The 114980-nt window shown below is 51.8% G+C and carries 113 protein-coding genes, 2 tRNA genes, 2 pseudogenes and 1 riboswitch (2 of these 118 only partly in view); of the genes and pseudogenes, 81 read left to right on the top strand and 36 right to left on the bottom strand.

Annotated features, from left to right (window positions below; all coding sequences use genetic code 11):
* Positions 1–44, bottom strand: partial view of a sensor histidine kinase gene (locus HC248_RS06610; protein ID WP_168921812.1) — the 5' end (the start) only. 1333 nt of this gene lie to the left of the window's left edge; 44 of the gene's 1377 nt are visible here — the first part of the coding sequence; the start codon lies at positions 42–44; the stop codon falls past the left edge of the window.
* A gap of 151 nt (positions 45–195) precedes the next feature.
* A complete protein-coding gene (ompR, locus tag HC248_RS06615; protein ID WP_168921813.1) occupies positions 196–933 on the bottom strand; it encodes an osmolarity response regulator transcription factor OmpR in 738 nt (245 codons plus the stop codon).
* 331 nt (positions 934–1264) lie between these two features.
* On the opposite strand from ompR, the gene HC248_RS06620 reads away from it, so the two are divergent.
* Entirely contained in the window at positions 1265–1966 is a 702-nt protein-coding gene (locus HC248_RS06620) for an SIMPL domain-containing protein (RefSeq protein WP_168921814.1), read from the top strand.
* A 45-nt stretch (positions 1967–2011) separates the two neighbouring features.
* Here HC248_RS06620 and HC248_RS06625 read toward each other — a convergent pair whose 3' ends face one another.
* Positions 2012–2638 carry an outer membrane beta-barrel protein gene (locus tag HC248_RS06625; protein WP_238342746.1) on the bottom strand — a complete coding sequence of 209 codons (627 nt, stop codon included), beginning with the start codon at positions 2636–2638 and terminating at the stop codon, positions 2012–2014.
* A 282-nt stretch (positions 2639–2920) separates the two neighbouring features.
* Here HC248_RS06625 and HC248_RS06630 point away from each other — a divergent pair, with 282 nt between their 5' ends.
* From HC248_RS06630 to HC248_RS06655, 6 genes are all read left to right on the top strand, one after another.
* Complete coding sequence (locus tag HC248_RS06630; RefSeq protein WP_168921815.1) at positions 2921–3781, top strand: N-formylglutamate amidohydrolase; 861 nt, start codon at positions 2921–2923, stop codon at positions 3779–3781.
* Between the two features lie 115 nt (positions 3782–3896).
* Entirely contained in the window at positions 3897–5018 is a 1122-nt protein-coding gene (locus HC248_RS06635; protein ID WP_238342747.1) for an NAD(P)/FAD-dependent oxidoreductase, read from the top strand.
* Positions 5019–5228: 210 nt separating this feature from the next.
* A complete protein-coding gene (locus HC248_RS06640; protein WP_168921816.1) occupies positions 5229–6266 on the top strand; it encodes an amino acid ABC transporter substrate-binding protein in 1038 nt (345 codons plus the stop codon).
* A gap of 133 nt (positions 6267–6399) precedes the next feature.
* Entirely contained in the window at positions 6400–7608 is a 1209-nt protein-coding gene (locus HC248_RS06645; RefSeq protein WP_168921817.1) for an amino acid ABC transporter permease, read from the top strand.
* Positions 7609–7615: 7 nt separating this feature from the next.
* Positions 7616–8719, top strand: a complete 1104-nt coding sequence (locus HC248_RS06650; RefSeq protein ID WP_168921818.1) for an amino acid ABC transporter permease — start codon at positions 7616–7618, stop codon at positions 8717–8719.
* Between the two features lie 75 nt (positions 8720–8794).
* A complete protein-coding gene (locus tag HC248_RS06655) occupies positions 8795–9538 on the top strand; it encodes an amino acid ABC transporter ATP-binding protein (RefSeq protein ID WP_168921819.1) in 744 nt (247 codons plus the stop codon).
* 70 nt (positions 9539–9608) lie between these two features.
* Here the strand turns inward: HC248_RS06655 and HC248_RS06660 are convergent, their stop codons facing one another.
* Entirely contained in the window at positions 9609–10589 is a 981-nt protein-coding gene (locus tag HC248_RS06660; RefSeq protein WP_168921224.1) for an IS30 family transposase, read from the bottom strand.
* 77 nt (positions 10590–10666) lie between these two features.
* On the opposite strand from HC248_RS06660, the gene HC248_RS06665 reads away from it, so the two are divergent.
* The gene (locus HC248_RS06665; protein WP_202882455.1) at positions 10667–11890 is read left to right on the top strand and encodes a TRAP transporter large permease; all 1224 of its coding nucleotides are present in this window, start codon (positions 10667–10669) and stop codon (positions 11888–11890) included.
* An 85-nt stretch (positions 11891–11975) separates the two neighbouring features.
* Here HC248_RS06665 and HC248_RS06670 read toward each other — a convergent pair whose 3' ends face one another.
* Positions 11976–12554: a TMEM165/GDT1 family protein gene (locus tag HC248_RS06670; protein WP_168921821.1), complete on the bottom strand. Its 579-nt coding sequence runs from the start codon at positions 12552–12554 to the stop codon at positions 11976–11978.
* Between the two features lie 3 nt (positions 12555–12557).
* A riboswitch (yybP-ykoY riboswitch) is annotated at positions 12558–12733 on the bottom strand.
* A gap of 202 nt (positions 12734–12935) precedes the next feature.
* On the opposite strand from HC248_RS06670, the gene HC248_RS06675 reads away from it, so the two are divergent.
* Positions 12936–13151 (top strand): HP1242/YdcH family protein, encoded by a 216-nt coding sequence (locus tag HC248_RS06675; RefSeq protein WP_168921822.1) that lies wholly within the window; start codon positions 12936–12938, stop codon positions 13149–13151.
* 17 nt (positions 13152–13168) lie between these two features.
* Here the strand turns inward: HC248_RS06675 and HC248_RS06680 are convergent, their stop codons facing one another.
* From HC248_RS06680 to HC248_RS06705, 6 genes are all read right to left on the bottom strand, one after another.
* Positions 13169–14740: an FAD-binding domain-containing protein gene (locus HC248_RS06680; protein ID WP_168921823.1), complete on the bottom strand. Its 1572-nt coding sequence runs from the start codon at positions 14738–14740 to the stop codon at positions 13169–13171.
* A 248-nt stretch (positions 14741–14988) separates the two neighbouring features.
* Complete coding sequence (dnaJ, locus tag HC248_RS06685) at positions 14989–16149, bottom strand: molecular chaperone DnaJ (protein ID WP_168921824.1); 1161 nt, start codon at positions 16147–16149, stop codon at positions 14989–14991.
* A 173-nt stretch (positions 16150–16322) separates the two neighbouring features.
* Positions 16323–18254 carry a molecular chaperone DnaK gene (gene dnaK / locus HC248_RS06690; RefSeq protein WP_168921825.1) on the bottom strand — a complete coding sequence of 644 codons (1932 nt, stop codon included), beginning with the start codon at positions 18252–18254 and terminating at the stop codon, positions 16323–16325.
* 178 nt (positions 18255–18432) lie between these two features.
* Positions 18433–19026 carry a nucleotide exchange factor GrpE gene (grpE, locus tag HC248_RS06695; protein WP_168921826.1) on the bottom strand — a complete coding sequence of 198 codons (594 nt, stop codon included), beginning with the start codon at positions 19024–19026 and terminating at the stop codon, positions 18433–18435.
* Between the two features lie 156 nt (positions 19027–19182).
* Complete coding sequence (locus tag HC248_RS06700) at positions 19183–19551, bottom strand: winged helix-turn-helix transcriptional regulator (RefSeq protein WP_168921827.1); 369 nt, start codon at positions 19549–19551, stop codon at positions 19183–19185.
* Between the two features lie 349 nt (positions 19552–19900).
* On the bottom strand, positions 19901–20665 hold the full coding sequence (locus tag HC248_RS06705; RefSeq protein WP_168923718.1) for a FadR/GntR family transcriptional regulator: 765 nt from the start codon (positions 20663–20665) through the stop codon (positions 19901–19903).
* A gap of 199 nt (positions 20666–20864) precedes the next feature.
* Between HC248_RS06705 and HC248_RS06710 the strand changes: the two genes are divergently transcribed.
* From HC248_RS06710 to HC248_RS06725, 4 genes are all read left to right on the top strand, one after another.
* Positions 20865–21668 carry an NAD-dependent epimerase/dehydratase family protein gene (locus HC248_RS06710; protein ID WP_168921828.1) on the top strand — a complete coding sequence of 268 codons (804 nt, stop codon included), beginning with the start codon at positions 20865–20867 and terminating at the stop codon, positions 21666–21668.
* 174 nt (positions 21669–21842) lie between these two features.
* The gene (garD, locus tag HC248_RS06715; protein WP_168921829.1) at positions 21843–23444 is read left to right on the top strand and encodes a galactarate dehydratase; all 1602 of its coding nucleotides are present in this window, start codon (positions 21843–21845) and stop codon (positions 23442–23444) included.
* Positions 23445–23496: 52 nt separating this feature from the next.
* On the top strand, positions 23497–24288 hold the full coding sequence (gene garL, locus HC248_RS06720) for a 2-dehydro-3-deoxyglucarate aldolase (RefSeq protein WP_168921830.1): 792 nt from the start codon (positions 23497–23499) through the stop codon (positions 24286–24288).
* Between the two features lie 107 nt (positions 24289–24395).
* Complete coding sequence (locus tag HC248_RS06725) at positions 24396–25502, top strand: aldose epimerase family protein (protein WP_168921831.1); 1107 nt, start codon at positions 24396–24398, stop codon at positions 25500–25502.
* Between the two features lie 198 nt (positions 25503–25700).
* On the opposite strand, the gene rpoD is transcribed toward HC248_RS06725, so the two are convergent.
* On the bottom strand, positions 25701–27869 hold the full coding sequence (rpoD, locus tag HC248_RS06730; RefSeq protein WP_238342749.1) for an RNA polymerase sigma factor RpoD: 2169 nt from the start codon (positions 27867–27869) through the stop codon (positions 25701–25703).
* Here rpoD and HC248_RS17645 point away from each other — a divergent pair.
* Entirely contained in the window at positions 27862–28209 is a 348-nt protein-coding gene (locus tag HC248_RS17645) for a hypothetical protein (RefSeq protein WP_238342750.1), read from the top strand. The genes rpoD and HC248_RS17645 overlap by 8 nt on opposite strands.
* 324 nt (positions 28210–28533) lie before the next feature.
* Here HC248_RS17645 and dnaG read toward each other — a convergent pair whose 3' ends face one another.
* Complete coding sequence (dnaG, locus tag HC248_RS06735) at positions 28534–30576, bottom strand: DNA primase (protein WP_168921833.1); 2043 nt, start codon at positions 30574–30576, stop codon at positions 28534–28536.
* Positions 30577–30691: 115 nt separating this feature from the next.
* Here dnaG and HC248_RS06740 point away from each other — a divergent pair, with 115 nt between their 5' ends.
* A complete protein-coding gene (locus HC248_RS06740; protein ID WP_168921834.1) occupies positions 30692–32338 on the top strand; it encodes an acyl-CoA synthetase in 1647 nt (548 codons plus the stop codon).
* Positions 32339–32413: 75 nt separating this feature from the next.
* Here HC248_RS06740 and HC248_RS06745 read toward each other — a convergent pair whose 3' ends face one another.
* Positions 32414–34264: a gamma-glutamyltransferase family protein gene (locus HC248_RS06745; protein ID WP_168921835.1), complete on the bottom strand. Its 1851-nt coding sequence runs from the start codon at positions 34262–34264 to the stop codon at positions 32414–32416.
* A 159-nt stretch (positions 34265–34423) separates the two neighbouring features.
* On the bottom strand, positions 34424–35188 hold the full coding sequence (locus HC248_RS06750) for a 3-hydroxyacyl-CoA dehydrogenase (RefSeq protein WP_168921836.1): 765 nt from the start codon (positions 35186–35188) through the stop codon (positions 34424–34426).
* 351 nt (positions 35189–35539) lie between these two features.
* Between HC248_RS06750 and HC248_RS06755 the strand changes: the two genes are divergently transcribed.
* The 3 genes from HC248_RS06755 (at position 35540) to HC248_RS06765 (ending at position 37210) form a co-directional block, all read left to right on the top strand.
* Entirely contained in the window at positions 35540–35908 is a 369-nt protein-coding gene (locus HC248_RS06755) for a type II toxin-antitoxin system RelE/ParE family toxin (RefSeq protein ID WP_168921837.1), read from the top strand.
* Entirely contained in the window at positions 35883–36170 is a 288-nt protein-coding gene (locus HC248_RS06760; protein WP_168921838.1) for a helix-turn-helix domain-containing protein, read from the top strand. The genes HC248_RS06755 and HC248_RS06760 overlap by 26 nt, the downstream gene beginning before the upstream one ends.
* 95 nt (positions 36171–36265) lie before the next feature.
* Complete coding sequence (locus tag HC248_RS06765) at positions 36266–37210, top strand: patatin-like phospholipase family protein (protein ID WP_168921839.1); 945 nt, start codon at positions 36266–36268, stop codon at positions 37208–37210.
* An 89-nt stretch (positions 37211–37299) separates the two neighbouring features.
* On the opposite strand, the gene HC248_RS06770 is transcribed toward HC248_RS06765, so the two are convergent.
* Positions 37300–37845: a phasin family protein gene (locus tag HC248_RS06770; RefSeq protein ID WP_168923719.1), complete on the bottom strand. Its 546-nt coding sequence runs from the start codon at positions 37843–37845 to the stop codon at positions 37300–37302.
* A 218-nt stretch (positions 37846–38063) separates the two neighbouring features.
* Between HC248_RS06770 and HC248_RS06775 the strand changes: the two genes are divergently transcribed.
* The 12 genes from HC248_RS06775 to HC248_RS06830 all read left to right on the top strand — a co-directional run bounded on the left by HC248_RS06775 (position 38064) and on the right by HC248_RS06830 (position 50350).
* Positions 38064–39023, top strand: a complete 960-nt coding sequence (locus tag HC248_RS06775; RefSeq protein ID WP_238342751.1) for a histone deacetylase family protein — start codon at positions 38064–38066, stop codon at positions 39021–39023.
* Positions 39020–39478, top strand: coding sequence for an acyl-CoA thioesterase (locus tag HC248_RS06780; protein WP_168921840.1), 459 nt, complete (start codon positions 39020–39022; stop codon positions 39476–39478). Before HC248_RS06775 ends, HC248_RS06780 begins: the two co-directional genes overlap by 4 nt.
* Positions 39475–40191 carry a nitroreductase gene (locus HC248_RS06785; protein WP_168921841.1) on the top strand — a complete coding sequence of 239 codons (717 nt, stop codon included), beginning with the start codon at positions 39475–39477 and terminating at the stop codon, positions 40189–40191. Before HC248_RS06780 ends, HC248_RS06785 begins: the two co-directional genes overlap by 4 nt.
* A 53-nt stretch (positions 40192–40244) precedes the next feature.
* Entirely contained in the window at positions 40245–42113 is a 1869-nt protein-coding gene (locus tag HC248_RS06790) for an ABC transporter permease (RefSeq protein WP_168921842.1), read from the top strand.
* On the top strand, positions 42113–42862 hold the full coding sequence (locus HC248_RS06795) for an ABC transporter ATP-binding protein (RefSeq protein WP_168921843.1): 750 nt from the start codon (positions 42113–42115) through the stop codon (positions 42860–42862). Before HC248_RS06790 ends, HC248_RS06795 begins: the two co-directional genes overlap by 1 nt.
* Positions 42855–43487: an ABC transporter ATP-binding protein gene (locus HC248_RS06800; RefSeq protein ID WP_168921844.1), complete on the top strand. Its 633-nt coding sequence runs from the start codon at positions 42855–42857 to the stop codon at positions 43485–43487. Before HC248_RS06795 ends, HC248_RS06800 begins: the two co-directional genes overlap by 8 nt.
* An 89-nt stretch (positions 43488–43576) precedes the next feature.
* The gene (locus HC248_RS06805) at positions 43577–43930 is read left to right on the top strand and encodes an FKBP-type peptidyl-prolyl cis-trans isomerase (RefSeq protein WP_168921845.1); all 354 of its coding nucleotides are present in this window, start codon (positions 43577–43579) and stop codon (positions 43928–43930) included.
* A gap of 60 nt (positions 43931–43990) precedes the next feature.
* Entirely contained in the window at positions 43991–45178 is a 1188-nt protein-coding gene (gene pncB / locus HC248_RS06810) for a nicotinate phosphoribosyltransferase (protein ID WP_168923721.1), read from the top strand.
* Positions 45179–45293: 115 nt separating this feature from the next.
* Complete coding sequence (locus HC248_RS06815; RefSeq protein WP_168921846.1) at positions 45294–46718, top strand: sodium:proton antiporter; 1425 nt, start codon at positions 45294–45296, stop codon at positions 46716–46718.
* A gap of 44 nt (positions 46719–46762) precedes the next feature.
* Positions 46763–47743, top strand: a complete 981-nt coding sequence (locus HC248_RS06820) for a 2-hydroxyacid dehydrogenase (protein WP_168921847.1) — start codon at positions 46763–46765, stop codon at positions 47741–47743.
* 67 nt (positions 47744–47810) lie between these two features.
* Positions 47811–49160 (top strand): DNA recombination protein RmuC, encoded by a 1350-nt coding sequence (locus HC248_RS06825; protein WP_168921848.1) that lies wholly within the window; start codon positions 47811–47813, stop codon positions 49158–49160.
* An 11-nt stretch (positions 49161–49171) separates the two neighbouring features.
* Positions 49172–50350 carry an MFS transporter gene (locus HC248_RS06830; RefSeq protein WP_168921849.1) on the top strand — a complete coding sequence of 393 codons (1179 nt, stop codon included), beginning with the start codon at positions 49172–49174 and terminating at the stop codon, positions 50348–50350.
* A gap of 68 nt (positions 50351–50418) precedes the next feature.
* Here HC248_RS06830 and HC248_RS06835 read toward each other — a convergent pair whose 3' ends face one another.
* From HC248_RS06835 to earP, 3 genes are all read right to left on the bottom strand, one after another.
* Positions 50419–51288 carry an LOG family protein gene (locus tag HC248_RS06835; protein WP_202882431.1) on the bottom strand — a complete coding sequence of 290 codons (870 nt, stop codon included), beginning with the start codon at positions 51286–51288 and terminating at the stop codon, positions 50419–50421.
* 137 nt (positions 51289–51425) lie between these two features.
* Positions 51426–51980 (bottom strand): elongation factor P, encoded by a 555-nt coding sequence (efp, locus tag HC248_RS06840; protein WP_168921850.1) that lies wholly within the window; start codon positions 51978–51980, stop codon positions 51426–51428.
* Positions 51981–52158: 178 nt separating this feature from the next.
* The gene (gene earP / locus HC248_RS06845) at positions 52159–53310 is read right to left on the bottom strand and encodes an elongation factor P maturation arginine rhamnosyltransferase EarP (protein ID WP_168921851.1); all 1152 of its coding nucleotides are present in this window, start codon (positions 53308–53310) and stop codon (positions 52159–52161) included.
* A 44-nt stretch (positions 53311–53354) separates the two neighbouring features.
* Here earP and uvrC point away from each other — a divergent pair, with 44 nt between their 5' ends.
* The 3 genes from uvrC (at position 53355) to HC248_RS06860 (ending at position 57197) form a co-directional block, all read left to right on the top strand.
* A complete protein-coding gene (gene uvrC / locus HC248_RS06850) occupies positions 53355–55496 on the top strand; it encodes an excinuclease ABC subunit UvrC (protein WP_168921852.1) in 2142 nt (713 codons plus the stop codon).
* A 150-nt stretch (positions 55497–55646) separates the two neighbouring features.
* Positions 55647–56213 carry a CDP-diacylglycerol--glycerol-3-phosphate 3-phosphatidyltransferase gene (gene pgsA, locus HC248_RS06855; RefSeq protein ID WP_168921853.1) on the top strand — a complete coding sequence of 189 codons (567 nt, stop codon included), beginning with the start codon at positions 55647–55649 and terminating at the stop codon, positions 56211–56213.
* Positions 56214–56315: 102 nt separating this feature from the next.
* A complete protein-coding gene (locus HC248_RS06860; protein WP_168923723.1) occupies positions 56316–57197 on the top strand; it encodes a DMT family transporter in 882 nt (293 codons plus the stop codon).
* 50 nt (positions 57198–57247) lie between these two features.
* On the opposite strand, the gene HC248_RS06865 is transcribed toward HC248_RS06860, so the two are convergent.
* On the bottom strand, positions 57248–58228 hold the full coding sequence (locus HC248_RS06865) for a LysR family transcriptional regulator (RefSeq protein ID WP_238342752.1): 981 nt from the start codon (positions 58226–58228) through the stop codon (positions 57248–57250).
* A 161-nt stretch (positions 58229–58389) separates the two neighbouring features.
* On the opposite strand from HC248_RS06865, the gene HC248_RS06870 reads away from it, so the two are divergent.
* From HC248_RS06870 to HC248_RS06895, 6 genes are all read left to right on the top strand, one after another.
* Positions 58390–59247 (top strand): alpha/beta fold hydrolase, encoded by an 858-nt coding sequence (locus tag HC248_RS06870; RefSeq protein WP_238342789.1) that lies wholly within the window; start codon positions 58390–58392, stop codon positions 59245–59247.
* A 44-nt stretch (positions 59248–59291) separates the two neighbouring features.
* Positions 59292–60395 (top strand): tartrate dehydrogenase, encoded by a 1104-nt coding sequence (locus tag HC248_RS06875; protein WP_168921855.1) that lies wholly within the window; start codon positions 59292–59294, stop codon positions 60393–60395.
* Between the two features lie 263 nt (positions 60396–60658).
* Entirely contained in the window at positions 60659–60931 is a 273-nt protein-coding gene (locus tag HC248_RS06880) for an HU family DNA-binding protein (RefSeq protein ID WP_168923725.1), read from the top strand.
* A gap of 25 nt (positions 60932–60956) precedes the next feature.
* Positions 60957–61032: transfer RNA gene (locus HC248_RS06885), tRNA-Val, on the top strand.
* Between the two features lie 124 nt (positions 61033–61156).
* Positions 61157–63079, top strand: a complete 1923-nt coding sequence (locus HC248_RS06890) for a SurA N-terminal domain-containing protein (RefSeq protein WP_168921856.1) — start codon at positions 61157–61159, stop codon at positions 63077–63079.
* Positions 63080–63143: 64 nt separating this feature from the next.
* Positions 63144–63219, top strand: a tRNA-His gene (locus HC248_RS06895).
* A gap of 25 nt (positions 63220–63244) precedes the next feature.
* On the opposite strand, the gene HC248_RS06900 is transcribed toward HC248_RS06895, so the two are convergent.
* The 7 genes from HC248_RS06900 to HC248_RS06925 all read right to left on the bottom strand — a co-directional run bounded on the left by HC248_RS06900 (position 63245) and on the right by HC248_RS06925 (position 67149).
* On the bottom strand, positions 63245–64387 hold the full coding sequence (locus tag HC248_RS06900) for a site-specific integrase (protein WP_168921857.1): 1143 nt from the start codon (positions 64385–64387) through the stop codon (positions 63245–63247).
* The gene (locus HC248_RS06905; protein WP_168921858.1) at positions 64309–64551 is read right to left on the bottom strand and encodes an excisionase; all 243 of its coding nucleotides are present in this window, start codon (positions 64549–64551) and stop codon (positions 64309–64311) included. The genes HC248_RS06900 and HC248_RS06905 overlap by 79 nt, the downstream gene beginning before the upstream one ends.
* A gap of 46 nt (positions 64552–64597) precedes the next feature.
* Positions 64598–64864, bottom strand: coding sequence for a hypothetical protein (locus HC248_RS06910; RefSeq protein ID WP_168921859.1), 267 nt, complete (start codon positions 64862–64864; stop codon positions 64598–64600).
* Between the two features lie 127 nt (positions 64865–64991).
* Positions 64992–65429 (bottom strand): hypothetical protein, encoded by a 438-nt coding sequence (locus HC248_RS06915; protein WP_168921860.1) that lies wholly within the window; start codon positions 65427–65429, stop codon positions 64992–64994.
* 444 nt (positions 65430–65873) lie between these two features.
* Positions 65874–66125 (bottom strand): DUF7220 family protein, encoded by a 252-nt coding sequence (locus tag HC248_RS17940; protein ID WP_420372000.1) that lies wholly within the window; start codon positions 66123–66125, stop codon positions 65874–65876.
* On the bottom strand, positions 66122–66832 hold the full coding sequence (locus tag HC248_RS06920) for a deoxynucleotide monophosphate kinase family protein (RefSeq protein ID WP_168921861.1): 711 nt from the start codon (positions 66830–66832) through the stop codon (positions 66122–66124). The genes HC248_RS17940 and HC248_RS06920 overlap by 4 nt, the downstream gene beginning before the upstream one ends.
* Positions 66833–66894: 62 nt before the next feature.
* Complete coding sequence (locus HC248_RS06925; protein WP_168921862.1) at positions 66895–67149, bottom strand: hypothetical protein; 255 nt, start codon at positions 67147–67149, stop codon at positions 66895–66897.
* A gap of 35 nt (positions 67150–67184) precedes the next feature.
* Between HC248_RS06925 and HC248_RS06930 the strand changes: the two genes are divergently transcribed.
* Entirely contained in the window at positions 67185–67595 is a 411-nt protein-coding gene (locus tag HC248_RS06930) for a hypothetical protein (RefSeq protein WP_168921863.1), read from the top strand.
* A gap of 8 nt (positions 67596–67603) precedes the next feature.
* On the opposite strand, the gene HC248_RS06935 is transcribed toward HC248_RS06930, so the two are convergent.
* The 5 genes and pseudogenes from HC248_RS06935 to HC248_RS17945 all read right to left on the bottom strand — a co-directional run.
* The gene (locus tag HC248_RS06935) at positions 67604–68158 is read right to left on the bottom strand and encodes a hypothetical protein (protein WP_168921864.1); all 555 of its coding nucleotides are present in this window, start codon (positions 68156–68158) and stop codon (positions 67604–67606) included.
* Between the two features lie 537 nt (positions 68159–68695).
* Positions 68696–69472 carry a DUF1828 domain-containing protein gene (locus tag HC248_RS06940; protein WP_202882432.1) on the bottom strand — a complete coding sequence of 259 codons (777 nt, stop codon included), beginning with the start codon at positions 69470–69472 and terminating at the stop codon, positions 68696–68698.
* The gene (locus HC248_RS06945; protein ID WP_202882433.1) at positions 69469–69966 is read right to left on the bottom strand and encodes a hypothetical protein; all 498 of its coding nucleotides are present in this window, start codon (positions 69964–69966) and stop codon (positions 69469–69471) included. Before HC248_RS06945 ends, HC248_RS06940 begins: the two co-directional genes overlap by 4 nt.
* Before the next feature lie 79 nt (positions 69967–70045).
* Positions 70046–70504: a S24 family peptidase gene (locus HC248_RS06950; RefSeq protein ID WP_238342753.1), complete on the bottom strand. Its 459-nt coding sequence runs from the start codon at positions 70502–70504 to the stop codon at positions 70046–70048.
* Positions 70505–70555: 51 nt separating this feature from the next.
* Positions 70556–70723 (bottom strand): annotated as a pseudogene (locus HC248_RS17945) (helix-turn-helix domain-containing protein); the annotation flags it as partial.
* A 69-nt stretch (positions 70724–70792) separates the two neighbouring features.
* Here HC248_RS17945 and HC248_RS06955 point away from each other — a divergent pair.
* The 30 genes from HC248_RS06955 (at position 70793) to HC248_RS07100 (ending at position 95551) form a co-directional block, all read left to right on the top strand.
* Positions 70793–71005 carry a Cro/CI family transcriptional regulator gene (locus HC248_RS06955; protein ID WP_168921866.1) on the top strand — a complete coding sequence of 71 codons (213 nt, stop codon included), beginning with the start codon at positions 70793–70795 and terminating at the stop codon, positions 71003–71005.
* Positions 71002–71301, top strand: a complete 300-nt coding sequence (locus HC248_RS06960; protein ID WP_168921867.1) for a hypothetical protein — start codon at positions 71002–71004, stop codon at positions 71299–71301. The genes HC248_RS06955 and HC248_RS06960 overlap by 4 nt, the downstream gene beginning before the upstream one ends.
* A gap of 75 nt (positions 71302–71376) precedes the next feature.
* Complete coding sequence (locus HC248_RS06965; RefSeq protein ID WP_168921868.1) at positions 71377–71676, top strand: hypothetical protein; 300 nt, start codon at positions 71377–71379, stop codon at positions 71674–71676.
* Between the two features lie 212 nt (positions 71677–71888).
* The gene (locus tag HC248_RS06970) at positions 71889–72389 is read left to right on the top strand and encodes a phage regulatory CII family protein (RefSeq protein WP_168921869.1); all 501 of its coding nucleotides are present in this window, start codon (positions 71889–71891) and stop codon (positions 72387–72389) included.
* A complete protein-coding gene (locus tag HC248_RS06975; RefSeq protein ID WP_168921870.1) occupies positions 72382–72759 on the top strand; it encodes a hypothetical protein in 378 nt (125 codons plus the stop codon). Before HC248_RS06970 ends, HC248_RS06975 begins: the two co-directional genes overlap by 8 nt.
* Before the next feature lie 151 nt (positions 72760–72910).
* Positions 72911–73939, top strand: a complete 1029-nt coding sequence (locus HC248_RS06980; protein WP_168921871.1) for a hypothetical protein — start codon at positions 72911–72913, stop codon at positions 73937–73939.
* Positions 73936–74376, top strand: a complete 441-nt coding sequence (locus HC248_RS06985) for a hypothetical protein (protein ID WP_168921872.1) — start codon at positions 73936–73938, stop codon at positions 74374–74376. The genes HC248_RS06980 and HC248_RS06985 overlap by 4 nt, the downstream gene beginning before the upstream one ends.
* Before the next feature lie 4 nt (positions 74377–74380).
* The gene (locus HC248_RS06990; protein WP_168921873.1) at positions 74381–74647 is read left to right on the top strand and encodes a hypothetical protein; all 267 of its coding nucleotides are present in this window, start codon (positions 74381–74383) and stop codon (positions 74645–74647) included.
* A gap of 2 nt (positions 74648–74649) precedes the next feature.
* A complete protein-coding gene (locus tag HC248_RS06995; RefSeq protein WP_168921874.1) occupies positions 74650–75438 on the top strand; it encodes a hypothetical protein in 789 nt (262 codons plus the stop codon).
* 121 nt (positions 75439–75559) lie between these two features.
* Positions 75560–76135, top strand: coding sequence for a hypothetical protein (locus tag HC248_RS07000; RefSeq protein ID WP_168921875.1), 576 nt, complete (start codon positions 75560–75562; stop codon positions 76133–76135).
* Positions 76132–78189 (top strand): phage terminase large subunit family protein, encoded by a 2058-nt coding sequence (locus HC248_RS07005; RefSeq protein ID WP_168921876.1) that lies wholly within the window; start codon positions 76132–76134, stop codon positions 78187–78189. Before HC248_RS07000 ends, HC248_RS07005 begins: the two co-directional genes overlap by 4 nt.
* A gap of 5 nt (positions 78190–78194) precedes the next feature.
* On the top strand, positions 78195–78509 hold the full coding sequence (locus tag HC248_RS07010; protein ID WP_168921877.1) for a hypothetical protein: 315 nt from the start codon (positions 78195–78197) through the stop codon (positions 78507–78509).
* 57 nt (positions 78510–78566) lie between these two features.
* Positions 78567–79133 (top strand): hypothetical protein, encoded by a 567-nt coding sequence (locus HC248_RS07015; RefSeq protein ID WP_168921878.1) that lies wholly within the window; start codon positions 78567–78569, stop codon positions 79131–79133.
* Positions 79130–80635: a phage portal protein gene (locus HC248_RS07020; RefSeq protein WP_168921879.1), complete on the top strand. Its 1506-nt coding sequence runs from the start codon at positions 79130–79132 to the stop codon at positions 80633–80635. Before HC248_RS07015 ends, HC248_RS07020 begins: the two co-directional genes overlap by 4 nt.
* A gap of 55 nt (positions 80636–80690) precedes the next feature.
* Positions 80691–82538, top strand: a complete 1848-nt coding sequence (locus tag HC248_RS07025) for a phage major capsid protein (RefSeq protein ID WP_168921880.1) — start codon at positions 80691–80693, stop codon at positions 82536–82538.
* Positions 82539–82569: 31 nt separating this feature from the next.
* Positions 82570–82857: a head-tail joining protein gene (locus HC248_RS07030; RefSeq protein WP_168921881.1), complete on the top strand. Its 288-nt coding sequence runs from the start codon at positions 82570–82572 to the stop codon at positions 82855–82857.
* A 1-nt stretch (position 82858) separates the two neighbouring features.
* On the top strand, positions 82859–83296 hold the full coding sequence (locus tag HC248_RS07035; protein WP_168921882.1) for a hypothetical protein: 438 nt from the start codon (positions 82859–82861) through the stop codon (positions 83294–83296).
* 43 nt (positions 83297–83339) lie between these two features.
* A complete protein-coding gene (locus HC248_RS07040) occupies positions 83340–83525 on the top strand; it encodes a hypothetical protein (RefSeq protein WP_168921883.1) in 186 nt (61 codons plus the stop codon).
* Positions 83526–83529: 4 nt separating this feature from the next.
* Complete coding sequence (locus HC248_RS07045) at positions 83530–84492, top strand: phage tail tube protein (protein WP_168921884.1); 963 nt, start codon at positions 83530–83532, stop codon at positions 84490–84492.
* Positions 84493–84560: 68 nt separating this feature from the next.
* The gene (locus tag HC248_RS07050; protein WP_168921885.1) at positions 84561–84938 is read left to right on the top strand and encodes a phage tail assembly chaperone; all 378 of its coding nucleotides are present in this window, start codon (positions 84561–84563) and stop codon (positions 84936–84938) included.
* Positions 84939–84982: 44 nt separating this feature from the next.
* Positions 84983–85339: a DUF1799 domain-containing protein gene (locus HC248_RS07055; RefSeq protein ID WP_168921886.1), complete on the top strand. Its 357-nt coding sequence runs from the start codon at positions 84983–84985 to the stop codon at positions 85337–85339.
* Positions 85340–85363: 24 nt separating this feature from the next.
* Positions 85364–90199 carry a tape measure protein gene (locus HC248_RS07060; RefSeq protein WP_168921887.1) on the top strand — a complete coding sequence of 1612 codons (4836 nt, stop codon included), beginning with the start codon at positions 85364–85366 and terminating at the stop codon, positions 90197–90199.
* A complete protein-coding gene (locus HC248_RS07065) occupies positions 90196–91119 on the top strand; it encodes a hypothetical protein (RefSeq protein WP_168921888.1) in 924 nt (307 codons plus the stop codon). The genes HC248_RS07060 and HC248_RS07065 overlap by 4 nt, the downstream gene beginning before the upstream one ends.
* Before the next feature lie 34 nt (positions 91120–91153).
* Positions 91154–92851: a hypothetical protein gene (locus HC248_RS07070; protein WP_168921889.1), complete on the top strand. Its 1698-nt coding sequence runs from the start codon at positions 91154–91156 to the stop codon at positions 92849–92851.
* Positions 92852–93307: 456 nt separating this feature from the next.
* Positions 93308–93721, top strand: a complete 414-nt coding sequence (locus HC248_RS07075) for a DUF4376 domain-containing protein (protein ID WP_168921890.1) — start codon at positions 93308–93310, stop codon at positions 93719–93721.
* On the top strand, positions 93718–94002 hold the full coding sequence (locus tag HC248_RS07080) for a hypothetical protein (protein ID WP_202882434.1): 285 nt from the start codon (positions 93718–93720) through the stop codon (positions 94000–94002). Before HC248_RS07075 ends, HC248_RS07080 begins: the two co-directional genes overlap by 4 nt.
* 211 nt (positions 94003–94213) lie before the next feature.
* Positions 94214–94468, top strand: coding sequence for a hypothetical protein (locus tag HC248_RS07085; protein ID WP_168921891.1), 255 nt, complete (start codon positions 94214–94216; stop codon positions 94466–94468).
* Positions 94465–94674, top strand: coding sequence for a DUF7940 domain-containing protein (locus tag HC248_RS07090; protein WP_168921892.1), 210 nt, complete (start codon positions 94465–94467; stop codon positions 94672–94674). The genes HC248_RS07085 and HC248_RS07090 overlap by 4 nt, the downstream gene beginning before the upstream one ends.
* Positions 94671–95096 carry a glycoside hydrolase family protein gene (locus HC248_RS07095; protein WP_168921893.1) on the top strand — a complete coding sequence of 142 codons (426 nt, stop codon included), beginning with the start codon at positions 94671–94673 and terminating at the stop codon, positions 95094–95096. Before HC248_RS07090 ends, HC248_RS07095 begins: the two co-directional genes overlap by 4 nt.
* Entirely contained in the window at positions 95093–95551 is a 459-nt protein-coding gene (locus tag HC248_RS07100) for a hypothetical protein (RefSeq protein WP_168921894.1), read from the top strand. The genes HC248_RS07095 and HC248_RS07100 overlap by 4 nt, the downstream gene beginning before the upstream one ends.
* Before the next feature lie 289 nt (positions 95552–95840).
* Here HC248_RS07100 and HC248_RS07105 read toward each other — a convergent pair whose 3' ends face one another.
* Together HC248_RS07105 and HC248_RS07110 are read right to left on the bottom strand one after the other, a co-directional pair.
* A complete protein-coding gene (locus tag HC248_RS07105; RefSeq protein WP_168921895.1) occupies positions 95841–97535 on the bottom strand; it encodes a hypothetical protein in 1695 nt (564 codons plus the stop codon).
* A gap of 1012 nt (positions 97536–98547) precedes the next feature.
* A complete protein-coding gene (locus HC248_RS07110) occupies positions 98548–99291 on the bottom strand; it encodes a competence protein CoiA family protein (protein WP_168921896.1) in 744 nt (247 codons plus the stop codon).
* Between the two features lie 138 nt (positions 99292–99429).
* Between HC248_RS07110 and HC248_RS07115 the strand changes: the two genes are divergently transcribed.
* From HC248_RS07115 to HC248_RS07140, 6 genes and pseudogenes are all read left to right on the top strand, one after another.
* Positions 99430–100203, top strand: a complete 774-nt coding sequence (locus HC248_RS07115) for a hypothetical protein (RefSeq protein ID WP_168921897.1) — start codon at positions 99430–99432, stop codon at positions 100201–100203.
* 12 nt (positions 100204–100215) lie between these two features.
* On the top strand, positions 100216–103500 hold the full coding sequence (locus HC248_RS07120; protein WP_168921898.1) for a DEAD/DEAH box helicase: 3285 nt from the start codon (positions 100216–100218) through the stop codon (positions 103498–103500).
* A 123-nt stretch (positions 103501–103623) separates the two neighbouring features.
* On the top strand, positions 103624–103809 hold the full coding sequence (locus tag HC248_RS07125) for a hypothetical protein (protein WP_168921899.1): 186 nt from the start codon (positions 103624–103626) through the stop codon (positions 103807–103809).
* Positions 103810–103922: 113 nt separating this feature from the next.
* On the top strand, positions 103923–104669 hold the full coding sequence (locus tag HC248_RS07130; RefSeq protein WP_168921900.1) for a type IV toxin-antitoxin system AbiEi family antitoxin domain-containing protein: 747 nt from the start codon (positions 103923–103925) through the stop codon (positions 104667–104669).
* Positions 104666–104872, top strand: a pseudogene (locus HC248_RS07135) (nucleotidyl transferase AbiEii/AbiGii toxin family protein); the annotation flags it as partial. The gene HC248_RS07130 and the pseudogene HC248_RS07135, both read left to right, overlap by 4 nt.
* 386 nt (positions 104873–105258) lie before the next feature.
* Complete coding sequence (locus HC248_RS07140) at positions 105259–106863, top strand: UvrD-helicase domain-containing protein (protein WP_168921902.1); 1605 nt, start codon at positions 105259–105261, stop codon at positions 106861–106863.
* Positions 106864–107142: 279 nt separating this feature from the next.
* On the opposite strand, the gene HC248_RS17950 is transcribed toward HC248_RS07140, so the two are convergent.
* On the bottom strand, positions 107143–107472 hold the full coding sequence (locus HC248_RS17950) for an IS3 family transposase (protein WP_420372015.1): 330 nt from the start codon (positions 107470–107472) through the stop codon (positions 107143–107145).
* 798 nt (positions 107473–108270) lie between these two features.
* Between HC248_RS17950 and HC248_RS07150 the strand changes: the two genes are divergently transcribed.
* The gene (locus HC248_RS07150) at positions 108271–109398 is read left to right on the top strand and encodes a TauD/TfdA family dioxygenase (protein ID WP_168921904.1); all 1128 of its coding nucleotides are present in this window, start codon (positions 108271–108273) and stop codon (positions 109396–109398) included.
* 258 nt (positions 109399–109656) lie between these two features.
* Complete coding sequence (locus HC248_RS07155; RefSeq protein WP_168921905.1) at positions 109657–110145, top strand: cysteine hydrolase family protein; 489 nt, start codon at positions 109657–109659, stop codon at positions 110143–110145.
* Between the two features lie 216 nt (positions 110146–110361).
* Here HC248_RS07155 and HC248_RS07160 read toward each other — a convergent pair whose 3' ends face one another.
* Positions 110362–111081, bottom strand: a complete 720-nt coding sequence (locus HC248_RS07160) for a hypothetical protein (RefSeq protein WP_168921906.1) — start codon at positions 111079–111081, stop codon at positions 110362–110364.
* Between the two features lie 519 nt (positions 111082–111600).
* On the opposite strand from HC248_RS07160, the gene HC248_RS07165 reads away from it, so the two are divergent.
* The 3 genes from HC248_RS07165 to HC248_RS07175 form a co-directional block, all read left to right on the top strand.
* A complete protein-coding gene (locus HC248_RS07165; protein ID WP_168921907.1) occupies positions 111601–112296 on the top strand; it encodes a response regulator transcription factor in 696 nt (231 codons plus the stop codon).
* A complete protein-coding gene (locus tag HC248_RS07170; RefSeq protein WP_168921908.1) occupies positions 112293–113660 on the top strand; it encodes a sensor histidine kinase in 1368 nt (455 codons plus the stop codon). Before HC248_RS07165 ends, HC248_RS07170 begins: the two co-directional genes overlap by 4 nt.
* Before the next feature lie 185 nt (positions 113661–113845).
* On the top strand, positions 113846–114980 hold the 5' portion of the coding sequence (locus HC248_RS07175; RefSeq protein WP_168921909.1) for an ABC transporter substrate-binding protein. The gene runs 116 nt beyond the window's last position; 1135 of the gene's 1251 nt are visible here — the first part of the coding sequence; it begins with the start codon at positions 113846–113848; the stop codon falls past the right edge of the window.

Consider the following 114980-nt stretch of genomic DNA (forward strand, 5'->3'; position numbering starts at 1 on the left):
GCCGTTGGTAATGCTTCTTCGGTGAAGTGTTTGGAGTGCTCCATAAATGAATAATACCTACCGTATGAACTCAGGGATTAACATGAAGATTTAACGATGTACATCATGTTGCATAGTTGCAAAGTACTATTCTTAATAAAATCTGCGAGTAGCTACATAACTCACCAGCGGTGAGTCTCTTGCATGTGTTCGCCTTTAGTTTGTGCCGTCCGGCACGAATACATAACCGACGCCCCAGACAGTTTGTATGTAGCGTGGAACTGCGGCATCGACTTCGATTAGTTTGCGCAGACGTGATACCTGCACGTCAAGACTTCTGTCAAAAGGTTCGAACTCGCGACCACGCGCAAGTTGAGCCAGCTTTTCACGCGACAAAGGTTGGCGTGGATGGCGTACCAAAGTTTTAAGCATGGCGAATTCGCCAGTCGTCAAAGGCAATTCATCGCCATTTTTGTGCAATGTCCGCAGGCCCATATCGAACGAGAAGGGACCAAAAGTAATGATTTCTTGGTCAATGGATGGCGCACCAGGCACTTCAACCGTAGGCCGACGCCGTAGAACGGCGTGTATACGAGCTAGCAACTCACGTGGGTTGAACGGTTTGGATAGATAGTCGTCAGCGCCTACCTCTAAGCCTACGATGCGGTCTACATCTTCGCCCTTGGCGGTCAGCATGATGATGGGAGTGCGGTCGTTGGCGGCGCGCAGGCGGCGGCAAATCGACAAACCATCTTCGCCTGGCATCATCAAGTCCAACACGATCAGGTCAACTGCATCGCGCAACATAATTCTGTTGAGCGCTTTACTGTCTTCTGCTGCCAGAACTTCAAAGCCTTCTTGGGCCAGATAACGGCGAAGCAAGTCGCGAATCCTAGCATCGTCATCTAGGATAAGAATTTTGTCGGGGCGAGAAGAAGTGGAAACTTGATTCATATTTATTTACTAATTTGTAACAGATCTATTTTGCAGTCTTAATTTGCTCATTACCGTTTATTTTTGTAACTTTGACATACTGTTACAAGACTAACGGGCTTGTATCTGTGGAGTGTTAGCCTTGCAAATGCGGTCTTGCGCACTTGTTTTTCGTATTTTGGGAATTTTTAGAGTTTTTCCACAAGATTTAATTAGCGCTATGCGAAGCTTTTTTTATTCGTTTATTGCAGATTTAATTTTCGGATTTATGATTATTTATTCAGGGTTTTATCTAATTCGCAACTAGCGTTTAAGTGAAGTTTTATTTTGAGATAAAAGGAAAATCCTTGTTATGTATAAAAATATTTTTCTATCCTTTGCTTTTCTAGCTTGCGTCAATGGGCTTCATGCGCAAACCAGTTCAGACGTTGTTATTCAAAACGTCGCCAAATTCTCTGCGACCAGCACAGTAGAAGTCCAACAGGATTTGCTGACGATTGTTATGAATACCGCCCGTGAAGGGCTTGATGCTGAGGTGGTTCAAGCACAGCTAAAGCAGGCGCTTAACAGTGCATTAAAAATTGCAAAGTCAGCAGTTGTTGGCGGACAAATGGAGGTCAGTACCGGCAGCTTCAGTCTCTACCCTCGCTATAGCAAAGAAGGCAAGATTAATGGCTGGCAAGGTACGGTAGAGTTGCTGTTAGAAGGTCGAGATTTCTCATTGATTACGGCTACAAGCGGAAAAATTCAGACGTTAACCATAGGCAATATTAGTTTCTCATTGAGTCGCGAGCAGCGCTTACGTGTGGAATCTGATGCACAAGCTGCAGCCATTGCAGGATTTAGAACTAAGGCAGAACAAGTTAGCAAAAGCTTTGGTTTTAATACCTACACTTTGCGTGAAATATCTGTCAACGCTAACAACCAAGGCAGTAATTCGCCGCAACGAATGACTGCAATGGCGGTGTCTTCTAGCCCCTCAGAGTCAGTGCCGGTAGAGGCCGGCAAAAGTACTGTGAGTGTGACGGCCAGTGGTTCGGTTCAAATGCGCTAAAGCTCTTGCGATCTTTAGCGCCAATGGCCGTGGTCCTTTAAGTTATTAAAACTTGTACTTCAAACCTATGCTGGTATTGCCAATGGTTTCTTTGTTGCCGCCGGCAAACTTTAGCTTGTGTTCGTCGTAACGCACAACTGCTGACCAGTTGGTGTTGATTGCGTATTCAGCGCCAACGCCGTAACTGATGCCCAGACCGCTTTCGGTGCCGGTCGCAATACCAGCTGCTGCATTAGCTGTCGTATCGGTATGGCCGTAAATAGCACCAACACGGCCTGTGACAGCAAACACGTCGTTGACTGGGAGCTTGCCAACCAGGCTCAAATCAATGCCGTAAGCTTTTGTGTTGCCGCCGGCGCGCTCAATGCGGCCGAAGTCGGTGTAACCCAATTCCATGCCGAAGTTCTTGTTGAAGTAACCGCCGCCATAAATACTGTATGAAGTGTCGTTCTTTTCAGAGTTGAAACGACCAAAGCCGCCGTTGGGCGCTTTGAAATTGGACTCACCGACGTTAAAACCAATATAACTAGTGCCTGGCACGTAGTAAGAGTTTTTAGCCATTGCTGAGGTCTGCGCCTGTGCAGCGCCCATGGCCAAGGTTAGACCCGCGGCTAGCAGAACTAAACGTGGAAATGCAGCGCGCGACTTTGTTGAGATAATTTGAGTTTTCACTTGACTGAAGTCCTTTGAATTTTTTGTGCTTTTGGCATTGCTGCCGCACAATGGGTAGATAGATCTCTAACTATAAGTAGCGCAAACACCTCAATCTGTAGGATGGTGTTGATAGCATCTGTAGGCGTCAGATTTATCGTGTTTCCATCTGGTAAAGAAGTCTAAATTTCATTAAATTTAGACTTCTTTACACGTATTTTGGGGAACTTTTTTGCTTCATTCATCAATTTTCGACGACTCGTCAATGCTTAAACAAGTCCTCAAACACGCGCAATTAAAACCATGAATTTATCCATTTCATCTTTTGTGCGCAGCCTAGCGGGCAGTTCTGCGCTGGTGCTTGACTCGCCACATAGCGGCACGCAATACCCTGGGGATTTCGGTTTCGTTTGCGCTTACGAATTGCTGCGCACAGCAGAGGATTCACACGTCGAAAAGCTCTATGACTTTGCGCCTGACTTGGGCGCTCACTGGGTCGAGGCACTTTTTCCGCGCAGCTATCTCGACGCCAATCGCAATCTGACCGAGATCGATATCAGTATGTTGGACGCACCCTGGCCGCTGCCGGTTGAGACTGATCCCGTGATCATGTCCAAAGTTCGTTTAGGCAAAGGCTTAATTTGGCGTGCTACCGATGATGGTCAGCCAATTTATGCGCGCAAACTTTCGGTGGCTGAAGTTAGGCTCCGGATTCGCAATTGCTGGCAGCCTTACCATGATGCGGTTGGGCAGGCGATTGCTGCTGCACACCAGCAACATGGTTTTAGCATTCATATCAACTGTCACTCTATGCCATCCGTGGCCGCGAGTGCAGCAACCGATTTTCCGGGTGAAGTTCATCCCGATTTTGTGATTGGCGACAGGGATGGCAGTACTGCCAACCCGGCGTTATCCGATCTGATTGCCAAACACTTGCGCGCTCTGGGTTATCAAGTCGCCTACAACCACCCTTATAAAGGTGTCGAGTTGGTCAGACGCTATGGCGAGCCAGCCCAGCAGCGTCACAGTATTCAGTTAGAAATCAATCGCAATCTTTATATGAACGAGAAAAGCTTTGCGCTCACCGAAGGCTTTGCTCAGCTCAAGTTGTCGCTGCATTCTTTGCTGTCTATGTTGCTAGCAATAGACACGCGCAAACTTTAATTGCTAACACCCGAATACGCCGATCCTCGAATATGCCGATTCTCCGGTCGGCGGTTTTTCGGCTTAACCGCTTGCTGCGCAGTGTCGGCCAAATCTAGCCATTGCTATCATTCGTATGATGAATACAAAAGAAACAATAGATAGCGTTGATTGCGTGGTGATTGGCGCTGGCGTGGTTGGTTTGGCTGTCGCTAGAGCGTTGGCGTTAGCTGGCCGCGAGGTAATTGTTCTCGAAGCGGCGGATGCTATCGGCACGGGCACCAGTTCACGTAATAGCGAAGTAATTCATGCCGGCATTTATTACCCAAAGGACTCGCTTAAAGCCAAGCTGTGCGTAGAAGGCAGCCGCATGCTGTATGCGTATTGCCAAGAGCGCGGTGTGGGTCATAGCCGCTGCGGCAAGTTAATTGTGGCGACTACCCAAGCGCAAAGCGCGCAGCTGCAAATCATTTTGGACAAGGCTATCAACAATGGTGTGCAGGGCATGGTGCTGCTAGGGCGTGAGGAGGCAAGAATGCTAGAGCCGCAGCTAGAATGCGTGGCTGCGCTGCATTCACCCAATACGGGCATCGTCGACAGCCACGCTTTTATGCTCAGTTTGCAGGGGGATCTTGAAAACGCTGGCGGCGCTGTGGTTCTCAATACCATCGTTGACAGTGTTGATCTTGGCATGCCTGGTCGCCTATTGGTGCAAACCGCTGACGGCACGCGCTTATCCACCAACACCTTAATCAATGCTGCGGGGCTTTATGCGCCGACTTTGGCAGCGCGCTTTGCGGGACTTGATGCGCGTTTTGTGCCGCCCGCTTTTTATGCCAAGGGCAATTACTTCACGCTGGCCGGCCGTTCGCCTTTTTCACGCTTGATTTATCCGGTGCCCGAGTCAGCCGGATTAGGCGTGCATTTAACTATCGATTTAGGCGGTCAAGCTAAGTTTGGACCGGATGTGGAGTGGGTAGCAACGCCCACAGACTTGGTTGTCGATGCCGCGCGCGGTGACGCGTTTTATGCTGAAGTGCGTAAATACTGGCCGGCCTTGCCCGACGGTGCGCTGCAGGCAGGTTATGCCGGCATTCGGCCGAAAATTAACGGGCCAGACGATGCGGCAAGTGACTTTCTGATTCAAGGCCCTAGCGAACATGGTGTGGCAGGTTTGGTCAACTTATTTGGTATTGAGTCTCCTGGTTTGACTAGTGCTTTGGCACTGGCTGAGCATGTTAGAAAAAAGTTTGAATAATCAGGAGCTAATTTGTAACTGCCTTTAATTTAAACAATGAAGACATTTTTTTGGTTTTTCTTTCCTCGGGATACCCCTAGTTAAAAATCACTCTTTAGCCTGTTCTGCTCGTGCTGACGGCGTTACAGTGATACGGGTACATTTCTTGCGTCTGAGTTTTTAGTGCATCTGCGAGCGATTTGCTCTGTGTATTTTATGAATGGAGAAACCATGTTGAAACTGTTGAAAAAATCCGGCCTAGCTTGTGCGGCTCTGGCAACGTTGGCAATTGTCTCAATGCCCGCCCACGCTGGCAAAACGTTAGACGCCATTAAGGCCAGAGGTCAAGTGATTTGCGGCGTGAATGTTGGGTTAGCCGGCTTTTCTGGTGCTGACAGTAATGGCGTATGGACGGGATTAGATGTCGACGTTTGCAAAGCAATCGCCGCCGCCACGCTGGGAGACGCTAACAAAGTTAAGTGGGTACCACTCAACGCCCAGCAGCGCTTTACCGCATTGCAGTCTGGTGAGATCGACATTTTGTCGCGCAATACTACTTTTTCACTGAGTCGCGATGCGTCTCTCGGCTTGTCAATTACCGCTGTGACCTACTACGACGGCCAAGGTTTTATGGTCCCGGCGAAAAGCAAAGTCACCAGCGCCAAGCAGTTAAAAGGTGCGACGGTATGTGTGCAATCCGGCACGACGACTGAGAAAAATCTCTCGGACTACAGCCGCGCCAATAATTTGTCACTCAAGCCTATCGTGTTTGAAAAACAAGAAGCTGTTAACGCCGCTTATTTTTCGGGCCGTTGCCAGGCTTATACAACTGATGCATCTGGCTTAGCATCCGTGCGTAACAAAGAAGCGCGTGTTCCAACCGATCACATCATCTTGCCAGATCTCATCTCCAAAGAGCCATTAGGCCCAATGGTTAGGCGTGGTGATGACGAATGGGCAGCTATTGCCAAGTGGGTGATTTACGGTCTGGTTGAAGCCGAAGAGTATGGAATCACTCAAGCCAATGTAGATGCTATGCAAAAAGATAGCAAAGACCCAGTGGTCTCACGCTTGACGGGTAGCGGTGAAGACATTGGTAAGCTGCTTGGTTTGGATAAAGACTGGCTGGTTCGATCCATCAAGGCTGTGGGTAATTACGGCGAAATTTTCGAACGTAACGTTGGCCCTAAAACTGCGTTGGCCTTGCCGCGCGGTGCCAATAACCAGTGGAACAAGGGCGGTCAGATGTACGCCTACCCGCTGCGTTAAGCCGGTATTCAATTAGCTCTAAAGCTGCTTTTGAAACGACTTTTACACTAACTGCCTAACGGGCCAATCCGCGTATCAGTGCGCAGGTATGGCCCGTTTTACTTTTTCAGTCCACCCTCTTGAGGCCCATCGAATGGCAGACACATCACAAGAATTGATTCCATCAAGAACTGCTCCACCGCCCCAGCGCAGCCATTTTTCTTGGCGTAGCAAGCAAGCGCGCGGTCTGGTCTACCAGTTGATCACTGTGCTGGTCATCAGTTTCTTGATTTGGCTTTTGGTGAGCAACACGCTTGCCAATATGAAGCTGCGCGGCATTCAAAGCGGCTTTGACTTTTTGACCGGCCGCGCGGGTTTTGATATTGGCGAGCAAATGATTGGATTCGACGCCAGTCAGCCCTATTGGCGTGCTTTTTTGGCCGGCTTTGTCAACACGCTGCGGGTTGCAATAGTCGGCATTGTGTTCTGTACTGTCTTGGGTACTTTATTGGGCATAGGCCGGTTTTCGCGCAACGCGTTGGTGCGTGGTCTTTGCTATGGCTATGTGGAATGCTTTCGCAATATTCCGGTTTTGTTGCAACTACTGATGTGGTATTTAATTTTTACCGAATACTTGCCGGTGGTCTCCGAGGCTTTGCATATTGGAAACTGGTTTTACCTGAGTAAAAACGGTATATCTTTTCCGCAGCCGGTTTGGGGACTCGGTCAGGGCTTGGCTGCTGTGGGTATTTTTCTGGGCGCTATTGCCGCATGGATTTATTCACATTGGGCGCGCAAACAATTCGAAGTAACTGGCAAGCCCAAACCTTTACTTTTTATCTGGATAGTTGCGCTGATTAGCGGCGGCTTGCTCGGCTGGTTTGTGGGCGGTGCGCCAACTGCTTGGAATATGCCGCAACTCGGTGCTTTTCGCGTCGAAGGTGGCGGCGCGCTTTCGCCTGAATATTTGGCGGTGCTACTTGGACTGGTTTTTTATACCTCGGCCTTTGTGGCCGAAGTTGTGCGCGGTGGTATTGCTTCTGTCTCGCACGGCCAGCATGAGGCCAGTGCTTCCCTAGGTCTTTCGCAGTCGCTGTCAATGCGCTTAGTGGTGTTGCCGCAGGCGCTGCGCGTGATCATTCCGCCTATGACTAATCAGTACTTAAATCTGACCAAAAACTCTTCGTTGGCAGTCGCCGTGGGTTACCCCGATGTGGTGTCAATTGCCAATACTTCGTTGAACCAGACCGGGCGTGCGGTTGAATGCATTGTTGTCATCATGGCCATCTACCTCACACTCTCGCTGCTTACCTCTAGTTTTATGAACTGGTTTAATGCGCGTGCCGCTATCAAGGAAAGGTAAGCCAATCATGACTGAAATTTATGTTGTCAAGCCTGCGCGTATTGCGCCAATCCGTACCCAAGGCCTTATGCCTTGGCTTAAAGCTAACTTGTTCGCAAGCGCTCCTAACGCCTTGCTCTCAACATTGCTTATGGCTATGTTGGTCTACGTCATCTCTAATGCCTTGGGTTGGGGTGTCTTTAATGCGGTGTTTGCCGCTGACCCCGACAGTTGCCAAGCCGCACGCGGACTGGGCGCTTGTTGGGGCGTGATTCATGAAAAAGGCCGGCTTATTGTGATGGGTCGCTACCCGCAAGATGAACATTGGCGGGCCGTGTTGGCTACGCTGTTAATGCTCAGTTTAGTAGTGGCGAGTTGCATGCAGTTTTTCTGGAAGCCTTGGTTGGTGTTGCTTTGGGTTGCCGTATTGGCAGCATTTTTCATACTAATGAGTGGCGGCGTGTTGGGACTGTCTAAGGTCGATACCGACCAATGGGGTGGTTTGCCTTTGACCATCATGCTCACCGTGATTTCTATGACGGCTGCTTTTCCGCTGGCAGTTGCAGTGGCGCTGGGCCGGCGCTCTAACATGCCGGCGATTAAAAGCCTGTGCGTGATCTATGTCGAGTTGGTGCGCGGCGTGCCACTGATCTCAGTGCTGTTCATGGCTTCGTTTATGTTTCCGCTGTTCATGCCGATTGGTAAGTCGCCCGATGTGTTGATACGCGTCATCGTCGGCATTACCTTGTTTGCTGCCGCGTACATGGCTGAGATTATTCGCGGTGGCCTGCAGTCTTTGCCCAAGGGTCAGTTGGAAGCTGCCGCCAGTTTGGGATTGGGTTACTGGCAGACACAAATCAAGATTGTGTTGCCGCAGGCTATGGGTGCGGTGGTGCCTAGCATTATGAACAACTTTATTTCACTGTTTAAGGACACCTCTTTGGTGACCATAGTGTCCTTGTATGAGTTGACTGGCGCCTTGAGTTTGGCGGTGGGATCAGACCCTAATTGGCGACCGTTTAAGGTCGAGGCTTATTTGTTCATCGCGGCGATTTACTTTATCTGCTGCTTTTCAATGTCGCGCTACAGCTTGTGGATAGAAAAGCGCCTTGCCGTTGGTAAGGCCAGTTAATGATGCCAGTTGATCAATAAATTATTAAACATCATCCATTGAGTAAAAGCATTTCAAAAGTTTCAAGGAATAAAAATGAGCGAACCCATCATCAACTTTGAAAAAGTTAACAAATGGTATGGCAACGATTTTCATGTGCTGCGTGACATTAATTTGCAGGTCGCGCAGGGCGAGAGACTGGTTATTTGTGGTCCATCGGGATCTGGGAAATCTACCCTGATCCGCTGCATTAACGCGCTTGAAGAATACCAAGAGGGAAAGTTGACAGTCGTCGATCAGCTCTTAGGCGACGACCTTAAAGCGGTTGATGCGGTGCGCCGTCAAGTCGGCATGGTGTTTCAGCAGTTCAATCTTTTCCCGCATCTCTCAGTGCTTGAAAACCTCACACTGTCGCCGACATGGGTTGCGGGTATGCCTAAAAAAGAAGCGATTGAAAAAGCCATGCATCAGTTAGAGCGCGTACAAATTGCTGAACAAGCAAATAAATATCCGCTGCAGTTATCCGGTGGTCAGCAGCAGCGCGTAGCGATTGCGCGTGCGCTTTGTCTAACGCCCAAAATTATGCTGTTTGATGAGCCGACCTCAGCGTTAGATCCAGAGATGATTAAGGAAGTGTTAGATGTCATCATGGAGTTAGCCGATGGCGGCATGACCATGTTGTGCGTGACCCACGAAATGGGTTTTGCTAAAGCTGTGGCCAATCGTGTGATTTTTATGGATCAAGGGCAAATCGTCGAAGAAAATAATCCTGAAGAATTTTTTAACAATCCGCGTACCGACAGAAGTAAAGACTTTCTCTCCAAGATACTGGGTCACTGATGGTGCTTGGATTGTTGGTTGCGGTTGATAGTGGTTTTTTGAGATTTATTCGTCGAATTGACAGGCGGATTCAAGCTTGAAGTGCAACCGTATGCTGATAGGACTCTAACTGTTCCATAAAAACCTGATGCGGCGTTCGATACCCTAAACATTTTCTAGGACGATGATTGAGCCTGTGCATCGCTAAAGCAATGTCATCGTCGGTGATGCAATTAAAGCGCATCCCCTTTGGGAAAAACTGGCGAATCAAACCGTTCATATTCTCGTTCGCCCCACGCTCCCACGAGGCGTATGGATGGGCGAAAAAGAAATCTGCACTCAGCGCAGAAGCTATTCGTTCATGCTGGGCAAATTCCTTGCCGTTATCAGTCGTGAGAGTGTGCACGCAATGAGCGAACGGTTTGAGTAAAGTGATTAACGCGTCCCCTACGGCTTGCGCTGTTTTGAATGGCACGTGGAAAATTATTGAATAGCGAGAGACACGCTCATTAATCGTCACTAGTGCTTGCTTCTGCCCGGCACCAATCACCAGATCAGCCTCCCAGTCGCCAAAGCGCGCACGCTCAAGCACGATGTCGGGTCGCAGTTCTATTGAGACCTGGCGAGAGATGGTGCCGCGCCGTTCACGGCCACTGCTGCGTTTTTTTCGCGTCTTCTGGCAACGCAGTGTTTTATGCAAGGTGCCGCCCGCGCGTTTGTCAGCGTAGATGTACTGGTAAATGCTCTCATAGCTAACACCGGGTTGGTGGCTAGCTTCGAGGTGGCCGCTGATTTGCTCGGGGCTCCAAGCCTCAGCCAACTTTTCCTCCACTACAGCCCATGTCGAGTCAGCAACTCTAGGACTATTGGCGCAGGCAAGTCTACGTTCTTGGGCTTTGTCATTTGCCTGCTTAGGGCGATAGCCTCGTAGACCGCGGTTACGACGCAACTCACGGCTGATGCTCGATTTATCACGGTCCATCATTTTTGCAATTTCACTTTGATTGAAGTTTGCTTTGACGAGGATTGCAATCTGGTAACGTTCGTCACGGGTGAGGTGTGTGTAAATCATTCTGGGCAACTTTGACTTGGTAGTCGGGAAGCTTGGATGCTCTCACATCTCACCCACCCGTACGGTTAATTTCAAAGTTGCACTTCAGACTTGAATCCGCGGTTGTATTTGACGGTTGGCAAAGCGTTCATTTTTTGCCAGAAACAATCTTTTCTGGCCTGAACGACTTCACGCTGGTGTCGCTTCCCATGTTTGTCATCATGGGTGCTGCTGTGGCTTCATCGCGTGCTGGAAGTGACTTGTACGAAGCCTTGGCGCGTTTGCTGCACAAGGTTCCGGGCTCATTGGTGATTTCTAATATCGGCGCCTGCGCATTGTTCTCGGCACTCACAGGTTCTTCGCCAGCGACTTGCGCGGCGATTGGAAAAATGGGTATTCCTGAGATGCGTAAGCGCGGCTATGACGCTGACTTGGCAACCGGTGCGATCGCGGCGGGCGGAACGCTGGGGATTTTGATTCCACCCAGCGTGACCATGATTTTGTACGGCATTGCCTCCGAGACATCAATCGGTCGCTTATTCATTGCAGGCATTATTCCTGGCTTGCTGTTGACCGGTTTATTCATGGCTTGGGCTTTGTTTTTGAGTTGGAAACGCGGCACGGTTTTAATTGATAAGGACCGCATTTATTCCCTCAAAGAAAAAGTAGAGCTGTTGCCTCGCCTGCTGCCATTTATTGCCGTCATCGTGGGTGTTGTATATGCCCTTTATGGCGGTATTGCCACGCCTTCTGAAGCGGCAGGCGTAGGCGCCATGCTATGTTTGCTCATGGTCGCTGTGATTTATCGTGTGTGGCGGCCACGCGATCTCTGGCTTATTTTGCGTGATGGTTTACGTGAGTCCGGCATGCTACTCATGATTATTGGCGCGTCCATTTTGTTTGGCTACATGATGTCGTCATTGCAGGTGACGCAATCGGTAGCCGAGGCGATTGGCGAAATGAATGCGAATAAATGGGTGGTACTCGGCGCTATCAATTTGATGCTGTTAGCTGCGGGTTGTTTTTTACCACCGGCTGCAATTATTTTGATGACAACGCCGATTTTGATGCCGGTCATTTTGGCTGCTGGATTTGATCCGATCTGGTTCGGTGTCATTTTGACTATCAATATGGAACTGGGATTAATTACCCCGCCAGTAGGTTTAAACCTGTTTGTGATTAACGGTATTACGCCAGATGTGAAACTGCAAACTATTTTAAAAGGGGCGTTTCCCTTTATGCTTTGCATGGTTTTAGCGATATTGATTTTGTGCATTTTTCCAGAACTTGCGACTTGGTTGCCTAACAAGGTCATGGGTTAAAAATACCATTTGGTAAATTGACTAAGCATTCTGGAGGCATACGCCAGATTGCTTTTTTTTAACCTTACGGTAAGTTGCGCGATTTTTAAAACCCCAGTCTTGCACCTGCACCTAAGAGTGTTGCAACACCCAGCAAAGCAAAGATAGCAGCGGCTATTGAATGGATTAACTTCATGGGAATTTTATTTGCCATCTTGCGACCAATAAAAACCGCAGGCACATCGGCAATTAGTATGCCCATTGTTGTGCCCAGTACCACCCATATCGGACTGGCGTAATGGGCGGCTAAAGCAATCGTTGCGATTTGGGTTTTGTCACCCATTTCAGCAAGAAAAAATGTCACAAATGTGGCGCCAAAAACGCCTAGTTTTTTAGCGATTTTGGTGTCTTCGTCATCTATCTTGTCGGGTATCAATGTCCATATTGCCATGCCAATAAAGGATGCACCCAAAATCCAGCGCAAGCTCCCGGCACTGATGTTGGCAGTGATCCATGCACCTAGTGCTCCCGCTAACCCATGGTTGATGACGGTGGCGCAAAGTATGCCGGCGATGATAGGCCAAGGCTTTTTAAATCTTGCCGCAAGAATGAATGCTAAGAGCTGAGTTTTATCGCCGATTTCCGCGAGTGCGACGACACCGGTCGAGACTAAAAGCGCTTCCATGAGAAATTCCGAGGCCGGTTTAAAACGATTGACCACGTGCGTCCCCAGCCAATGCGGAAGCACAGTGATCAAAGGTCTTGCCAAGCGGTGTTACCGCTCACGCCATGACCAGTGTGTGGTCAAGTATGTTGACGTGAGCCAATTCTTGCGAAAAGCGGCTACTCCCCAATGAGTGTGCACATCATAACTTAGTAAACCACTGTTTTATCCGATTTTCCGGTGCGCGCAATACTGTGTATTGGCGTCAAAAAAGAACGGTTATGCGGCGTCGTGGCCTACTTTTATGTGTGCTTCGCCACGCTAAGATATTTAATCGTTCTATCTTTTTCTTACTGCCTATTTAGACTGGGTCGGTAATTAATCACCATACTAGGAGTCAATATGTTTGCAGAACACCGGGAATTAATTTCTCAACTCAAGTCCAGTGACCAACACTTTAGTCGGCTGTTTGATGAGCACAATGATCTCGATAAAAAGCTGATTAATCTTGATGCGGCATTGGTTCCCGCCACACACGTCGAAGTGGAAAATCTTAAAAAAGAAAAGCTGCTGTTAAAAGACCAAATCTTGGTCATTCTCAAAAAAGCGGGTGCTTAAATCAAGCTCGATTTGTATTAAGCAAAAAGATCACCCTGCATAATTTGCACGGTGATTTTTTTTGCTCGCACACTCGGTTTTCTACTTGGCGGCAAACCACTTTTACGCGATCCATGTTTGTTTTGTACCAACCCTGCTTGTTGCTTGGCTTCTGGGCTTTCGCGTAGCGTGTAAAGCTTGTCTTTAGCGTGCTTAACCGCTAGTTTTTCATCCACGATGGGCGCCGGGTAGTCAATGCCAATGATGCAGTTCGACATCTGCTGCACCGCCGTCTCCATAGTCCAAGGTTTGGCTAAATACGGCAGAGGAACACGGGCTAGCTCTGGTACCCATTGGCGAATAAAAATACCTTCTGGATCTTGGTCTTGCGCTTGCTTGGCTGGTGAGTAAATGCGCAAGGTGTTGATGCCAGTTGTGCCACTTTGCATCTGCATCTGGCTCCAGTGAATGCCGGGCTCGAAGTCCAAAAACTGCCGCGCTAAAAACTCGCCCGTTCTGCGCCAGTGCAACCACAAGTGACACGATGCAAAGCTCACCAACATGGCGCGCATACGAAAGTTTAGCCAACCTGTGGCGACTAATGAGCGCATGCAGGCATCCACCATGGGGTAGCCTGTATGTCCCGTACACCAAGCTTGAAAATTGATTTCGTCTTGCACACTAAAAGGCGTTGCGCCGCCCTTGATATCGCCGGGTCTGAGGCCATCGCAGGCGCGCGAGAAATTTGCAAACTCTATGGCCGGTTCGCTTTCGAGTTTTTGCATGAAGTGACAGTGCCAACGTAGCCGGCCCGCAAAGCTACTCAGTGCGAAGGCCAGTTCTCTGTCATCGGTTTTGTTAATACAAGCGTCTATCGCCTGATGCAGCGTGCGCATAGACAGTGTGCCAAAGGCTAGATGTGGACTTAATCGACTGCAACCATCTTGCGCGCTGAGTGGGCTAGAGATGGCTTTGCGGTAGTTGCGCCCACGGCCTTGCAAAAAGCTTCGCAGACATTGGCGTGCTGCGCGCTCGCCCGCCGCCTGCAGTGTTTTGTTGTGCTGGGGCAGACCTAATGTTGCCAAGTCTGGAATATCGCCTAACGCTACATCTGTTTGACCGGCGAAGCGTTGGCTGAGTACTGCTAATGGCGTGGACATGCGCGCTTGCCAATTTTGGGCCCAGCCATTGCGCGAGGCTAGGGCGCGTATCACCCCAGTTTGGGTAAATTCTTGCCACACAATCTGCTCTTTTCTACACCAAGAGCCAACTGCTAAATCACGTTGGTAAGACCAGCCAGAGCCAGTTTCTTCATGACTAAGCAGATGCGTGAAGTGATATTTAGCGCGCAATTCTGTCAGTATTTTTTCAGCATTTCCAACGCGCACCAGCAGTGGTAACCCGCGCTTGTCTAGGTCTTGCCTTAGCTCTGTTAGACAGGCTAAGGCAAAGTCCACATGACTCGCGTCGCAGTCTGGGCTGTCTAGCCATTCAGGTTCAATGACAAAAAGGCCAAGTGCTGCTGCAAACGATTGTGCCGCTGCCAATGGTGCGTGATCGTGGACTCGCAGATCGCGTTTAAACCAAACTAGGGCAGAGGGCAAAGACATATTTAGTACTTTAGCGATGACTCGCTGGCTGCGTTTTGGCGCCGGTTTTGTCCCCCAGTGAGCATGGGACTTTGATGTTTTGGCGAGGTTTAATAAACCTTTGATTAAGCAAAAAAAATTAGCGATCGTTTTAGTTTGTCCGTGTGGAAAACTAAAACGATCGCTTACTAGAGGCTTTAATAACGCCTCAATTTATTCGTCGGTTAATCGGTTAAGAGTGTCAACCGATTAACCGGCATAACTAAGTTTTAAGCACTGAAGAAATTCTTCAGTTTGTCCGTCCAACCTTCTTCGCCGGGTGAATGCTTGGCGCCACCTTTTTTAAGCGACTCATCAAACTCTTTAAGTAGCTTGCGCTGATGCTCTGTGAGTTTGACGGGTGTCTCGACACTGACATGGCAGTACAGGTCGCCTGGGTAGCTTGAGCGCACACCCTTGATACCTTTGCCGCGTAGGCGGAACTGTTTGCCCGCTTGCGTGCCTTCGGGTATGTCTATGGCGGCTTTGCCCGCTAGAGTGGGGACTTCGATCTCGCCGCCCAATGCTGCAGTGGTGAAACTAATCGGCACGGAGCAGTGCAGGTCATCACCGTCACGTTCATAGATGTCGTGCTTTTTGACGCGAATTTCTATATAAAGATCGCCCGGTGGACCGCCGTTGGTGCCTGGCTCGCCGTTACCGGTTGAGCGAATTCGCATGCCATCATCAATACCGGCTGGAATTTTTACTTCCAGAGTTTTATTGGTTTTGGTCTTGCCTACGCCGTGGCAGGACACGCATGGTTCAGGAATCAGCTTGCCAGTTCCTTTGCACTGCGGGCAGGTTTGCTGGACGCTGAAAAAGCCTTGGCGCATCTGCACCACGCCGTGACCGTGACAGGTTGTGCAACTGACTACTTTGGTGCCTGGCTTTGCGCCCGCGCCTTGGCATATGCCGCAATTGTCCCAGCTTGGAATTCGGATTTGTGCGTCTTTGCCGTGGGCTGCTTCTTCTAGCGTGACTTCCATCGCGTAGCTCAAATCGCCGCCACGGTAAACCTGGCGTCCAGCGCCGCCGCCGCCACGCTGAGGTCCGCCGCGCTGACCGTTAAATACATCACCGAAGATGTCGCCGAAAGCTTCGGCAAAACCGCCAAAGCCTTCTGCACCTGGACCGCCGCCGCCGCCGCGCATATTCGGGTCCACGCCGGCATGGCCATACTGGTCATAAGCCGCACGTTTTTGACCGTCGGAAAGCATCTCGTAGGCTTCTTTGCCTTCCTTGAATTTTTCTTCTGCACCCTTGCTATTGCCGCCTTGGTTGCGGTCTGGGTGATGCTTCATCGCTAATTTGCGATAGGCTTTCTTGATGTCTTCGTCACTGGCGTTTTTGGCAACACCAAGCGTCTCGTAATAATCTTTTTTTGGCATGGACGTGATGGCTTTAATCGTTACTTTAATTTCGTTTTTTGCGGTTGAGAGCTTAGTTTGATAAGAGTCTGCCGCCTGATAGGCCAAAAGCCGCGAGAAGTATTTCCTAGGAAATGACTTCAGCGCGGCGTTGTGCCCGGCTTTATAACAGCCGGACTTGGTACTTTAAAAAGTTAAGCTTTTTTGGCTTCTTTAACTTCTGCATCAATCACATTGTCGTCAGCCGGTTTAGCTTTTGAGTCTTGCGCTGCTTCGCCCGCTGCGCCTGACTCTTTCGACGCTTGCATGTCGGCATACATTTTCTCGCCTAGCTTCTGGCTCGCTTCCATCAATGCAGCGTTCTTAGAATCAATGGCTTCTTTGTCTTCGCCTTTGAGCGCTTCTTCCATGTCTTTGATCGCGGTTTCGATTTTTTCTTTCTCGCCAGCGTCAAGCTTGTCACCGTACTCGCCCAATGATTTCTTCACGCTGTGAACCATGGCTTCAGCATTATTTTTGGCTTGCACGAATTCGACTTTTTTCTTGTCGTCTTCTGCGTTCATTTCAGCATCTTTAACCATTTGCTGAATTTCGGCTTCTGACAAACCAGAGTTGGCTTTAATCGTGATCTTGTTTTCTTTGCCCGTGCCCTTGTCTTTAGCGCCTACGTGCAAGATGCCGTTTGCGTCGATGTCAAATGAGACTTCGATTTGCGGTGTGCCGCGTGACGATGGTGGGATGCCTTCGAGGTTGAATTCGCCCAAGGCTTTGTTGCCCGATGCGATCTCACGCTCGCCTTGGAAAACTTTGATCGTCACTGCTGGCTGATTGTCTTCGGCAGTCGAGAAAGTTTGTGCAAACTTGGTTGGAATGGTCGTGTTCTTTTTGATCATTTTTGTCATCACACCGCCCATGGTTTCAATACCAAGTGACAGTGGGGTGACGTCAAGCAGCAGCACGTCAGTGCGATCGCCGGACAAAACTTGACCTTGAATTGCAGCACCAACTGCAACCGCTTCGTCAGGGTTGATGTCTTTGCGTGGCTCGCGGCCAAAGAACTCTTTAACTTTTTCCTGCACCTTTGGCATGCGCGTCATACCGCCGACCAAGATCACGTCTTGAATGTCGCTGACATTGAGACCCGCATCTTTCATAGCGACGCGGCACGGTGCAATCGTGCGCTCGATTAACTCATCAACCAGCGACTCAAGCTTGGCGCGCGTCATCTTCAGGCTCAGGTGTTTTGGACCGGAAGCATCGGCTGTGATGTAAGGCAGGTTGATGTCGGTTTGTGCGCTGTTCGAGAGTTCGATCTTGGCTTTTTCTGCGGCTTCTTTGAGGCGTTGCAGAGCCAACACGTCTTTACCTAAATCAACGCCTTGCTCTTTCTTGAATTCAGCAATGATGAAGTCAATGATGCGCTGGTCGAAATCTTCGCCGCCTAAGAATGTGTCACCGTTGGTGGACAGCACTTCGAATTGTTTTTCACCATCGACATCGGCGATTTCAATAATCGAGACGTCAAACGTGCCGCCGCCCAAGTCATAAACGGCGATCTTGCGGTCGCCCTTATCTTGTTTGTCCAGACCAAAAGCCAGCGCTGCAGCGGTTGGCTCATTGATGATGCGTTTGACGTCCAGACCCGCGATGCGGCCAGCGTCTTTGGTGGCTTGGCGCTGCGCGTCATTGAAGTAAGCGGGGACAGTGATCACGGCTTCTGTGACTGGCTCACCGAGATAGTCTTCGGCGGTTTTTTTCATTTTGCGCAGAATGTCGGCGCTCACTTGCTGAGCCGACATTTTTTTGCCGCGAACTTCAACCCATGCGTCACCGTTGTCGGCGCCGACGATTTTGTAAGGCATCAAGTCGATGTCTTTTTGAACTTCTTTTTCGCTGAATTTACGGCCAATCAAGCGCTTGACAGCATACAAAGTGTTGCGTGGATTAGTAACGGCTTGGCGCTTGGCCGATGCGCCGACCAATACTTCGCCGTCTTCTTGGTATGCCACGATGGAAGGTGTTGTGCGGGCGCCTTCTGAGTTTTCAATGACGCGGGGCGTGTTGCCCTCCATCACGGAGACGCAGCTGTTGGTTGTGCCTAAATCGATGCCAATAATTCTACCCATGATGAACTCCTGCTTAATTTGTTGATTTGAATTTTGGAAGCCGGCGGTCTTGTATCGACTCAACCGGCGTTAAAGCTTGTTTTCTTGCTTTAACTAACTGTGGTTTGATTTGGCAACTTCAAGTACTGACCCAAGGATTTAAGCCACTTAGGTAGTCGTTTTAGGTATCAATCCGAATTTATTTAGGTGCAGCTACCGTCACCAGTGCGGGGCGCAACACGCGGTCGGCAATTAAGTAGCCTTTTTGCAGCACGCTCACAACCGTATTGGCTTCTTGCTCGGACGGCACCATGGAAATGGCTTGATGCTGGTGGGGATCAAACCTGTTGCTGGCTGTTGGATTGATCTCAACCACTTTGTTGCGCTCAAGCGCACTTTTGAGCTGGTTTAGCGTGGCTTGTGCACCTTCGCGAATTTGCTCAGGCGACGCGTCTTTAATGCCTAGACTGGCTTCTAGACTGTCGGCGACCGGCAGCAAACTCTCAGCAAAGCTCTCAAGTGCAAACTTGCGCGCTTTGCTGATTTCTTCATCGGCGCGGCGACGGGCGTTCTCTGAGTCGGCTTTGGCGCGCAGATAGCTGTCGGCAAGTTCGGCGTTTTTAGCCTTGAGTGTTGCAAGTTCAGCTAACGCCGAGGTTGACTCGTCAAACTCGTTAGCCGCTTGCGCTGCTTCGAGTTCTTCTGGACTGGCAGTGCCACTTAAAGTAGCGCCGTCAGCGTTGTTAGAACCGTTTTGGGATTGTTTGTTGTCGAGTGGTGTGTTGTCTTGCATGCTTCGCAGAAAAAAAGTAAATCAGTAGATAAATTAGCTGGGGTTGTTAAAACCCTTTTCAAGTGCCGGGAATTGGTTTTTCTGGCGGCTAAATTCCAATGATTGTAATGTCGCTCGCTTTTGCTGAGTGCCGCACTGATTGCCGCACTGATAGTTCTAGCTTATTTGCGGTTTTTGTTCTGTTGTTGGGAGTGGCGGTGTGGGCATGGTTTTTTTAACCACGCGTCTGGCTTGGCTTAGCACCCATTTGCCGGCAAAGGCTTGCAAATCGTTCATGCGTTTGAGTAAGTCTGCGCCTAGTACTGTCACGGTATAGCCCTCGCCGCTGTGGGTCAGCAGACCGGCAGTGCGCAGCTCTTTGATGCGGGTATTCAGGGTGTTGGGCGTGATGTTGCCAATGCTGTCTTGCAGTAGGCGAAAGGTCTGGGGATGACCATCTTTGAGTGCCCAGAGTACACGTAAAGCGTAGCGTGACTCCAGTAGCGCTAGCAGTTGGCCCACGGCTGCGTTTTCTTTTGCACTCATTGTCAGTCTCCTCATACTAGGGTTGGCTTGCAGTTGGTCCCTAGCCTCTGCTTGTCACCCAATATAACGCAAAAACGCATACAAAAATCTGCTCTGCTACGAGTTTCATAGCTACCGATCCATAGCTAGCGGGTCACGGTCTATAAAGATTTTTAGTCTGGTGCAAAATTTAGAACCGATTTCCAACTTGGACTATCGGCTTGTTACCCTTAAGACGCCTTGCTCTAAGCTCGCCTCAACGCCTTGTGTTTAGGCTTAAGGAGTGCTTGGTTTAAGTCGCATCGCCATGAGCGGCATTGTTTTGGATATGGCTTGCGGCTGTGTATCTGCCTGTCTGCCTATCTGTCTATTAACTGACGCCGGTTAGGGATTCTTGGGTATGACTGTTTTGCCCCTGGCGCAGTCTTTCTCTGCCGTTTGATAAGTGGGTGCGCATCGCTGCGCGTGCCGCATCCGGGTCTTGCATGCAAATGGCGTTGTAAATGCATTCGTGCTCGAGGTTGACTCGGCGCAAATAGCTGATTCTGTCTTCTTTGGTGTGAGCGATGATGTTGACGCGAGTACGTGGAATGATCATGGTGCCCAAATACGCCATTAAGTCTGTGAAGTGCCGGTTACCAGTCGAGCGTGCTACTTCTACTTGAAACTGAAAGTCGGGTTGTACGGCATCTGAATTGGCTTCTATGGACTCTTGAAAGGCTTTGAGCGCAGCCGCCATGGCTTGCAAGTTCTCGTCTGTGCGGCGTTGCGCAGCCAGTCCCGCCGCTTCGGTTTCTAAACTAATACGCAGCTCTAACATCTGTATCACGTCGGCGACGGTGGCAAAGTCCTCTGGTGTAATTTTAAAGTCGTCAGCGTCATGCTGCTCCAGCACAAAAGTGCCTATGCCGTGCCGGGTCTCGACCAAGCTTGAGGCCTGTAGCTTTGAGAGTGCTTCGCGTACGACAGTGCGGCTGACGTCGAAGCGGGCCATGATGGCGGACTCAGTGGGTAGCTTGGTGCCAGGTTTTAAATAACCCTCACGAATATTCGCGCCCAAGCTCTCGACAACCTCGTTGACTAGACCGCGCGGTCTGCGTGGGCGCAGCTCTGGCAGTGGGGCAAGCAAGTCCATGGACGACAGGGCTTGGTCACTGTTTGGGTTGGTACTAGGTGTTTTCCTTGGCGGCATCAAATACTCGTTGACAAGTTGTTGAGTGAATTGGAGAATTAATAGTCATCAGACAACTTATGACTTGACACAAGTTTCATTGACTTTAGCAAAGAACAAACAAAAGTCTAGCCTTTACTCGCGCTGAATCAGAAAAATCCTTATGCCTATCAAGCTTCATAAAAAACTGCTGCTGACTGGCGCCGCTGGCGGCCTAGGCATGGTTTTACGCACCCGCCTCAAAGCCAACTGCAGTCTGCTGCGTTTGTCGGACCGCGTAGCCTTTGGTGCGGCCGAGGCAGATGAGGAAATCATGTTGGCTGACTTGGCCGATGCTGCTGCAGTCGACAGCATAGTCGCCGGGGTGGACGCCATTATTCATATGGGCGGCGTGTCTGTAGAAGGCCCATTTGCGCCCATCATGCAAGCCAATATTTTGGGCGTAGTCAATCTCTATGAGGCCGCGCGCAAGCATGGTGTGAATCGCGTGATATTTGCCAGCTCCAACCATGTGACCGGCTTTTACCGCCAAGACCAGACGATTACGGCCGATCATGCGCCTAGGCCGGACGGTTTTTATGCGCTGAGCAAAGCTTTTGGCGAGAACTTGTCGCGGCTTTACTTTGACCGCTACGGCATAGAAACCGCTTGCGTGCGCATAGGTTCCTCGTTCGCTGAACCGCTAGACCGGCGCATGCTGGCGACTTGGTTGAGCTTTGATGACTTGCACCGCTTAATCACCGCTTGTTTGACCACCCCCGTACTGGGCCACAGCATTGTCTTCGGCATGTCTCACAACGCCGTGACTTGGTGGGACAACGCCAAAGCCCGTCATATTGGTTATGTGCCATTAGACAGCTCGGATATTTTTCGCGATGCCGTCTATGCCAAAACCCAGATGCCGGATGCAAGCGACCCGGCAACGGTCTACCAAGGTGGTGGTTTCGTTAAAGCTGGGCCGTTTTGATGTTGCTTGACGTGCAAACATTGAGTCAGGCACGAAATCCAATTACTGCCAGCCCAGCCGGCCGCAGGTTTTTATGCAGAGCTAAACGACGCGGTTTTACTGCACAAACCGGTGTTAATGGCTTGCCCGAAAGGCCGTATCGCCCAGTTGTTGATATTTTTTTGATGGAACCGAATGAGCGCAGAAAAAACCACAGACCATAGACAAGCGCCGCTAACCATCAGCATGCACGCGGGCGACAACGTCGCTATCGTGGCTAACAACGGTGGACTACCGGCAGGCACTGTATTGGCCAGTGGTTTAGCACTGCGTGAGCGTATTGCGCAAGGTCACAAAGTCGCGCTGATAGATTTAGCACAGGGTGCTGCGGTGATTCGTTACAACGTGGCGATTGGCTTTGCAAAGTCTGCGATTGCCGCGGGCAGTTGGGTGCATGAAAAGTTGCTCGACATGCCGGTTGCGCGTAGTCTTGTAGGTCTGCCCATGGCAACCATCAAACCCCTGCCTTTACCCGCGCTTGAAGGCTATTGCTTTGATGGTTACCGCAATCCAGATGGCTCGGTTGGCACGCGCAATATTCTGGCCATCACCACCACCGTGCAGTGCGTGGCCGGTGTGGTTGATTTTGCGGTACAGCGTATCAAGACTGAATTACTGCCGCGTTTTCCGTATGTTGATGACGTTGTCGGCTTGGAGCACAGCTACGGCTGCGGCGTGGCGATAGATGCGCCAGACGCCATCATCCCAATACGCACGCTGCGCAATATTTCATTAAATCCGAATTTCGGCGGTGAAGTCATGCTGGTCAGCCTAGGCTGCGAGAAACTGCAACCCGAGCGACTAATGCCGCCCGGCAGCATACAAATTATTGATGAGCGCAATATCGCCGATGTCAGCAGCAATGCCGAGCTAGCGCTGGATGTGATTCGATTGCAGTCGGAGAATCATGTTGGGTTTATGTCAATGATTGATTCCATCATGCAAGCGGCAACGCATCACCTTGAGCGCCTAAATGCGCGTCGCCGCGAAAGCGTGCCGGCCAGCGAGTTGGTGGTCGGTGTGCAGTGCGGCGGCAGCGATGCGTTTTCTGGTGTAACGGCCAATCCAGCCGTTGGTTTCGCCACTGATTTACTGGTACGCGCCGGTGCCTCGGTGATGTTTTCTGAGACCACCGAAGTGCGCGATGGCATAGATTTACTCACCGCCCGCGCCAGCACGCCAGCAGTGGCTCAGGCCATGATTCGCGAAATGGCTTGGTATGACACCTATCTGGCTAAAGGCCAGGTCGACCGCAGCGCCAACACCACGCCTGGCAACAAATTGGGTGGACTATCGAACATTGTTGAAAAAGCCATGGGCTCCATCGTCAAGTCGGGCAGCGCGCCGATTACCGGCGTGCTCGCACCGGGTGAGAAGCTAAAACAAAAAGGCCTGACTTACGCCGCGACGCCAGCGAGTGACTTTATTTGCGGTACGTTGCAATTGGCCGCGGGCATGAATTTGCATGTGTTCACCACGGGTCGTGGCACGCCTTATGGTTTGGCGGCTGTGCCCGTGATTAAAGTCGCTACGCGCACTGATTTAGCCAGGCGCTGGCATGACTTGATGGATGTAAATGCCGGCACGATTGCCGATGGGGACGCGAGTATTTCCGATGTCGGTTGGGAGCTGTTCCACTTGATGCTGGAAGTCGCTAGCGGCCGCAAAAAAACTTGGGCTGAGCATTGGAAGCTGCACAACGCATTAGTATTGTTTAACCCTGCGCCCATCACCTAACTATTAGGGCCGTGTCAAGGCACTACCAAAAACATATCGGAGACTCAACAACATGACGCAAGCCCTAACGCATCAACCCTACCAGCCATTTCCCAACAGCTTTAAACGCGATTTGTTAGCGGGTAAAAAACTTATAGGTTGCTGGTCATCACTGTCCAACGCCATAACTGCCGAGATACTGGGGCTGGCTGGCTTTGACTGGATACTGCTAGATGGTGAGCATTCACCGAATGACGTCAGCACTTTTATCCCGCAATTGATGGCGCTCAAAGACAGCAGCTCCGCACCGATTGTGCGGCCCACTAGCAACAACGAACATGAAATCAAACGCCTGCTCGATTCTGGGTTTTATAACTTCTTGATTCCGTTTGTCGAAAGCGCCCAGCAAGCAGCTCGCGCCGTCAGCGTCACGCGCTATCCACCAGAGGGCGTTCGCGGGGTGTCGGTGTCGCAGCGCGGTAATCGCTACGGCACGGTGGCCGATTACTTTAAAAGCGTCAACGAGCACATCTGTGTGATCGTGCAGATCGAAAGCATTGCCGGCGTAGCTGCGGTCCATGAAATTGCCGCGGTTGATGGCGTGGACTGCATTTTTGTTGGCCCGTCAGATCTGGCCGCTGGCCTTGGCCACTTAAATAATCCCTCTCATCCCGAGGTGCAGCAGGCAATAGCTGCAATCTTTGCTGCTGCCAAAGCTTGCGGCAAGCCGGCTGGAATTTTGGCGCCAGTGCCAGCGCAAGCACGGCGTTATCTGGAGATGGGTGCGACTTTTGTAGGCGTTGGCAGTGATCTGGGTTGCTTTCGTGCCAGCACGCAGGCTTTGTGCGACAGCTACCGTGACTAAAGATGAGTAGAAAATATTTCTAATCCGGGCGTCGAGTTCTTTAACATCATATTTTGAATACCTTTTTGTCGCCCCTGAAATCCAAAAGCTTCTGTTAAGGTGTGCCGATGATTCATCCGCTAGTCGCGTCTAATTTGCCGCACAAACTCTCACTCAACCCTGAACGCTTTACGGCGGTCAGAAACGCAAAGCCAGTTGCCCTTTACACGCTGCGCAATGCCACAGGTGTTCAAGTTTGCATCTGTAACTACGGCGCAAAAATCATACAAATTTTGTTGCCTGACCGGAATGGTAAATGGCTAGATGTGGCTCTAGGTTATGACAGTCTAGAAGCGCTTGAAGCTGGCGCGCCGTCTATGGGCGCTTTTGTTGGGCGTTACGCTGGGCGCATTGAAAACGCGCGTTTCACGCTTGAAGGTCAAGTTCATCAGCTCAGCGTTAACAACGGCCCACATTGTTTGCACGGCGGCTTGCGGGGTTCGCGTTTTCGTGTCTTTGAGGCGCAGCAGTTAGATGCAGCCAGCGTCACTATGCGCTATACCTTTGCAGATGGTGAGGAAGGTTTTCCGGGGGCGATGACGGTGTCGCTAACCTATACGCTGAGCGATTCTAATGAGCTGATGCTGGACTATCAAGCCGAAGCACTCGATCAGATCACCGTGGCTAATTTGACTACGCATGGCTACTTTAATCTCGACGGTGAGGGCGCTGGCAGTGTGCTGGCGCATCAGGTTGAAATTCCCGCCGATCACTATTTTGCGATGCAGCCAGACTTAATTCCCAGCGGTGAAATTCTCAGTGTTTTTGGCTCTGCCCACGATTTGCGCAGGCCGACAATACTCAACACTGTGGTGGGGGACGGCAAACCGTTAGACGGTTTTGACGATTGCTTTTTAATAAAACGTGCCGACTACGTGAGCAGCGAGCAGCCAGTGCTTTGTGCGCGAGTCAGTTCAACCCGCAGCGGCATAGTCATGGAAGCTTGGAGTACTGAGCCTACGCTGCAGTTTTATACCGGCCTAAAGCCACAAGAAGCGCTGGTTGGCGGCCCTGGTAAAAGCGGTCAGATCTATCGGCAACAACATGGTTTTTGTCTAGAGCCGCAAGGCTATCCAAACGCGCCAAACTTGCCGCAGTTCCCCTCTGCTGCGCTGCATCCGGGACAGCCGCGGACTGGCCGAACGGTTTACCGTTTCGGTTTGCTGGCGGCTTAAATCTGTTTGCAATGACCGAGTGCTGTGACTAGTATTCAGGCATTTTCAAAGCAACAAAGTTGCAATGAATGACTAGCGCAACACCGTTTGTATCAACCGGCCAATAGCTAGCAAAAACAAGATAAAACAATACAAGACAAGAAAAAAGCGCCAGCCCCTTGCAGGACTGGCGCTTGATGTCATTACCCTTTGCTGGTTTTACAGCGTGTCTATAAAGCTGCGCAGTTTGTCGCTACGGCTTGGGTGCTTAAGTTTACGCAGCGCCTTTGCTTCTATCTGGCGAATTCGCTCACGCGTGACGTCGAATTGCTTGCCGACTTCTTCTAAAGTGTGGTCGGTAGACATCTCAATACCAAAGCGCATGCGCAGTACTTTGGCTTCGCGCGGTGTGAGTGAGTCGAGTATGTCTTTAACCACATCGCGCAGACCGGCTTGCATCGCCGCTTCGAGTGGAGCGGTGTTGGCGCCGTCTTCGATGAAGTCGCCTAAGTGCGAATCGTCGTCATCGCCAATCGGCGTTTCCATGGAGATTGGCTCTTTGGCAATCTTCATGATTTTACGAATTTTGTCTTCCGGGATTTCCATTTTCTCGGCCAATATGCTGGCGTCTGGCTCAAAACCGAACTCCTGCAAATGCTGGCGTGACAGACGATTCATCTTGTTGATGGTTTCAATCATGTGCACTGGAATACGAATGGTGCGTGCCTGGTCCGCGATGGAACGCGTGATCGCCTGACGAATCCACCAAGTTGCATAGGTCGAGAATTTGTAGCCACGGCGATATTCGAATTTATCGACTGCTTTCATCAACCCGATATTGCCTTCTTGAATCAGGTCAAGAAACTGCAAGCCGCGGTTGGTGTATTTTTTAGCAATCGAAATCACCAAGCGCAAATTCGCTTCGATCATCTCTTTTTTCGCATCACGTGAGTTGGTCTCGCCTTCGTTCATGCGCTTGTTGATGTCCTTCAGGTGGGACAGTGGCACGACCACGCGTGACTGCAAGTCAGTCAGTCTTTGCTGCAACTCTTGAATCGGCGGGATGTTGCGCGACATGACGTTAGACCAAGGCTTGCCTGAGGCGACTTGTTTTTCAACCCATTTAAGGTTGAGCAAGTTGGGTGGGAAATCTTTGGCAAAGGTTTCTTGCGGCATGCCGCATTTGTCGACAATGATGCGGCGCAGCTCGCGCTCTTTTTTCCGTACATCCAAGACTTGACCGCGCAGCAAGTCGCACAGTTTTTCAATTGTTTTGGCGGTAAAGCGAATCGTCATCAACTCATCGCTCAGCGCTTTTTGCGTCTTCAGGTAAGTCGGTGTGCCGTAGCCTTCTTTGTCATAAGTCTTGTGGACTTTGTCGAACATTCCTGAGATCAGGTCAATACGGGTGAGCGCTTCTTTCTTGAGCTCTTCTAGCTTCTTTGTCAGTGCTTTTGAGCCGCCCTTGCCGTCGTCATCGTCTTCTTCGTCGAATTCGTCGAAGTCTTCTTCGGCCACGTAATCGTCAGCCTCATTGGGATTGGAAAAGCCATCGACGATGGTCGAGATGACAACCTTACCTTCGCGGATTTCTTCGCCTAAACGCAAAATTTCTGCAATGGTGGCGGGGCTTTCAGAAATTGCTTCCATCATGCGCATCAAGCCGCCTTCGATGCGCTTGGCGATTTCGATCTCACCTTCGCGGGTAAGCAATTCAACCGTACCCATTTCACGCATATACATGCGCACTGGATCGGTGGTGCGGCCGAACTCGCTGTCAACGGTTGAGAGTGCGGCTTCGGCTTCTTCTTCGGCTTCTTCTTCAGTAGCGACGGTAGAGCCGGTGTTGTTGATCAGCAAAGCTTCTGCATCAGGCGCTTGTTCGTAGACCGCAACGCCCATGTCGTTGAGCATGTTGACCACGACTTCTAGCGTTTCTGCGTCGACTAATTTGTCGGGAAGGTGGTCGGAGATCTCGCCGTGTGTGAGATAGCCGCGGGTTTTGCCCAGCTTGATCAGGGTTTTCAGGCGCATACGGCGTTGCAGTATGTCGTCTTCGGACAAAACAGTCTCGTCTAAGCCGAACTCTTTCATCAAGGCGCGTTCTTTGGCCTTGCTGATTTTCATGCGCAGAGGCTTGACCTTTTCCGTCGTGGTCGCGCTGGTGGTCTCTGTCGTCGCCTCTTCTTCAAATTCGGTTTCTATGTCGGACATATCCACGTCGCCATCATCACCGTCTTTGCCTTTCGCTTTGCGGCCGCGTTTAGCTGGTGCGGCACCGTCTAGCGCTGCAGCAGGATTTTTTGGTGGACGACCGGGTTTTTTCTTTGCGGGTGTGTCAAGGACGGCGGCAACTAACTTGGCTTCGGGACTGGAATTGGTGGGCACTAGAGATACTTTCTTCGGGGGCAGATCAGGAACAGCTGGTTTTTGCCGGGCTGATGCTTTAACGGGTGTTGCTTTTGGGCTTGACGCTGGTGTGGTGGCAGGTTTTAGCGGGATTTTTTCCGGCGCTTTAGACATTGGTTTGATCGTCAGATTGGTGGTCGATTTTGCAGCGGCTTTAGGTGGCGTTTTTAAAGCCACCGTGGTTACTTTTTCCAAACTTTTCAGCTTTGCAGCTGAGGTTTTTTCTGCGCTTGGTTTGCTGCTGGTTTTCGACGGCATGACTTTCTTCCCCTATGACAAAAAAACTGTTTACACACAAGACATCATTGATGGCTGCTGAGTTCGGATCAGTAGACGGCAATAAAACACATTGAGGCTCAGATTCGGCAGACGACCATACTTCTTAATAAGAGGCATTTATGGGCGCGTGCAGCTTTGACAAGTTATTCAGCAAGTTTTGGGACGAACATTTGGTGTGCAATCCTTGCGAGTATTGACCGTCTCTTTTGCAGAGGTTTCCGAGTGTGCGGAAGGTCGGGTCGGAGGTGTTGCTGTCGCGCTTGCTGTGAATTATCGGATTATACCCTGTTGCCTCATTTTTCAGCAACCTGTCAAGTGCCAATGCCATTTGTTTAACAAGGCTATTAGCACGTCATTGGTGGGATTATTTGGCTGAGCCGATTTTCATCAGCCTGGCGGCTAGTTCGCGGTAGCGTTCAAGGGCGGCTGGGTCGGTAGCGGCTCTGGCAGCGAGCTCGTTCATTTCGCGCTGGTCTCTGAGTTTGAGCAGCTGGTCGAGTATGCTGCGCACCTCCGTCCAGTCGCCTTCAATGCCTTCCGGGATCTGGGCGATTTGCGCGGTTGCGTGCTGCTCGTGCTGGTGTTCTCTGAGGCCTTCTCGCAGCGCGGCCCAAGGCTGAGGGCCGTGTTCATGCAACTGGCTTTCTAGCCACGAAAACAATGGCCCGTGCGGGGTTGGCAGGCTGGTGAGTAGTGCGTGCTCGTCGCTGCTGAGTCGGTCCCATGCCTGCGGTTCGGTTAATAAAAGGCGTAGCACGCGGTCTTCTCGGCTAGCTGGCATCAGGCGACCCGTGCTGCGGCGCGGTGCGCGTTTGGCTGAAGCGCTGCGGTCTATGTTGGGGTAGTAGGGCTGCGAGCTGGCGCCGGGTGCATCAATCGGTGGATTGGCAAAGTAGCTACTGGTTTCAAAGCTGCTTTCTGGGCCGGGTTCCATGGCGTAGTGGCCCATGTCGTCAGGATAGTAGGCCGGCGGCTCTTCTTGGATTGAGCCGGTTTGCATTCTGGACTGCGTGGTTTTTTTAAACGGGCTGTTTTTTATCCCGGTTTTAAAACTCGTTTTCACGCCCGTGTTGTAGCCCGGCTTAGCGTTGGCGGGTTGCCATAAGTCCATCAAGTCACGAATGTCAATCAGGACTTGCTCAGCGATTTCAGCCAGCAACTGTCGCTTGAGCGCGCCGTCGGGCAGCAAGCCCCACAACGGTCTGGCGTTACTGGCCATACGTGCACGGCCTTCAGCGCTGTCGAGTTCGCAGCCGTCCGCTGCCGCTTCGAGCATAAATTTCGACAGCGGCGTGGCCTTTTTGACGTACTCGGCAAAGCCGTCTTTGCCGTGCGCGCGGATAAAGCTATCCGGGTCGTGTTCGGCGGGCAGAAACAAAAACTTAACGCTGCGCACATCGCTGGCAAACGGCAGAGCGGCGTCTAAGGCCTTGCGGGCTGCGCGCCGCCCTGCGCTGTCGCCGTCAAAGCTAAACACCACTGCGTCGGTAAAACGAAACAGTTTTTGCACATGCTCTGCGGTGCAAGCCGTGCCAAGTGTGGCAACGGTGTTGGCAAATCCCATTTGGGCCAGTGCCACCACGTCCATATAGCCTTCAGTCACTAGCGCATAGCCGTGTTCGCGCAGGGCGGTGCGGGCTTCAAACAGGCCGTAGAGCTCACGGCCTTTGCTAAACACTGGGGTTTCTGGCGAGTTCAGGTATTTGGGTTTTTCGTCGTTGAGAACGCGTCCGCCAAAGCCTATGCATTCACCTTTGACATTGCGGATCGGAAACATCACCCGGTCACGAAAACGGTCGTAGCGTTTGGCTTCGCCTTGAGCATTTTCTTCGCCGGCTTCACCGGTGATGACCAGACCACTCTCGACCAACAGGCTATCGTTGTAGTCGGGGAAAACACTGGCTAAGCCGCGCCAGCCTTCGGGCGCATAGCCTAGGCCAAAGGTCTTGGCGACTTCGCCGGACAGGCCTCGGCTTTTAAAGTAGTTAATCGCTTTTTCTGAGCCGCGCAGACTTTTGATATAGCCTTGCGCGGCTTTTTCTAGCACGCTGGTCAGCGTTGCTTGCTGCTCTCGGGCTTGGGCGGCGCGGGCACGGTCTTGCTGTGAGACGTCGTCTTCTGGCACTTGCAGACCGTATTGCTGGGCTAAATCCTTCACCGATTCGACAAATGTCATACCGGCGTGATCCATCAAAAAACTAATCGCATTGCCGTTTTTGCCGCAGCCAAAGCAGTGGTAAAACTGTTTCGCTGGACTGACGCTAAAAGAGGGTGATTTCTCGCCATGAAACGGGCATAAGCCCATGAAATTGGCGCCGCCTTTTTTTAGCTGCACAAAGCGCCCAACGATGTCGACCACATCGGCGCGGGCAAGCAATTCTTGGATAAATGATTGGGGTATAGACACGCTATGTATTGTGCCCTTAGCGCTGCTGCCATCTTGTCCTGACACTCTGTCAGGCTCAGGCAATCCGCTGGTATTACTATGCGCGCAGTTAAGAGTTAAAAAAACAGGACACTACATGCCAGGCATTTTTGATCATGATCTCTCTCGCAATGCGGCCAATTACGCCGCCTTGTCGCCACTTTCCTTTGTCCAGCGTGCCGCAGAGGTCTACCCGCAGCGCCTAGCTGTCGTGCATGGCGATCTGCGCCGCACTTGGTCTGAGTTGTTTGGCCGATGCCGCCAACTCGCCAGTGCATTGGCGCGCTGCGGTGTGGTCAAGGGCGATACGGTGGCGGTCATGCTGCCCAATACACCGCCTATGGTGGAGGCGCACTTTGGCATTCCGGCCAGCGGCGCGGTGCTCAATGCACTGAACACTAGGTTGGACGCCAAAACCATTGCCTTCATGCTCGATCACGGCGAGGCCAAGGTATTAATTGTTGACCCCGAGTTCTCGCTGTTGATGCAGGCCGCGCTCGCCCTGCGCGAATCGACCAAGCCACTTCACATCATCGATGTAGAAGATGATTTATACCTAGGCGCCAGCCAGCGTCTGGGTAGCCAGACCTACGAAGAATTTCTCGCCACCGGGGACGTTGAACATGAATGGTTGATGCCAAGCGATGAGTGGGACGCGATTGCGCTTAACTACACCAGCGGCACCACGGGCAACCCCAAGGGCGTGGTTTACCACCACCGCGGTGCCACCCTCAACGCGCTGTCCAATATTCTTGAGTGGGATATGCCCAAGCATGCGGTCTACCTCTGGACCTTGCCTATGTTTCACTGCAATGGCTGGTGCTTTCCGTGGACAGTGGCGGCGCGCGCCGGTGTCAATGTCTGCTTGCGCCGGGTTGATGCGGCCTCGGTTTTCTCGGCGATTGCTGCGCATGGTGTGACGCACTACTGCGCTGCGCCGATTGTTCACGGCATGCTGGTGAATGCGCCTGCTGCGCAAAAGCTGGGCCTGCCAAAAGGCGTGAAAGCGATGGTGGCTGGCGCTGCGCCGCCGGCTTCCATGATTGAGGGCATGGAGTCACTAGGTTTTGAATTGACCCATGTCTACGGTTTGACCGAGGTCTACGGACCGGCCACGGTTTGTGCTGCTCAGCAGGGCTGGGAATTGTTAGATATTGGTGAGCGCGCCATGCTTAACGCGCGTCAAGGTGTGCGTTACCACCTTGAAGCTGATGTGCGTGTGCTCGACCCTTTGACTATGCTGCCGGTGCCGCTGAACGGTCAGACCATGGGTGAGATTATGTTTTGCGGCAACATTGCTATGAAGGGCTATCTTAAAAATCCAAGCGCTACTGCAGAAGCTTTTGCTGGCGGTTGGTTCCACAGCGGGGACTTGGCCGTGACCTATCCGGATGGCTATATCAAGATCAAGGATAGAAGCAAGGACATCATCATCTCGGGCGGCGAGAATATTTCTTCAATTGAGGTCGAAGATATTTTGTACCGTCACCCCGATGTGCTCGCCGCGGCTGTAGTGGCCAAACCGGATGCGCGCTGGGGCGAGACACCTTGCGCCTTTATTGAACTTAAAGCGGGTGCTACGGTGACTGACGCGGAAATCGTTACGCATTGCAAAAAACATCTGGCCGCTTTTAAAGTGCCGCGCGCCGTGGTGTTTGGTGAGTTGCCTAAAACGTCTACCGGCAAGATTCAGAAGTTTGAGCTGCGTAAGCTGGCCGGTTCGGCTTTGGCTTTTGAGGCTTAATCGATTGATGAAACGCAGTCGCTAGCGCCCGTGTGAGCGACAAGCGCGCCGACTGCTCTTGATGCTGTTGATGCTTTAGTCCCCCAGCACAAGGCCCTCACGCCGTGGATCAGCGGCACCAAAAAATCCTTGACTAAGGGTTTGTATGGCCTGCAATCCGCTGGTCATATTGATTTCGTTGACCACCGTGCCGCGGTCTCGCAAGGCCTCGATTGCGGCCGGCGAGAAACGGTTTTCCTCCAGCATCAAAGCCCCGCCGGTAGAGCCAAAGTTAGGCAAGTTGATGGCCTGCTGAACATCTAAACCCCAGTTCAAGCTGCCATACAAGGTCTTGGCCACAAAGTGAATGATGAGGGCGCCGCCTGGGCTGCCGGCGCTCACTAGTAACTTGCCGCTGTCCTTGTCAAACACCAGCGTTGGTGCCATCGAGGAACGCGGCCTTTTACCCGCCTCTACTCGGTTAGCGACCGGTGTGCCATTGGCGTCGCGGGGGGCAAAGCTAAAGTCGGTCAATTCGTTGTTGAGTAAAAAACCGCCGGCTTTCCCCGTGCCACCGTCCACCATCAGGCGCGCACCAAACTGACTTTCAATCGTGGTTGTCATGGCCAGCGCATTGCCGGCTGCGTCAATGACGCTGATGTGCGAGGTGCCGTATTCACTTTGCTCCGCCATGGGCGCGTATACCAAATTAGCCCCTTGGGGTTGACCGGCTATAGCGTTTTTGAGTGGTGCAGACCCAGGCGACTGGGCGATCAGTTTGGCACGCTGGTTCAGATAGTTAGGTGCCAGCAGACTGGTCCAACTACCGGCCGGTGGTGCGACAAAATCTGGGTCGGCAATGTATTGGTTCCGATCCGCAAAGGCCAGCCTTGCAGCTTGGTTATAAAGATGCAACCAGTCGGAGGAGGGCGCGGGTGCATTGCCACTTGTTAGTCCGTCTTTGCCGCTGGAGAGCTGTAAATTCGCTGCATTGGTATAACTTAATAAACCCAAAATCTGGGCCACAGTCAGCGCGCCCGAGCTAGGTGGCGGCATGCCGCAAACCACATAGCTTTTGCCGCTTGCGCTGTAGTCTGAGCACAGCGGGTCGCGCTGTTTGGCTCGATAGTTAGACAAATCGGCCAAGCTAAGTTTTCCGGGATTTGTCGCATGGCCTTGCACCTTGGCCACTATGGACTGTGCAATTACGCCTTCTAGCAAAGCTTTAGAGCCGCCCTCGGCAATTTGGCGCAGTATGTCGGCCAAGGCCGGGTTGCGCAGTCGGCTGCCAATTGGACGCGGCTGGCCATTGCTAAGGTAGAAATAGCTGGCCGCTTGCGCGTCGTTAGCGTAGAGATATTTCTCATCTGCCAGCAGCGAATAAAGACGTGGGCTAATCTCAAAACCTTGCTCGGCAAGTTCAATGGCGGGCTCGAAAAGACTGGCCCATGGCAGCTTTCCGTGCTGCTGGTGGGCCAGCTCCAACATACGCACTGCGCCAGGCGTGCCGACCGATAGGCCGCCGACCACGGCCGTATAAAACGGCATAGGTTGGCCGTCTTTACTCAGCAATAAATTTTCATCCGCTTCCGTTGGTGCCGTTTCGCGGCCATCAAAGGCTTCTACAGTCTTACCGTCAAAATGCAGCAAAAATGCACCACCGCCTAGACCGCTAGACTGCGGCTCTACCAAGCCCAGCACCATTTGCACGGCAATTGCCGCGTCAACAGCGCTACCGCCTTTTTTTAAAATATCGTAACCCGCTTGGGTTGCCAACGGGTTGGCCGCTGCAACAGAGAATTTTGCGCTGTTATGACCCGTTTTGGCGCTGTAACCCGATGCGGCCTCAGGTTGAATGTTCGGTGTTTGAGTCTGGGTATTGACTTGGGCTTGGGCAGACAGTGTGTAAGCCAGTGCTAGCGCACTGCAGAGCAACATTTTTTTCATGCTGATGATTCTAAAGTGCGGTTTTGTTTGGCTGGTCAAGCTTGGCAAAGCTAATACGCACAGGACGGCCAAATTTGTAGCCGATTAAGCCAGCCAGTCGCAGACCGAATCGGCAACTGTTGCGCTCAGCAACTGGCTTACCAACTGATTTGTCGCGGCTTAGCGTGGTGCCAGACGAATCGCGCCGTCCAGGCGAATAACTTCGCCGTTCAGCATATCGTTTTCAATGATGTGCTGGGCCAGCTTGGCATAGTCTTGCGGCGTGCCCAAACGGCTAGGAAAGGGGACAGATGCGGCTAAGGAATCTTGCACTTCTTGCGGCATACCAAACATCATAGGTGTGCCAAAAATACCCGGTGCTATCGTCATATTGCGTATGCCATTACGCGCTAAGTCGCGTGCAATCGGCAGCGTCATGCCAACAATACCGCCCTTAGATGCGCTGTAAGCGGCTTGACCAATCTGACCGTCATAAGCGGCAACCGAAGCAGTGGAGATCATCACGCCGCGCTCACCCGTGCTTTCAGCCTCGTTTTTGCACATGGCATCAGCTGCCAAGCGAATCATATTAAAGCTACCAATCAAATTGACGGTAATGGTTTTACTAAACACCGCCAAACTGTGTGCACCGTTTTTGCCGACGGTTTTTTCAGCCGGTGCAATACCGGCACAGTTAATCAGCCCCATCAATTTGCCCATGGATACCGCTTTGGCGACGACAGCCATGCCGTCAGCTTCTTGGCTCACGTCGCATTTGACAAAAGCCACATGCGAGCCCAGCTCATCGGCAATCATCTGACCTTTTTCAGCCTGCATGTCGGCAATCACAACCTTTGCGCCATTGCCAACCAACATGCGAACCGTGCCTTCTCCCAAGCCAGATGCGCCGCCTGTGACGATAAATACCTTGCCTATGATTTCCATGTGTTTTCCTAAAGATGAAGTTGAAAGAGGCGTGCCTTTTTACGCGTGCAAAACGCCAGCGAACTTGATGTTGACGTTGACGTAAAGGTCAATTATGGCTTAGTAAAGCCGTCTCTTTTTTTCTCTATGTGGATTGCTATTTAATTGCTTTTATTTGAGTAGGGCGTCAGTAATGCGCCTCAAATTAGGCTCTCTTGAGGGTTTTGCTGTGTCTTGGTTGAGGTGTGAATTTAAAACCGATATGCGGGCAGTTTGACCGTTGGTTTCATTAAAAAAAAGTTGTAAAAGATTTTCTGCTTGCCCTAGGCTTCAAAATTTCATTTTTTTTAACCGTCCCAATGGATTATGATTATGTCGTATTTGACTGTCGCTGAATTGCCAGAGTTCATACGCACCGCTCAAAAGTTACTGACTGATATTGAACGCCAAGTCATTATTTTGTACTTGGCAGAGCATCCCAAAATGGGTGATTTGATGGAAGGCACAGGTGGCGTTCGCAAACTCCGTTGGGGACGCGGTAGTCAGGGGAAAAGCGGTGGTGTTCGTGTCATTTATTATTTTTACGACGAGGCGTTGCCCTTGTATTTATTAACTTTATTTGCCAAGGGCGAACAATCCAATCTGAGCAAAGCTGAGCGCAATGAATTGGCTGATTTGGTGAAAATTTTGGTCAAAACGTGGCAAAGGAAAAATCATGAGTACCCCTTTCGAGAGCCTTAAACGTAGCCTGTTGCAGGCTATTGATCATGCTGATGGTCGTGCACCTCAGACGCATATTCATCGTCCCCGGCCAGTGGACGTGAAAGCCTTGCGCGCTAAGGTTGATATGACGCAAGAGCAGTTTGCGGCCTGTTTTGGATTCTCCACTGCTACGCTGCGGCATTGGGAGCGTGGCGACCGTGTGCCGCGTGGGCCGGCGTTGGTGCTGCTAAACGTGATTGATCACAACCCGAGTGCGGTCATAAAAGCACTTACTGCTTGAGCTTGTCCGCTTTATTGAGGCTTTACCTGGCGCGGGCAAAATGGCTTTGGTTTTGCTAATCGGCGAGCCGTTGCTCAGACCTTTTTTATTTCTCCATGCAATACCCATTTTTCTTTTCTGCAATTTGCTTTAAGCGTTTGTTTGCCGGCTTGCTTGCCGGCTTTTGTTTGTTGTTGGTGGCCTGTTCCAGTCTGCCTGGATTTTCTAGCCCAGCCTCAGTTTTGGTGGCTCCGCATGAGGCGATTAAAAAACCGCTGCGTATCGGTTTGGCCTTGGGTGGCGGGGCGGCGCGTGGCTTTGCACATGTGGGTGTGATTGAGGTGTTGGAAGAAGCTGGCTTTAAGCCGCAGTTAGTGGTGGGCACCTCAGCCGGCAGCTTGGTGGCGGCGATTTACGCCAGTGGTAAAACCGGCCCGCAACTCAGGCAAACCGCGCTGACCATGGAGGAGGTGGCGATCACTGACTGGATGCTGCCGATTATTGGCCGCGGCATGTTTCGCGGCGATGCGCTGGCGCGCTATGTCAATGAGCTCACCGGAGGCAAAAGCATAGAGAACATGCCCATGGCTTTGGGCATAGTCGCGACCGACCTCAACAGTGGCAAGCCGGTGTTGTTTCAACGCGGTGACACCGGTACGGCGGTGCGCGCGTCTAGCGCTGTGCCAGCGGTTTTTGTACCGGTCAAAATCAACGGCAGAGAGTACGTAGATGGTGGCTTGGTGGCACCAGTGCCTGTGCATTTCGCGCGGCAAATGGGCGCGGATGTGGTGATTGCGGTTGATATCTCCAACCCCCCCGAGACTAATCCTGCCAACGACACGCTTCAAATTTTGCTGCAGACTTTCGCCATCATGGGCAACGTTATCAATCAGTACGAGCTAAAAGATGCCGATATTGTGGTGAAACCTTCACAAGTAGGTCTTAAAAGTGCGGATTTTTCTGCTCGTCAGCGCGCCATTGATGCAGGTCGTTCGGCTATGCTGGCTGCGTTGCCGGCGCTTAGGGCGAGAATTCAGGATTTCTCTGCTTCTTCTCGCTGAGCACTTATAAAAGCAGGCAGTCAGACGAAAAAAAACCTGACGCTAAGGTCAGGTTTTTCTACTCAATTGAAAAAATTCAAGAATTCAGATCAACGCTTTTTAGAGGCAGTTTTAACCGCTGTAACAGCGCTGTCTGACACACTGTTGAAATTGCTTTCGGCCATGTCACCGGCTTGCTTGACCGCTTTTTGCATAGATTCAAAGGCAGTGCTGGCTGCAGCGACTGCACTTTTCAATACCGCGACAGCCGTTTCTGAACCGGCTGGTGCGTTTTGACTTGCGTCTTCAACCAAGCTCATGATTTTCTTTTGTGCTTGAGCGGTTTGATCTTCAATGCTTTTACCCATTTCAGTATTTGCAGCTTGGGCAATGTCGTAGAGGTGACGGCTGTAAGCGGCAGTTTTTTCTGTCAGGGGCTGAACTAAGCCAGCTTGCAGTGCGAACAGCTCTTGTGCGTCTTTCACGCCCATGATGGCTTGTGCGTGGTTGGAAGACTCAGACAATGCAGCTTTGGTGGCTTGGACATTGAGTTCGACTAATTTCTCAATACCTTCAAAAGCTTTGTTAGTTAAACCAAACAGGATTTCGATGTTTGATTTGTGGGATGCCACGAATTGTTCAGCAGTCAGCATAATTAAACTCCAGTGTGTTGAATAAAAAATTTTAGGAAACAGAAAGCTGCCTTGTGCTAATTGCTGCACTGCAACATAAATTATTATACGGCGCTGATCGCCAATTGCTGAATATTTATGTTGCGGCGCAGCATATTAGTTGTACATGCCTATTTCAAGGCTTTATCGTTGTTTTGTTGCTTCAAGTCACAATCAAGCAACATTTTTTTGGATAACCGCATTTGCAAGCTTTTTATGCCGATAACTTTGTGTTGCCACTGCCTATAGGCCATCGCTTTCCTATGGCTAAATACGCTTTGCTGCGGGATCGCATGTTGCTTGAGTTACCCGCCGTCGAGCTGATTCAAGCACCCTCCGCCAGCGATGGCGAGCTAGCGCTGGTTCACACTCCCACTTATATAAACGCCATCAGCCAAGGCTTGCTCGATGCCTCAGCGCAGCGCGAGATCGGCTTCCCCTGGAGTTTGGCCATGGCTGAGCGATCGCGGCGCTCAGTGGGCGCTAGTCTTGCTGCGGCGCGTCAAGCCATCGGTTTGGGAAACCCCGCAGGGCCCGCGGGTTTGGCTGCGAATCTGGCTGGCGGCACGCATCACGCCTACGCCGACAAAGGCAGTGGTTTTTGTGTCTTTAACGATGTGGCGGTCGCGGCCCGCTTGATGCAGGCTGAATGGGCTCGCCATTACCGTCATTTACGCCCGCCTTTGAAGGTGGCCATTGTTGACCTCGATGTCCATCAGGGCAATGGCACAGCCAAAATCTTTGCGAACGACGACAGTGTTTTTACCTTGTCGCTGCACGGCGAGAAGAATTTTCCCTTCCGCAAAGAGAGCAGTGACCTCGATGTAGAGCTGCCCGACGGCTGCACTGACTCGGCCTATTTACAAGCGCTAGAACACGCTCTGGACGAGTTGGCGCGACGCTTTGAGCCCGGCTTGGTGCTTTTTGTTGCTGGCGCCGATCCTTTTATAGGCGACAGGTTAGGGCGTTTGTCTTTGAGCTACGACGGTTTGGAAGCGCGCGAGCGGCGCGTCTTCGACTGGGCTTGGCAACGCCGCGTACCGCTGGCCTTTTGTATGGCTGGCGGTTACGCCACCGATATCCATCAAACCGTGCAAGTTCAAATGAACACCTACCGAGTCGCGCTAGAGTACGCCAAGCGCTGGCAAAATAGCGGCCAATGATTACTTCCCCCACTTTGTCGCCGATTCGACCGCAGCCTGAGCTGCGCAGTGCATTCAAGGCTTTTCGTCCCATTGGTACGCGTTGGTCTGATAACGATGTCTACGGTCATGTCAACAACGTGGTGTATTACGCTTGGTTTGATACGGCGGTTAATGGTTTATTGATTGACAGTGGCGCTTTAGATATTCATAACGGCGGCGTGATTGGTCTGGTGGTTGAGAGTCAATGCCAGTATTTCTCGCCGCTAGCCTTTCCCGAAGCCGTTGTCGCTGGCATACGTGTGGCCAGCTTGGGGCGCTCTAGCGTGCGCTATGAGATTGCGCTGTTCCCGGCTGATGCCAGTCTGCCTTGCGCCGCCAAAGGCCATTTCATCCATGTTTATGTAGACCGCACCAACCGCCGCCCGGTGGCTTTGCCGCCTGAATTGAAATCTGTCTTGGAGAAACTGACATGAATTTAAACGAGCCCACTCATTTTGATAACCCAGTTGACGCAGCCATAGACAGCCGCCAGTCTATGCGTGAGTTCTTACCCGACGCAGTGCCCAAAGCCAGTATTGAGCATTTGCTTGAACTGGCTAGCCGCGCACCCTCGGGTACCAACACCCAGCCGTGGAAGGTCTATGTGCTGCAGGGTGCTAGCCGTAACACCTTGGTCGATAAGGTTTGCGCTGCCCACGATGCACTGCGCGCCGACCCAAGCCTGGCGTCACAATACTGTGAAGAGTACGACTACTATCCCGAAAAATGGATCTCACCCTATATCGACAGACGCCGGGAAAATGGCTGGGGTCTATATGGTTTGCTGGGTATCACCAAGGGCGATAAGGACAAGATGCATGCCCAGCACCAGCGCAACTACCGCTTTTTTGATGCGCCGGTTGGGTTGATGTTCACGCTAGACCGTCAAATGGGCCGCGGCTCGCTGTTGGATTACGGCATGTTTATGCAAAACCTTATGGTCGCTGCCCGCGGCCACGGCTTACACAGTTGCCCACAAGCGGCTTGGAATGGTTTTTCCAGCATCATCTTGCCGCACTTGGGTGCCAACCCCAACGAGATGCTGGTTTGCGGCATGGCTTTGGGTTTTGCGGATGAAACCGCGCTGGTCAACACCTACCGCACGCCACGCGTTGCGGCCGGTGAATTCACCACTTGGCTGGAGTGATGTGCGCTGTCAATCAAAACAAATTTTGCGTTCCTGCCTAGCTTGAGCACACTTTGAGCGATTTCGTTCTCCAGCTGCTGGGCGGGCTTTCCTACGCCACCACGCTATTTTTAATGGCCTCTGGTTTGAGTCTGATTTTTGGCGTCACGCGAATTGTTAACTTCGCGCATGGGAGCTTTTTTATGCTCGGCGCTTTGTTCGCTGCGCATTGGGTCACCAACTGGTTTCCGTCTTGGGGCGAGAGCGCGCCGCTGTACCTACTGGCCATGCTGCTGGGTGCGGCCTGCGCCGCTGCTGCTGGTGCGCTGGCCGAGTTTTTTCTGCTGCGCCGCATGCTGGGTGCGCCAGAGCTTTATCAACTGGTCGCAACCTTTGGCCTTAGCTTGGCTATGCACGACGCCATGCTCTGGAGTTTTGGCCCCGGCGAGGTGTTTGCGCCACGTTTTCCCGGACTCAGCGGCGCTATTGCTATCGGGCCGAATTTTTTCCCTAGTTATCAATTGGTGTTGATTGCCTTGGGTCCGTTGGTCTGGTTGGGTCTGCATTTGCTGCTCAAGCACAGCTTGTTTGGCCTACGTTTACGCTCGGCTACGCAAGACCCGCAAATGCTCGCTGCGTTGGGGGTTAATCCCAAACCTTTGATGTTGGGTGCTGTGGTGCTGGGCTGCGCGCTCGCTGGATTGGGCGGGGCATTGCTGATGCCGCGCGAACCGGCTAATTTACAAATGGATATGTCTGTCATTGTGGAGACCTTTGTGGTCGTCGTTACCGGTGGTTTGGGCAGCATAGGCGGGGCTTTTTTAGCCGCTGTCTTGATCGGACTAGTACATGCGTTTGGCATCATATGGTTCCCACAGTCAACCTTGGTGTTGGTGTTTTTGACTATGGCCGTGGTTTTGGTGTGGCGACCGCTGGGTCTGTTTGGCCTAAAGCCGTCGGTCATTCATGGGCCGCGTGAGGCGGCGCAGATATTTCGTGGCTTGGCAATAAGCGCTGGTTGGAACAGTCTTTTTGCCTTCGTTTTTGCGCTGCTTTGCCTGCTCGCTTGGCTAGGCGGGCCTTACTGGCAGACGCTGGTTGCTGATGCGCTGGTACTCATGATTTTCGGCCTTAGCCTGCAACTTATATTGGCGCTCGGTGGGCTGGTGAGTTTTGGTCACGCGGCGTTTTTTGGGTTGGGTGCTTACGGTGCGGCCTTATCTAACAGCCTTTGGGGCGCTAACTTGCCGTTGGCACTAGCGACTGGATGTGCGGCTGCTCTGGTCGTCGCGCTGCTGTTTGGCGCTGCTGTTATACGCAGCAACGGTGTTTATTTGGCCATGCTGTCGCTGGCGCTGGCTCAAGTCATCTGGGCCGGCGCTACACAGTGGGTCGATTTAACGGGCGGCGACAACGGCATTATTGGCTTGACCTTGGTGAGCCCGTTTAGCCGACCGTTTTTTTACACCGGCTTGGTGGGGCTGGCCTTGCTGGCGGTGTTTGGTTTAAGGCTGCTGGCGCGCTCTGTGCTGGGTGGCGCACTTCAGGCTTTGCGTGATGCGCCGCTGCGCGCTGCGGCTTCCGGCCTACCTGTAGGCTGGCTTAAGTACCGAATATTCGTAGTCAGCGCTGTGTTGGCTGGTTTGGCCGGCGGCTTATTTGCGGCCAATAAAGGTGCGGTTTTTCCTACTGTTGCATCGGTATCTACCTCGGTTGATGCTTTGCTCGTCTTGTTACTGGGCGGCGTGCACCAGCTTTGGGGCGCGGTGGTGGGCAGCTCTTTGCTCAGTTATGCGAGTGCGGTTTTAGGCCGCGAAGTCACTTACTGGCGCGGTTTGCTAGGCGTTCTCATCATGATTTTGATGGTCAGTGCGCCTTCGGGTTTGCTGCCTTTGTTGGCGCGTTTAAGGCCAAAGCAAGGCGCAGAGAAAGTCCTAGGCTGATGTTAAAAGTAGAAAATTTACGTCAGTACTTTGGCGGCGTTAAAGCGGTTGACGGCGTTAGCTTTGCAGTCAATCCGGGTCAGTGTGTGGCCTTGATAGGACCCAACGGTGCGGGTAAATCAACTTGCTTTGCTTGCCTAGCTGGCCAATATGCGGAGTATGACGGCAGCTTGTCTTGGCGTGGTCAAGCACTAGCTGGATTAGAGCCTGCGGCGCGCTTGGCGTTGGGCATTGGGCGCACCTTTCAAGTCGCTGAACTTTTTAGCGCACTTAGCGTTTTGCAAAACGTGCAACTCGCGGCTCAAGCCAGCAACACGCGTAAAAACTTTTCTGCGTTCAAAACGCTGGCGTCTTGCGCGCCGGATGCGTCTATGGCCTTGCTAGCGGCGACTGGTCTGCAAGCGCTGGCTAAGCAAGACGTGCTCAGCTTGCCTTACGGCGCTAAAAAACGCTTGGAACTCGCTGTTGCGTTGGCCGCAAACCCCAGTCTGTTATTACTCGATGAACCGGCTGCCGGCTTGGCCGGGCCTGAGCGCGCCAGCATGATGCAGCTCATCAAGAGCTTGACGCAAGATGGTATGGCCGTGCTTTATACGGAGCACAACATGGACGCAGTTATAGGCATCGCCGACCATGTGCTGGTTCTCATAGAAGGTCGTCTGGTGACGCAAGGTAGTTTCGAAGAGGTTGCACGCGACCCGGTTGTGCGCTCGCGTTATCTCGGCACTCAGGTAAAACAGCGTGCTTGAAGTACAAAACCTGAATGCCTTTTACGGCCAAGCGCAAGCTTTGTTCGATGTTTCTCTGCACGTGAACGAGGGCGAATTTGTGGTGTTGCAAGGCCTTAACGGTGCCGGCAAGTCCACGCTACTAAAAGCCATCATGGGCATGGAGGTCGTGAGTCATGGCGCTATTTGCTACGGCAATGAAAAAAACGATATCAGTCAATGGGAAACACACCGCAGAGCACGTGCCGGCTTAGGCTTTGTCGCTGAAGACAGGCGCTTATTTAGCGAACTGACGGTCAGCGAAAATCTACTCGTCGCCGTCAGCGGCAATGCCGCAGCGCGCCAAGCATGGGTGCTGGACTTGTTCGCACCACTTAAACCCCTGCTCAAGCGCAGGGCCGCACAAATGAGCGGTGGTGAGCAGCAAATGCTAGCGATTGCCCGCACGTTGATGACAGACCCCAAGCTGCTATTGCTAGATGAGCCGTGTGAAGGCATAGCGCCAGTGTTGATCGAATCTATTGCGCTGTCTTTGCTTGAACTGAGGCGAAAAGGTCTGTCTATGCTGGTAGCCGAGCAAAATCATTTGCTCGCTGGCGCCGCAGACCGGCTCATCGTGCTGGTTGCGGGTAAAGTCGAGGGCTAAGCTGAATGGCGTGCAATTGTTTTTTGACAATTGTTTTGTCACTTCATAAGAATACTTATTAATTATTTCAAACCTGAAAGTCTAAACACATGAGCATCATCACCACCGATTCCGGTCTGCAATACGAAGACATGGTCCTGGGCACCGGCGCAATCGCCAAAGCTGGCCAGCAAGTCAAAGTCCATTACACCGGCTGGATTTTTAACGACGGCGTGCAGGGCGCTAAGTTCGATTCCAGCAAAGACCGTGGCCAGCCGTTTGGCTTTGGCTTGGGCGCAGGTCAAGTCATTCGCGGCTGGGACGAAGGCGTGCAAGGCATGTCGGTGGGCGGCACGCGTCGCCTCATCATTCCAGCCGCTTTGGGCTATGGCGCACGTGGCGCCGGCGGTGTGATTCCACCGAACGCGACACTGCTGTTTGAAGTCGATTTCCTAGGTACATAATTTGCCTTCGCGCCAGCCGCAATGGGCTGGCGTTAATTAATGCCAGCCAGCCAGCTACCCATGATCATCACCAGCCTGCTCGATACCGATCTTTATAAATTCACCATGATGCAGGTGGTGTTGCATCAGTTTCCCAGCGCCGAAGTTGAATACAGCTTTAAGTGCCGCAATGCGGGGCACACGGGTGTTGGTGACCTCGCGCCCTACATTCGCGAAATTCGTGAAGAAATTCGCGGCCTTTGCAACCTGCGCTTTCAAGATGCTGAACTTGCCTTTCTCAAAGACATGCGCTTTATTAAAAGCGACTTCATTGATTTTTTAGGCTTGTTTCGGCTGAACGAAAAATACATCACCATTAGCGCACTACCTTCTGGCGAGATTGATATATCCATCAAAGGTCCGTGGCTGCACACCATATTGTTCGAGATACCAATACTGGCAATTGTTAACGAGATTTATTTTCGCAATACCCAAAAGCAGCCCGACTTCGCAGAGGGTCGCAGACGTCTCACCACCAAAATTGCTCAATTACAGGTCGACGGTTTGCGTCAACTCAAAATCGCCGACTACGGCACGCGGCGTCGCTTTGGCAAGCTCTGGCACGAGGAAGTTCTGCGTACTTTGGTTCAACGACTAGGCACTGGCTCTGACGGCCAACTGGCCGGCACCAGCAATGTGTTGCTGGCGATGAAGCTGGGTTTGAGTCCTCTGGGCACTGTGGCGCACGAGTATTTACAAGCTTGTCAGGCACTAGGGCCAAGGCTGCGCGACAGTCAAATTTTTGGTTTTGAGTCTTGGGCCAGAGAATACCGGGGTGACTTAGGTATTGCGCTATCTGATGTCTACGGCATGAACGCTTTTTTGCGTGATTTTGATTTGTATTTCTGCAAGTTGTTTGATGGCGCTCGCCACGACAGTGGTGACCCGTTCCAGTGGGGTGAGCGCATGTTGGCGCATTACCAGCAAAATCGAGTCGATCCGCGCGGCAAGATTTTGATTTTTAGTGACGGCTTGACAGTGCCGCGCACGATTGAGCTTTATCAGCAGTTCAATGGCCGCTGCCAGCTCGCGTTTGGCATAGGCACCAACCTGACCAATGATTTGGGCTACGAGCCGCTGCAAATCGTCATCAAGATGATTCGCTGCAACGGCCAACCAGTGGCGAAACTCTCGGACACACCGGCTAAAAACATGTGTAACGACGAGAAGTATTTGGCTTACTTGCGGCAGGTGTTTGAGATCGAGTGATGTTGCCAAGACATTTGCCCGCTCTGCGCTGTGCTGTGCTGTGCGTGCAATTTCGGCAGACTAGATTTAATAGTCTGCCAGTTTAAAAAATAAAAAATTCCTTGAGGAGAGAAAAATGAAATGCTCCAAGCCTTTTGCCTGGTTGCTGCCGACGCTTCCCATTTTGCTAGCGCTGTGGCCTAGTCTTTCTATGGCCGCTGAAATCGACGCAAGCAAATTACAACTTTGGTGGGGTATACCTTTCGCTGGCATTTTGTTGTCGATTGCTTTGCTGCCGCTGTTTGTCCCCACGTTTTGGCATCACCATTTCGGTAAGATATCTGCCGCTTGGGCGTTGGCATTTTTTGTTCCCTTCACAATTTTTTTCGGACTGCCGCAGGCTGCCGTTAGCTTAATTCATGCGCTGCTGGCCGAGTATTTACCGTTTATTATTTTGCTGACCGCGCTCTACACCGTGGCCGGCGGTATTCATGTGCGCGGTAACTTGCATGGCAGCCCCGGGCTGAATGTCTCATTGCTAGCCATTGGTACGGCGCTGGCCAGTGTCATGGGCACGACGGGTGCATCCATGTTGATGATTCGTCCACTGCTGCGCGCCAACGACAACCGTAAGCACAGAGCCCATGTAGTGGTTTTCTTTATCTTTTTGGTCTCCAACGTGGGCGGCTCACTCACGCCGCTGGGTGACCCGCCGCTATTTTTAGGTTTTCTAAAAGGCATAGATTTTTTCTGGACTGCCAGCCATATTTTTCCTGAAACACTGTTTTTAACGTTTAGTTTGTTGGGCATTTTCTTTCTCTTAGACCACTGGTTTTTCCGTAAAGAAGGCTTGGTTCCTGTTGACCCAACACCCGACGACAAAGAGCTTGGCTTTGACGGAAAAATAAATTTCGCCTTGCTGCTCGGTGTCGTTGGCTTGGTGCTGCTCAGTGGTACGTGGAAGTCGTCAGTGGTTTTTGACATCATGGGCACGCCTGTCGGTTTGCCAGGTTTGGTGCGTGATCTGGGGCTGATAGGCTTGACGCTTTTATCGCTCAAACTCACGGCTGAAAAGGTGCATTCGGATAATCAGTTTTCTTGGGGGCCTATGAACGAAGTGGCCAAGTTGTTTGCGGGTATTTTTCTCACCATCATTCCCGTGATCGCCATGCTTAAAGCCGGTGTGGACGGCCCGTTTGGCGCGATTGTGTCTGCTGTGACTAGGCCTGATGGCTCACCTGATCCGGTAATGTATTTCTGGATCACTGGCATTCTTAGCTCGTTTCTCGACAACGCGCCGACTTACTTAGTTTTCTTCAATACCGCTGGCGGCGACCCGGTGCAACTCATGACCACATTAGCGCCAACTTTGGCGGCGATTTCTGCAGGCGCTGTTTTTATGGGTGCAAACTCATATATCGGCAATGCGCCCAACATGATGGTCAAGGCTGTAGCGCAAGACAGTGGCGTAAATATGCCTAGCTTTTTAGGCTATATGGTCTGGTCGTTTGCGGTCTTAATGCCGCTTTTCGTCATCATGACTTTTATCTGGTTTCGTTAAATCAGTTTTTCAAATCAGTAAAAAAATAGTTAGGAACACTCACTATGAGCAAGCCCCGCATTCTTATCGCCCGCGCCGTTTTTCCAGAAGTCATTGAGCGTCTGTCACAGTACTTTGAAGTCCAGACCAATCAGGCCGATGAGATCTGGTCCAAAGCTGAATTCATCGCTCGCTTGCAAGGTCAGGTCGGCGTTTTTACCACCGGCGGTGAACGCATAGATGCTGAGGTTCTTGCTGCTTGCCCTGCGCTGAAAATTTGCGCCAACATGGCGGTGGGTTACAACAATTTTGATCTCAATGCGATGAGTAAAGCCGGCGTTCTCGCCACCAACGCGCCGGATGTGCTGACCGAGACCACTGCCGATTTTGGCTTTGCGCTACTCATGGCAACGGCTAGACGCATCACTGAGAGCGAGCACTTTTTGCGCGCTGGCAAGTGGACTAAATGGGGTGTTGACATGTTTGCCGGCGCTGAAATTCATGGCTCAACCTTGGGCATTCTCGGCATGGGCAGGATAGGGCAGGGGATTGCTAAACGCGGTGCGCTAGGTTTTGGTATGAACGTGATTTATCACAACCGCTCGCGTCTCGATGCGGGGCTGGAAGCCGAGTGCAAAGCTAAATATGTGAGCAAAGAGCAACTGCTCGCTAGCGCCGATCATTTGGTGTTGGTTCTGCCATATTCGGCTTCATCACATCACAGCATAGGTGCAGCAGAATTAACGCAAATGAAACCTACTGCGACGCTTATTAACATTGCCCGAGGCGGTATTGTTGACGATGCCGCATTGGCTGCAGCACTGCGTGACAAATGTATTGCTGCAGCCGGCTTAGATGTGTTTGAGGGTGAGCCAGCCGTCCACCCAGACTTGTTGAATCTGCCCAACGTGGTGCTGACCCCTCATATTGCCAGCGCTACTTTGCCGACTCGTTTGGCAATGTGTAATTTGGCTGCTGATAATTTGATTGCATTTTTGCAAGGAAAGCCGGCGTTGACACCGCTCAATGCTGACAAACTGGTCTAATAGACTGAAATTAATAAGTATAAATATTGAGTTTATACATTCAAGACAAATCTAAGCAGCGACAAGTATGGATAGCATAGGATTTTGGCTAATTGCTCTGTTAGGCGGCGCTAACTTTGCGTTACTGTTGTGGTTGGGCTTACGCAAACCTATTGCTGACGATGCGGCCAATCCGGCTTTGCTACAGGCACTGGCCAATAGTCACGACCGCATAGAGCGCGAATTGCGGCGCGAAATCACCGACAGCGCACGCAGCGGCAGAGAAGAACTTGCGCGTAATTTAGCTGGCTTTCAGCAAAGCTTGGTGCTGCAAAGCGCAGAAGCAACGCGCACTCAAAACAGTCAACTTGATGCGTTTTCGCAGCAACTCACACTGCTGCAAACCTCGCTGGCGGCAACCTTGGCGACGCAATTGCAGTCGCTCAGTGAATCGAATGCGCGTCGCCTGTCCGAGGTGCGCGAGACGCTGGAAAAGCAACTCGCGCAATTGCAGAAAACCAATGCTGAAAAACTCGACGAGATGCGCCGCACGGTAGACGAGAAACTCCAGTCAACGCTAGAAGCTCGCTTGGGCGAGAGCTTTAAACAAGTCGCTGACCGGCTCGAACAAGTGCATAAAGGCCTGGGTGAAATGCAGACGCTGGCCCAAGGTGTGGGTGACCTCAAACATTTGCTGACGAATGTTAAAACGCGCGGTATTTTTGGCGAGGCGCAACTTGCGTCATTGCTAGAACAGGTGTTTACCGTCGATCAATATGCGGCCCAAGTGGTGACCCGACCAGGCGGTAAAAATCCGGTTGATTTCGCTATTCGTTTGCCGGGTAGATCAGACTCAGGCGAGCCATTGTGGCTGCCAATCGATGCTAAGTTTCCGAACGATGATTACGAGCGTTTGTTAGATGCCCAGCAGCGCGCCGATGCAGCAGGCGCTGAAATTGCGGGCAAAGCGCTAGAGCAACGCATTCGCACAGAAGCGAAATCTATCGCCGAAAAATATATTGAGCCGCCTTACACCACAGACTTTGCGATTTTGTTTTTACCCACCGAAGGCTTGTATGCCGAAGTGCTGCGCCGTCCCGGCCTGATGCAGGCTTTGCAGCGTGACTACCGCATCACGCTGGCCGGACCGACGACTTTGCTGGCCATGCTCAACTCTCTGCAAATGGGTTTTAGAACCTTGGCGTTAGAAAAACGCTCTAGCGAAGTCTGGCAAGTGTTGGGCGCGGTTAAAACTGAATTTGGTAAGTTTGGGGACGTGCTGGCCAAGGTTAAATCGCAGACTGAAACTGTGCTCAATACGCTTTCTAGCGCCGAACAGCGTAGCCGTGTGATGGGCAAAGCTTTACGAAATGTTGAAGCCCTGAGCGACGCCGATTCAACCCGCTTAATGCCGGCCGACAAAGACTCACAGGACTAACTAACTACGCCATGACCCGCGAACTCGCGCGCTTAATACTGGCCCAAATTTGCTTGCATGCCTGCATGGCGGGTACCCGATTGGCCGCGCCACTGCTGGCGCTGCGTGAAGGCTATAGTCCTGTGGCCGTCGGCGTGCTGCTGGCCTTGTTTGCCTTGACTCAGGTATTTTTAGCGTTACCCGCAGGGCGCTTTGCCGACCGCAAGGGTTTGCGGCTGCCTATTAAACTCAGTGTCTTGGCGGCTGTTATTGGTGCTGGTGCAGCGGTGGCTTTTCCGCTGTTTCCAGTGCTGTGTTTAGCGGCTTTGCTCACGGGCGGAGCTACCGGTGTGGCGGTGATTTCGTTGCAACGTCACGTCGGCCGTGCGGCAAACGGTGCGGTGCAATTGCGTCAAGTGTTTAGTTGGCTCTCGATTGGACCGGCAGTTTCAAACTTTATAGGTCCGTTCGCCGCCGGCCTGTTGATTGACCATGCGGGCCCAGAGCATGGCAGTTTATTCGGTTACCGGGCTGCGTTTTTGCTGATGGCTTTGCTGCCCTTGGCGAGTTGGTTTTTAGTCCGTGCAACCCAAGAGTTGCCGCCTGTGAGCGCGCCGGTATCAAGTGTCAAACCCAAGGCTTGGGACTTGATGCGACAAACCGATTTCAGGCGCTTGATGCTGATTAATTGGGCGCTGTCTTCTTGCTGGGATGTGCATACCTTTGTGGTGCCGGTGCTTGGCTTTGAGCGCGGTATTAGCGCTTCAGTGATTGGCTCTATCTTGGGTGCGTTTGCGATTGCTGCAGCGCTGGTTCGCAGTGCTATGCCTTACCTTGCCGTGCATCTTAAAGAGTTCAAGGTGCTGACTTTTTCCATGCTCATGACCATGGTTTTGTTTGGCGTTTATCCGCTGATGCAGTCCGCGTTAGCCATGGGTTTATGTTCGGTTTTGTTGGGTTTGAGTTTGGGCTGTGTGCAGCCAATGATCATGAGCATGTTGCATCAGATGACGCCGGTGCACCGACATGGAGAGGCGCTAGGCTTGCGTTTAATGGCTATCAATGGCTCTAGTGTGTTGATGCCCATGTTGTTTGGCTGGGCTGGCGCACTAGTGGGTATAGGCGCTGTGTTTTGGGTTGCGGGCACTGCAGTCGGCTTTGGCGCGCGCTTGGCTTGGAAGTTGAAGGAAGTCACTAACCCGCACGTTTAAATACGGGCTTTATTTAACCGGCCTTATTTCAACCAGCCTTATGTCAACCAGTCTTATGTCAACCAGTCTTATTGTTCAAGACTGTAAAAGCTTTTAATCAAATCCCAGGCTGCTTGCGGTTCATCGACGAAGTGAAACAGCAACAGGTCTTGCGGCGAAATCGTGCCTTCTTCAATCAGTAACTCAAAATTGATAAGCCTCTTCCAGTAGTTTGTGCCAAACAAAATAATCGGCACGGGCTTGGCTTTTCCAGTCTGCACCAAGGTGATGACCTCGAACAATTCGTCTAGCGTGCCAAAGCCGCCGGGAAATGCGACCAATGCTTTGGCGCGCATCATGAAATGCATTTTGCGCAGCGCAAAATAATGAAACTTGAAGTTGAGTTCTGGCGAGACATAAGCGTTGCCGCTTTGCTCGTGCGGCAAAACGATGTTTAAACCCACAGTCAGCGCACCCAGTTCATGCGCGCCGCGATTGGCGGCCTCCATAATGCCGGGGCCGCCGCCAGTGCAGATAAACAGTCGCTCTTCGGCTGGCCGCGCATTGCTGTACTCGGCTACCAAGCGGGCAAACAGTCTAGCTTGGTCATACAGCTCTGAATTGCGCAGGTTGCGTTGCGCCAGTGCTAAAGCGGCTTCGTCGTCGCCAGCTTCGGCCAGTGCTAAATCTTTTTGAGCCGTCTCGGGTGCTGTAAAACGGGCACTGCCAAACACCACTATCGTGTGCTCCACGCCATGCTCTTGGTGGCCTAGGTCGGGCTTTAGCATCTCTAGTTCAAAACGAATACCGCGGGTTTCTCGGCGCAGCAAAAACTCGGGGTCTGCAAAAGCCAGCCGGTAGGCGTTGGCCTCTAAGGGCATGGCTTCGTTAGCGTGGGCCTGCAGTTCGGCCCATGCATTGGCTAGGCGGTTGACTGAAAGTTTTTCGGTTTGTTTCACAGTTTTATTTCTCCAATTTCTTTAACTATGCACGTACTGCACGTGTTCTTGCAGCCTAGGGTTAAAGCGACATACAAATAAAGTGGAAATGTAAAAAGGCTCCTAAAGGAGCCTTTTTTTTATTTTAAAAAAACGAATTAAACGCGTTTGCGGTATTCGCCGGTGCGGGTGTCGATTTCGACAACATCGCCTTGCGCGACAAAAATTGGCACGCCGATTTCAAAACCAGTAGCCAGTTTTGCAGGCTTTAAAACCTTGCCGGATGTGTCGCCCTTAACAGCTGGCTCGGTCCAGGTGATTTCGCGCTCAACGCTGGTTGGTACTTCAACTGAAATCGCCTTGCCGTCATAAAACACGACTTCGAGTTCCATGCCGTCTTGCAGGTAGTTCAGCGAGTCACCCATGTTTTCGGCTTCGACTTCGTATTGGTTGAACTCGGAGTCCATGCAGATGTACATAGGGTCTGCAAAGTAAGAGTAGGTGCAGTCTTTTTTGTCCAAAATGACTTGGTCGATTTTGTCGTCGGCTTTGAAGACTTGCTCGGTGCCAAAGCTGCCAATCAGGCTTTTAAGCTTCATGCGCACGGTGGCGGAATTGCGGCCACCACGGCTGTATTCAGTCTTGAGCACGACCATCGGGTCTTTGCCGTGCATGATGACGTTACCAGCGCGGATTTCTTGAGCAATTTTCATAACAGTTCTCAGTTCTCAGTTCTTTTGGCTGCAATAAGTTTTGCTTTGCCAATTTGTTGTGGTCGCAATTTCGGCCGTAATTTTGACCATTTTTGGGCTCGATTGCGGCGGATTGTGCTCGGTTGCATGGTTCCCTGTCGCCTGTGGCTAGGAAGCTGCGTTAGCAAAACCACTGATTTTAGCGTTTTTTTGCGGCGAATTCGGTCAGGGCGCTGGCAAGGTCAATCTGCTCTAGCAACACTGAGCGGGCGCTACTCAGTGTTTGTTGCCATGCTGGCATATCTATGACGATTTCTGCCAGCCCATCGCTTATGACTTGGTCACGGTTCCAGCAGTAGTGCAGTGCGCGCAGCGAGTGAGGTGCTTGCAGTAAATTTAAAAAGGCATCCAGCTTGTCATGCTGCGCGCCGTCGTCCTGCGGGTAAATTTGCCAGACCAGCGGTTTGCCGGCCCAAAGCGCGCGCACCAGAGAGTCTTCACCACGTACAAAATTAAGGTCGGCGCTCCAGAGCAGGTGGTCAAAATCAAGCTGCGTCAGCAAGGGCAGCCAAGTTATCGAGAGTTTGCCGTGGTCAGAGCCTAGCAGCTGCAGGGCTTGGCTGACGGCTTGCGCGCTGCGCCCGGCGGTCACGAGTAGCCGCACTGGCTGGTCTTGCAAGCCACGCTGGCTAAATTGACGCAGTAATGCCACAAGCGCTGGTGGCTCATAACAAAAAAGACTGACAATTTTTTCGTCATCCCGCGTAACACCTTGGCCGCATAACCAAGCGCGGCGCTCAAACGTCTGCTGCCGCATGATTAAATCGCGTTCACGCAGCAGCCCGCCCGTCGCAGGGGTAAAGCCGGGATAGAAAAAATGTTTGCGCCAGCCTTTTGCTGGACCGCTTTGCACCGGCGAGGGCAGGGCGTGGCAGCGTTCGACATAGGCTTCGGCGGATAGGTATTCGAGGTTAATCCAAACCGGTTGCGTGCCACTTTGGTCGACTATTTCAACGCAGGCGTGTAAAAAATTGGGTGCTAGCTCGCAACCAAAAGTCTCTATCAGATGGCCGGTAGGACGCTCGCGGAGTTCTGCGCTTATCGCTTCAACGGATAAATTCCACGGCATTACCTTAACGCCCGCACAAGCGCTAGGCGCCATCCACGCTAATGCGCTGCTGTCATCGGTCCAAAGCCTGACTTGATGACCGCGCGCCGCCAAATCTGAGGCTAAGCGCCAGCACACGCCTATGTCGCCAAAATTGTCTATAACTTGGCAGAAAATATCCCATTGACCGAAAGGACTGATACCGGGTTTTTCCGGTGTTTGTGCTGCTCTGATGCTGTTCATCGCAGCATTGTCCACAATACACGCTGCGCACTCTTTTTAAGACCATGACTAAAGCCCACGAATTTGATCCCCAGCTGCTCAGTGAAGTAGCCGCCCTACCGGCTCTGCCCGGCGTTTATCGCTACTTTGATGCGGAAGGCGGTGTGCTCTATGTGGGCAAGGCGCGCAATCTTAAAAAACGCGTCACCAATTATTTTCAGAAAAACCATGGCGGCTCACGCATTGGTCACATGGTGACCAAGATTGCCCGCATGGAGACCACCGTGGTGCGCTCCGAGGCCGAGGCTTTGCTGCTTGAAAACAACCTAATTAAGACGCTAAACCCCAAGTTCAACATCTTGTTTAGAGACGATAAAAGTTATCCCTATCTCAAGTTTGCCAGCCACACTTTTGCGCGCATGACGTATTACCGCGGCGCGGTGGAGAAAAAGCACCGCTACTTCGGCCCCTATCCCAGCGCTTGGGCGGTTAAGGAAAGTATTTTGCTGCTGCAAAAAGTCTTTCGCCTGCGCACTTGTGAGGACACGGTGTTTAGCAACCGCAGTCGGCCTTGTTTGCTGTATCAAATCAAACGCTGCTCAGGCCCTTGCGTGGGTTACATCACGCCTGAGCAATACGCATTAGATGTGGAAAATGCAGAAAAATTCTTGCAAGGCCAAACCCAAGAAATCCTCACCGGTTTAGAAAAGCAAATGCTGGCACATGCGGAAAAGCTTGAGTTTGAACAGGCGGCTGATCTGCGCAACCAGATCTCCGCGCTGTCTAAAGTCTTGCATCAGCAGTCAATGGAGACCGGCGGTGACAAGGACGTTGATATGTTGGCGGTGAAGGTTTTGGGCGGTAAGGCCTGCGTTAACTTGGCCATGGTGCGCGGTGGTCGGCACTTAGGGGACCGGGCTTATTTTCCGGCGCATGTAGACAGTGCTGTGGATTTTTCAGAGATCGATGCTGAGTTAGGGTTTGAGATTAGCGCCGAGGGCGACACAGAAATTGCTGCGTTGGCGAGCGAAGATGAGGCGGATGTTGATGCGGTCGTTGATGCGGTCGTTGATGCAGTCGATGCAGTCGATGCAGTGATCGACTCCACGACCAACATCACAAGCGACATCACAAGCGACATCACAAGCGACATCACAAGCGACATCACAAGCGACATCACAAGCGACATAGCCAGCGACTCCCTTGCTCTGTCCGCAAAACCCGCCGCGCCGCGCCGCGTCAAAAGCATAGAGGCCTTGGTGTTAGAGGCTTTTATCGCGCAGCACTACATCGATGTGCTGCCGCCACCCATGCTGGTGTGCAGTGAGTCAGTCGATAAAAATTTGCTGCGCGCGCTATCGCTACAAACCGGCGTGCGCATCAAGGCTATATTTCAGCCCCGTGAGCAAGGCCGAATTTGGCTAGACATGGCGCAGAAAAATGCTGATTTGCAACTCGCCCGTTTGCTCGCCGAGCAGGGCTCTCAGCAAGCCAGAACGCGTGCACTCAGCGAAGCTTTAGATTTGAAAATGGAAGACCTCACTGATTTGCGGATTGAGTGCTTTGATATCTCTCACACCGCTGGCGAGGCGACACAGGCGTCTTGCGTGGTGTTTCACGAACACAAAATGCAAAGCGCCCAATATCGGCGCTACAACATCGAAGGCATTACCCCGGGCGACGACTATGCGGCTATGCGCCAAGTGCTAACTCGGCGCTACACCAAGCTGGCCGAGGCGGCGCGCAACAACGAGGCGCGCATGCCAGACTTGGTGTTGGTTGACGGTGGCAAAGGCCAAGTGTCTATGGCGCGTGAGGTGTTTGCGGAATTGGGACTGGACTTGGGCTTGATTGCCGGCGTCGAAAAAGGCGAGGGTCGCAAAGTCGGTTTAGAAGAATTGGTGTTTGCTGATGGCCGCGAAAAAATCTATTTAGGCCGCGACTCTGCTGCCTTGATGTTGATCGCACAAATCCGCGATGAGGCGCATCGCTTTGCCATCACCGGCATGCGCGCTAAGCGCGCTTCAGTGCGCACTGGCGGCAGCAAGCTTGAAGAAATTCCCGGCATAGGCCCAAAGCGCCGCGCCAGTTTGCTTCAGCGTTTTGGCGGCGTGCGCGGCATTGCGTCGGCCAGCGCGCAAGATATTGCGACGGTCGATGGGATCTCAAAAGAATTGGCTGAAGAAATTTACCGCGTCTTGCATTGACTGTCTTTTAACGACGTTTGACCGCGTTTAGATGTATTTTTCTGCCTTGCTTGCTGCGCGGAGCGACTTTTCCACAGGACTACAAACACTAGATGGTTTATTTACTGTCTATTTTTTCGAGTCAGTGCTGGTACGTGCCAAAATCACCTCATGTTTTGGACCATCCCCACACTTATGACCTGGACTCGCATTATTGCGATTCCCCTAATCGTTGGTGTGTTCTACATCGACTTGCCATCCGCCGACCGCAACATGATCGCAACCATCATGTTCGTGGTCTTTGCAGCGACTGATTGGTTAGATGGATTTTTGGCGCGCAAGCTCAACCAGACTTCATCCTTTGGTGCATTTTTAGACCCGGTGGCGGACAAATTTTTAGTCTGTGCCAGTTTGCTGGTGCTAGTGCATTTACAACGTGCCGACGTGTTTGTTGCGCTCATCATCATAGGCCGCGAGATCGCGATTTCTGCACTGCGCGAATGGATGGCTTTGATAGGCGCGACTAAAAGCGTAGCGGTGCATATGCTGGGCAAGGTTAAGACCATGGTGCAGATGATTGCGATCCCATTTTTACTTTATGACGGCCGCTTGTTTGATCTGATCAACACCCATGTTTGGGGAACTTGGTTGATCTGGATTTCAGCCGTTTTGACGGTCTGGTCCATGGTTTACTATTTGAAAAAAGCTATTCCCGAGATTCGTGCACGGGCCAAATAAGCCGGGCTTTATTTTTAGTTTTAGCGCGCAGACATTTTTGCGCGCTTTTTTTATCGGTTTGCCGTGATCTCCTCTTCCCGTGAAACTGCCTTGGTGCGCGCCATGCCGGCCATTTTTGTGTTGATCTGGAGTACCGGCTTTATCGTCGCCAAGTTTGGTTTGCCGTACGCGCCGCCACTCAGTTTTTTGGTGTTGCGCTACTTTTTCTCGATTCTGTGTTTCTTAATTTGGATTGCGCTGGCGGGCGCTGCTTGGCCTCGCGGACGCCGGCAATGGTTGCACTTGGGCGTGACGGGATTGCTAATGCACGCCGGTTATTTAGGCGGCGTGTGGGTGGCTGTTAAGGCCGGTATGGGTTCGGGTTTAGCCGCTTTAATCGTTGGTTTACAACCGGTGTTGACCGCCTTGTGGGTTGCGTGGATGGCGTCTAACAACCCATCGTCTTCCAGCGCTGGTGTGACCCCGCGTCAGTGGCTTGGCCTTGGGCTGGGATTGGGCGGTTTGCTGTTGGTGGTCTCGCGCAAATTTGGCACTGGGCATGAAGTGAGTCTGCTAACGCTAGGCGCAACCATTATTGCGCTACTCAGTATTACCGCCGGCACGCTGTATCAAAAACGCTTTGTGGCGGTTAACGATGTGCGCACCGCCAACGTGATTCAATTGGGCGCAGCCTTTTTGATCACGCTGCCCTTGGCTTTGATGGAGGGTGAGGCGATTCAGTGGAATGCCTCTTTTGTAGGCGCTATGGCTTGGTCGGTATTGGCCTTGACCTTGGGCGGCAGCTCACTGCTTTACCTCTTGATACAACGCGGCGCAGCGACGGCGGTAACCAGTTTGTTTTATCTTGTGCCCCCCACAACCGCGGTAATGGCTTGGCTACTTTTTAACGAAAAAATCACCACCAGCACGGTTTTGGGCACGGCGTTGACTGCGATTGGCGTGAGTTTAGTGGTCAAGGGCGCGGCAATGCGAAAGTCGGCTTGAGTCAGCGTTTGCGCTTGGATAAATAAGATTTTCTAAGGTTGCTAACGTTTTTATGGTTTGGTTTTAGCCGCCGCTTTCCACGGCTCAGTCGCGAAATGTGCGACCAAATAATCAATCAACAAGCGTATGCGCCGCGGCACCTCAGCCCGGTAAGGTGCCAGCCAAGCGACGTCGGCTTGCGGCATAGACCATGCCGGCAATACGCGTTGCAATTTACCTTCGGCTAATTGCGGTGCGATGTCCCACAGGCTGCGCAGCAAAATGCCGTGACCACTTAAGCACCAGTCGCGCGCCATCTCGCCGGAGTTGCTGCTTAAGCGTCCTTTAACGCGAACGCTGGTTTGCTCTTCTAAGCCGCGCTTATCGCTTTGCCGCCTGAGTCGCCAGTGATCAAACTGACCCGAGGCTTGGCCGTTTTCTCGCACCACCAAACAATCGTGTTGCTCAAGTTCTTGCGGTGTTTTTGGGCTGCCATTGCGGCGCAGATAGTCAGGCGCAGCCACCAACACACGCTGGTTTTGCGCCAGTCGGCGCGATACCCATTTAGCCGCTTGCACACTGTTGACTGACCAGAGCCAAACTGCGCCATCAAAGCCTTGCTCTGCCAGGTCTGGCAATTGCTCGGTCAGCTCAAGCTGAATCACCAGTTGTGGGTGGTGTTGTTGGAACAGCGCCAAGGCGGGCCCTAACCAAAGCCGGCCAAAGCCGAAAGTCGAGGCCAAACGAATCCTGCCCGTGGGTTCATGTTGGCGCTCACGCAACTGGGACTCTAAATCTCTAAAGCCTTGGAGTAGGGCGCTGGCACGCTGACAAACTATTTCACCTTCTGCTGTCACGCTGATACGCCGCGTAGTGCGTAAAAAAAGTTTTTGACCTAGCCTAGCTTCCAGCGCTGCTAGCCGTTTGGTGACAGCTGGCGGTGCCATATCTAGCTGCAGTGCGGCCCCACTTAAACTGGCTTGCGCGCGAACAGCGAGGACTAATTCAAGGTCTGCGCGGCTAATGTCTGATGGGCTGGTGAGCGTCTTCATTGTTTCTTTTTTGGAAATAATCAATTGGTCTATTGTTGCTTGAATCTATGCTTGTAAAAAGCGCATGATAAAAGCTCACTGAGCGCAATGTTTGTGTTCGGTTTTTTTTCGGAGACACAAATTTGCTCACCTCCTTTGCGACTCAATTTAAGACTGAAAAAATCATCACTGCTGGCGGCCCGATAAACGCACGCAGCGGCGGCAAAGGCCCACCGTTGCTGCTATTGCATGGTCATCCACAAAGCCACGTGATGTGGCATTTAGTTGCACCAGCATTGGCCGAACACTTCAGCTTAGTGATGATGGATTTACGCGGCTACGGCGACTCTTTTCGAGCGACACCGGACGCACAACACGCAGCCCACTCCAAACGCGCTATGGCACAAGATGCTGTGGAAGTCATGCGCCACTTCGGCTTTGAGCGTTTCGCCGTGCTGGCACACGACCGCGGTGCGCGTGTGGCGCACCGGCTTGCCGCTGACCATGTAGAGGCGGTCAGCAAAATGCTGCTACTTGATATTGCACCCACATTAGGCATGTACGCCAACACCAGCGAAGCGTTTGCAAAAGCCTATTGGCATTGGTTTTTCTTGATTCAGCCACTGCCCTTGCCAGAGGCCTTGATTACCTCCGATCCGGTGCGCTACTTGCGCAGCGTGATGGGTAAGCGCCATGCTGGATTAGCCGCTTTTGCGTCCGCCGCGCTGGCCGAATACGAGCGCTGTATACAAATACCCGGTAGCGCCGAATCGATGTGCGAAGACTACCGCGCATCCGCCGGCATTGACTTAGAACACGACCGCCAAGACATCAACGCGGGTCGCAAACTAGCGCTGCCAGTGCGTGTGCTGTGGGGCGAGCACGGCGTCATCAGTCAATGTTTTGATCCACTGGCTTTGTGGCGTGAACGCGCTAGCGATGTGTCTGGCTCAGCCGTGGCTTGCGGCCACTACATTGCCGAAGAGTTACCCGAAAGAGTGATTCAAGAAGCGCTCGAATTCTTCAAAAGTCCGGCGTGATTGCCGACTTTTAATCGCTTTTAAACCCCCAACGAAAGAACATGATGAGCAGCAGTTTTGGCAAAAAAAGAATCGCCGTTATTCCCGGCGACGGCATTGGTAAAGAAGTCATGCCAGAAGGCATACGCGTGATGGACGCAGCCGCGCGCAAGTTCGGGCTTGACCTGCATTTTGACCATTTTGATTTTTCTAGCTGGGACTACTGCGAGAAGCACGGAAAGATGCTGCCCGATGACTGGAAAGACCAAATCGGCGGCCATGATGCGATTTATTTTGGCGCTGTTGGTTGGCCTGAAAAAATCGCCGATCACGTCTCGCTGTGGGGTTCTTTGTTGCTGTTTCGCCGCGAGTTCGACCAGTACATCAACCTGCGCCCGGCCCGCCTCATGCCCGGCATCATCGCACCCGTCGTCAGGCGCGACGGCAGCGCGCGCTTACCCGGTGAGATTGATTTTTACATCGTGCGTGAAAACACCGAAGGCGAGTACTCCAGCATTGGCGGCAAGGCCTTCCCCGGCACCGACCGCGAGTTTGTTTTGCAAGAGTCAGTCTTCACCCGCATAGGTGTAGACCGGGTGCTTAAGTTTGCGTTCGAGTTGGCCCAATCGCGCCCTAAAAAGCATTTGACCAGCGCAACAAAGTCAAACGGTATTTCTATCTCCATGCCTTACTGGGACGAGCGTGTGGCTGAGATGGCCAAGGGCTATCCAGAGATTAATTTGGATAAATTTCACATCGATATATTGACCGCCCACTTTGTGCAGCGGCCAGACTTTTTTGATGTGGTGGTGGCGAGTAATTTGTTCGGCGATATTCTTAGCGACTTGGGTCCCGCCTGCACCGGCACGATTGGTATTGCGCCTAGCGCCAACCTAAATCCAGAACGTAAATTTCCTTCTTTGTTTGAGCCAGTGCATGGTTCGGCGCCTGATATCGCTGGGCGCGGCATCGCCAATCCAATTGGTCAAATCTGGTGCGGCGCGATGATGTTGCAGTTTCTTGGCCATCAAGAAGCGCATGATGCGATTCTTTCTGCGATTGAAAAAGTCTTAGCTCCCGGCAGCGGCGCGCCCCGTACGCCTGATTTGGGCGGTACGGCTTCTACGGCTGATGTGGGTAAGGCAATTGCGGAAGTTTTAGGTAGTTAAAGCTACACAAATTGACGGCATATGCAGCAGAGTAAATAAAATCACTCTGCATACTTAGCTTTGTTTCGGTTTGGCCTAAAAAACAGATTAGAATTTGTAGCTTGAGTTGAAAGAAACGGTCAGTCTGCTTGAGTTACCATTGAAAAATGTAATTTAAATAAAGTACTTTGATACAGTGCACATTGACTGTAGCGATGCCAGAGCATTTCCTACTGGCGACTTTTTTTAAGACAACTTTTTATTTCACCAATGAGGGGCTCCCTGTGAACAAGACCGAACTGATAGAGCACATTGCCAAGCATGCTGATATTTCGAAAGCTGCTGCTACCCGCGCTCTAGAAGCGACAATAGGTGCGGTAAAGACCACACTTAAAAAAGGTGGCTCCGTTTCTCTAGTGGGTTTTGGTACATTTGCGGTTGGTAAGCGCGTTGCGCGCATGGGTCGCAATCCACGCACTGGTGAAGCGATTAAAATCAAGGCAGCCAAGGTTCCGAAATTCCGGCCAGGCAAAGCGCTTAAAGACGCTTTGAACTGAACCGATGAATTTAAAAGTTTAGGTGGGGTGCTTAGCTCAGTTGGTAGAGCAGCGCCCTTACACGGCGTAGGTCGGCGGTTCGAGCCCGTCAGCACCCACCATTAACTTTAGTGATTGAAAAAAGGCGAACAACGGTTCGCCTTTTTTTTTATCATTCAGCTTTTATTTTTACTTTCACTTCACCAATTATTTTTTTGCCGCAGGTTGGCTCAGGGGAAATTCGAGATGTTTGATTTCATTCGTAAGCACACCAAAGTCACAATGGGATTTTTGTTCCTGCTGATAGTGCCGTCTTTTTTATTGCTCGGTATGAATCGAAACAATCAGGGCAACGAAAGCAGTGCGACAGTCGCCAAAGTTGATGGTCAAAAAATTACCCAAGCCCAGTGGGATCAAGCCCACATGCGCGAAGTCGAACGCCTGCGCCCAAGCATGCCGTCTATAGACCCAAAGCTTTTAGATTCACCAGAAGCGCGTTACGCCACACTAGAGCGCTTGGTGCGCGACCGCGTATTGTTTGCGGCGTCTAACAAGTTTGGTCTTGGCGTGAGCGACCAACGTTTAGCACGTGAGTTGATGCAAAACGCAGACATTGCATCGCTGCGCAATCCGGACGGCTCCTTAGATAAAGTGCGCTACAACCAATTGTTGGCCGCCCAAGGCCTCAGTCCAGAAATGTTTGAAGCCAATGTGCGTGCAGATTTATCCAGTCGCCAAGTGCTCGCTGGCGTCGCTGGCAGCGGTTTTGCTTCGACGGCAACAGCCAACGTGGCTTTGGGTGCTTACTTCGAAAAACGCGATATTCAAGTGGCTATGTTTTCCACGCCTGCCTACTCAGCAAAACTGACCGCTACAGACGCTGATTTAGAACAGTTTTACAAAGCTAACGAGGCCTTGTTCCAGGCACCTGAGCAAGCCGACATCGAATACTTGCTGCTTGATGTGGCAACGATTGAAAAAGGTCTGAATGTTAGCGATGCCGATCTGCGCGCTTACTACGATCAAAATGCCCTGCGCATGAGCGGTACCGAAGAGCGCCGCGCCAGCCATATTTTGATCAATGCACCAAAATCTGCACCGGCTGCAGAGCGCGAAGCGGCCAAAGCCAAAGCCACTGAAATTTTGGCGCAACTGAAAAAGTCACCCGATCAGTTCGCCGAATTGGCGCGCAAAAATTCACAAGACACCGGCTCTGCAGCCGCTGGTGGTGACCTCGATTTCTTCTCTCGCGGTGCAATGGTAAAACCATTTGAAGACGCTGCCTTCGCCATGAAAAAGGGCGAGATAAGTGATGTAGTTGAGTCCGACTTCGGCTACCACATCATCCGCCTGACTGACATCAAAGCACCTAAGATTCGCAGCTTCGAAGAAATGAAGCCAGAAATTTTGGCCGATGTTAAAAAGCAGCAAGCGCAAACGCGCTTTTCTGAAGTGGCAGAGTCTTTCACAAATAGCGTTTATGAGCAGTCCGATAGCCTCAAGCCAATCGCCGAACGCCTCAAGCTCGACATCCGTACCGCCACTGGTTTGACCCGCACGGCCCGCCCCGGCGCAACCGGTGCTTTAGCTAATACCAAGCTCCTCAACGCTATTTTCTCGCCAGACGCTATCGAGAAAAAACGCAATACCGCAGCCATAGATGTTGGCTCCAGCCAACTCGTTTCTGCACGCATCACGCGTTACGCCCCAGCGCATACCCAGTCTTTAGCTGAAGTTAAAGACAACGTACGTCAGCGCTGGTTAGCCCAGCGCGGCGCAGAGACGGCTCGCAAAGACGGCGCAGACAAATTAGCCGCCTGGAAGGCCGCCCCCGCAAGCGCTACTTTGCCCGCAGCTGTAGTGGTTTCACGAAGTGATCTGCAACAACTCGCGCCACAAGTAGTCGATGCAGCACTGCGCGCAGATGCCACAAGTCTGCCAATTTTTGTCGGTGTAGACATGGGCGCTCAAGGTTATGCGATTGTCAAAGTCAACAAAATGGAACAACGCGACCCACCAACCGCTGCTATCGCAGCGCAAGAGCGCAACCAATATGCACAGTGGTGGACGTCGGCAGAAAGCTTGGCCTACTACAACGTGTTGAAAGAGCGCTTGAACACACAAATTTTGGTCGCAAAACCGGTGTCGATTCAAGCAAATGCACGTTAAGCCGCACAAAGTGCTGCTCAACGGGGAAACACAGGCCTTGTAGGCCTTATAATATTGTCTTGCGGTGGCTGTAGCTCAGTTGGTAGAGTCCAGGATTGTGATTCCTGTTGTCGTGGGTTCGAGCCCCATCAGCCACCCCATTAAATACTCAATAAAATCAAGGCTCTACGGAGCCTTTATTTTTTTCTGGGCATAACTCGGGCATAAAGTAGTTTCTAGTCGCGCCATCTCGCGCACGTTCTGATCGCCGTCCAACCACTTGGCATACGTCTTGTGGAACATTTCAACGCTGTGCCCCAGCTGCTTTGCGCAAAACGCTGGATTCATTCCTGCCATCAACATTACAGTGGCGTATGTGTGCCTCATGTTGTAAGGCCTGCGGTATCTAACTCCCAAAATTTTCAAGGTAGGCGTCCAAAAGCTCCTGCGGTAGGCGCGCTCATCTACCCAAGCTGTGCGATACCTAGGGTCGGTAAAGACATGTTCGCCTGCAACTTGCGTATGTTCGCGCTGGCGCTGTATGGCGGCCAGCGCCCGGCTGTTGAGATTGACCGTACGCTCCACATTGGTCTTGGTACGGTCTTTCTGAACACCGCGCACCACGGCTTCCCTCACCACCACCAAGCCGCTGGCCAGATCCACGTTGTCCCAGCGCAAGCCAAAGATCTCAGACGTGCGCATGCCAGTCCAAAACCAAAACTCGGTAAAGTTGGAAACTTGGCCTGGGTGCTTGTCTGCCAAGCTGACCAGCACCTTTTCCATTTCTTCGCGACTAAACGGGTCAGGCGGCTCCTTCTGGTGTTTGGCGTGGGGGACTTTGATAACTGGGTTGTCAACCAGAATCTTGTCGGTGACGGCTAGCTCGACCGCTTCGCGCAGCACCTGGACGTAGTTATTTACGGTCTTGCCAGACAGATCCGGGCGTGTTGCCAAGGCTGTAAGGATGTCGCTGGTGCGCAAAGCTCGCAGCGCCTTATCTCCCAAACCCGTTATTTTCCAAAATTTGGCGCAAGACTCATATCCTGCCCGAGTGGACTCCTCGATGCGCTGGCCCTTGAGCCAGGTGTCGAGCTGAGCGCCTACCGTTAGTTTTCCACCATCGCCGGCTGCCCTAAAGTATTCAGCCATGCTGAAAGTGCTGAGTCGGATTTTCTCTTTGATCTCGGCCACCAGGCGCTCGGCATACTTTAGATTGGCCGATGTCGGGGGCATCGGCTTGCCGTTCAAGGTTAGAGTGCGATGCTGCTGCTTGCCATCGAGCGTGAACGTGACGCGGATCGAGTTTGGCCTGATGTTGACTCCACCCATGATTGATACCCTTTGATTGAAATAAGAATTCGGCCGTCTGGGCCCCTTCGGTACTCACGGCCTTCTAGCCAGATCCCGTCTTGAATCTTACGGCGTATAGCTTTTTCGCTGTATCCGGTGAGGCTGGCGGCCAGATCTACAGTGACGTATGGGGCGGTGCTCATGTTCTTTCCTTTATTAGCTTTAGTAGCTTTACTAGTTCTTCACTTGTCATATCTCGCTCAAAGTCACAACTTTTGCACCGCCACGTCGTATATTTTTTGGCCATGTTTTTGTTAATTGCAAGATGTGAGGTTCGCCATTTAAACAATCTGCTTTTTTTGGGTTGTAGTTAAAGCTAATGTTTGTTCTAAACACAAAGTTTTTGTCACAACTTGTGCAAGTATGCTCATGTCGTTCTGATTCAGAATATTTCCCGCTATCGTCTTGGCAAACTTTTTGATCTGCTTCGCAGTATGGGCATCGCATATCAGTCATGGTTTAGCTCCTTCAATTTAGCCTCGATTGCGCGGGCATAGTCAATATCAATGTTTGAGTTGCCACCTAGTCGGCACGAATTTCCGAGGTGTCTACCGATGGCATAAATATCGTCATCAGTCAGGCATTACCATGCTGGCCGATCCAGTCGTGGGCCTACCGAAGCCAAGACATCACCGTTTTCAATACGCTTCCACGAATCTTTAACTGCTCGCACGAGCTGCAAGGGGTTAGAGAATGTCAGCAGCTGGTCATACAAATCAAGTCCGTCCGGTACGTTGGCCAAGGCGTTTGCATCGGCTCCAAAAGTGCTTGTTCGTCGGTAACGCGACTGCATTTCAACCACAGATAGTTGAGCTCTTATCACCACATCGACAGCCTCTTGGCCAATAGGCTCGCACATCACTAAAGCGGAATTAAGTGCAGTCGCCAGCGTGTCAAAGTGCGTCGTTGTGCCCGTGCCGTGTTTGAGATTGAGCCAGGCTATGCGTGCTTCATTGCTGAGCTCTGCTGCTTCTTCCTTATCAAAAGTTTTCACCTTACGACAGGTCGACTCGAGAGTCATGGGGTTAGCTGGCCAGCGAGGTTGGCGCGGCTTTCTGCGTCCGTGACTCATGAAAAAAGCTCTAAGTTTTTTCCACTATCTGGCAAGATGCGATGTGCTTTAAGTTTGTTTTGCGTTTCATAAATCATTTGGCATTTAGTGTTTATTTTTGATAGTCCGTCAGGCTGGTAAATAGTAATTAGCCATGAGGTAAAAGACGACCCCATTGCATCTTTTTTGCTAGCTGCATCTTGCTGTTCTGCCTACGCGCAGTATTCAGAATTACTCACTTGGCATCCTTTCGGTAAACCCGCTTTGATCCGATCAGCGATGGAATTAACAGGCTGTCTTGCGAGCCGGGTCGCGTATTAAAAGGCCTGAGTTCGGCTCCGTCATATTTTTCTGTCGTGGATGAATTGCCGAAGCTTGGATGTGGTGTCAATGGAGGGGTAGTTTGAGTCTTTGTCATGTCCGTGATCCCTTGTTAACTAATTGGTGTGCTGCGTGGTGGATGCTGGCATTGAAGTAACGGCGCAATAGATAGCTCCGGCCAATGCTGCTAAGCGTAAATATCAGAGTGATCTGGAGGTTGTCGACTAACGTCACTTCATGGCCGTAGGCTGGGAGCACTATTGCGGTCAGTACTAATGAAATAACAAATCCAACAAGCACGTTAATTAAGGATTCGATTAGGCTTCCTAGGCGGGTCTGGGTCATGCTGCCTCCTTCGGCGCGTCAATTTGTACCTTTAAACTACCCGGCGCAAGCCCAGTGAAGCTGGTCCAGTAAGCCTCTAATGCGCATTCGCACAAATGCTCGACTGTATGGTTGTTGTTCAAAATCACATCTGGCTGAAATTCGGCGCCACTTACTTCTGAAACGTGTGCACCTGGCATCACATGAGTACCATCACGTTTGATTTGCCATATCTGACCACCCAGCTCGCGCACCATAGCGGCTTCATCTGCAAATCGGCAATCCGCTAACACTACGCGATTGCTAAAGCCCTGTTGCTGATAAAGCTGCCTGATCTCGTTCTCGGCTTTGCTGACCCAGTAATCTTCCTGCTGGTGACGTCGATAGTCAGTGCCCCACCACTGCATGATTTGCCGTGGGCTTCGTGGTGCGTCTACGTCAAATTGAGGGTCGGTTTCCATGCATACGCCGGCCATGCTGATAGCAAAGTTTTGATCCAAACAGCGGCTCAGTGCCAAGCACCGCATTGGTTGCTCTTTCGTTTCGCGCTGAGTCAGAAAAACTTGGTCGATTAAAAATGCGTTTGCTACCTCTGCGCGCAATGCGTCGGCAAACGAGATTTTGTGAAAACCGGCATGCGTGACTAAGAGGTCGGCAACAGTGTCTTTACCGCTGCAGGCTGGGCCGCTCAGACCGATGATTTTGTATTTTTTCAAGTCAGGATTCAATTTAGTACTCCCAATGTTTTGCTACAGATTTGATTGATGATCAAAGATGTGTTTTCAGTAATTCATAGGCGGGCTTCCAGCACTATCTTGGCAGCTTTATGTAATCGGCAGACCAAGTCACCATCTACTGTCCAGCTAGGGTCACGGCCTAGTGCTGCGCAAGTGGCTTTGCCGCCATCTGCTAGGGCCACTGCGTAAGCTGCGTCATCTGCTATATCTTGAGCTGCTTGTATGTCGTTTGGGCCATCGAGCAGATAAGCTGTAGAAAGCGCTATAGCAAAGAGCAGAGCGAGTGCTAGTGTTCTGACGTCTTTCATATACAAACGCCTTTTCTGCCAGTAAACTGATAGATATGCAAATTTCCAGTACTTTCTTGTCCACGCAAAGTAGTGAATTGGCTGGTTACAGCGGACAGATCATCGTGATGGCGTTTGACACCCTCGTGGACCAAAAGAGCTGTGTAGTGGGCATCACCGTTGGCACATTGAATGGGCCAAACCTGGGTGCTGCTCGTGTCAGCGCAGCTGGGCTGACTATCGTCGATAGATGCTCTACCCACCACTTGCAAAACTATCCGCAGGGCAGCGTATTCATTGCTGGGGTGGCAAATATCACCAACGCTGAAGAGCGCGTTCGCAAGGTTTTGGCGCAAGCGCTCCCAGACTCCTTTGTACTTTTGTTGTGTTCGAACATCGAGGTTTACGACGCCGCCTTTCCCGCACTGTGCGTTGATCTCCAGTCCACGAAGATGAACCCGCATTAGTTTGGTGTTCATGCGGCACCTCCTGGCATGGCAACGTTGGTCTGGTAAGTCGCTTTGGGTGTAATGACGGTGGTATTTGGGCTCCAGTCATCAACGATGTTTTTGCAGCTCAGTATTTCTGTTACTTCTTTTGCTTTGGATGACTTGCTAGTGCCTTGGTCAGAGCGGAAAATTAAATTTTCGTATTCGTTAGGGAGATCGCTATGAATCAACAGGTTCAAGTCGTCAGTATGGCTTGGTACAAAAGGGAGAACTTCGACAAACTGATGGCGCTTTTTGAGGACCGTCACATACTCCACCGCAGTTTCGACGAGTGGCTGGTGGATGCAGAGATAGTCCGCAAGAGCAAAGAGGTAAATGGTCTTAGAGTCGTCTGTGTCGACATAGACCCGGATCATTTTTTTGAATGGTGTCTCGCCGGTGGCTTGAATTTCAATGCACAAGCTCGAATTGATTACGCAAGCATGGTCGCTGACAAGGTGGTTACTGGCATAGAGTCGTCGAATGTTGAGCCGTAGCGCTTTATTGGCTGCGCAAGAACGGGACACTGTGATCGTCTTCATATTGGCCTTAAAAGTAATTTAATTGCATCGAAAGGTCGCTTTTTATCAATGAACGCTCTGTCACTGCGCTCATTGATAGCCACTCTTGGGAATGGCTGGCTGGCGTATCCCCTGTTCAGGTTTCAGCGCTACTCACACAAGCCTTTAACCCCACGCGGGCGGCTTGACTTGGCACGTTGCTGCTCTTGGCCGTGCCGCCTCATCCAGCTACCCGCTGGCTCGGTTCCGCTGCTAAACGCCAGTCACGCTTTGCTGTGCTGTCGTCGCTACGCGGGTTAAGTTTTTAAAGATCAATTTCGGGCGATGCCGTTGTTGCTTGTTTTTTACTACGATGAATGAACTTTAGCGAACTTAATTTAATTAGTCAAGCGAACTTAAGTATTTAGGCGAAATAAATCTACCCAAAAACCCTAATGCCAACCAACGGACGTAAAAAACCGCCTCAAGGGGCGGTTGGTGGGGTGGGGATCTAAGGCGCTAGATCAGGCAGGCGTAAAAAAACCACCTCAAGGGTGGTTTGTGTGGGGTGGGTTTACTTTAGATGGTCAGCCTGTGGGCGATCTTTGACCGAATGACAGCACTGTCGTTGATGCTTGCAACCGCATCGTTCGCGGCGTTCATTAGTCGCTTGGCGTCGATTTTTGGAATATCGTCCACGTCCGAGTAAACCACCATCGAATTGAATTTCTGATTATTCGCCGATAGATGCTGAAGAATGATCGTTGTGAGCCGGGCCTTATCCCGATGCTGCACACCAAATACGTAAAGTGGAATATCAGGTGTTTTGACGTAAAAATCTACCGGATAGTTTTCACTGCTTGAGATACCAGGCACTTCGTACCCCTCGATAAACCCATCCACACCAACAATATCCAGCAGCACACTTCTAAGGTCATCATTGAATGTGTTTTCAACTCTTGTGCGAGTCCAAAGTCCCAAGTCCTCAACCCGGGTCGCTCCCTGCCCCAAGGCGAAAAGCCCTTTTGAGAGCGCGTCAGCCGGAACCTCAATGAAAATCTCACCGTCAACCTCAGTTAGTCCGGCCTCTTGAAGAACGGCAAGGAAAAGCTTTTTCCGCGCTCCTGTAAGCAACTTGGAGAGGTCGTTTTCGTAACTCAATCGCATGAGCGTAGCGCCCATGTCAGACACCCGCCAGCCAGCCGTCTGATCGCTGATATAGGCGGTAAGGTGATCTCCATCCCGCCCGACGATTGGCAGTGAAACCGCAAAGTCGCTGGCGCGCTGAACCACCGCCACATCCCGGCAGAATGCGGCGCACAAGTTGTCGCGGAGTGACTCAATAGTTGCGTTCAAAATAACTTGTTCTGCGGTTCGTCAATTGGTATGGGCGGGGTCGGGCTATCGACTTGAGTTAGGCCATCTATTTTGCAGTCAGAAAGGATTTCTTTCAATGCTCCGGTTAGATCTGAATACCGAGTTGTTGTTTCAGCGTAATGATCAGCCTTTCGTCCAGCCTCCATATAGCGCTGGGTTGCCCTGTGAATGTGACAGGCCATGAAGAATGGAGCTGTGCCCTCCAAGGGGTTGCTGTGGGCGTGATCACTTCCGTTGTAACGCGCTAGTGTGATTGATTCTCCAGCCAATGTAATGTAGTACAAACCACACGAAAACCCGTTGGGGATACGGGTATTTTGACGAACGTACAACCGAAACGACATACCGTTTTCGCAAATTAAATCATAATTTGTCTGCTCTGATCCGTTCTGCAGCTTCTTGCGTGCCCTTGGATTTATTACGGTTTTTGGAACGGTTAGCAACTGCTCGATTTCAACATCAGTCAATTTCACGGGCGCTCCTTATTTTCCGCAAATACCGGCAAACCCGCCGATCTTCCTTATGACACACGGGCCGTATGGGTACGGCCATTCAAATCCGCTCACTCTGCTTCTGAACAATCTCACCAATCAAAAACACACCCTCACCGCACAGCTTGCGCGGGTAGCGGCGCTGGTCTAAGTTGTCGCTCGATAGCCACCAGTCGCCAGCGTCACGAATCATTCGCTTGATGACTAGCTCACCCTCGTAATTAACGGCAAAAACGTGACCGTCTTTTGGGTCGATGCATTCAGTATTGACCACCACTGTGTCGCCATGGTGCAAGCCCGGCTCCATGCTGCCGTTAGAGACGGACACAGCAAACAATTTATCTGGCGTAAGGCCTCTTTTAGCGTACCAATCGCAGCCAAAGACCATGGGTACACCTTCTCCCTGGTCGTATTCAACAGCAAAGCCGCTAGCGCCTGCGGATAGCTTGAAGCGCACCCGTCGAATGGCTGGATAGTCCGGGTTGTTGATTAGGTTGATTTCTTTGCTTTCAGCTATCACATCAAGACCGGTTTGACCTTTGCCGGACGATAGCCATTGCGGTTCACAGTTTAAAAATAAACAAGCAGAAATTAGGTTGTTTCCCCTCATCGACTTGGTTTCACCGCCTAACCATTGAGAAACAGCCGACTCGGAGACTTTTAATGACCGGCTTAAGTCTGCTGGCGTCTTACCCCTTGCATTAAGGACGTAAGCAAGGCGAAGTGCAAAGGTATTCATTAAGTAAGCTTAACAATTAAATACTTAAGAAAACTTGACTATTGTATTAAGTTCACTTAAGCTAGAGGCATGGACACCAAAACTCTGCTTAAAACAATCGGCGGCCAAGCTGCAATTGCTCGTGAATGCAATGTGACTGACTCGGCAGTTTCGCAATGGGTATCCGATAACAGTGTGCCGGACGCCAGACATCAATACCTGCAACTCGCGCATCCCGGCCCACATTGGGCGCTCTACCTTTCTCAAAGGGAACTCGTAGAGCCCGCAAAGGCAGCGGCATGAGCACCACAGCAATACAAATTTCAGTTGATGCTTCACCAATACAGCATCAAGACGACGAACTTCGCTGCTTACTTGAGCGTATTCCGCACGATGCCCACAAGCGTATTTCTGAGCTCGCTTGCAATCTTCTCGACTTCCGCCTTGTAGCTGAAAAAAGTTCCGCAAGCCACACAGGTCACTTGATCTACGGTTTCCGCAGCCTCGCCCTGGATGAGTTGATTGCTTCCGCAATTGGGGCATTTGATCTCGACCGTAGTGAGTTTGGTCATGGACATGGAGTTCCCTATGCAAATTGAAGTTGTGAGAAATAGATTTTTGCAAGGGGGCAACTTCTGCATTGGATGTTTTGCAGTGTCCGAAAAGGCGGTGGCATGAGGACCGCTGCATCCCAAATATTAGTTGATAGATCGCAATTGATAAGCCAAGCGGAAAAGTTTGCCTCTCTAATCGAGCTCTTTTCCAAGTATTTCTGCGGTCCTTATCTTGAACGCCTTTGCCATCTTGTCGATCTCCAACTGAAGGCTGAAGAAATTGCCGCAACTGATACAACTTATCTGATCTTCCATCTCTGGCGTGTTGCCTTGGAGGAACTGATTGCCCCCGCATTTGGGGCATTTGATTCCGGCCGTACCGATTTTCGTCATGGACATGGAGTCTCCTATGCAAATTGATTTTGCTAAAAACAGATTTTTCCATTGTGTCGAGACCACTCATATAGCGCAACTAACCGCATTTTTTACAGCACAGAAATCTAAACCATGAACAACAGGCCAGTAAATGCCATGCGGCTCATGGTTATTAAAAGGAGTCCTTTGGTTTCGCATGACTCCAGTTTGCCAAAGCTTTGTATTTGTTCCCATCCCCATTTTTTGAAGGTCTGGCTATGAACCGACGTATCGCTGCGCTGCACTTAGCGCGCCGCTTCCCTGACTTTGACTCACTTGCTGCACATATGGGTAAGCGCCCAGACACACTGCGCAAAGAATTGACCGGCGTTGATGGATACAAGTGGGGCGTTGACGATGAGGAGTTGCTGATATCGCTGTGTCTTGCCGCAAAGGTACCAAACCATCTTGCGCCAGTTACTGCTGCAGCAGTAAATGCCGGTGCTTTGTTAATCCCGTTGCCACCAGATCAGGGCGCGAATGGACCAACTTTTAAATGCCTTGCTGATGCTGCGCATGAGTTCGGTCTGTTCATGGCCAGTGCTGCTGAGTCCTTGTCTGACGGCAAAGTTAGCTTGACTGAGCTACGCGAAGTTGAGCGTCAGTTTGGCGAGCTGGTGTCTAAAGGCCAAACGTGCGTGGCCAGCATGTGTGCAATGCATGAGGCTGGTAAGCCTGCTTATCTACGTGGATCAGTCGTAGCGAGAAGTCATGAGTGAATTAAATACCGACAAGCCGCGCAAGCTATCGCACCTGGCACATAACGCGTTGGATATCGTATTGCTCGCACAGCGGCGTGGACGATTGGATCTAACGCTTGCTGAAATCCTGCACGCCTTACGAGCTCAAGCCAAGCCGGGTGCTTTGATCGAAAAGTCCAGTCTGTCGCGAGAACTCACTTACCTTGCACTGGATGGGTTTTTGCTGCGCCGTTCAGACAAGCGCCGGTCGACTTGGGAGGTGTTGCCAGCCGGTATGGCTCAACACGCTTCGCCTTCTTCTTATGCCTATTACGCACCAAGCGCTAGATCTATTGCGGAAATTCCTTCTGGGTCTACCGCACCGGCTTTAACAACCGATTTTTACTGATATCTATGCCGAGTTTTCACAAGGCTAGGCGGCAGATTGATCCCTGTGCCGAAAAGCAGTCTCACCTACTGCCTGCCGCTGTGTCTTTTTTAGGTGGTGAAAGGGTGATCATGAAAATTCAAATTAATTGCACATCGAAGGCGGTTTTTTAATGGCTGGCGATTGGATCAAGATGCGCGGCAATCTTTGGGATGACCCTAGAGTGGCGCGCCTGGTGGACGCAACTGATAGTTCCGAGGCCGTCATTGTGGGCTCTTTGTATTGGCTATGGGCTACTGCTGACCAACACACGGAAGACGGCCTGTTGATTGGTCTGACGTGCAAGAGTATTGATAGGAAGACGGGTGTCCCGGGCTTTGCCGCTGCGCTTTGTAGTATCGAGTGGCTTGAAGAGAGCTCGGACGGCGTACGCATTATTGACTTCGTTAAACACAACGGAACGTCCGCTAAAAAACGCTGCCAAGTTGCAAAGCGTGTTGCTAATCACGCTTCAGAAAATCCACCAGCGACGACAAAAAAAGGCTCTAAAGCTAACGCTCAGACAGCGCCCTACAGCGATGAGACTAACGCACAGCTAACGCAGGATGACTATGAAATGAACGCACAGCTAACGCCCATCTTTAATGACGCTAACGCCGTACTAACGCCAAGTCATCATAAAACTAACGCACACAGCGTTAGTAGTGCGTTAGCTAGAGAAGAGATAGAGAAAGAGATAGAGAAAGAAGAAAAGGGCGGTTTAACAACTCAACCTCAGTACGCGCACGACGAAGCCGTTGTCCGCCCTTCGATTGCCGGTGCAATTTGCGTTGCGATGAAAGCCGAAGGCATGACGGCAACCAACCCTTCGCACCCCAAGCTACTAGTTTTGATCGACAAAGGCGCAGACATCGGACTGTTCGCTGGCGTTGCCCGAGAGTGCGCCGAAAAGCAAAAAAACTTTGCTTACGCACTGGCGATTGTTGAGGGCCGAATGACTGATGCAGCTCAGCTGGCCAGCACTGCGCTGGCGGTACCGCAGCAAGCGTCGGAGACGGCCTACCAGCGATCATGCCGCCTGCGTGTTGCTGAAATTTCACCCGAACTGGCGCGGCCTGCACCAAGTCAAAAACCCAATCAAGACGCTGCCGATTACTTTCGATCGGTCAATTCCGCAACAATTTTGGAGATTGCAAAATGAACCTTCCCGCTGCTTGGACAGATAAGATTTTTACTAAGCTGATATTGGTTTATGGCCGTGACTTTTCATCTCGCTGGGAGGGGATGAATATTGCGGATGTGAAGGCTGACTGGTCGCACGAAATGACGGGGTATGAAAACCGGCCAAAGGCAATTGTATGGGCCTTACAAAACTTGCCGGTCAAGCCGCCGACAGTGCTGGAGTTTCGCAAAATCGCAAACACTTTGCCTGCTGAGCAAGTACCGGAACTGCATTACGTCAAGGCTGGCCAAGATCGGGTCACAAAGGAGTTGGCAAAGCTGGCGCCAGTACGCGATGCGCCCCTGTGCGGCGCGAAAGATTGGGCTCACCGCGCGATTGCGAAGGATGCTGCTGGCGAGCGAGTCATGCCCTACACGCTCATGAGTGCGCGTGCTGCACTCGGAATGGTGGGGTGAGCCAATGTCGGGACTGCCAGCAATCGGTAACGCAGCCGCACTGGGGTGGCTACTACACACGGTGCGTCCATTGCTGCGCTCGTCTAATCGCTTCGGCCCGGCCATTGAAACCTGCGCAGGAAGCGATGCTGTACGCCTTAGCTTTGCGCCCAGAAAACCCTACACGGGCGGCTGTTTTGCAGGCCCTGAAGGAGCGGGATGTGCGCTTAGCGGAGCAGAGCAAGACCTGCTTGACAACATCAAAACACAATCCATGAGCTGGGAGCAATGAGCATGCAGATCAACATCACGACAGACACATCTCAGGTACGGGCAGCACTGCAAAAGGCGGCTGGCCAAGTGCCATTCGCGCTATCTGTGGCGATCAACAAATCCGCTGAGCTTGCTCAAGGTGCAGTGCGTAAGAACATGCAGCAAGTGTTTAACCGGCCAACGCCTTGGGTGTTGAACTCGCTGCGCGTCGTGCGGTCGAGCAAAATTAATCTGTCGGCCAGGCTGGGCTACAAGGATAAGAATTCAGTTGAAAGCGCGCGCTCAATGGTCGAGCCGCATGTGCTCATGAGTAAGCGGCATTACAAGGCAATGGAGGCGCGGCTGCTATCGATGCAGTTGATACCCGCTGGATGGAATGCAGTACCTGGCGCTGCGGCCAAACTCGACAAGTACGGGAACATGAGCGCAGGTCAGATCTCCCAGCTGCTCAACGTGCTCGGCACCTACACCGAGGCGGGCTACAACAAGGCAAACGCTACGACTGTGAAACGGCTGGCCAAGGGTAGCGTTAAAAAGAATACCTACGGCTTTGTTTACTGGGTCAACAAGGTCGGTAGCCTTAAGGCTAGGCACTTGCAGCCCGGCGTTTACCAACGCGTGAAGACGGGGTTTGGCAGCAGCTTAAAGCCTGTCTTGATCTTCGTGAAGCAAGTCAAATACAAGCGGCGTCTTGACTTCTTCGGCATTGCACAGAAAGCATTTGATAAAGAGTTTCCAGCTCAGTTCGACAGCGCTTTTGATGCGTCCGTGCGCACTGCGATGCCAAAGAGTCAAGGCGGTCAACTTTGATAGCGCAGGCCCACCCCCCCGGTCAAGGTACTTCCAGAGGTCTGCCGCCCAAGGGTAATTCGAACCGCGTGAAATCGCTAGCGCACTGGTTTTGTAAATGGTGAACGGTGAACAATTAGGGGTGAATACTCCATCGCAGGCGGCCATTGGTCGGGCCTTGATGCTTTCTCCAGCGACTATTACAAAGAACAAAAAATTAGGCATGCCGGTGTATTCAATCGAGGCTGCCCAAGCGTGGCGTGTAGCGCGGCAAAATGTGGCGGCCAGAAAGCCTGCACCACCCGTCACCTTTCCAACTCCTTCGCCTCCGCGCAGCTATGGCCGCGTCGGCGGTGATCACTTCCAATCCATGATCAAAGAGTACGAAACTGAGGTGGCCGTCTTGGATTCAGAGGAAGACCATGACGCCGCTCGCACGCGTTTGCGAATATCAGAGGCGAACCTATCAGAGATGAAAGAAGCCGAAGAAAAAGGCAGCTTGATCCGTCTCGATGCCGTCAAAGCCGTCCTGTCAGTGGCCATGGCCACTGCGCGTGAGGCGCTGCTGCAGATCCCGTCGCGGATGGCGCCATTACTGGCGGCTGAGTCCGACCCAGGCAGTGTGCAAAACCTTCTGTACGCAGAAATTCATCAGGCGCTTGAGCTGCTATCAGGTGCCTCTGTGCGGCTTGGCCAACAATCGGCAGATCTCGAATGAGCGCCCGCGACTTACCTGACGACATTGCCCGCGCTACTGCGTTAGTCGAGAAACTCATGGCTAAGTTTTTTGCACCGCCGCCGCGCATCGACACCGCCGAATGGGCTGCACAGTTTCGCCACATAGCCAAAGGTCCCGAGCGCGGCCCATGGCGTAATGAGCGCACACCCTATCTGGTTGAGCCCATGCAGTGCGCATCAAGCCATACCGGCTTTGAGCGGGTGGTGCTGTGGTTTGCGACTCAGATGGGAAAAAGTGAAGTGCTTTATAACGCCGTTATGCAGCGGATCCACACCGACCCGCAAGACATGATGATGGTGCAGCCGACGCTGCAAGACGCGCAAGATCACAGCGCCCAGCGGTTCCTCCCCACGATCCTGCAAACTCCAGCCATGCGCGGCAAGGTGGCGGTGCGCAAAAGCCGCGATGAATCCACCAGCTGGCGCAGCCGGTCAATTCAAGGCGGCTTTACGGTGTTCTTTGGCGGCGCAAACAGTGCATCGAGTCTGGCCTCTAAACCGCTTGGCTTTGCCGTGGCCGATGAGGTCGACAAGTGGCCCGCAGACGTCGACAACGAAGGCCCCCCGCTGGGCTTGCTCGAAGAGCGCATGAGTAACTTTTCTCGGCGTAAGTTGATCATTGCGAGCACCTGCAACATCAAAGGCAGCAGCACCATCGAGAGCGAATACCTAGCCAGCGATCAGCGGAAGTACCATGTGCCTTGTCCGCACTGCAGCGAGCTACAGATTCTTGAGTGGGGAAGTAAAACTGCTTGGGGTATCAAGTGGAAAAAGACTGAAGGCGGTGCAGCTAGGCCAGAAACCGCCGTGTATGTCTGCCGGCACTGCGGTGCCGAGATTGAAGAGCATCACAAGAACTCTATGCTCGCTGGCGGCATCTGGATTGCTGACGCACCTGGCAAAGGGCAGGGCAAGCGCGCAGGCTTTTGGATTAACAAGCTCTACTCGCCCTTGGGCTGGAAAAGCTGGTCCAGCTTAGTCGAAGAATGGGAACAAGCGCAGGCCGCTAGGCTGATAGGAAACAGCGCACCGCTTAAAAAGTTTCTCAATTCCAGTCTGGCTGAAACCTGGGAGGAAACCGGCAGCGGCGCTGATCACCAAGCGCTGGCGCGCAGGGCAGAAGCCTATGAGCTAGGCAATATTCCGCGCGGCGGTTTGATGCTGACCATGGGTGTAGATACCCAGCCTGATCGATTGGAAGCGCGAGTCTGGGCTTTTGGTCGCGGCGAGGAAAGCTGGCTAGTGGCTCGCCACATTATTTATGGTGACCCGAACCTAGACGAGAACACACCCGGCAGTCCCTGGACGCGTTTGAGCGAAATCCGCAACACGCCAATACTGCACGTCAGCGGCGCTCAGATGCTGGTTGAGTCGACCTGCGTTGACACCGGCGGCCACAACACACACGCCGTTTACAGCTACTGCCGCAGCCACACCCACGCCGGTGTGCTGGCCATCAAAGGTGCTAGCACCTACGGCAAGACCATTCTGGGGAAACCCAGTCTGATGGATGTCACATGGCGCGGCAAGACCATGGCGCGCAGTCTGAAGTTGTGGCCAATCGGTACCGATACCGCCAAGCACTTGCTTTACGGCCGCATGCGCATCACCCAAGTCGGACCAGGCTACGTGCACGTTCCCAAAGCTCTGGACGGTACCGATGAGTATGAGCAAATGACCGCTGCGCGACTGATGCCCGTCACTGTGCAGGGCAAGTCCAGCATGCGCTGGATAACGCCGCAAGGAAAGCGCGAAGAGGGCGGCGACTGCATGGTCTACGCCTATGCAGCCGCCTGCCATTTGGGTATTCAAACTTACCGTGAGCCGGGCTGGGCCCGGCGCGAGCTGAAGTATTGCCCAAGTGCGCCTGATTTGTTCAGTAACTCAGGATTTAGCACAACAAAGTCAGTTGAAAGTAGCGGGCAAAAAAATAGAAATCAAGAAGAAAAACTCCCTATTTCGTTGCCGGCTAACCGCCCTAATCCAATGCTGCAGCGCTCTGGGCGCCGCGCTAACACCTCTACATCATGGTAAAAAAAATGCAGCAACCTATCTTGCCGATCGAGTGTTTACCTGCCGCATACAGCCCGAGCGCAACAGACATCATCCATGACTTACTTAGCCAAGTATTGGCGATGGCTCCGAGTTTTACCGCAGAGCTTGCAGCACAAGTCGAGCGTGAAGCTCGGGAAAAGTGGGGTGGTGATCGTGTCTATGTACAGCGCAAGGGCGGCACACTCAGCCACCGTAACGCCGCTATCAAACGTGAGTACCAAGCGGGCGAGCGAATTGCTCTGCTTTCGCGCCGCCATGGACTAGGGCCTTCACGGTTATGGGAAATTATCAATTCCTGAACGCTAGGGAGTTCGTCCGGTTTCTTGCCTTGAAAACCGGACAACAGGTAAGTGACTATGCCTTACATGTCCCCACCTATCCCCAGCACCGAACCGGCCAGCCTCAATGCTGGCGATACCGCCAAGTGGCTCAAGTCGTTTGAGAACTATCCCGCTAGCGACGGCTGGCATCTCAATTACATATTGATCAATGGAAAAGGCAAAATTACTTTCGACTCTATTGACCAGGGTGACGATCATCTGATCAATGTCTTGGCCAGCACTACAGCTGGCTGGGCTGCAGGAAATTACGACTGGCGTGCCTCTGTCAAGAAATCTGATTACGTTTTTACAGTTGGTAGCGGTCGTGTTGTAGTTAATGCGGCTTTTAGCGCCGCTACGTTAGACGCACGTAGTCAGGCAAGACGAACGCTTGAGGCGATTGAGTTAACTCTTGAGGGCCGTGCCAGCAGCGCGACTGCTGAATATGAGATTGCTGGTCGCAAGCTCAAGTACATTCCAATTCCTGAACTGCTACAGCTGCGGGACCGTTTACGCCGTGATGTTCGCAGCGAGAACACCGCTGCATCCATCACTGCCGGCCGCAAAAATCCCAACCGAATTTTTGTGAGGTTTGGGGCATGAAGTCCGGTTTTTTCTCCCGTGCTTGGCAGCGCATGACCAGTAACGCACCAAATAAAGCGTTACAAATGCGAAGATTTGATGGTGCTCGAATAGACCGGTTAACTTCTGACTGGTTCGCTACTGAATCCAGCCTCAATGAGGAATTACGTGCAGACCTAAATTCACTACGCAAGCGCGGCCGTCAGCTAGTCACCAACAATGACTATGCGCGCAAGTTTCGCGGCATGGTTGAAAACAACTTGATTGGTCCAGCTGGCGTACGCCTTCAAAGCAAGGTCGAAGATACCCCCGGAAAGCCTGACAGCTTAGCGAGCACTGCTATCGAGGCCGCTTATGAAGAGTGGAGCCAGTCTTGCGACGTGACGGGACAACTTAGTTTGCGCGACCTTTGCGAGAACATCGTTGGCGGCCTGCCAAGTGATGGTGAATTCTTAGTTCGAATGGTACGCGGTGCAGATGCGAAAAACCGTTTTAACTTTGCGCTGCAGGTGATCGATGTAGACCGCATTGACACCACTTACAACGGCAACTATGGCGGTAACACAGTCATCATGGGTGTGGAGGTCGATAACTACCGTCGCCCGCTAGCGCTACACCTTTTTGAAGCGCACCCCAACGATGGTGCTCGCACAGGCCGACGCCGAGTCCGCGTTGCATCAACTGATTTACTGCACAAATTTAAGATTGAGCGTGCTGAACAGATGCGGGGCATACCTTGGATGGCGCCCGGCATGCTTAGCTTGCATCACCTTGGAAAGTTCATGCTCTCAGCGCTCCTAGCCGCCGAGCATGGCGCTAATCATTACGGTTTTTTTCAGCAAAAAGAAGATGAAGGTACGCCTCCAATTGGTGATGTTGATGGTGTCGGCGGAGACGCTATAAATATCGTGGCTAGCCAGCCTGGCGTGTACGACACATTGCCCGCTGGCTATAGCTTTCAAGCACATCAAAGCCAGTATCCCAACGAGGTGTTTGGACCGTTCGCAAAAACCATGCTGCAGCGCATCGCTACCGGTTGGCGCGTTGCATATCACTCGCTAGCCAATGATCTTGAGGGCGTGAGCTTTTCCAGCATTCGCAGCGGAACACTGGAAGAGCGCGATCGATGGATGGCAGACCAGCAGTGGTTTATCGGTGCATTTATGGAACCAGTTTTTCAGGCTTGGCTTCAGATGGCGCTGATGTCTAGCTCTATCACCATGCTCAACGGCTCAGCTTTACCCGCATCAAAGATTATCAAGTTTAGCCAGCACGAGTGGCAGCCGCGGCGCTGGGAATGGGTTGATCCTAAGAACGACATGGAGGCAAAGATTCTTAGCGTACGCGCCGGTCTCATGGCCCCGCAAGATTCAAGTGCCGCCATGGGTTATGACTTCGAGGACACGCTTAAGGCAATTAAATTCGCGCAAGAAATGGCTAAGACTTTGGGTGTGAATTTGAACGCTTACGAAGGTACACCAGGCGCTACGCCGACGCAGCCAACGCCAGAAAAAAATAAATGATCTGTCCGGTTTCTTGCCTTGAAAACCGGATGCTACTTAAACGAAAGTCATACCCATGAGCAGTAACTCCATTCCAGACAATCTTGCTAGATACCTAACTGAAGATGGGAAAAAGCAAGAGCGTAGCTTTGTTGTCGAGCGATCGACTGTGAACGTTGTCGCCCGCACCGTAGAAATGGCGTTCGCTAGCGAGACTCCATACGAGCGTTACTGGGGGATTGAAATTTTGGAATGCACACCCAACGCCATGCGTCAAAGCCGAATGCGCTCTGGTGCTAACTTGCTATGCGACCACAACCCGACTGATGTTGTCGGCGTTATCGAATCTGTAGAAATCGGCGTTGACCGGGTGGCCCGCGCCGTTGTTCGTTTTGGGAAAAGCGAGCGCGCAGAAGAAGTCTTCCAAGATGTGATTGACGGTATCCGTCGCAACGTCTCGGTCGGCTACATGATCCACAAGGCTGTTTTGGTCGAGACAAAGGATGGTGTGGAAACCTACCGCGTTACCGACTGGGAGCCTTACGAAAACTCTCTTGTCAGTATCCCTGCTGATGCCTCCGTTGGTGTTGGTCGCAGTCATGCGCCAGCGTCAGCTGACAACACCTCTTTTGTTCCCAAAACTCCTCTGGAGAAATCTATGCCCGAAACTATTGTTGCACCCGTTATTGAAACTCCCAAGCAGCGAAATCATGCTGCTGAAATCAGCGCTATTGCCGCTGCAATGCCAGGCGGCGCTGAATTAGCGCTCAAGTCAATTCAGGCCGGCCACACCGTTGAGCAGTTTCAAGCTGATGCAATCCGCGCTATGTCTAATAAACCGCTGCCAACCTCAGACATTGGTTTGACAAAAAAAGAAGCTGCGCGATTTTCGATTCTTAAGGTTGCACGTCACTTGGCCAATCCGGACGAAAACAGCTACAAAGCCACAGCCTTTGAGCGTGAATGCTCCGAAGCGGTAGGCAGCAAAATGGGCCGCACAGCCCGCGGTTTTTTCATGCCGTCTGACGTTCAAAAGCGCGACTTAGTTGTAGGTACGCCGACCTCTGGCGGCAACTTGGTTGCTACCGACTTGCTCATGGGCAGCTTCATCGACATGCTGCGCAACGCCATGGTGATCGACAAGCTCGGTGCACGCATGCTGACCGGCCTGGTTGGTAACGTCGCCATCCCGAAGCAAACCAGCGGATCCACGATCTACTGGGTCGCGGAAAACACTGCCCCAACCGAAAGCCAGCAAGCCATCGGTCAGGTGCTGATGTCGCCAAAAACCGCCGGCGGCTTCACAGACATCGGCCGTACGCTGATGAATCAGACCAGCTTGGACGTTGAAAATTTCGTAATGAGTGATCTGGCTATTAACCTTGGTCTGGGTATTCAGCAAGCCGCTTTGAGCGGTACAGGCGCATCTAACCAGCCATCTGGTTTGCTAACACGCATCACCCCATCAGTGTTAGGCGGTACAAATGGTTTGGCTCCAACGTGGCAAAACATCATCGACTTAGAAACTAACGTTGCCGTCGCTAATGCAGACGTTGGCAGCATGGCTTATTTGGTCAATGCGAAGACACGCGGCAAATTTAAAAGCACTCAAAAGTTCAGCGGCACTAACGGCTTGCCGGTATGGGGCGAAGGTCTTCAGCCGCTCAATGGTTACAACGCTGCTGTGACAAATGCACTGCCTAGCAACCTGACTAAAGGCACTAGCAATGGTGTTTGCTCGGCATTGATATTTGGTAACTGGTCAGATTTGGTGATCGGCATGTGGGGTACCACGGACCTTATTCGCGACCCATACACAGCGAGCTCGTCAGGCGGCGTGCGTATTGTCGCGCTGCAAGATGTTGATGTTAATGTGCGCAATATCGAGAGCTTTGCGACCATGGTTGACGCACTTACAAGCTGATAGTTAAGCAGTAAGTAAACAGTTCATCACCATGGCCTTCACCGAAGATTTCACCGCGTTTTTTAGCACCGCCGAGTTTGCAACTGATGCAACGCTTGACGGTGCGGCTGTGCGCGGCATCTTCGATGCTGACTATGAACTGGGGAGTGGCGGTGTTGCAGGTTTTGCCTCGACTCAACCGGTTTTTACGTTGCCGTCGGCTAGCTTAATGGGTGATCCAGTTGGCCTATCCCTGCAGTACCTTGCTGTTACCTACACCGTCTCTAGCCACGAGCCAGACGGCACAGGCATCAGCTTACTGATGTTGGAGAAAGTTTGACATGAGCACCGCATTTAGAAGCATTACCGATGCCTTGGTAGCTGCCTGTATGCAGACGCCTGCGCTTGCTGATGGAAGAGTCTGGGCTAATCGGCTCCGGCCTTTGTCGGCGTCGCAAGCCAATGCAGTTGTGGTGCGTTTAGCGCAAACCCAGTCAAGCGAAAACGTGCTGGGCATGCTTGACTGGCAGACCCAATTTGCAGTCGAGTGCTATGGGCGCGGAACCGTGGGCATTGATCCAACGGATGCAGTCGATGACTTACTGCGTAGCGTGTGGTCGCGCCTAACGGGCATCAATGCTGCCGAGCTGGGCGCCATGTCTTTGGCGTTGAACTCCGCCATCGAGTGGCAATTCGATGAAGCCGAAACACCTGTGGCTTGCGCCATCGTTTATTTGCAAGTCAGGCACCGCACGCCGGTGGCTACCTTGCTGGCCTGAACTTTCACCTTTGAACTTTCACATTCTTACTGCCCAAGCCCCTATGACGACAAACCCAAAATCATCCGCTTCATCTGCTGCAGCTTCGCCCGTAGCAGAACCTGTATCAGTACCCGAACTGCACCCTAGCACAGGCGGGCGCTACTTGCGCAATGTGGACGGCTCGCTGAGCCAAGTTGATCAATCCCCAGAAACCCCCCAAGACTTCCCAGTTTTGACCCAGGAGTAAATCCATGCCCAATCGTTATGTACGCAATACGGCCATTTTGGCCAAGATAGAAACCACTTACGGCACCGATGCTGCACCATTAGCTGCAACCGATGCGTTGCTGATTAGCAATGCCAGCATCGACATCAATCCTACTAACCAGGCGCGCGATATTCTTCGACCTTTCATGGGTGCGTCCGAGCAGCTAGTCGGTACCCGGTCAGTGCAGATTGCATTTGAAGTTGAGGTTTCTGGTTCTGGTACCGCCGGGACAGCTCCGGCTTGGGGAAAACTTCTGCTTGCAAGCGGTATGTCTGAAGTCGTTACCGCCACCACTCGTGTTGACTACACACCCGTCTCAAATACCTTTGGTAGCCTGACGATTTATTACCACATGGACGGCGTGCAGTACAAAGCCCTTGGCTGCCGTGGAACGTTCGAGTTGATGATGGGAATTGGCGACATTCCTAAGTTCATGTTTACCTTCACCGGCCTTGATGGCGGCGTTGCGGCAATAGGCAATCCGAATGCTGTGCTCACAGCATGGAAAGCACCTTTGGTCATCACAGACCCCAACACTGGCGACGTCAAGATGGGCGGCACCTATTCTGCCGGCGCCATCACCGGCGGCACCAGCTTTCCGAGTCGCGGTCTAAGTCTGAATATTGCTAACAACGTTGTTTATCAACCAATGCTTGGTGGTGAAAGTGTGCTGGTTACTAACCGTGAATCAACCGGTAGCTTGACGCTTGATTTGTTAGCAGCGCAAGAGGTGACTATGCGCACCGAAATCAACGCCAATACGCTGACCAGCATGAGCCTGGAGCACGGCACTATCGCCGGAGGCAAGATCATTATTTTTGCGCCTGCTGTGCAGCGTCTGAACCCCAAAAATACCGAGCAAGACGGCATGGCCATGTTGGGAATGGATCTGCGCTTAACGCCGACCACCACCGGAAACGACGAGCTGCGCATCGTCAGCATGTAAAAAATTCCTGTGCATTTCTAGCGTGCGCAGGAGGCAATCAAATTTATAAATAAGAAAGAAATTTAGCCATGTTTGTTGTCACATCTAAACCCACCTTTGTCGCCCCAGTAGCGGCAAATATTCCTGCCGATGGCGGAAAGTTCACAAAGGTGAAGTTCAGCGTAGTTTTTAAAGCGCTGGAAAAAGAAGAAATCGACGAGCTGCTAAAACGCATCCGCCAAAGCGCAAAAGCGGTACGTGAAGACCCTGAAGCCGGCCAGCTCAAAGACCGTGAAGTGCTTGATGAAGTGCTAGTCGGCTTCGGTACAGATTTGGTCGAGGAAGACCGCACGCCGATGGAATTTTCTGCCGCCAATGTTGACCGCCTGTGCAGCATTTATCCGCTTGAGTCGGCGATGGTTAAGAGCTTTTTTGATAACTACGTAAACGGCCCCGCAAAAAACTAATTGCCATCGCCCGCCATGCTCTGCGCACATCAAGAGGTGACGCGGTGGCCGATGAGGAGACCGATGATGCGCTGCGCTGCTTTGGCCTTCAAAAAGATGAAGCAAAAGAGCCCGTTAAGGGCAAAGCACTTGATGTTTGTCATGTTTGTGACGTTTGGCCGAGGCATGTGAAAGCGCTCAATTTGTTTCTTGCCTGTATGGGCCAATTGCAACTTAGCTTGGGCGGCATGGGTGGCGCGAACTGGCGAGCAGTGCAGGCCATAAACCTAGCGCAGGAAGCAGTTTGGCAGGGTTTGCAAGGAAAGGCCCAGGTGCCGGTGGTGCAGCAGTACCGAGTCATTGAGCAAGAAGCGCTGCGTATTTTGAACGAGCGCGAATTACAGGCTTTGCGTAAGAGTTAACGACAAAAGGAAAAACCAAGACCCATGGCCGCTGAACTCGAAATCAAAATCACCGCCGATGGTAAAGCCGTTGTGGTGGCAGCAAAGCAAGCTGAAAACGCATTGCAAGGCATTGACTCGCAAGCGGGCAAAACCGGCACCGCGCTGCAGGGCACGTCTAAGTCTAGCGAGGGCCTAAATGCTGCCATGCGCAAGATTGACAAGTCGGCATCAGACTCTGGCTCTGGTTTGAACCTTTTAGGCAAAGGAGCCGGCTTAGCCGCAACAGCTATTGCTGCAGCCGGTACCGCTATGGCGGCCGGCTTTGTGGGCAAGCTGATTTCTGTGCAGCGTGAGTTCGATGCGCTCAATTCCAGCTTGATCACTGTCAGCGGCAGCTCAGCAGCTGCAGCCAGGGAAATGTCCTGGTTAAAAGATTTTGCAAAAGAAACACCGTTTGGCCTGGCGCAGGCGACGCAGGGTTTTGTAAAAATGAAGGCGCTTGGGTTAGAACCCACCAAGGCATCACTGACCAGCTTTGGCAACACCGCATCAGCCATGGGGAAAGACTTGAACCAAATGGTTGAAGCTGTGGCTGATGCTGCTACCGGAGAGTTTGAGCGGCTCAAAGAGTTTGGCATCAAGGCCAAGCAAGAGGGCGATAAGGTCTCGCTGACTTTTCAAGGTGTTACTCAAACCATTGGCAATAACGCCGCCGAGATTACCCAATACTTAACTGCGATAGGCAACAATGAGTTCGCCGGCGCCATGGCCGAGCGCACGAAGACTTTAGACGGCGCTATCAGCGGGCTCTCAGACAGCTGGAGTGAGCTGTTTCGCACTATCAGTGCATCGGGCGTCTCACAAGCCATGACCAATGGAATTAAAGGAGTAGATGGCTACCTAGTAGCTTTAACCGAGCGCATGGAGGCAGCCAAGAAATCGGGCGCAGGTATGGTGGGCGAGCTCAACTCTGGCTTGGGCTACATCATTGCTCGCGCGCCATTTGATGTGCTTTCAGGCTCTGCCAATGGGTTAAATGGAACGCTTAATTTATTGACAGGCGGCGTAACAAAGCTCAACACAAGCGTAGATTTGCTGCCCGACTCGTTCAAAACCAGCGAAGTGCAAGCCGTTGCCATGGCAGCCAAGCTCAAAGAAGCCGAAGCAGATTTCGTCCGGCTTAGCGCTAAATTTGCCCAGCACAGCGAGAACATTTATATCAAAAGCGAGCTTTACGCGCTGGGTCAATATATTGAAAAGTTAAAAGAAGCGCAGAGGCAACAAGCCGCTTTAGTTGTCTACACAGATCCGCGTGAATCCCAGCCATCCATGACGCGTGGTGCGTCCTATGCGCGGTGGAACGAGGAAGAGGCCAAGTCATTGGCTGCATTGAGTGCCGAGCGCATGAAAGCCTCGGGCGTTAATAAAGATTTCATCGCCAGCGTAAAAGTGCATCAGGACGCGTTGCGGTTGGGCACTGAAACGGAAGTGGAAGCTACGACGGCTATTTCTGCTTTGATCAAAAAGCGTAATGAAGGCTCAGAAGCGGGAAAGCAAGCAGCCAAGGCCGAAGACGCTGCTACAGCTGCTGTTAAAGCCGCCATTAGCCAGTATGAAAGTTTAATGCTGCGCCTCGATGAGCGACTAGCGCTGTCTAGGCAAGAGCTCGATGCTGGCCGGCAACTGACAGAAGCCGAAAAAGAACAATCAAAAATCACGACGCAACTCGATAGCGATAAAAACAAACTCAATGCCACTCAGCGCAGCGCGACTGAGGCCAAGCTGGCCGAAGTCAAAGTCGAGGAATTATTAATCCAACAGCAACGCACAAATTTAGCGTCAAAGCAAGAATTAGCGACAGAAGAATACAAGCGGATTGCAGCAATTGAAGGCTCGCTTGCAGGCATGACTGAGCAAAATAAAACGATGTCTGAAGAGATCGCTTTGCTTGGACTTAGCGAGTCGGCGCAGCTCTACGCAGCCAATGCGAGGCAGTCATCCGTTATTGCAATTAAAGAAGAGCACCTGGCTCGAATGCAAAACACTGAGTTCATGGGCCGTGAGCAGATCGCTCTTGAAGAAGAAATCCGACTGCTTAAAGAGCGCCAAAGCCTGACGTACTTAAAAGGTCAAAAGAGCATTGCTATTGAGCAAGCCAAAGAAGCAAAAGCTGAATGGACCAAGTTCAATGATTCTATTTATCAAGGTTTAACAGATTCGCTTTATAGAGGATTTGAAGCGGGAAAAGGTTTTTTTCAAAGCTTTTGGGACACCATTAAAAACCTATTTAAGACCACTGTATTGAAGTTGTCTGTGCAGGGTGTTTTAACTGCAACCGGGTTAAGTGGATTGTCTAGCGCGGCCAATGCGGCAAATTCTGGTGGGTCAGGCTTTATGGACCTGCTCAGCACAGCTAATTCTGCGTCTGGATTCAACAGCGGGTATTTAACCAACATCGGCGCAAGCTCTGTCGGCAGCCTATCGAGCGCCGGCGCTCAGCTTTATAGCAAGGGTTTTGAGACGCTCGGAAACTCAATGATGAGCACTGCTAATTCGCTGGCTCAATACTCTGACGTTATTACCCAGGCCGGCGACGTACTGGGCTATGCTGGCGCCCTTTATAGTGTTTCTCAAGGCAACTATGGTGCTGCGGCTGGCGCTGTTATCGGCACTTACTTTGGCGGCCCAATTGGTGCAGCCATCGGTAGTAAAATTGGTGAAGCTATTTTTGGCTCTAGAGGTAACCCGACAAGTAGCACTGGCGACGCGCAAATTAGGTTTGATGCAGCAGGTAAAGAAACCAGCCGATTAGACTTGAGTACGGTCACTCAGTTCAGAGCCATTGCTAGTCAAGCGACTGACACCCTGGTGGTCGGGCTACAAAAAACATATTCTGATATTGCAAAAACTCTCGGTGTTGCTACGCAAGCCTCGGCCTTTGCTTTCTCGGGTAATACTGGCAGGGGCGGCACATCGCCGAACTTCAATCTAACCGGCGGTGTTGGCAATTCTGTTTTCAACAGCGGTGAAACAGCAGTCTCTGACGCTGCTATGCAGCTGGCAGCATCACGTGCAGTATTCGCATCTCTGCAAGGCTCTGATCTGCCGCGCTATTTGCAAGGTGCGTTCGACGGATTAAGCCCTGCTAGCTTGTCGCAAGCGCAGCTCGACGGGACGATTGCATCAGCACAGGCGCTGAAAGTCTTCAATGACGCGCTGCAAGCTATGCCATTTGAAAGTCTTAAAGACTTGTCGTATTCGGCCACTGCTGGACTGATCGCAGCGGCTGGCGGTCTTGATGCGCTAAGCGGAAAACTCGTAAGTTACTACGACAACTTTTATACAGCTGAAGAAAAACGCGCACAGACTGTCAAAAATATTACCTCGTCATTGAATGACGCAGGTTTTACCACAAGCGTCGAAGCTATCGCGACCATGACGCGCGAGCAGTTCAGGGCATTGGCTGAGTCACTCGACGTGACCACCGACGCGGGCCAAAAGAGTTATGCCGCACTAATCGGCGTAGCAGGTGTTTTTGCTGAAATCACCCAAGTCGGTAGCGTTGCAGCTAAGTCTGTTGTGACTATTGCAGATGCCTATATACGCTTGACGACCATTCTCAAAACAAATGAGCAGATTGCGCAAGAGCGCATCGGTCTTGAAGGTCAGCTAAATGCGCTTACTGACACCGCAGCACAATCTCTGAGCCGCCAACGCGATGCCCTTGACGGCAGTAATCAAGCGCTGTTTGACCAGGTACAGGCTTACAGTGCATTGAATACAGCAGTTGATAACGCATTGGCCACTGTCAGCCGTTCAATCGCCGCCGAAAAAGAGCGTGTTGGAATTATTCGCGACTCAGCGCAATCGTCTGTCACCAGTATCACGGGCGTTTTTACCTTGCTTCGTGACCAGATCGAGCAGCTATACGGCTCTGTCAGCAGCACTGGCGCTGCACGTGCGCTGCAAGGCAACTCGTTTATAAATCAAGCGCTCATGGAGGCTTTAAGCACTGGACGACTGCCAGATCAGCAAGAGCTCAGTAAAGCTATAGCAGCTGCACGCGGCGGCCTCGATGCCACCGAATTTGCAACGCAATTTGAAGCTGATAAAGCCGCGTTAGTCATGGCCGGCAAGCTCTCGCGACTCAGCGATATTGCAGGACCTCAACTGACTGCAGCTGAGCGCGCATTGCAAGTCGCACAAGATCAGCTCACTGCGCTTGATGCGCAAATGACGCTGGCTCAAAAGCAAGTCGATGCGTTAAACGGAATTAACACTAGCGTCTTGAGCGTAGTCGATGCGATGAATGGGCTGGCCAGTGCGATAGGGGCACAAGCAGCGGCAAAGGCGGCAGTAACGCAAGCATCCGGGTCTTTAGGTGCTGCTGGCGGTGGAGAAGGCTGGGCAAATGACAGCGCTTACAACCATCCGTCGAACGTAAGCGTCAACTCAACTGACTCAGCGTTGCTGCAGGCTGCGAAACTTGTTTACCAGTCAACACAGGGCGGCGTATCAACCGCGCAGTTCAATGCGGCAACTGCCGCAGTTGGTGGCGACATTTATGCAGCGACGGGCTGGAACGGTGACCCAGAATCGTTTCGATCGATGTACGGTTTTGCTGTTGGTACGAATTACGTGCCGCAAGACATGGTCGCTCAAATTCACGAAGGGGAAATGATTGTTCCAAAAGCCTACAACCCGTCAGCGGGCGGCAAGCTGGGAAGCAATGATCGACTCGAAAAGTTAGTTGAAGGCTTGACGGCTGAGGTCCAGCGATTGCAATCAATCGGTGCGACTGGTAATCAAAACACGCGCCGCACGGCTGATGCAGTTAACGGCAATGGCGAAGCTCCTGTCTTGATGGTGGCAGCATGAATATTCTTAGCCCTTTAAAAATCACTGCAGCAATGATCGCTTCAGGCACTAGCATTGCCGAGCCCGCAGTTGGTGAAACGGCATGGGTGTCAGCCGGAACTTACGTGCTTGGAGATCAAAGAATTAGGGCAACTACGCATCGAATCTATGAGTGCGTACAAGCGCATAGTTCGCGAACTGCGTTGCCAGAAGTTGATGGTTCGTACTGGTTAAACAAAAGTCCAACGCAGCGTTTTGCACCGTTTGACATTTACACCAGTACGGCAGCAATCGGCATCACAAGCATCAGCTACGTGCTAACGCTAGGCTACTTTAATGCCATGGCGCTCTACGGATTGACCGGTACAAACGTAGAAATAACGATCAAAGATGAGCCGGGTGGTAATACGATTTATAGCTATGTCCAGGGGTTAAGTGAAGACCCACCTGGCTGGTACGAATTCTTATTCTCACCACTAAAACTCATTACAAAAAAGATTCTGAAAGAGCTGCCAATTCGGCCCAATGCCGAGCTCATAGTCACGGTAACGGCTGGAGCGGGCAACGCCGTTGGCATTGGCATGATTAACGTTGGCGACTACCGGTCTCTGGTCAGTGACGGAAGCTGGGGCGGTACCGAATACGGCGCCAGCGCTGAGCCAGTGAGTTATAGCTACACAAAAGTCGATGCAGACGGCACGACAAAAATCATCAGACGAACAAGTGCTACCGGTATGCGCGCAACAGTCATGTTGCCGCGTGAGCAAGCCGACGCTGCTTTGTCGCTCATTCAGGACGTGCTTGATCTGCCCGTGAGTTGGGTCGCAACAGACGCATCAGGTTACGCTGGTCTAAATGTTTTTGGCTTAGGTTCTGCATCTGTCGGATATGACGGGCCAGGTCACGCAACGCTGAACATCAATGTCAAAGGCTTGATATGAACAACATAAAAAACACTTGAAGGGAATCAAATAAATGGCTGTAGTCACACCACCAACAATCAGTACGCTACCCGCTGCGCCAGACCCAAATGATAGGGCGACATTTAATGCTCGCGCCTACCCTTGGGCTGTTGCGCAGGCGGTCCTTGCGACCGAGGTCAATGCAGTAGCCAGCAATGTAGCGGCAAATGCAACTGACGCTAAGGGCAATGCAGATATTGCAACATCGCAGGCGGGACTTGCAACTACTAACGGCGCAGAGCAAGTTGCGCTCGCGGCGGATCAGGTCGCCTTGGCTGACGAGGGCGCTCAAACGGCATCAATAAAAGCTGGTATAGCGACAACAAAAGCGACTGAAGCATTAACCAGTGCCGCTGATGCGGAAACCAGCAGAGTTGATGCTAGCAAGCTAAACCTCGGTAATAAATCAGCAGTACCAACGCTCGACAACCAAGGCTCAGCCCTGCTTGCTGGCGCTACTTACTACGACACGGTTTTAAATAAGTGGCGCGTGTGGACGGGCAGCGCCTGGGGTGACGGCATCAGCGCCGTGGCGGGCGTGTCTAGTGTCAACGGCCAGTCGGGCGCGGTGACAGGAATCGCTAAAACTTCAGCCAACACCTTCACCGGCCTACAAACCAACGCCGCAGGTGCAGATATGGCTTCAGCGGCCACTATTGACCTCACCCTTGCCACCGGCAACACCGCCGTCATTACTGGCACAGTCGCCACGTCAGCGCTAACGATGGCGGCTGGTCAGCAAATGCTTTTGCTACCTTCGGGCGCATGGCCGATGACCTTCAACGCCACGACCATGAATATCAATGGTGGTGTAGATCAAGTTTGCGCTGCTGGGGATAGGGTGACTGCGGTTAGAGACAGGTTTGGGGTTGTTAGGGTGGAGTTGGTTAGACAGAGTGGTGCGGCAGTGGTGGTTGCTAGCGCTGTTGATAATATTAGTTTCCCTACCAACATAAGCGGCAACACTGTGTATGTTGGTACGGCTTATATCTTTTTAATCACTAATTTTGACTCTGAAAAGACCTATATCATCAGCACTGGAAATGGGACAGTCACTCGGCTGTTAGATGTTTTATCTTACACACCAGGGGTTCCGGGTACTGGCTCTTTCGTTATAAATGGAAGAACAGTTGGACCCTACACCGTACCTCCTGTTGCGGCAGGGCAGCAGGAGTTCACAACCCCCGGAACTTTTACATGGGTGGTTCCTACTGGAGTGACCTCTGTATCCGTTGTGACTGTTGGGGCGGGAAATAATTTTGTCTCTCACAGCACAACCATAACAGGAGGCGGAGGTGCGCTTGGGTACAAAAACTCAGTTTCGGTCACGCCCGGCGCGAGTATTGAAATAGTTGTTGGGTCTCCCTCTAACCCCGGCGGTACGTCTCGTTTTGGAACTGAGGTCGGCGCGGAAGGTGGTAAAGGCGGCAACGCCACCCAAGATGCCTCTGGATTTGCGTACTCAAATCCGCTGTACGGCAGCTCTGGCGGAAGAGGTGTGTCAAAGGCTCTTTCGTGGTTTGGCGGCGGCGGCGGCGCTGGTGGGTATAGTGGCGACGGAGGGTATCGCACCGCCACAGCCTCTACTGCTGACGGTGCCGGAGGTGGTGGTGGCGCTGGCGGGGCTTATAGCGGCACAACCGGCGTTGCAGGGTGCGGAGGGGGGGGTCGGCATATTAGGCCAAGGCATAAGTTGGGTGGGCGGGGATAACTCTACACGTACAGGCGGCACTGGTGGCAGCAGTGGTGGAAATGGTGCCGATGGAACAACTGTTGCAGGCGGTAACTTTAACAGTGGAAACGGCGGTCTGTATGGAGGTGCGGTCGGTCCCAGATGGCATGACATAACAGGTAATGTAGGTACTGGTGGTGGCGGGGCTGTTAGGATTATTTGGAGCGGCACAACTGGTACTGTCAGAGCATTCCCATCAACAAATACGGGGAATCTATGATGATACTTTTTATTAAAATTAGTGGCGGCAACCCGATAGGACACCCAATTGACCCAATTAGTCTTGGCGCACTTGGAATCGTAGCTACTGAACAAATAATCCCATTGGGGTATGCTAGATTTACCAGAGTTCCAAAGCCGCCTGAAACTATAGACAGCGACTTTTTATCCCTGCCTTATGTGTGGCAGGGTGACAATGTTACTGACAAGTGGGAAATGTTCTCAAGAGGGATACCAACCCCAGAGGTGCAACTACAAAATCAAAAAGCAGCTCAATGGCTCGCCATCAAAGCCAAGCGCGACAGCCTGAGCGACAACGGCGGCTACAAGGTGGTCGTCGATGATGTGGACAAGTGGTTTCACAGCGATGCGAAAAGCAAGACACAGCAGCTTGGTCTGGTCATGGCCGGTGCTGGCATACCGTCCGTGCCGTGGAAGACGATGGACGGTAGCTTTGTGACCATGAGCCAAGCACTCGCAGGGCAGGTTTTTCAGGCTGCGATGGGTCAAGACCAAGCCCTGTTTTCAGCAGCTGAACAGCACAACACAGCAATGCTGGCAGCGGCTGACCCTGCGGCCTATGATTTTTCCACCGGCTGGCCTGCGACTTTCGGCGGTTTAGCACCATGAAAACCTACTGGGATGCCTGGCTGCAATACCCGCAGCAAGTATTCATAGCTGTTGATCAAGTCGCCAACGCTTTGATTCCGCCTGTTTTTGGCACGCTGAGCTACGCCGACGAAACCCTGTCAGCCCGCTGCTACCGTGCGCACCGGGACGGCAAGTGGTTTGGCCTGTTGTTCATGAGTCCGATCAATTTGCTGTTTTTCTGGCAGGGGCCGGACCACTGCAAAAACGCCTGGCGCAAAGAGTTTGAGCGGCGCAGCTTGCCGCCAGAGTACCGCGCATGACGCCCGAAAAGCAGCCAGACCTTCCCGGCGCTCGGATCGTGTTTGATCTAAAGCTGCCACTTTGGGGACTGATTACTGCCCTGGCCATAGGAGCGGCTCTGGGTGTCACTGATGCTGAACTGAATGATCTGTGGACTCTAGGGGCTTCATTGTGATCGCCGCATCTGACGACAGTACCGAATACTCTGGACGACAAAGGATTAGCGTGGACATGAAAATTCCTTTGTGGGGCGTTATAAGTGTGGCCGGTGCTGGGATCATGTGCCTGATCACGATCTGGTTTAACTTGCAGGCTTTGACTATGGCTGTGCAAGATTTGCAGATCACAGTTAAAAGTGGCAATGGATCTGTTCAAGCGCTCGTATCTGAAACTGCGCTGCTAAAGTTTCGTCTTGGTGCGGTAGAAGCGGATGTTGATCGGCTTAATGATCTCGCGCGAGACAAGAAACCAAGGGCCGCAAAATGAAGCCAATTCCAAATTGGAAAAAGTCTTGGCGCATGGTCAGTATGCGATGTATGACGCTGGCCGGCGCAGTGCAGGGCGCTTGGCTAATTATTCCTGACGACATGAAAGTCAGCATCCCGCCGAACGTTGTGCAATGGCTCACGATTGCACTGCTCGCATTAGGCGTTGCTGGTCGGCTAGTCAAACAAGAGAAGGTGAGTATATGAAAGCAGAACTAATTAAACAACTTCGACGCGATGAGAAAGAAGTGTTGACGGCATATCAAGATCATCTCGGATTTGCCACGATTGGCGTTGGCCGGCTAATTGATAAACGCAAGGGTGGCGGCATAACGCAAGAAGAATCTGCCTACCTGCTGAACAATGACATCAATGCGCGCGAGGCCGATTTACTGCGGCGCGCACCTTGGATGGCTTTGCTCGATCCGGTGCGCTTCGGCGTAATGATGAACATGTCTTTTCAGATGGGCGTTGATGGCCTGCTTGAGTTCAAAAACACGCTAGCTTTGGTAAAAGATGGCGACTACGACACTGCTGCGGAAGCAATGCTGCAGTCGCTATGGGCGCGACAAACGCCAGAACGTGCTAAGCGTCTGAGCAACCAGATGAAGTCCGGAATTTGGCAATGAGTTGGTTGTCACCTTGGCGCTGGCTGCTTGGTGCTGCAACCGCTGCGGCGCTTATGGTTGGCTTGTTACAACTGGACAAGTCTCGCCAGGCTATCGGCTATGACCGGGCTGTTGTTGAGTACACCACCATGGCGCTCAAGGCTGGCCAAGCTGCCCGTGCACGCGAGCAAGCCCTTCAAGCAAAAGTAACGAAAGCACAAGATGACGCGAAAGCCCGCGAGACAAAGTTGGCGGCTGATGCTGCTGGCGCCCGCGCTGCTACTAGGGGGCTGCGCGACGACCTTGCCGCCATCCGTAGCACTCTGCCCGGACTTGCCGACGATGCCGTTCGTCGATACGCAGACGCCTCAAGCATCGTATTCGCTGAGTGCGCAGACAGATATTCAGAGTTGGCGACTAAGGCTGACGCAATCGCTTCAGAGCGACGGGCCTTGATTGAGGCTTGGCCGAGGTAATGTGTGTGTAAATTATTCTGGTTAACTTTGACAGAATGTTAGGAATGTTTGCATACTCTCACATCTCGCCCACCCGTCCGGTTAATTTCAAAGTTGCACTTCAGACTTGAATCCGCGTCAGAAGTATCAGGGCGATGTCGATTTCTACGCCATTACAGATAAATGGCGCGTAGGACATCGCTATTTAAATTGAATCTGTACTTTTTTGATAATTGGTAAAGAACTTAATTCGTCAATTCAAAAAAAGTTAAAAAAAAGCGCGAACCCAGAAAGGTTCGCGCTGAGCTGATTACGCAGCCATCAATCTACATTCTTCATCATTAGCCGACGCCAAGTCCGCCGGTATGTCAAAAATTGTTACTTTAGCGGCGCCTAAACCAGCACCGATTCGTTGGGTGCTTTCTCCACCACCAGGTAGTCGGCGGAGAACCACCGACCACCCACCTGTAGACCACTTGGTGCCCGCAAACACCTTCCGCAGTTCCTGATGCTCTGGACTATTAACAACGAAAAGTTGCCATTTCCCATTTTGCTTCACTACACGCAATCCTAATTGGGACAGGCGTGCAATGATTTCAGGATTGCATGTGGGGTCCTCGCAAACTAATGCTACCGCTTGCGCGATTGACAGGCTACGAGTTACCAGATAGTTGCCCTGCACTACTTTAAAGGGCATCACCTTGGACATCAACGAGTCCAAGCATCGTTTCTCATCGGTTTCCGAATGGAGCTCGATACGCGCTTTGATGTCTAGCATCTCAACCAGCACATTGGCATCATCTTCCGTTGCCGGTTGATTGCTCACAAATGTCCAATAAGACGCTAGCAGCGTGCCAACAGTGTCAGCCATTCGGCCGTCACCACCTGCGGCGAGGATGCACTTGCGCACAACCTTTTCCGATGCTTGGTAAACACTCCAGCGTGCGATAAAGCGACGTGCAAGTTTTGGTCCTATTTCTCGTGCTTCAGACTCAGACATCATTACTGCATTCTCTTTACGAGACATTGCATCCAAAATAGTCCAACGACTAATGTCCGCTGGTTCCATTTTTGGAGGGTTCACACAGGCGGCAATAAACGGCGTGTAAAAGCGGTAGCTCTTTGCCGCACCACCTGGTGTACCCCGAATAATTCCTTCATCAGATTCTTGCAGGCTGTAAGACATGCGCGCAATCAAGTAAGTATCTAGCGAGTAGCCCGATGATGAGCCACCCTCGAACTCGTCGACTGCTGCCGCACGTGTAGTACCACTTAGCGATTGATAGTAGCCCGCCATCCTTTGGGGGCCGGTACAGCCAAATGCTAGTGGCCCTAACAAAAACTTTACCGTATCCAGTGCAGTTGTTTTGCCACAGCCTGCAGGGCCCACCAACATCACATGCGGCCTGCGCGGCAAAGCTGCTGATATGCAAGCCATTCCAAACCAGCCAAGAATTAACTCAGCTGCCAAGGGTTGGCGCCAGTTGACGCCGCCCAATGCTTTGAAGACTTTATTTACATCATCATCATTCGCTTCAGGGGTGCTTAAGTCGAACCCGACATCGCCGTTGGCCGGATAAACCCGACCGTCGTGGACGCCGTGCTCAAGCACTTCGCCCTCTGAGCTCCACAGTTTCTGGCCGTTGACTAGAAGCTGCCCGTCTTTGCCAAGCCATACACCTGTTCCACGTTCGTGAGATTCAATGTATGGCCCGCACGCTTGACAGTCACGAAAGATTTTCGAGGCCATTGCACGATGGTCGAAAAAGTGTTCCTCTCTTTTTGGGTTGAAGCTGCTGTAATTTTCGTCGCACCAAAGCGCACCAAAATGTGCTATCAATCCCATCTCATTCATTTCTGAATGTGAAAGCTTGACAACGCTGCTGTTTAGTCCGCTCAGCACAACGCATTTAGCACCTGACATACCAAGCGCTTTATATCCCCCACGGGTTTTTTCAACGCTATTGTTCAGGGGGGTACCGTCGTTTTTAATAGTATTTGTCATATCTGTCCTTTTGTTTTGGCCAAACGCATTGCGCCTAAGCCGGTCTGTGAGGTAGATGCCTTCTTACGAAGGACACCTATCCTGGGTCGGCCGTCCGAAGACGGCACGAACACGAACCTGGAGCAGTTGTGCATAGGCAGTCTTTTGCAACTGCCATGCGGTACCCACACTTCTTACTGGAGTGTTTTTTGACTTTTTAAAGAACGTAGTTGGCTCAATTTCTTGAGCCAACTTAGATTATGTGACATGAACTACTGGAATTGATGATAAATAATTAATTTTATATAAATTGATTTATAGGTTTAAATTGATTTAAATGCAGTGGGCTAGCGCCGTAAGAAGGACTGACAGGGTGATTCACCCTTAGTCGACTATCACTGACGAAATTTAAAATAGGGAGGTTCTACGACCAACAGGCGTTACAACTTTTCTCTGCGGGTCAGTTATTCTTTTTTTTCGTCAACTAAATCTTGTTACTCCAAAACGAGGCAATTTATCGCTAAATGCTTTTCCATACGAGCTTTGACTTGTTACACTGATTGATACACAGCCTTGTGTAACAACCTCTCGGAACCCGCATGTTTGCTGGGTATGGTGTGTGGCCAATGGCTCCCCATCAGCCACCCCATATAAAACATTTAAACCCCGCTATCTTTTTGGTAGCGGGGTTTTTTATTTTGTGTGAATTATTTCTTGAATTGCTGGTATTTATTTTTAGGCAACTTGCCTAAAGGCCGTCATAGCAACAGATGAATGTTCGGCTAGTCCTGCTCTGCTGGTATCTTGCTACTGAGCTGCTGGCATTGAGAATATGGCAAACAAAAGCAGATCGATGCTGCGCTGCTCTCTGGTCTTTCGCACAACACTGTTTATCAACTCGAGAAGGGTGAACCTGGCTTTATTGCCTCAGGATTTGGTCACTAACGGCGAGCATTTGAGTAGATGTCCCTTTTGTCCTATTAACGTAAAAAATAATACTTCTAAAGGAGTTTTCGACAACCGCTTTGCATCACTAACGTGGATGTCCCGTTTGTTTTTTTTGGGTGCTTACCCCGCCTGACGGCAAGTCCGAAACGTCAAATTCCACCGCCATGCCATAGTTTCGATGCAACCGTTGCAGCTTCTCCGCGTCGACAGCATGCGAGTAACGCACTTCGAGGGCCAGCTTTCCGGTGTCCTCGCGTGTAAACACGACATCTGGCTGAACGCAGTCACCCCGGACCTCGGTTTCAGAACCGGTGAAAACAAATTTCTCCGCCGGAATATGGAGAAATTCGGGGACCACTTGGCCCAAGAAATCGAGTTCGCAGGAAACAACCACTGCAGGAACCTCTAAAGTCTTTCGACGGGCGAGCTCGTCCCGAACGAATGCGTGCAGCAGAGTCATTGGTTGAGGGTTGCAGTTCGCGTCCTCGACATGATGCTGGAAGTGCCAGGCTTTCTGTACGCCCAAATGCGCCTGCAACTGACGACCGCACTCCGGGCACACGCACCCACACCGCAACCCACGTTCATGGGTCTCGTCCAAGTCGAGCACATGGAGTAGTCGTCCGTCGCGGCGACCGTAAGCGAAGCTGGCTGGCATCTTTTGCCATTGTCGGCGAATCGCCATCCGGGAGTTCGGCGAACCGTTGACCATCTCTGGCAACATTCGGCCAATTGCAAACATTACGCCGATAAGCAGGATTTGCCAGCGTTTGCAGTCGCTGAATGATTGCAATGGGCCCATTGCTGTTATTCGGGTTTCTGCGGCCATCGTCTACTTCGCAGCGAAAGCGAACCTTCGTCGGCTCCCATTGCTGGACGGACACCGCCCGAAGTCGATGTCTCGGGAAAGCACGCCTTCGCGTGATATAAACTAATTAACAAAATTAAACGCGTTCAAGGAGGCCGTGTGCCAATACACCTAACTCCGTTTGTCCACGACCCTTTATGGGGCGGCAACACATGGTCGGTGCCGAATGACGATGAACTAGCAAGCTGGATTGCTTGGGTTGCAGTAGGGCAAGCGCATCACATTGCGACCATCCTGCACGCGGCGATGCCCAGTGGGCCGCTTCCAACAAACGCCGACGCCAAGGCGGACGCAATTGCACTGCTGACCCAGGCGGGGGCGGACCCCTCTCACCGTGATGGTTGGATGTTTCAGGTCATGTCGTGGCTCGCAGCCCATAGGAATACCCCCGGCGCGCTTATCGCGCTTCCACATCTAATTCATGCGGAAAAGGGGCTAGATGGCTTAGAAATACTGCTTGATGCGTCCCATGCAGTCGTCGCGACAGTAATTTTTGAGGACAAGGCGACCAAGAACTCTCGCAAGACGATACGCGAGGACGTGTGGCCCGAGTTCCAAAAATTTGAAACTGGGCTTGGTGTTAACAGGATGACACAGCAGGCTACCGGCATCTTGGCCGCCGCGCAGCATCCTGCCCCCTCTGAAGCAGCTTCGAAAATTGTTTGGAAGACTTCGCGTCGATATCGGGTAAGCATTACCGCGGAAAACAGCACACTCGACTCTCGAAAAAGCCTCTTCAAGGACTATGAAACGACGGTCCCAGGGGTGATTGAAAGAAGAAGAGCTGAGGTTTTTGTTGTGGGTGACTTGAGAACGTGGATGGCGAAGCTCGCCACCAACTCCATCGCGCAGGTCAACGCCATGAATCACTAAAGGTGCCAGAAAGTGTTTGACCCGTCTACAGAAGAGCTGATTCGCCAAGCACCCTCGCTTGAGGGATTGGACAACGCACGTCTTTCGAGGGAGTTCACCAGAATCTACGCGACTGTGGTGGCCGCTCGGATGCGACTAAGAGACTTGGTATCGCAGACTGAGCAGAACCCCGAGGCGCGCGATAGGGCGCTCGCAGAGGTGCGCAAGGAGATGAAGTTCCTGGCGGAGCTGGCCAGTACGCAGGAAGCACTGATTTCGGTAAGTCCCTCGCGAGAAGACCGACGCTCAGCGGCCTTCGTAGCGGGTACCGCACACTATGTACTCTTGCAAGCGGAGCATCTCTTCGAAGACGCGCTGGCGTCGCGTCTTGCCGTGGACTACGTCTCGCCTGAAATCTCCGCAACTATTCTTTTCCTTATCGCTGGTGCGAGCGCTGATGCGGCGGAAATGGCCAAGGAGATTCGCGAAGACCTATTGGAGCGGAACCTTCATCGCGGCCAACTGTTGAACGCAATTAGAGACTTTGCCAGAGGCGAGCTTGAGGCCATACAGCCCCAAACTCAGTTCGACAATAGCGCCCGCGACGGAAGAGCACCAACAGACCGAGCCACTGATGCCCTATACCACCTGCTCTACAACGGTCTTGCAGATTTATCCGCACAGATGCGCGGTGAGCAGAATAGTGCAAGCTCCGTAAAATTCGCACGGGTGGAAAGTCTTTGCTCATTCCAAGTTGTGCAGAATTCTGCGCTTCCTATAGTAAACGTTTATTCCGGGCCGCGGCATCTGGCGGTATTGCTCAAGATTCTTGCAAATGACTTCCCTGAAGCAAGTGTCGCAAACCTTACGCCCCCGGGGGGGAGCGACCCCGCTCGCTGGTTAAAGGGGGTGCGCTATATATCGCGTCGACGGCCATACCTTTGGTCGAATCACCTTGACGCGATACGCAGCGGGTATCTAGAAGCTGGGACTTCGGCGGCAATCAGCTTCCCCACCGGCGCAGGAAAATCCACGCTATCTGAGCTGAAAATTCTGGCAACACTCGGCAAGTTAAGAGATGTCGTATTCTTGGCGCCCACCTTGTCACTTGTCGACCAAACCGCTAGGGTACTCGATGACGCGTTCCCTGACGCCGACGTTGAGCGGGAATACGCCAGCGACGACCCTTTCGGTTTCGATGCAGTTCGACTCCCGTCCATCACCGTCATGACTCCGGAACGGTGCCTAGCACTCATGGGATTCGAGCCTAAGCTCTTCGAGAGCGTGGGCCTCATTGTTTTCGACGAATGTCATCTACTTCACGCCATCGACGCTGAGCGAAACCAGCGCGCCATTGACTCCATGTTTTGCGTTCTCAATGCGGTCGAATTAGCGCCCGACGCGGACATACTGATGCTGTCCGCAATGATGAGTAACGCAACCGAAATAGCGGGCTGGCTGCAGAGCATCCTGAACAGAAGGTGTTTAGCGCTTTCCATGAATTGGAAGCCAACTCGGCAAGTCCGAGGCTGTCTGGTCTATCCGCGCTCGGAAGTGACTGCTCTATCGACCTTGGCCCAGGCGTTGAAAAAAACTACGGCCGCGAAATTGCCGACGAAGAAGATAGTCGGGCAGATGCTGTCACGCCCGCAGGGATTCTTCGGGCTAAAGCAGACGTGGGATACGAAAAACCGTTCCGACTACGCTTTGCTGGCACTGTTGGAGCAGCCTGTGCAACTGGCGCTCAACAAGCATTGGAAGCTGACACCGAACGCAAATAACGTGTCTTCGGCGATTAGCGCCGCCGCAGTTGACCAAGGCTCTGGAAAGATTCTGAAGACGCTCATCTTCTGTCAGACGACGGTTAACGCGAACAGCACGGCCGAAAGTACAAGAATGCGACTTGGCGAATATGCAATTCCGCTGAATCAGCAGGAACGCGAACTGTTTGATTTAGCTCTGCAAGAACTGGGAGACGTCAGCTGCCTTTACATTGAGACCTCTCCAAATAAAGAGGTCACTTCATCAGCGCTCCCACATCACGCTAGGCTTCTGTCTGCAGAACGACATTTGCACGAATCTCTATATCGTCGTAAAGATGGAATTCATGTCTTGGCGGCAACATCGACGCTAGCGCAAGGCATGAACCTGCCTAGTCAAATTGTTTTAATTGCGGGAGACAGCAGATTCGATGCGGCCAAAAATCAGCTTGAAAGGCTTCAAGCGCATGAATTATTGAATGCTGCTGGTCGGGCCGGCCGTGCTGGTGAAAACTCGTATGGTTTCGTCCTCGTTATTCCAAGCAAGGTAGTCTTCTTCGACGATAAAGACGGTCTTATTCACAACCATTGGACGAGCCTTAGGGAAATTTTCTCGCAAGCGGACCAGTGTCTCGCAATTGAGGACCCGCTAGCACCAATTTTGGATGCTATCCATCTTCATGAAGAGAATTATCCCGCGTCTGACTATTTTTTGCGCCGACTCCCGGTGGGGGAGACGGAGGAATTGACTGAATCCAAGTCAAAGACGTTACTCTCGCGCACCTTCAATGCATACCGTAGAGGCGTCGCGGGCGACGCGCAATGGCTTGATTCTCGAATGACGTCGGCCCTCAATGCCAAGAAGCGACTTTCTGACTCCGACGAAAAATCGGATTGGGCCAACGTCCTTGCCGCGAAATTTGGCATCGAGCCGAATACATTGAGGTCGTTAGAAAACCACCTTCAGACTCCTCCTGCGGAGACGTCTGTTGTCGGCTGGGTTCGATGGCTTTTTGATTGGCTCGAGGCAAATCCAATGGCGTTCCTCGGAATGGTTCGACAGGAGGGGCTTGAGACATTGTTCGGAAAGCCGTACTTGGACTTGAAGACCGCTGAAGAGCGCGGCCCTTTTGCACTTAAGCGGCTGTACCCTCTACTGAAATCCTGGATGGAGGGCGAGACGTTCGTTCTTATGGAAAAGGTGTACGACCCAGGTATTACTAAGCCGAAAAAGTGCGAGAACACACGCGATTTTGTTCTACGCGTACTCCCAGACCTTGCGTATATCGCCTCCTTGCCTGAACTCGTTCGTCGCGCGAGCGATTCATTGGACGAGTCGTGGTTGGAACTGGAACGCATGAGTGGATGTGTCCGAGACGGGCTGGACACGCTAGAGAAGCTTGCCCTGTACCAAGTGCGTGGCAAATCCGGCGCTCGCATCGCATGTCATGACGCTTGGCGTGTCTGTTCGTTCTGGACCGCCGAGCCTGCCAACAACGAAGACTGGAAGGCGCTGCGCACGAGAGTTAAGGATGGTTGGGAGGAGTGGCTCAAGTGACCGGTAAAAATAAAAGGGACATCCACGTTCAGCACAAATAAAAGGGACATCCACGTTCAGCACTGCCCAATTATTGCCTCAGGATTTGGTCCGCAGTGGCGACCGGTAGCATAGAAGTCCCTTTTGTCCATTGCGCTGCATCAGCCGGGCTTGAGACTTCATGGAGGTCTGCCGGACCATCAAGGTAAGCATCAACGCGGGCAGTCTTTAATGCCCTTTCAAAGCCCGAGACGCACTATTTTGGTCGGCGCGACAAAACGATTTCAAAAACTCAGTCTGGATGAAAAAAGTGCTGATATTTATGCCTGAAGCGAATCTTGGCTAAAACTTTATTCAAATTGACTTTTTTGATTCGTTGTACAAGCTCGTTCATAAAGTTTTATGTTCAAATTGAATGAAAAAAACAGTAAAAAATCCATCAAATGGGAACTTCACAAAGTTTATTATTCCGGCAAGTACTAATCGATCTTCCTCGGGGCACTCCGATGACGACGGCGACATTGAGCAAGCACGGTATTCAGGCCAAGCAGGCTGCACGTCTGGCTGCGACTGGGTGGCTCCAACGATTGGGGCACGGGGTGTACTTGCTGCCTGGCGACAAACTTGACCGCGACGCCAGCCTGGCCGCGCTGGCACAACTCTCCCCCGGTATGCATGTTGGTGCCAAAACCGCGCTGGCGTGGTGGGGAGTGCGCCACAACCTAGGCATCGGGCCAGCGATGACGCTGTGGGGTGAAAAGCCCATGACGCTTCCTGCCTGGTTTGTGACGTCCTTTCCCGCTCGCTATCAGGTCACTCATCTTTTTGATGCAGCAATGCCCGCAGATCTTGGGCTGGCGACTGTGCCAGCCGGCAGAAGCGATGTGCTGGTCTCGACACCGGAGCGGGCCATGCTCGAACTTCTCAGCGACGTGGGCAAACAGCAAGGGCTTGAGGAGGCCCGCAATTTGTTAGAGGCAATCCGCACACCGAGGATGCCAGTTCTGGAACAGCTTTTCTCTCACCTGACCCGAATCAAGGTCGTCCGTCTTGCTGCTGATCTTGCAGAGGATTTGGATCTGCCCTGGATGGGAATGGCTCTTAGACACAGCCAACGGCTGGGCGGCGGCAGTCGTTGGGTGTCGAGCACGAAAACCGGTGATCGGCTGGATTTGAGGCGCCCCAAATGAATCAAGATTACGCCCGCACGGTACAACTGCTGCTTGCCGTTGCTCCCGACGTTTTTCACAGTCCTGTGTTTGCCATGAAGGGCGGCACGGCGCTCAATCTGTTCGTGCAAGACATGCCTCGGCTGTCGGTCGACATTGATCTGGTCTTTGTACCCCACGACCAACCGCGTGAAGAAGCCTTGAGGACGATCGCCCAGGCGCTCAACATCACTAACGTGGATGTCCCTTTTGCCTGAAGGTATGCCAACCAACCCTATATAAATCAACAGGTTACGCGCGGACGAATCAATCCGTTTTTTTTTGTGGCGTTGGTAGGGTGAGGAGATAGCGCGTATTCCCAATCAGTCATCGCAGATATTTCGACCATAGGCCGTGACCAACTCGGTGTGGGCGTTCCGTGAGCATTGATTTATGACCTGTTTGCAGCGGGAGCTGACATCGGCGTTGGTCCACTGAGGGCAAGTACCGGCCATTAGTAGTCGTTTAAATTCCGATCCACCAGTCATCGCATCTTGCGCAGATGCTTCTGCCGTTACAGTCCGGTACTAAGCAATTAAGTTGTATATTTGAAAAGTTACTGGAGGTTACTTTGAAGTTAATCAACGTCTCACGAGATCAAAAATATCTTTACATCCAGACCGACGAAGGAAGCAGGAAGCAGTCTCTGAATTGGCGTGGCGTCGATCAACTAGAAAAGAAATGTCGATCATTAATTGGTCACGAAATTATTCACACGACATCTGGAGCGTGGGACAAAGATGTTTGGTTCCAGGATGTCACACTCAATAAAGCTGCGCAGAACGTTGTTCCTATAGGCTCTGATTCGTCTATGTCGTTCGATGGCCAATTTTCACTTGGCAAGACGTGGGCATCAAGGTCTGTCAGACGCATCTATGGACCACCAGGCACAGGAAAGACAACCAAGCTGGTGAATATCGCCAAGGCGGCCATTGAGGGGGGGATTCGCCCCGAAGATATTGGCTACTTTGCCTTCACCAATGTGGCGGCAGATGAGGCGCGAGATCGAATTGCGAACAATCTTGACCTAGAGCCTGCACGATTTGCAAATTTCTCAACACTGCATAGTCTCACTACCAGAATGGGGGGGAACGAGGGCAAGAGCCTTTGCCAGAAAGAGCATCTACAGCGCTTTGACTCCAACATCGGCACGCGAGAGGAATGGCTTCGAGCTGGGGATCCGTTTAGTGTCGTCGTAAGACCTGAACACCCTGTACTCAGTCAGTACAGCATCATGTTCAACCGCAAGCAACAGAAGCCCACCTTCGAAGGTAAGTCACTGGATGATGCCCTGAGCATCCTGAGTCGCTATTACGGTCTGATCATCGACACATCAAGGGTTGCAGAATTCACAGAAAAATACTTTCAGGAATACGAATTCTTCAAGAAGTCAAACAACTTAGCTGACTTCAACGATGTGATTTTCTCGGTCGCGAAGGCGTCCTTTCCCGCAGAGAAGATTCCAACTTTTGAGCTCCTTATCATCGATGAGGCCCAAGACTTGAGCGCCTTACAGTGGGATGTTGTCACGAAGCTCTCCAGCAAGGCGAAAGAGACCATCATTGCCGGAGACGACGATCAGGCGATCATGGAATCTTTTGGTGCTGCGCCGCACCTGTTCAACGAGTTTCCAACGACAGTCCCCGATGAGGTTCTACCCGTTTCGTATCGCCTCCCGCGGAACATCAAGAACTTCGTCGACAAGCACGTTGTTCCCAAGCTAGGAAATCGTTCGGATCGCAAGCATAAGGAGTGGTCCGAGAACGTTGATGCCATAGACGATGGGGAGGTGATTCGTTCGATCACAAAAAAGGCCATAAATCCCTCGGACAAGCCAGTGCCTGAGCCACTGAGCATCAACAAGCTTCTCAGAATAATTGAAGCTTTTAAGGACGAAGAGTGGCTAATCATGGCTCCCACACGAGCTACGTGCAATCAGATCTCTACTGGATTGGCTGCACTCAAAGTCCCACACTTCTGCCACCGACAAGACGTCTTGGGGACAGACAACAAAATTCACGTTCAAACTATCCACACATCAAAGGGTATGGGATCGGATAACGCCGCGCTCGTATCAGTATCGCGCGGCGACAGCTTCCTGCTGGATAAGGACGCCAGACTGCTTTACGTTGCTTTGACCCGAGCCAAGAAGAGACTCTTCATCGCAAACCGATAACCGGACATCCAACCTCTGCAACTGATGGAAACAATCGCTGCATATCAAGCGTCAAGCGTCAAGCGTCAAGCGTCAATCGGCTGAGCGCGAACGACTGCAAAGGGGCGGCCACTGCCGGTCATAGGCCAACAGCGATGGTCTGCTTCCAGCCTGAAACGGAATTACGCGTTGCACGATTCAGCAACAGTTCTTGGCCGACAGAAGGTAAAGATATTGCAAACTTGATCGACTGATCATCCACTTAAATTAAGTCTTCATGGCGCTTTGAACCTAGTCAAATTAATGGACAGCAGAGTCCTCAAAAGATTGGTAATACAGATTTTCAAAGTTAAGTGGGCTTAGCCAGCCAACGGTTGAATGCCTGCGAATGCGATTGTAATAAGCCTCTATGTATTCAAAGACTGCCTGCTTAGCTAGCTCTCGGGTTGCAAAGTATTCACCGTGAATAGCTTGCTTTTTCAGTGTGGCGAAGAATGATTCTGCTACGGCGTTAAATGGCGTACTCCAACAATTTTCGCGTCTACTCATGCTTAGAATAAGTAAACTTTCTCTGAGTATTTTGCGGTACGCGTTCGACACGTATTGCGATCCCTGATCGGTGTGAACCATCGCGCCAGTAGGTTTTCCCCTGGTAAGAATGGCCACAAAAGGGACATCCACGTTTAGCACTGCGCAACTATTGCCTCAGGATTTGGTCATTAATGGCGATCATCAAGATAGATGTCCCTTTCGTCTTCCACTTTAATTTCGCGCATTGCTAAAAGTGGTTGCTTGCTTTGGATGTCCCTTTGTTAGCTCCAAGCTTGAAGCGTACTTAAAGACAATTTATGCTATGAAGCGTGGCAGCGAACTTATTTAATCCAGTGAAAGTTGGCATGTGTTTTAAACCACGTTATTCATCGATTTCTAAGACACAAACTAAAACCAGATTCTATCGATCACAAGAAAAGAGTCAGCCACGTTAATAGCGCCGTTGCGGGGAAAATCCTGAGGCGATATTTGCGCGTGCTAAACATGGACGTGCTTTTTTGGAAGTCCCTTTTATTTCCTTTTTATTTTTTGCTGTTCATTAATTTGACTAAATCTAGTTACCCACGTGGCCCCATGACAGGGATGAACTGATGGGTTGGTTGACGTTCTACAACTACTAGAAATTGCACTCAACATTGCTCTACGTCAGCTCAATAATGTTTGATAGATCACTGTATCGCGGCCCAGCAACAAGTAAGGATGTCAGTAAGTCCGCATAATGAGTAGCTATGAAGTATGGAAAACAGGGGCAAGATCAGTTGTCCAGAGGACACGCCGCTGGATCGCCCTACGGCAAGACACAGGATTGGTGGCCGCCGCCCTGCGTTTAATTACCGTTGAATAATTTCCTGAAACATTAAATGAATATGTATACCTATGAATATAACGACTCTTACGGCCCGTACCGACACGCTTGTCGTGACTTGGACTGACAGCACCAGCACACCTTTTCCAACCATCTGGCTGCGCGATAATTGCCCCTCTGGTTTGCATGCAGAAACCCATGAGCGCTTGCTCGATCTGCTGTCAATTGACGAAGCACCAATCCTAACGTCGGCCGCAATTGACGGCGAAACAGCCGTGCTGATCTATGCCGATGGTCATATTAGCCGCATGCCTATTTCATTGTTGAACGCGCATCGTCCGGGCCAATCAAGATTTGACGCTGCCGACATATCTGCGCAGCATTGGCGTGCAGATCACGGTGCGGCAAACATCTCACGTCACGCGGCTGCCTTCATTCTTGCAGACGATTTTGCGCTTAAAAACTGGATGCAAGACACTGCAAAATTTGGTTTAACAATCGTTGACCAGCTACAAGATCGTACAAATGCAGGTGTCGAGATTGCTGAACGGATCGGCTTTTTACGGATCACAAACTTCGGATCCACATTTGAGGTCGTCAATAAACCCGATCCAAACAACCTTGCCTACACTTCAGTTGCTTTGCCCCTTCACACCGATTTGCCCAACCAAGAAGTGCCTCCAGGTTATCAATTCTTGCATTGCTTGGCCAACGAAGCTGTGGGTGGGGGATCGCTGTTTGCGGATGGTTTTGCGATGGCTGAGGACCTTAGGATTGAAGATCAAGAGGCGTTTCAGCTGTTGTGCGACGTCGCTATTCCTTTCCGTTTTCATGATGAAAATGCGGATATTGGAGTTTATAGACCAGTCATCACGCTTGGATCTAAAGGCGAAGTCATCGAGATCCGCTACAACGCGCATTTGGCTGGCATTTTCGACATGCCTGCTGAGATCATGCCTGCCTATTACCGTGCTTACCGAGCCTTTATGGCCAAAACACGAGATCCAAAATACCGCCTCACATTGAAATTGAAAGCGGGCGAGATGGTCGTATTCGATAACCGGCGCGTTCTGCATGGACGGGATGCTTTTGATCCATCCACAGGATTTCGGCACCTTCATGGATGCTATGTAGACCGGGGTGAATTCTTTTCGCGTCTGCGGCTATTGATGCACGAAACTGACGTTGCCATTGCATAGCAATTTCATAAGTAAACATATTAATGTCACTCGAAATAGTGTGAACTAACTTTGCCTTTGGCGCCGAAAACCATAATATAAATGGCATCCACGTTCAGCACTCCGTTTAGAACTATGCAACTATTGCCTCAGGATTTGATTAATAACGACGACCATTAACATGGATGTCCCGCTTGTCTTTTTTTGTCATTAAGTTCTGATGAAACAAATTTGCCTGAAAGTTCAGGCGGTCTTTCTAACCCAACAAAAGGAAACCCAATGAAAAAAGCATTGATCGTTATCGATATTCAGAATGATTACTTTCCTGGTGGCGCGTTCACTTTGGAAAATGCCGACGAAGCTTGCAAAGGTGCTGTGGAGGCCATTGAGCAAGCGAAACGCGATGGCTGGCTGGTGATAGGGGTGCAGCACGTCAGCACTCCAGATTCCCCCCTTTTCAAGCCCGATACCGAAGGTGTGAAAATTCACAGCGCTGTCGCTGCCGCATTGGGTGATGCGCCCATCGTCGTAAAAAGTGAAGCCGACAGTTTCTTCAAAACGAATTTGGAGCAAATCGTGCGCGACGCTGGCATCACCGACCTTTATCTCACCGGCATGATGACCCAGCACTGCGTTACCCACACGGCTCTGTCCTCGCAAGCGCGCGACATGAAGGTTCACATCATCGCCAAAGGCTGTGCCGCCCCCGCCAAAGCCTTGAGCGACCTGGCCCTGCAAGGTCTGAGCGCTCGCTGTCGCGTGGAGTAGAACAAATCCTTACGTGATATCGAGTTCTAGCAAGCCCTGCGTAGCTAAGCGCAAAAGGGACATCCCTTTTTAATATTGCGCAACTATTACCTCAGGATTTGGTCATTAACGGCGACCATCAACATGGATATCCCTTTTGCCTTTTTAATGACGGCAAATATAAAAATAATATACGCTGCACTTTTTCGACATTTAGCTTGAGCGCACGATTAAGCCTCACGGCCATACCGGATCGCTTTGCACCCATAGCTGCTCGTAGGTTGTTTGAACCGCGATAAATGCGTCAGTAATTTGCGTAAGGGAAGTGGGCGCTTTTTTGATTCCATTTTTGAAGGAAGCGCCTGATTGGTAGCACGACACCTTGTCGACCAGCACGTAGCGATCATTAAATCCAATCGCACTTCGAATTTCAATCTCTATCTGTGCTTGTGCCGCAAACACTTGTATGGCGGGGCGCAGAGTTGGCAGTTTCTCGCGCGCTAGGATTCGCACTTTAGTACCGCGGGGAACGTGTGGAAGATACCGGCTGACAAAATCGGCATCGGTATAGGCGTCAATGAAGAACAAATCTAATTTTGCTGTTTTGATGAGTTGGCTTACTTCAGCGCAATAGTCAAAGGCATGCCCAGTTTGAACGCCGATGGAGATGGGCTCTGCGTTTTTAAGTCGCAGATTACTTTTAGCGTGATGAAGCTCAATAAGTAGCGCTCTGCGCTCAGTGCTGAAGTCGTAGTTTCCGGTCTTTGTGAGAATAAAGACGTGTGGTTCAAAGTGAATAATCGCTCTACAGGGGTCCCAGGCGTTCATCGTTGCGCTGGCGCGGCCAAGCCATGGAACACATAAATCCGGGTTGCCTGAGAAGTCTTGTAGCCGCGGGATTGATCGGATCACGTCTTCGATTTCGAACGCAAGCTGCTCGTCGGAGATCTTTGTCATTAAAGGCCTAACGGTTGGGGGCAGTTAAGAAATTCGCTCGCTTCTGGGTGAGCGTCAATTGAATGCAGGACTTTTTTCACGTGTTCAATATGGTATTGATTGTGAGCCCAAGCATAGACAAAAAAATGACTAATCTTTTCTTTACAAAGTAGGTCTTAGTTGCATGGCTTGCTTGCTTCTGTGATGTCGTCGGTTGGGTAATTCAACACGTGCTCAGTTGCCGTCTCTGCTCATTAAAACGTATTCACCACGTTTCTAAATTTTCATTGTGGCGACAAAACTCAGTCTCGGCGTTGGACTCTACTTATTTCCATGGACACATTGGGCTTCTTGATTTCAATCCAAGACAATATGCTCAGTCGCGCCCCGGTCTTGGTCTTACACGTTCGCTGGGCAATGATCAAATAATCAAATTGACAATGAAACTCTCGGCCATGGTCTTGTCATACGCGTCCCCTTTGGTCCAAACCAAGCGATTCAACGCAGCTACCAACGCACCAGATGCGGTAAATTCAGACAATGGCTCACTTATTAATTATTGAAGACGACGATTTGCTGCGCGACGGTCTTACCGACCTGCTCAAGCAAACTGGCCATACGGTTTGCAGCAGCGCTGACGGTTTGGCTGCGCAAACTGTGCTGACCGATCAAGTTATCGACGCAGTGTTGCTTGATTTGGGTTTGCCCAAGCTGGACGGGATGAGCTTGCTGCGCTGGATACGTCAGCATTTTGAAAATCTGCCAGTGATGATATTGACGGCTCGGGACGGTGTGAATGACCGCGTGGAAGGCTTGCTTGAAGGGGCGGACGACTACCTCACCAAACCTTTTAACAATGCCGAACTCGCAGCCCGTGTGCAAGCGCTGCTGCGGCGCGCGCGCTTGCCGGCTTTTAATACGGAGACCCGGGCGATCACCACGCCAGACGCTACGCAATGTCTGCAGATTGACAGCCAATTGCCGCGGGTCTGGATTTATGGCCAAGTTCAAGACTTGACGCAGCGCGAATGGGAGTTGCTGGGCTTGCTGCATCTGCGCCTTAACCAAGTGGTTAGCCGTGAAGACGTGGCGTCTGCTTGGCAACATGATTCTGCCGAACCTACTGCATCGAACGCATTAGAGGTCTATGTTCACCGCTTGCGCAGAAAGTTGCTGGGCTCGAATCTAAACATTCGCAATGTTCGCGGACTTGGCTATATGTTGGAGCCGGTGTGAAACACGGCTTGTCGCTACGGCGCCAGCTCTTGCTGTGGCTGTTATTGCCCCAGCTCGTGCTTTGGCTAGGGGGTGGCATTTTGACTTATCGGGTGGCGCTTAATTACGCTGAAAAAGGCTTAGACCAATCGCTCACGCAATCAGTACGCTCATTGGCACGCCAAATAAAGCCCATGGGTTCTGGACTACTAGTGGATTTTCCTAAGGCGGCGCAAGCCATTCTTGAGGAAGACCCGGTGGACCGCGTGAGTTATATGGTGTCGTCGCCGCCGGGGAAATTTCTACTGGGAAATCAAAAAATAGCGGCGCCACCGTCCGGGTCTGCGCTTGGTCAGCTGGTGTTTTATCGCATGGAAATCGACGCCAAGCCCATGCGCGCAGTCGCCTTGGATGTTGCTTATGGGGACGCCGATAACCCGCAAATACTGCGCGTTCAATTGGCTAAAAGTTATATCGCGCGGGAACGCATTGCTAAAGAATTGGTGAGCGATTTGTTCGCCCCCTTGCTGCTACTTGGCTTGGCGCTCAGCGTGCTGGTGTATGCCGGCATTCGGCGCGGCATGGCGCCGCTGACCCGGCTGGAAAGGCAACTCAAGCAACGCTCGGCGGCCGACCTCACCCCGCTGGAATTCACCACTGCACCTACAGAGGTGCATGCACTGGTCGACGCAATCAACCGCCTGCTGGCGGCAGTGCGCCGCAGTATGAGTCAAGAAAAGCGCTTTATTGACGACGCCGCCCATCAATTGCGCACGCCATTGGCTGGACTGATTAATCAAACTGAACTGGCGTTAGATGAAAGTGATGCGGCTTTGATTAAGGCGCGTTTGCATAAAGTGCATGCCGGGGCGCAGCGAAGTGCACGCCTTGTGAACCAGTTGCTGGCCTTGGCGCGCAGTGGCTCAGAAGTGCCCATGGCGCAAGTCGACTTAGCGCAATTGGCGCAAGACATCGCGCGTGAACTAAGCCCGCGCGCTGTCGCTATGAAAGTTGATCTTGGCTATGAGGGCCAAGCGCACGCCACTATGCATGGCTCGGCTACTTTGCTGCGCGAAGCCGTGATGAATCTAATAGACAACGCCTTGCGTTACGGCGTGAGCAGTCAAGCTGGCAGCGAACCCACCGTGACCGTGTCAGTGCATCAAGAAGCGGCGCATCTGGTGCTGGCGGTAGAAGACAACGGCCTGGGCTTGAATCAAGCGCAGCGCGAACATGTTTTTGAACGGTTTTGGCGCGGCAGCGATTTGCCCGGTGGTTGTGGCTTGGGCTTGGCCATAGTGCAAGAAATTGCGCAGCGTCACGGCGGTCAGGTCAGTGTGACGCAGGCGCAACCTCAGGGTTTGCGGGTATCACTGCAGTTCTAAGCTGAGTCAGCTTTGCCCGCTAGATCAGCGTGTTTGGTTTTTAGCCAGCCTAGGGTAAGTCCCATGAGGCTTGGTCTTAAATTAATTAATAATTAATTAATTCCGGTGGCGTACTGCTATCCAGAATCAAAAAACCTAGCGCCTTAGACGTCAGTACACGCGGCGTATCACTATCAGGAATCAATATGTTGAAACTCTCCAAGCTGGCTGCGGCCATTTCCTTTGTTGTTGTCGGCACGGCGGCTATGGCCGGTGAGGTTGAGGTTTTGCATTACTGGACTTCTGGCGGCGAGGCCAAATCGGTTGCTGAACTGAAAAAAATCATGGAAGCCAAAGGCCATGTTTGGAAAGATTTCGCCGTCGCCGGCGGCGGCGGCGACAACGCGGCGACTGTGCTCAAAAGCCGCGTGGTGTCGGGCAACCCGCCCGCAGCCGCACAAATCAAAGGCCCAGCGATTCAGGAATGGGCGGCTGAAGGCGTACTGGCCAATATCAATGCGGTGGCCCAAGCCGAAAAGTGGGACAGCTTGTTGCCCAAGGTAGTGGCGGACGTCATGAAGTACAAAGGCAATTTCGTGGCTGTTCCCGTCAATGTGCACCGCGTGAACTGGTTATGGGGCAACGCTGCTGTGCTGAAAAAAGCCGGTGTCTTAGGCATGCCAAAAACCTTGGACGAGTTTTTTGTAGCGGCTGAAAAAATCAAAAAAATCGGGCTGATTCCAGTCGCCCACGGTGGTCAAAATTGGCAAGATTTCACCACTTTTGAAAGCGTCGCGCTGGGCGTGGGCGGCCCCAAGTTTTATAACGATGCCTTCGTTAAACTCGATCAAAAAGCGTTAACCGGTGAGACCATGAAAAAGTCGCTGGAAACTTTTCGCAGAATCAAGGGCTATACCGACGCGGCTTCTCCCGGCCGCGATTGGAATTTAGCGACCGCCATGGTGATGCAGGGCAAAGCCGGTTTTCAGTTCATGGGTGACTGGGCTAAGGGTGAATTCATTGCGGCTGGCAAAGTGCCGGGCAAAGATTTTCTGTGCGCTGCGGCGCCCGGCACGGCCAATGCTTTTACTTTCAATGTGGACTCGTTCGCCATGTTCAAACTCAAAAATGCTGAGGCGCAAAAAGCCCAAGCTGATTTGGCCGCCGCCATTATGGGCACGCAATTTCAGGAGATTTTTAATCTGAATAAGGGCTCGATTCCGGTGCGTTTAAACATGAATATGGCTAAGTTCGATGACTGCGCTAAACAGTCCAGCAAGGATTTTGTAGAAACCGCTAAAACGGGTGGATTACAGCCTTCAATAGCCCACGGCATGGCGG

Source organism: Polaromonas vacuolata (assembly GCF_012584515.1).
Taxonomy (GTDB): Bacteria; Pseudomonadota; Gammaproteobacteria; order Burkholderiales; family Burkholderiaceae_C; genus Polaromonas; species Polaromonas vacuolata.

Excerpts from the sequence above, each read along its gene's own strand:
- HC248_RS07015 (WP_168921878.1), top strand. The coding sequence starts at position 78,567 with ATGCCTTACATGTCCCCACCTATCCCCAGCACCGAACCGGCCAGCCTC.
- HC248_RS07165 (WP_168921907.1), top strand. The coding sequence starts at position 111,601 with ATGGCTCACTTATTAATTATTGAAGACGACGATTTGCTGCGCGACGGT.
- HC248_RS06670 (WP_168921821.1), bottom strand. The coding sequence starts at position 12,554 with ATGGAAGCGCTTTTAGTCTCGACCGGTGTCGTCGCACTCGCGGAAATC.
- HC248_RS06635 (WP_238342747.1), top strand. The coding sequence starts at position 3,897 with ATGATGAATACAAAAGAAACAATAGATAGCGTTGATTGCGTGGTGATT.
- HC248_RS06750 (WP_168921836.1), bottom strand. The coding sequence starts at position 35,188 with ATGGAAATCATAGGCAAGGTATTTATCGTCACAGGCGGCGCATCTGGC.
- HC248_RS06975 (WP_168921870.1), top strand. The coding sequence starts at position 72,382 with ATGAGTGAATTAAATACCGACAAGCCGCGCAAGCTATCGCACCTGGCA.
- HC248_RS07095 (WP_168921893.1), top strand. The coding sequence starts at position 94,671 with ATGAAAGCAGAACTAATTAAACAACTTCGACGCGATGAGAAAGAAGTG.
- HC248_RS17950 (WP_420372015.1), bottom strand. The coding sequence starts at position 107,472 with ATGGTTCACACCGATCAGGGATCGCAATACGTGTCGAACGCGTACCGC.
- HC248_RS07130 (WP_168921900.1), top strand. The coding sequence starts at position 103,923 with ATGGGAACTTCACAAAGTTTATTATTCCGGCAAGTACTAATCGATCTT.
- HC248_RS06970 (WP_168921869.1), top strand. The coding sequence starts at position 71,889 with ATGAACCGACGTATCGCTGCGCTGCACTTAGCGCGCCGCTTCCCTGAC.
- HC248_RS06740 (WP_168921834.1), top strand. The coding sequence starts at position 30,692 with ATGCCAGGCATTTTTGATCATGATCTCTCTCGCAATGCGGCCAATTAC.
- HC248_RS07040 (WP_168921883.1), top strand. The coding sequence starts at position 83,340 with ATGACGACAAACCCAAAATCATCCGCTTCATCTGCTGCAGCTTCGCCC.
- dnaK (WP_168921825.1), bottom strand. The coding sequence starts at position 18,254 with ATGGGTAGAATTATTGGCATCGATTTAGGCACAACCAACAGCTGCGTC.
- HC248_RS06630 (WP_168921815.1), top strand. The coding sequence starts at position 2,921 with ATGAATTTATCCATTTCATCTTTTGTGCGCAGCCTAGCGGGCAGTTCT.
- dnaJ (WP_168921824.1), bottom strand. The coding sequence starts at position 16,149 with ATGCCAAAAAAAGATTATTACGAGACGCTTGGTGTTGCCAAAAACGCC.
- HC248_RS07045 (WP_168921884.1), top strand. The coding sequence starts at position 83,530 with ATGCCCAATCGTTATGTACGCAATACGGCCATTTTGGCCAAGATAGAA.
- HC248_RS06650 (WP_168921818.1), top strand. The coding sequence starts at position 7,616 with ATGACTGAAATTTATGTTGTCAAGCCTGCGCGTATTGCGCCAATCCGT.
- HC248_RS06980 (WP_168921871.1), top strand. The coding sequence starts at position 72,911 with ATGGCTGGCGATTGGATCAAGATGCGCGGCAATCTTTGGGATGACCCT.
- HC248_RS06805 (WP_168921845.1), top strand. The coding sequence starts at position 43,577 with ATGAGCATCATCACCACCGATTCCGGTCTGCAATACGAAGACATGGTC.
- garL (WP_168921830.1), top strand. The coding sequence starts at position 23,497 with ATGACGCAAGCCCTAACGCATCAACCCTACCAGCCATTTCCCAACAGC.
- HC248_RS06795 (WP_168921843.1), top strand. The coding sequence starts at position 42,113 with ATGTTAAAAGTAGAAAATTTACGTCAGTACTTTGGCGGCGTTAAAGCG.
- HC248_RS06760 (WP_168921838.1), top strand. The coding sequence starts at position 35,883 with ATGAGTACCCCTTTCGAGAGCCTTAAACGTAGCCTGTTGCAGGCTATT.
- HC248_RS06930 (WP_168921863.1), top strand. The coding sequence starts at position 67,185 with ATGCAAATTTCCAGTACTTTCTTGTCCACGCAAAGTAGTGAATTGGCT.
- HC248_RS06705 (WP_168923718.1), bottom strand. The coding sequence starts at position 20,665 with ATGGACTTGCTTGCCCCACTGCCAGAGCTGCGCCCACGCAGACCGCGC.
- HC248_RS06960 (WP_168921867.1), top strand. The coding sequence starts at position 71,002 with ATGAGCACCACAGCAATACAAATTTCAGTTGATGCTTCACCAATACAG.
- HC248_RS06875 (WP_168921855.1), top strand. The coding sequence starts at position 59,292 with ATGAGCAGCAGTTTTGGCAAAAAAAGAATCGCCGTTATTCCCGGCGAC.
- HC248_RS06860 (WP_168923723.1), top strand. The coding sequence starts at position 56,316 with ATGCCGGCCATTTTTGTGTTGATCTGGAGTACCGGCTTTATCGTCGCC.
- HC248_RS06910 (WP_168921859.1), bottom strand. The coding sequence starts at position 64,864 with ATGACTGATATGCGATGCCCATACTGCGAAGCAGATCAAAAAGTTTGC.
- pgsA (WP_168921853.1), top strand. The coding sequence starts at position 55,647 with ATGTTTTGGACCATCCCCACACTTATGACCTGGACTCGCATTATTGCG.
- HC248_RS07105 (WP_168921895.1), bottom strand. The coding sequence starts at position 97,535 with ATGACAAATACTATTAAAAACGACGGTACCCCCCTGAACAATAGCGTT.
- HC248_RS06925 (WP_168921862.1), bottom strand. The coding sequence starts at position 67,149 with ATGAAAGACGTCAGAACACTAGCACTCGCTCTGCTCTTTGCTATAGCG.
- HC248_RS07150 (WP_168921904.1), top strand. The coding sequence starts at position 108,271 with ATGAATATAACGACTCTTACGGCCCGTACCGACACGCTTGTCGTGACT.
- HC248_RS07085 (WP_168921891.1), top strand. The coding sequence starts at position 94,214 with ATGAAAATTCCTTTGTGGGGCGTTATAAGTGTGGCCGGTGCTGGGATC.
- HC248_RS06755 (WP_168921837.1), top strand. The coding sequence starts at position 35,540 with ATGTCGTATTTGACTGTCGCTGAATTGCCAGAGTTCATACGCACCGCT.
- HC248_RS07070 (WP_168921889.1), top strand. The coding sequence starts at position 91,154 with ATGGCTGTAGTCACACCACCAACAATCAGTACGCTACCCGCTGCGCCA.
- HC248_RS07060 (WP_168921887.1), top strand. The coding sequence starts at position 85,364 with ATGGCCGCTGAACTCGAAATCAAAATCACCGCCGATGGTAAAGCCGTT.
- HC248_RS06815 (WP_168921846.1), top strand. The coding sequence starts at position 45,294 with ATGAAATGCTCCAAGCCTTTTGCCTGGTTGCTGCCGACGCTTCCCATT.
- garD (WP_168921829.1), top strand. The coding sequence starts at position 21,843 with ATGAGCGCAGAAAAAACCACAGACCATAGACAAGCGCCGCTAACCATC.
- ompR (WP_168921813.1), bottom strand. The coding sequence starts at position 933 with ATGAATCAAGTTTCCACTTCTTCTCGCCCCGACAAAATTCTTATCCTA.
- HC248_RS06905 (WP_168921858.1), bottom strand. The coding sequence starts at position 64,551 with ATGAGCACCGCCCCATACGTCACTGTAGATCTGGCCGCCAGCCTCACC.
- HC248_RS06890 (WP_168921856.1), top strand. The coding sequence starts at position 61,157 with ATGTTTGATTTCATTCGTAAGCACACCAAAGTCACAATGGGATTTTTG.
- HC248_RS06785 (WP_168921841.1), top strand. The coding sequence starts at position 39,475 with ATGAATTTAAACGAGCCCACTCATTTTGATAACCCAGTTGACGCAGCC.
- HC248_RS07020 (WP_168921879.1), top strand. The coding sequence starts at position 79,130 with ATGAAGTCCGGTTTTTTCTCCCGTGCTTGGCAGCGCATGACCAGTAAC.
- HC248_RS07075 (WP_168921890.1), top strand. The coding sequence starts at position 93,308 with ATGTTCTCAAGAGGGATACCAACCCCAGAGGTGCAACTACAAAATCAA.
- HC248_RS06820 (WP_168921847.1), top strand. The coding sequence starts at position 46,763 with ATGAGCAAGCCCCGCATTCTTATCGCCCGCGCCGTTTTTCCAGAAGTC.
- HC248_RS06680 (WP_168921823.1), bottom strand. The coding sequence starts at position 14,740 with ATGTCTTTGCCCTCTGCCCTAGTTTGGTTTAAACGCGATCTGCGAGTC.
- HC248_RS06655 (WP_168921819.1), top strand. The coding sequence starts at position 8,795 with ATGAGCGAACCCATCATCAACTTTGAAAAAGTTAACAAATGGTATGGC.
- HC248_RS06765 (WP_168921839.1), top strand. The coding sequence starts at position 36,266 with ATGCAATACCCATTTTTCTTTTCTGCAATTTGCTTTAAGCGTTTGTTT.
- HC248_RS06985 (WP_168921872.1), top strand. The coding sequence starts at position 73,936 with ATGAACCTTCCCGCTGCTTGGACAGATAAGATTTTTACTAAGCTGATA.
- HC248_RS07100 (WP_168921894.1), top strand. The coding sequence starts at position 95,093 with ATGAGTTGGTTGTCACCTTGGCGCTGGCTGCTTGGTGCTGCAACCGCT.
- HC248_RS06725 (WP_168921831.1), top strand. The coding sequence starts at position 24,396 with ATGATTCATCCGCTAGTCGCGTCTAATTTGCCGCACAAACTCTCACTC.
- HC248_RS06700 (WP_168921827.1), bottom strand. The coding sequence starts at position 19,551 with ATGAGTGCAAAAGAAAACGCAGCCGTGGGCCAACTGCTAGCGCTACTG.
- HC248_RS07030 (WP_168921881.1), top strand. The coding sequence starts at position 82,570 with ATGGCCTTCACCGAAGATTTCACCGCGTTTTTTAGCACCGCCGAGTTT.
- HC248_RS06745 (WP_168921835.1), bottom strand. The coding sequence starts at position 34,264 with ATGAAAAAAATGTTGCTCTGCAGTGCGCTAGCACTGGCTTACACACTG.
- HC248_RS06710 (WP_168921828.1), top strand. The coding sequence starts at position 20,865 with ATGCCTATCAAGCTTCATAAAAAACTGCTGCTGACTGGCGCCGCTGGC.
- HC248_RS06935 (WP_168921864.1), bottom strand. The coding sequence starts at position 68,158 with ATGAAGACGATCACAGTGTCCCGTTCTTGCGCAGCCAATAAAGCGCTA.
- HC248_RS07005 (WP_168921876.1), top strand. The coding sequence starts at position 76,132 with ATGAGCGCCCGCGACTTACCTGACGACATTGCCCGCGCTACTGCGTTA.
- HC248_RS06990 (WP_168921873.1), top strand. The coding sequence starts at position 74,381 with ATGTCGGGACTGCCAGCAATCGGTAACGCAGCCGCACTGGGGTGGCTA.
- HC248_RS07010 (WP_168921877.1), top strand. The coding sequence starts at position 78,195 with ATGCAGCAACCTATCTTGCCGATCGAGTGTTTACCTGCCGCATACAGC.
- HC248_RS07155 (WP_168921905.1), top strand. The coding sequence starts at position 109,657 with ATGAAAAAAGCATTGATCGTTATCGATATTCAGAATGATTACTTTCCT.
- HC248_RS06825 (WP_168921848.1), top strand. The coding sequence starts at position 47,811 with ATGGATAGCATAGGATTTTGGCTAATTGCTCTGTTAGGCGGCGCTAAC.
- HC248_RS06620 (WP_168921814.1), top strand. The coding sequence starts at position 1,265 with ATGTATAAAAATATTTTTCTATCCTTTGCTTTTCTAGCTTGCGTCAAT.
- earP (WP_168921851.1), bottom strand. The coding sequence starts at position 53,310 with ATGAACAGCATCAGAGCAGCACAAACACCGGAAAAACCCGGTATCAGT.
- HC248_RS06995 (WP_168921874.1), top strand. The coding sequence starts at position 74,650 with ATGCAGATCAACATCACGACAGACACATCTCAGGTACGGGCAGCACTG.
- HC248_RS06865 (WP_238342752.1), bottom strand. The coding sequence starts at position 58,228 with ATGAAGACGCTCACCAGCCCATCAGACATTAGCCGCGCAGACCTTGAA.
- uvrC (WP_168921852.1), top strand. The coding sequence starts at position 53,355 with ATGACTAAAGCCCACGAATTTGATCCCCAGCTGCTCAGTGAAGTAGCC.
- HC248_RS07065 (WP_168921888.1), top strand. The coding sequence starts at position 90,196 with ATGAATATTCTTAGCCCTTTAAAAATCACTGCAGCAATGATCGCTTCA.
- HC248_RS06780 (WP_168921840.1), top strand. The coding sequence starts at position 39,020 with ATGATTACTTCCCCCACTTTGTCGCCGATTCGACCGCAGCCTGAGCTG.
- HC248_RS07160 (WP_168921906.1), bottom strand. The coding sequence starts at position 111,081 with ATGACAAAGATCTCCGACGAGCAGCTTGCGTTCGAAATCGAAGACGTG.
- HC248_RS06645 (WP_168921817.1), top strand. The coding sequence starts at position 6,400 with ATGGCAGACACATCACAAGAATTGATTCCATCAAGAACTGCTCCACCG.
- HC248_RS07110 (WP_168921896.1), bottom strand. The coding sequence starts at position 99,291 with ATGGCCGCAGAAACCCGAATAACAGCAATGGGCCCATTGCAATCATTC.
- grpE (WP_168921826.1), bottom strand. The coding sequence starts at position 19,026 with ATGCAAGACAACACACCACTCGACAACAAACAATCCCAAAACGGTTCT.
- HC248_RS06830 (WP_168921849.1), top strand. The coding sequence starts at position 49,172 with ATGACCCGCGAACTCGCGCGCTTAATACTGGCCCAAATTTGCTTGCAT.
- pncB (WP_168923721.1), top strand. The coding sequence starts at position 43,991 with ATGATCATCACCAGCCTGCTCGATACCGATCTTTATAAATTCACCATG.
- HC248_RS07090 (WP_168921892.1), top strand. The coding sequence starts at position 94,465 with ATGAAGCCAATTCCAAATTGGAAAAAGTCTTGGCGCATGGTCAGTATG.
- HC248_RS06915 (WP_168921860.1), bottom strand. The coding sequence starts at position 65,429 with ATGACTCTCGAGTCGACCTGTCGTAAGGTGAAAACTTTTGATAAGGAA.
- efp (WP_168921850.1), bottom strand. The coding sequence starts at position 51,980 with ATGAAAATTGCTCAAGAAATCCGCGCTGGTAACGTCATCATGCACGGC.
- HC248_RS06900 (WP_168921857.1), bottom strand. The coding sequence starts at position 64,387 with ATGGGTGGAGTCAACATCAGGCCAAACTCGATCCGCGTCACGTTCACG.
- HC248_RS07035 (WP_168921882.1), top strand. The coding sequence starts at position 82,859 with ATGAGCACCGCATTTAGAAGCATTACCGATGCCTTGGTAGCTGCCTGT.
- HC248_RS17940 (WP_420372000.1), bottom strand. The coding sequence starts at position 66,125 with ATGACCCAGACCCGCCTAGGAAGCCTAATCGAATCCTTAATTAACGTG.
- HC248_RS06640 (WP_168921816.1), top strand. The coding sequence starts at position 5,229 with ATGTTGAAACTGTTGAAAAAATCCGGCCTAGCTTGTGCGGCTCTGGCA.
- HC248_RS07025 (WP_168921880.1), top strand. The coding sequence starts at position 80,691 with ATGAGCAGTAACTCCATTCCAGACAATCTTGCTAGATACCTAACTGAA.
- HC248_RS07080 (WP_202882434.1), top strand. The coding sequence starts at position 93,718 with ATGAAAACCTACTGGGATGCCTGGCTGCAATACCCGCAGCAAGTATTC.
- HC248_RS06675 (WP_168921822.1), top strand. The coding sequence starts at position 12,936 with ATGTTTGCAGAACACCGGGAATTAATTTCTCAACTCAAGTCCAGTGAC.
- HC248_RS06660 (WP_168921224.1), bottom strand. The coding sequence starts at position 10,589 with ATGATTTACACACACCTCACCCGTGACGAACGTTACCAGATTGCAATC.
- HC248_RS07050 (WP_168921885.1), top strand. The coding sequence starts at position 84,561 with ATGTTTGTTGTCACATCTAAACCCACCTTTGTCGCCCCAGTAGCGGCA.
- HC248_RS06955 (WP_168921866.1), top strand. The coding sequence starts at position 70,793 with ATGGACACCAAAACTCTGCTTAAAACAATCGGCGGCCAAGCTGCAATT.
- HC248_RS06965 (WP_168921868.1), top strand. The coding sequence starts at position 71,377 with ATGAGGACCGCTGCATCCCAAATATTAGTTGATAGATCGCAATTGATA.